Origin of the sequence: Lysinibacillus sp. NPDC056185 (assembly GCF_047737915.1) — a bacterium.
Classification (GTDB): Bacteria; Bacillota; Bacilli; order Bacillales_A; family Planococcaceae; genus Lysinibacillus.
Genome location: NZ_JBLLLQ010000025.1, coordinates 1 through 81,978, shown reverse-complemented (window position 1 = coordinate 81,978; position 81,978 = coordinate 1). Strand labels below are relative to the sequence as shown.

67 protein-coding genes are annotated in these 81,978 nt (G+C 36.3%); 56 read left to right on the top strand and 11 right to left on the bottom strand.

The genetic code is table 11. From position 1 onward, the window contains the following. The first annotated feature begins 15 nt into the window (after positions 1-15). From ACMZ42_RS20520 to ACMZ42_RS20510, 3 genes are all read left to right on the top strand, one after another. Complete coding sequence (locus ACMZ42_RS20520) at positions 16-1,230, top strand: ISL3 family transposase (protein ID WP_415732599.1); 1,215 nt, start codon at positions 16-18, stop codon at positions 1,228-1,230. A 179-nt stretch (positions 1,231-1,409) separates the two neighbouring features. Further along, positions 1,410-3,386 carry an N-acetylmuramoyl-L-alanine amidase gene (locus tag ACMZ42_RS20515; protein WP_415732598.1) on the top strand — a complete coding sequence of 659 codons (1,977 nt, stop codon included), beginning with the start codon at positions 1,410-1,412 and terminating at the stop codon, positions 3,384-3,386. Between the two features lie 175 nt (positions 3,387-3,561). Next, positions 3,562-5,457 carry an N-acetylmuramoyl-L-alanine amidase gene (locus ACMZ42_RS20510; RefSeq protein WP_415732597.1) on the top strand — a complete coding sequence of 632 codons (1,896 nt, stop codon included), beginning with the start codon at positions 3,562-3,564 and terminating at the stop codon, positions 5,455-5,457. 395 nt (positions 5,458-5,852) lie between these two features. Here ACMZ42_RS20510 and ACMZ42_RS20505 read toward each other — a convergent pair whose 3' ends face one another. Continuing rightward, positions 5,853-7,778, bottom strand: a complete 1,926-nt coding sequence (locus ACMZ42_RS20505; RefSeq protein ID WP_415732596.1) for an S-layer homology domain-containing protein — start codon at positions 7,776-7,778, stop codon at positions 5,853-5,855. A gap of 435 nt (positions 7,779-8,213) precedes the next feature. On the opposite strand from ACMZ42_RS20505, the gene ACMZ42_RS20500 reads away from it, so the two are divergent. After that, positions 8,214-9,497 (top strand): oligosaccharide repeat unit polymerase, encoded by a 1,284-nt coding sequence (locus ACMZ42_RS20500; protein WP_415732595.1) that lies wholly within the window; start codon positions 8,214-8,216, stop codon positions 9,495-9,497. Between the two features lie 229 nt (positions 9,498-9,726). Here the strand turns inward: ACMZ42_RS20500 and ACMZ42_RS20495 are convergent, their stop codons facing one another. Next, positions 9,727-11,817, bottom strand: coding sequence for an S-layer homology domain-containing protein (locus ACMZ42_RS20495; protein WP_415732594.1), 2,091 nt, complete (start codon positions 11,815-11,817; stop codon positions 9,727-9,729). Positions 11,818-12,054: 237 nt separating this feature from the next. Here ACMZ42_RS20495 and ACMZ42_RS20490 point away from each other — a divergent pair, with 237 nt between their 5' ends. The 5 genes from ACMZ42_RS20490 (at position 12,055) to ACMZ42_RS20470 (ending at position 19,384) form a co-directional block, all read left to right on the top strand. Continuing rightward, the gene (locus tag ACMZ42_RS20490; RefSeq protein WP_415732593.1) at positions 12,055-14,316 is read left to right on the top strand and encodes an S-layer homology domain-containing protein; all 2,262 of its coding nucleotides are present in this window, start codon (positions 12,055-12,057) and stop codon (positions 14,314-14,316) included. 350 nt (positions 14,317-14,666) lie between these two features. Then, positions 14,667-15,812 carry a polysaccharide pyruvyl transferase family protein gene (locus tag ACMZ42_RS20485; RefSeq protein WP_415732592.1) on the top strand — a complete coding sequence of 382 codons (1,146 nt, stop codon included), beginning with the start codon at positions 14,667-14,669 and terminating at the stop codon, positions 15,810-15,812. Continuing rightward, complete coding sequence (locus ACMZ42_RS20480) at positions 15,809-16,909, top strand: glycosyltransferase (RefSeq protein ID WP_415732591.1); 1,101 nt, start codon at positions 15,809-15,811, stop codon at positions 16,907-16,909. The genes ACMZ42_RS20485 and ACMZ42_RS20480 overlap by 4 nt, the downstream gene beginning before the upstream one ends. Next, positions 16,906-18,444, top strand: coding sequence for a murein biosynthesis integral membrane protein MurJ (murJ, locus tag ACMZ42_RS20475; protein WP_415732590.1), 1,539 nt, complete (start codon positions 16,906-16,908; stop codon positions 18,442-18,444). Before ACMZ42_RS20480 ends, murJ begins: the two co-directional genes overlap by 4 nt. Positions 18,445-18,787: 343 nt before the next feature. Continuing rightward, the gene (locus ACMZ42_RS20470) at positions 18,788-19,384 is read left to right on the top strand and encodes a TetR/AcrR family transcriptional regulator (protein WP_370078381.1); all 597 of its coding nucleotides are present in this window, start codon (positions 18,788-18,790) and stop codon (positions 19,382-19,384) included. Between the two features lie 333 nt (positions 19,385-19,717). On the opposite strand, the gene ACMZ42_RS20465 is transcribed toward ACMZ42_RS20470, so the two are convergent. Both ACMZ42_RS20465 and brnQ read right to left on the bottom strand, forming a co-directional pair. Next, positions 19,718-21,103 (bottom strand): S41 family peptidase, encoded by a 1,386-nt coding sequence (locus ACMZ42_RS20465; RefSeq protein ID WP_415732589.1) that lies wholly within the window; start codon positions 21,101-21,103, stop codon positions 19,718-19,720. A 208-nt stretch (positions 21,104-21,311) separates the two neighbouring features. Then, a complete protein-coding gene (brnQ, locus tag ACMZ42_RS20460; RefSeq protein ID WP_370078377.1) occupies positions 21,312-22,631 on the bottom strand; it encodes a branched-chain amino acid transport system II carrier protein in 1,320 nt (439 codons plus the stop codon). Between the two features lie 248 nt (positions 22,632-22,879). On the opposite strand from brnQ, the gene ACMZ42_RS20455 reads away from it, so the two are divergent. After that, a complete protein-coding gene (locus ACMZ42_RS20455; RefSeq protein ID WP_370078375.1) occupies positions 22,880-23,800 on the top strand; it encodes a LysM peptidoglycan-binding domain-containing protein in 921 nt (306 codons plus the stop codon). Between the two features lie 40 nt (positions 23,801-23,840). Here ACMZ42_RS20455 and ACMZ42_RS20450 read toward each other — a convergent pair whose 3' ends face one another. The 3 genes from ACMZ42_RS20450 to secA2 form a co-directional block, all read right to left on the bottom strand. Further along, positions 23,841-24,272, bottom strand: coding sequence for a hypothetical protein (locus ACMZ42_RS20450; protein WP_415732588.1), 432 nt, complete (start codon positions 24,270-24,272; stop codon positions 23,841-23,843). A gap of 76 nt (positions 24,273-24,348) precedes the next feature. Further along, entirely contained in the window at positions 24,349-25,251 is a 903-nt protein-coding gene (locus ACMZ42_RS20445) for an accessory Sec system S-layer assembly protein (protein WP_415732587.1), read from the bottom strand. Beyond that, entirely contained in the window at positions 25,251-27,614 is a 2,364-nt protein-coding gene (gene secA2 / locus ACMZ42_RS20440; protein ID WP_415732586.1) for an accessory Sec system translocase SecA2, read from the bottom strand. Before secA2 ends, ACMZ42_RS20445 begins: the two co-directional genes overlap by 1 nt. A gap of 225 nt (positions 27,615-27,839) precedes the next feature. Here secA2 and ACMZ42_RS20435 point away from each other — a divergent pair, with 225 nt between their 5' ends. Beyond that, a complete protein-coding gene (locus ACMZ42_RS20435) occupies positions 27,840-28,904 on the top strand; it encodes a glycosyltransferase family 4 protein (RefSeq protein WP_370078369.1) in 1,065 nt (354 codons plus the stop codon). Positions 28,905-29,845: 941 nt separating this feature from the next. Here the strand turns inward: ACMZ42_RS20435 and ACMZ42_RS20430 are convergent. Both ACMZ42_RS20430 and ACMZ42_RS20425 read right to left on the bottom strand, forming a co-directional pair. After that, complete coding sequence (locus ACMZ42_RS20430) at positions 29,846-30,901, bottom strand: LCP family protein (protein ID WP_415732585.1); 1,056 nt, start codon at positions 30,899-30,901, stop codon at positions 29,846-29,848. A gap of 146 nt (positions 30,902-31,047) precedes the next feature. Further along, positions 31,048-31,683, bottom strand: coding sequence for a YigZ family protein (locus tag ACMZ42_RS20425; RefSeq protein ID WP_370078365.1), 636 nt, complete (start codon positions 31,681-31,683; stop codon positions 31,048-31,050). A gap of 156 nt (positions 31,684-31,839) precedes the next feature. Between ACMZ42_RS20425 and ACMZ42_RS20420 the strand changes: the two genes are divergently transcribed. The 4 genes from ACMZ42_RS20420 to ACMZ42_RS20405 all read left to right on the top strand — a co-directional run bounded on the left by ACMZ42_RS20420 (position 31,840) and on the right by ACMZ42_RS20405 (position 35,848). After that, the gene (locus ACMZ42_RS20420; RefSeq protein ID WP_402872407.1) at positions 31,840-32,988 is read left to right on the top strand and encodes a sensor histidine kinase; all 1,149 of its coding nucleotides are present in this window, start codon (positions 31,840-31,842) and stop codon (positions 32,986-32,988) included. Positions 32,989-33,023: 35 nt separating this feature from the next. Continuing rightward, positions 33,024-33,698, top strand: a complete 675-nt coding sequence (locus ACMZ42_RS20415; protein WP_132360514.1) for a response regulator — start codon at positions 33,024-33,026, stop codon at positions 33,696-33,698. A 256-nt stretch (positions 33,699-33,954) separates the two neighbouring features. Continuing rightward, positions 33,955-34,518 (top strand): DUF3225 domain-containing protein, encoded by a 564-nt coding sequence (locus ACMZ42_RS20410; RefSeq protein WP_415732584.1) that lies wholly within the window; start codon positions 33,955-33,957, stop codon positions 34,516-34,518. Positions 34,519-35,005: 487 nt separating this feature from the next. After that, the gene (locus tag ACMZ42_RS20405; protein WP_415732583.1) at positions 35,006-35,848 is read left to right on the top strand and encodes a DegV family protein; all 843 of its coding nucleotides are present in this window, start codon (positions 35,006-35,008) and stop codon (positions 35,846-35,848) included. 2 nt (positions 35,849-35,850) lie between these two features. Here the strand turns inward: ACMZ42_RS20405 and ACMZ42_RS20400 are convergent, their stop codons facing one another. Further along, positions 35,851-36,249 (bottom strand): hypothetical protein, encoded by a 399-nt coding sequence (locus ACMZ42_RS20400; RefSeq protein ID WP_415732582.1) that lies wholly within the window; start codon positions 36,247-36,249, stop codon positions 35,851-35,853. Positions 36,250-36,307: 58 nt separating this feature from the next. On the opposite strand from ACMZ42_RS20400, the gene ACMZ42_RS20395 reads away from it, so the two are divergent. From ACMZ42_RS20395 to prfB, 30 genes are all read left to right on the top strand, one after another. Further along, positions 36,308-37,675 (top strand): DEAD/DEAH box helicase, encoded by a 1,368-nt coding sequence (locus tag ACMZ42_RS20395; RefSeq protein WP_415732581.1) that lies wholly within the window; start codon positions 36,308-36,310, stop codon positions 37,673-37,675. Further along, on the top strand, positions 37,672-38,262 hold the full coding sequence (locus ACMZ42_RS20390) for a ComF family protein (RefSeq protein ID WP_415732580.1): 591 nt from the start codon (positions 37,672-37,674) through the stop codon (positions 38,260-38,262). Before ACMZ42_RS20395 ends, ACMZ42_RS20390 begins: the two co-directional genes overlap by 4 nt. An 82-nt stretch (positions 38,263-38,344) precedes the next feature. Continuing rightward, positions 38,345-38,758, top strand: a complete 414-nt coding sequence (locus tag ACMZ42_RS20385) for a TIGR03826 family flagellar region protein (RefSeq protein ID WP_370078355.1) — start codon at positions 38,345-38,347, stop codon at positions 38,756-38,758. A gap of 121 nt (positions 38,759-38,879) precedes the next feature. Beyond that, a complete protein-coding gene (flgM, locus tag ACMZ42_RS20380; RefSeq protein WP_415732579.1) occupies positions 38,880-39,140 on the top strand; it encodes a flagellar biosynthesis anti-sigma factor FlgM in 261 nt (86 codons plus the stop codon). A 27-nt stretch (positions 39,141-39,167) separates the two neighbouring features. Further along, positions 39,168-39,668 carry a flagellar protein FlgN gene (locus tag ACMZ42_RS20375; RefSeq protein ID WP_415732578.1) on the top strand — a complete coding sequence of 167 codons (501 nt, stop codon included), beginning with the start codon at positions 39,168-39,170 and terminating at the stop codon, positions 39,666-39,668. A 65-nt stretch (positions 39,669-39,733) separates the two neighbouring features. Next, entirely contained in the window at positions 39,734-41,290 is a 1,557-nt protein-coding gene (gene flgK / locus ACMZ42_RS20370) for a flagellar hook-associated protein FlgK (RefSeq protein WP_415732577.1), read from the top strand. A gap of 35 nt (positions 41,291-41,325) precedes the next feature. Further along, positions 41,326-42,243 carry a flagellar hook-associated protein FlgL gene (gene flgL / locus ACMZ42_RS20365; RefSeq protein ID WP_415732576.1) on the top strand — a complete coding sequence of 306 codons (918 nt, stop codon included), beginning with the start codon at positions 41,326-41,328 and terminating at the stop codon, positions 42,241-42,243. A gap of 105 nt (positions 42,244-42,348) precedes the next feature. After that, entirely contained in the window at positions 42,349-42,912 is a 564-nt protein-coding gene (locus ACMZ42_RS20360) for a DUF6470 family protein (RefSeq protein WP_415732575.1), read from the top strand. A 16-nt stretch (positions 42,913-42,928) separates the two neighbouring features. Next, positions 42,929-43,372 (top strand): flagellar assembly protein FliW, encoded by a 444-nt coding sequence (gene fliW / locus ACMZ42_RS20355; protein ID WP_415732574.1) that lies wholly within the window; start codon positions 42,929-42,931, stop codon positions 43,370-43,372. Then, entirely contained in the window at positions 43,372-43,590 is a 219-nt protein-coding gene (gene csrA / locus ACMZ42_RS20350; protein WP_198696064.1) for a carbon storage regulator CsrA, read from the top strand. The genes fliW and csrA overlap by 1 nt, the downstream gene beginning before the upstream one ends. 199 nt (positions 43,591-43,789) lie before the next feature. After that, positions 43,790-44,929 carry a flagellin gene (locus ACMZ42_RS20345; RefSeq protein WP_415732573.1) on the top strand — a complete coding sequence of 380 codons (1,140 nt, stop codon included), beginning with the start codon at positions 43,790-43,792 and terminating at the stop codon, positions 44,927-44,929. 208 nt (positions 44,930-45,137) lie between these two features. Next, on the top strand, positions 45,138-45,497 hold the full coding sequence (locus ACMZ42_RS20340; protein ID WP_415732572.1) for a hypothetical protein: 360 nt from the start codon (positions 45,138-45,140) through the stop codon (positions 45,495-45,497). Further along, complete coding sequence (locus tag ACMZ42_RS20335) at positions 45,497-47,329, top strand: motility associated factor glycosyltransferase family protein (protein WP_415732571.1); 1,833 nt, start codon at positions 45,497-45,499, stop codon at positions 47,327-47,329. Before ACMZ42_RS20340 ends, ACMZ42_RS20335 begins: the two co-directional genes overlap by 1 nt. Positions 47,330-47,358: 29 nt before the next feature. Then, complete coding sequence (pseB, locus tag ACMZ42_RS20330) at positions 47,359-48,330, top strand: UDP-N-acetylglucosamine 4,6-dehydratase (inverting) (RefSeq protein WP_415732570.1); 972 nt, start codon at positions 47,359-47,361, stop codon at positions 48,328-48,330. Positions 48,331-48,370: 40 nt separating this feature from the next. Continuing rightward, complete coding sequence (locus ACMZ42_RS20325) at positions 48,371-48,994, top strand: pseudaminic acid biosynthesis-associated methylase (RefSeq protein ID WP_415732569.1); 624 nt, start codon at positions 48,371-48,373, stop codon at positions 48,992-48,994. A 56-nt stretch (positions 48,995-49,050) separates the two neighbouring features. Next, the gene (gene pseC, locus ACMZ42_RS20320) at positions 49,051-50,205 is read left to right on the top strand and encodes a UDP-4-amino-4,6-dideoxy-N-acetyl-beta-L-altrosamine transaminase (RefSeq protein ID WP_415732568.1); all 1,155 of its coding nucleotides are present in this window, start codon (positions 49,051-49,053) and stop codon (positions 50,203-50,205) included. 2 nt (positions 50,206-50,207) lie between these two features. Then, complete coding sequence (locus ACMZ42_RS20315) at positions 50,208-51,965, top strand: N-acetylneuraminate synthase family protein (protein ID WP_415732567.1); 1,758 nt, start codon at positions 50,208-50,210, stop codon at positions 51,963-51,965. A gap of 20 nt (positions 51,966-51,985) precedes the next feature. Beyond that, positions 51,986-53,047: a UDP-2,4-diacetamido-2,4,6-trideoxy-beta-L-altropyranose hydrolase gene (pseG, locus tag ACMZ42_RS20310; protein ID WP_415732566.1), complete on the top strand. Its 1,062-nt coding sequence runs from the start codon at positions 51,986-51,988 to the stop codon at positions 53,045-53,047. Between the two features lie 13 nt (positions 53,048-53,060). After that, positions 53,061-53,636 (top strand): formyltransferase family protein, encoded by a 576-nt coding sequence (locus tag ACMZ42_RS20305; RefSeq protein ID WP_415732565.1) that lies wholly within the window; start codon positions 53,061-53,063, stop codon positions 53,634-53,636. After that, positions 53,624-54,673, top strand: coding sequence for a pseudaminic acid synthase (gene pseI, locus ACMZ42_RS20300; RefSeq protein WP_415732564.1), 1,050 nt, complete (start codon positions 53,624-53,626; stop codon positions 54,671-54,673). The genes ACMZ42_RS20305 and pseI overlap by 13 nt, the downstream gene beginning before the upstream one ends. A gap of 178 nt (positions 54,674-54,851) precedes the next feature. Beyond that, entirely contained in the window at positions 54,852-55,604 is a 753-nt protein-coding gene (locus ACMZ42_RS20295; protein ID WP_415732600.1) for a GDSL-type esterase/lipase family protein, read from the top strand. Positions 55,605-56,767: 1,163 nt separating this feature from the next. Continuing rightward, entirely contained in the window at positions 56,768-57,148 is a 381-nt protein-coding gene (locus ACMZ42_RS20290) for a flagellar protein FlaG (RefSeq protein ID WP_415732563.1), read from the top strand. Positions 57,149-57,171: 23 nt separating this feature from the next. Continuing rightward, a complete protein-coding gene (locus ACMZ42_RS20285) occupies positions 57,172-58,758 on the top strand; it encodes a flagellar hook-associated protein 2 (RefSeq protein WP_415732562.1) in 1,587 nt (528 codons plus the stop codon). Between the two features lie 30 nt (positions 58,759-58,788). Next, complete coding sequence (locus ACMZ42_RS20280) at positions 58,789-59,148, top strand: flagellar protein FliT (RefSeq protein ID WP_415732561.1); 360 nt, start codon at positions 58,789-58,791, stop codon at positions 59,146-59,148. A 76-nt stretch (positions 59,149-59,224) separates the two neighbouring features. Continuing rightward, a complete protein-coding gene (gene fliS, locus ACMZ42_RS20275; RefSeq protein WP_415732560.1) occupies positions 59,225-59,635 on the top strand; it encodes a flagellar export chaperone FliS in 411 nt (136 codons plus the stop codon). A gap of 212 nt (positions 59,636-59,847) precedes the next feature. After that, a complete protein-coding gene (locus ACMZ42_RS20270; RefSeq protein ID WP_415732559.1) occupies positions 59,848-60,231 on the top strand; it encodes a PilZ domain-containing protein in 384 nt (127 codons plus the stop codon). Between the two features lie 177 nt (positions 60,232-60,408). Further along, positions 60,409-60,960 (top strand): ribosome hibernation-promoting factor, HPF/YfiA family, encoded by a 552-nt coding sequence (gene hpf, locus ACMZ42_RS20265; RefSeq protein WP_370078315.1) that lies wholly within the window; start codon positions 60,409-60,411, stop codon positions 60,958-60,960. Positions 60,961-61,241: 281 nt separating this feature from the next. Then, on the top strand, positions 61,242-63,752 hold the full coding sequence (gene secA, locus ACMZ42_RS20260; protein ID WP_370078313.1) for a preprotein translocase subunit SecA: 2,511 nt from the start codon (positions 61,242-61,244) through the stop codon (positions 63,750-63,752). 417 nt (positions 63,753-64,169) lie between these two features. Next, positions 64,170-64,715, top strand: coding sequence for a competence protein ComK (locus tag ACMZ42_RS20255; protein WP_415732558.1), 546 nt, complete (start codon positions 64,170-64,172; stop codon positions 64,713-64,715). A gap of 171 nt (positions 64,716-64,886) precedes the next feature. Further along, a protein-coding gene (prfB, locus tag ACMZ42_RS20250) for a peptide chain release factor 2 (protein WP_370078309.1) occupies positions 64,887-65,991 on the top strand; the annotation gives its coding sequence in 2 pieces (ribosomal slippage) (positions 64,887-64,961 and positions 64,963-65,991; 1,104 coding nt in all). Between the two features lie 69 nt (positions 65,992-66,060). On the opposite strand, the gene ACMZ42_RS20245 is transcribed toward prfB, so the two are convergent. Beyond that, positions 66,061-66,570 (bottom strand): competence protein ComK, encoded by a 510-nt coding sequence (locus ACMZ42_RS20245; RefSeq protein ID WP_415732557.1) that lies wholly within the window; start codon positions 66,568-66,570, stop codon positions 66,061-66,063. 225 nt (positions 66,571-66,795) lie between these two features. On the opposite strand from ACMZ42_RS20245, the gene ACMZ42_RS20240 reads away from it, so the two are divergent. From ACMZ42_RS20240 to ACMZ42_RS20190, 11 genes are all read left to right on the top strand, one after another. After that, a complete protein-coding gene (locus ACMZ42_RS20240; protein WP_370078485.1) occupies positions 66,796-67,038 on the top strand; it encodes an IDEAL domain-containing protein in 243 nt (80 codons plus the stop codon). 737 nt (positions 67,039-67,775) lie between these two features. After that, complete coding sequence (gene uvrB / locus ACMZ42_RS20235) at positions 67,776-69,755, top strand: excinuclease ABC subunit UvrB (RefSeq protein ID WP_415732556.1); 1,980 nt, start codon at positions 67,776-67,778, stop codon at positions 69,753-69,755. Positions 69,756-69,762: 7 nt separating this feature from the next. Next, the gene (uvrA, locus tag ACMZ42_RS20230; RefSeq protein ID WP_415732555.1) at positions 69,763-72,627 is read left to right on the top strand and encodes an excinuclease ABC subunit UvrA; all 2,865 of its coding nucleotides are present in this window, start codon (positions 69,763-69,765) and stop codon (positions 72,625-72,627) included. Between the two features lie 330 nt (positions 72,628-72,957). Beyond that, positions 72,958-74,151: a DUF4097 family beta strand repeat-containing protein gene (locus ACMZ42_RS20225; RefSeq protein WP_415732554.1), complete on the top strand. Its 1,194-nt coding sequence runs from the start codon at positions 72,958-72,960 to the stop codon at positions 74,149-74,151. Positions 74,152-74,427: 276 nt separating this feature from the next. Beyond that, positions 74,428-75,114 carry a cell division ATP-binding protein FtsE gene (ftsE, locus tag ACMZ42_RS20220; RefSeq protein ID WP_402872600.1) on the top strand — a complete coding sequence of 229 codons (687 nt, stop codon included), beginning with the start codon at positions 74,428-74,430 and terminating at the stop codon, positions 75,112-75,114. After that, on the top strand, positions 75,104-75,988 hold the full coding sequence (gene ftsX, locus ACMZ42_RS20215; protein ID WP_370078295.1) for a permease-like cell division protein FtsX: 885 nt from the start codon (positions 75,104-75,106) through the stop codon (positions 75,986-75,988). Before ftsE ends, ftsX begins: the two co-directional genes overlap by 11 nt. Before the next feature lie 80 nt (positions 75,989-76,068). After that, on the top strand, positions 76,069-77,391 hold the full coding sequence (locus tag ACMZ42_RS20210) for a murein hydrolase activator EnvC family protein (protein WP_415732553.1): 1,323 nt from the start codon (positions 76,069-76,071) through the stop codon (positions 77,389-77,391). Positions 77,392-77,568: 177 nt separating this feature from the next. Then, entirely contained in the window at positions 77,569-77,751 is a 183-nt protein-coding gene (locus tag ACMZ42_RS20205; protein ID WP_370078291.1) for a hypothetical protein, read from the top strand. Positions 77,752-78,048: 297 nt separating this feature from the next. Then, complete coding sequence (locus ACMZ42_RS20200) at positions 78,049-78,672, top strand: hypothetical protein (protein WP_415732552.1); 624 nt, start codon at positions 78,049-78,051, stop codon at positions 78,670-78,672. A gap of 42 nt (positions 78,673-78,714) precedes the next feature. After that, positions 78,715-79,308 carry a redoxin domain-containing protein gene (locus ACMZ42_RS20195; RefSeq protein WP_370078287.1) on the top strand — a complete coding sequence of 198 codons (594 nt, stop codon included), beginning with the start codon at positions 78,715-78,717 and terminating at the stop codon, positions 79,306-79,308. A gap of 271 nt (positions 79,309-79,579) precedes the next feature. Beyond that, positions 79,580-81,028: a S41 family peptidase gene (locus tag ACMZ42_RS20190; protein ID WP_370078285.1), complete on the top strand. Its 1,449-nt coding sequence runs from the start codon at positions 79,580-79,582 to the stop codon at positions 81,026-81,028. Positions 81,029-81,978: the final 950 nt, after the last annotated feature.

Here is an 81,978-nt window from a genome sequence, read left to right as displayed (position 1 = left end):
ATAGAAAGGTGAACTGTGCAAATGAATTTTAACATGAATATCCCAGGATTAAAAGATGTAGAGATTACGAAAGTAGAAGAAGTAGGCGATCGAATTGCATTATATGTACAATTGCCTAAATGTACGCATCAATGTCCAGTTTGTAAAAAAGAAACATCGAAGGTTCACGATTATCGTATACAGAAGATCAATCATTTAAAATGGTTTGAACGTTTAACTATTCTTTTCTATAAGCGTCGTCGTTATGTTTGTAATTGTGGAAAGCGTTTCTCTGAAAAATCCCCCTTTGTAGATAAATATCAACGTTATTCAAAGGAATGGAATCAAGTAGTTAGCATACGTGCTATTAAAGCCAAAACATTTAAAGAAGCTGCAGAAGTACTGGGCACATCAACTACGACGGTCATTCGCCGTTTTAAAAAGGTGGCGAATAAACAATTAGTAGAGGGTGTACGTTTACCCAAAGCGATTGCGATTGATGAGTATAAAGGCGATACAGATGCAGGTACGTATCAGCTAATAATTGCGAATGCGGAGACGCGCGAACCGATTGATATTTTACCGAATCGTAAAAAAGAAACAATCAAAAATTACTTAAGTCAGTATGGAGCAGATGTAGAGATAGTGGTCATGGATATGAATCCAAGTTTTAAAGCAGCTGTTCGTCAAGCGTTAGGTCGACCTGTTATTGTGGCAGACCGCTTTCATTTTAGCCGTTATATCTATTGGGCAATGGATGAAGTGCGCCGACAAGTACAAAAAGAATGGGACAAATACAATCGCACAAAGTGTAAACGTATGCGTCATGTGTTTTATAAACGTGCATCTAAATTATCACCGAAACAACAGTGGTACTTACAGCGCTATACTGAAATGTCTGAAACATTAAAAATAGCTCATGAATTAAAGGAAGTCTATTGTGAATGGTTTGATTGGGCAAAGACAAAGAATGATGTCATAGAAGTGAAGAAGCGATTACAAGCCTTTTACCGTAAAGTAGAAGAGACAAAATTACCAGCTTTCTTAAAAGCCATTCAAACATTTAAAAACTGGCAAGTAGAAATCTTAAATAGCTTTAGTTTTGGTTATTCCAACGGCTTCTTGGAAGGCATTAATAATAAAACAAAAGTGATGAAACGGAATGCATATGGCTTTCGACGCTTCGATCACTTTCGAGCAAAAATCTTATTAAATTTAAAGTATAAAGAAATCGGGGTTCATCTGGGTTAACGTGCTGAAAGATTTGTACACCCCAACATTTGACTTAGAACCCTTTTTTTGATGCTTTCAATACTATGATAAATTCTATTATTTAGAATTTAAGTTGTAACAGTTTCATCTATATGATAGTTTTACCTGTGAAATTTTGCTAATATTAATGGTAGAACAAGAAGGGAGGAAATAAGACATTGTATTTTAAAAAAATTAGTCTTATCTTATGCGTCCTTTTCGTTTCTGCTTCAATATTTACAATACATAGTGCACAAGCAAGTGGCGGTTTTGTAGATGTTACGAACAAGGATGACGCATATGAAGAAATCAATTATTTAGTTAATTTAGGTGTTATTAAAGGGTATACAGAAAAGGGCAAAACGTATTATAAACCTAACAACACCGTAACGCGTGGACAAGTTGCCAAAATGGTTGTTGTTGCTTCCGGTAACAAGCCATTAGTTGTCAATAAATCAAACTTCTCAGATGTAGCAGTCGGCACAGAGCTTTCAGGCTATGTGGAACGCGCTGTACAGCTTGGTTTCTTTAAAACAAATATCAAGGGACAATTCTTACCAAACAAACCTTTAACTCGTGATGAAATGAGTTATGTATTAACAAAAGCGTTTAAGCTCGATACTAGCGAGTATGAAAATATCGATTCTCCTTTTGTAGACGTAGGCATAACTCATCCGTACGTTTCATATGTGAATACGATTTACTATAATGGTATTACAAAGGGAAGTAATCAAAATTATAATCCAAATGGACAAGTTACACGTAAACAGTTTGCGTTATTTGTAGCGCGTGCCAAAGAAGAAAAATATCGTTTAGATATCCCTGTTAAAGGTGTAGCTACACCTGATTCATCACAGGTCATTGGCTTAGTTTCTGCAACAACTGACGGATTAAATATTCGTAAATCAAAAGATTCTTCATCTAATGCTAATATTGTAGGAACTGTCAACAAAGGTGGAAAACTATCAGTTTATGCAGTTGAAGGAGACTGGTTAAAAGTTTCCTATAAAGATGCTTTTGCTTATATTTATAAAACGTATGCACAGTTTTTAGATGCAGATGGTAACGCATTAGGAAATATTCAAAAGCAAGTTACGACAACACAAAATATAAATCTTTACGTAAAACCAACCTCTTCTTCAAAGGTAATTTCGACTGTGAATAGTAAAGTGAAATTACCTGTTTATAAGACGGTAAGTGGTTACCATCTAACTGTAGTGAACGGTGTACCAGGATATATCGTGGCTAATAGTACAGCGGACGTTGAAGTAGAAAAACCTTCTACTCCAGATCCAACTCCGACTCCAAATCCAAAACCAGATCCAAAACCAGATCCAAAACCAGATCCAAAACCAGATCCAAAACCAGATCCAACACCACCAACAATTTCTGGTGATCTATTAGGTCGAGTAACGGTTGATAATTTAAATATCCGCAAAGAAGCTAACTCTACTTCTGCAGTAGTAAGTAAGCTAAAAAAAGGCGAATATGTTCAAGTGAACAGTATTAACGGTTATTGGGCTCTAGTTACTTATCAAGGTCAAAAAGGGTATGTCCATAAATCTTATATAAAGTTATTAAATCAAAGTGGTAATCCGTTGAAAGATCGAATTATCATTCTTGATCCAGGTCATGGTGGTAAGGACCCAGGAACCAATTTTGGTAAAACTATTTTCGAAAAAGACATTACATTAAAGGTTAGTACTATAGTCAAGAACAAACTGGAGGCTGCAGGGGCAAATGTATTGATGACACGTACGGGTGATACATTCCCTACTTTACAGGGGCGTGTAGATTTTACAAATGCTAATTACGGTGAAATCTTCGTAAGTGTCCATGTAAACTCAGCAGGAAATACTTCTGCACAAGGTACTGAGACATATTATGCAGTGACAACAGGTGATATGTTTAAGGAAGATATTGATTTAGCGACATTTGTAAACAATCAAATCGTAAATAACTTAAATATGAAAAATCGTGGTGTCAAAGAACAGCAATACTATGTAATTCGCAACATGCTTATTCCATCTATCCTAGTCGAACTGGGCTTCTTATCAAATAATGAAGACCGCGCTAAAATGACAGATGATCAATATGTTGAGTTATTTGCTGATTCTATCTACAAAGGAATTTTGGAATATTACTCAAAACAATAATAATGAAAAGCTACATCGTTCAATAGTAGACGATGTAGCTCTTTTTGTTTGATTTAGCACTTTGCGCATTATTGTGAAGTGGACTCCTATTATTTAGAATTTTAGTATAATAATAGTTTTATCTGAGAAATTTTGCTAAGATTAATGGTAGAACAAGAAGGGAGGAAATAAGACATTGTATTTTAAAAAAATTAGTCTTATCTTATGCGTCCTTTTCGTTTCTGCTTCATTGTTTACAATACATAGTGCACAAGCAAAAGGCGGCTTTGTAGATGTTACGAACAAGGATGACGCATATGAAGAAATCAATTATTTAGTTAATTTAGGTGTTATTAAAGGGTATACAGAAAAGGGGAAAACGTATTATAAACCTAACAACACCGTAACACGTGGACAAGTTGCCAAAATGGCTGTTGTTGCTTCAGGTAACAAGCCATTAGTTGCTAATAAATCAAGCTTCACGGATGTAACAGCCGGCACAGAGCTTTCAGGCTACGTGGAACGTGCTGTACAGCTTGGCTTCTTTAAAACAAATATCAAGGGACAATTCTTACCAAACAAACCTTTAACTCGAGATGAAATGAGTTATGTGTTGACAAACGCGTTTAAGCTCGATACAAGTGAGCATGAAAATATCGATTCTCCTTTTGTAGACGTAGGCATTAATAATCCGTACGTTTCATATGTGAATACGATTTACTATAATGGTATTACAAAAGGAAGTAATCAAAATTATAATCCAAATGAACAAGTGACACGTAAACAGTTTGCATTATTTGTAGCGCGTGCAAAAGAAGAGAAATACCGCTTAGATATCCCTGGTAAAGTTGTAGCTGCACCTGATTCATCACAGGTTATTGGCTTAGTTTCTGCAACAACTGACGGATTAAATATTCGTAAATCAAAAGATTCTTCATCTACTGCTAATATTGTAGGAACTATCAACAAAGGTGGAAAACTATCAGTCTATGCAGTTGAGGGAGATTGGTTAAAAGTTTCCTATAAAGATACTTTTGCTTATATTTATAAAACGTATGCGCAGTTTTTAGATGCAGATGGTAACGCATTAGGGAATGTCCAAAAGCAAGTTGCGACAACACAAAATATAAATCTTTACGTAAAACCAACCACTACATCAAAGGTAATTTCAACTGTGAATAGTAAAGTGAATTTACCTGTATATAAGACGGTAAGTGGTTACCATCTAACTGTAGTGAACGGTGTACCAGGTTATATCGTGGCTAATAGTACAGCGGACGTTGAAGTAGAAAAACCATCTACTCCAGATCCAACACCACCAACAGTTTCTGGTGATCTATTAGGTCGAGTAACGGTTGATAATTTAAATATCCGCCAAGAAGCTAACTCTACTTCTGCGGTAGTAAGTAAGCTGAAAAAGGGCGAATATGTTCAAGTGAACAGTATTAACGGTTATTGGGCACAAGTTACTTACCAAGGTCAAAAAGGGTATGTCCATAAATCTTATTTAAAGCTATTAAATCAAAGTGGTAATCCGGTAAAAGATCGAATTATCATTATTGATCCGGGTCATGGTGGTAAGGACGTAGGAACCCATTACGATAAAATTTACGAAAAAGATATAACATTAAAGGTTAGTACTCTAGTAAAGGATAAACTAGAGGCAGCAGGTGCAAAAGTATTGATGCCTCGTACTGGAGATACATTCTCCCCGCCACAAAAACATGTTGACTTTTCACATGCTAACTACGGCGAAATCTTCGTAAGTATCCATGTGAACTCAGCAGATAATACTAAAGCAAAAGGTACCGAAACGTATTACGCTAAAACACCAGGTGATATGTATGAAGAAGATATTGAGCTTGCGACATTTGTAAACAACCAAATTGTTAAAAACGTAAATATGGAAAATCGTAAGGTCAGAGAAATGAATTACATTGTAGTTGCAAATACGAATATTCCAGCCATCTTAGTCGAGCTAGGCTTCCTATCAAATAAAGAAGACCGTGCTAAGTTGACGGATGATAAATATATTGAGTTATTTGCGGAATCTATCTACAAAGGGATTTTGGAATATTACTCAAAACAATAATAATAAAGAGCTACATCGTTCAATAGTAGACGATGTAGCTCTTTTTGTTCGATTAGTAGTATTAAAAGTGATTTTTTCATCGTAAAAAAGAGAACTATCAGCGATTTGGTATTTTAGCGGCGGAAAACACGGGTTTAGCGGCGAACCGAGCACTTTTAGCGGCGCAATACACGAGTTTAGCGGCGAACCGCACTTCAACCGGCGCAATACACGGGTTTAGCGTCGAACCGCACACTTTTAGCGGCGGAAAACACAAGTTTAGCGCCGAACCGAACTCCACACAGCGCAATACACGAGTCTACCGGCGAACCGCGCTCCAACCGGCGCAATACATGGGTTTCCAACGAAAAAAAGCATCCCTAACAGCGCACTAAAATCAACTTTCACCTTAATAGCTATTTTGCATTTGCATAAAGTGTTCTATTTACGAATTGAGCAAAGTTTTGACGTGTTACTGTACCATTTGGTTTAAATGTATTATCGGCATAGCCTGTAGTGATGCCAAGTGCATATAAGGCTTGAACATCTTTATAATATGCATGAGATGTCGGCACATCAGAGAAAGTATTTTTCGTATAACCTTGTAGCTTGAAGCCGTTGACAAGTGCTCGTGCCATGGCAGCGCGGGTCATTGGCTGGTGGGCATTGATTTTGCCATTTTCTACTGCAATAATGCCGTAGCGTAGGCCTGTTGCTAAAACAGCATAGCCATAATCACCTGCTTTGATGTCACTTGCATTTAAGGTAGCTGAGCTGGATGCTGGAATCCCTAATGCTCGTAAAATCATTTCTGTTGCTTGTAGGCGAGTTAATGTACCTTGTGGATTAAATTTTCCATTCGTTCCTTTCACAATGCCTAGCGCATATAAGTTTTTAATATCATAATAGGCACCATTCGACGAAGATACATCTGAGAAGAATGGTGCGGAAGCAATTGTCGCTTTGTTGGAACCTTTTGCGCGTGTGAGCGTTTTAATTTCTGCAATCGTTGCAAATTTTTCATCAGCATTTTTGCGATCATCGCGCCCCTCTATAAAGGATGTACGTATCGTATATGTTCCGGTAGCTAAATCGCCAGGCATAGAAATCTGATATTTTTCCGCATGCGTACTAATGTCTTTTTGATCAGCATTGTTTGTTGAGGAATCCGCAGCAAGTCCTGGAATGTAACGTTCATGTCCATTACCAACAACTTTATCGTTTGCGTCTAAAATTTCTACTTTCAATGTACCGCGTGCAGGCACATTACCATTGTTTTTAACCGTTACAGTGGAGTAGAAAACGAATTTACCAGACGGTGCTACATAACTTTGCACCCCGTCAGAGTAAAGCGAAAGGTTATAACGGCGGGGCACATAGCCATTATGCTTTTCGGCTACCCAATTTAAAGCATGCTTCATAAATACTTGTGCATCTTTGTCACCATTAGTTGTTATATAAGCAGCACCATTTTCGTTATCTTGCCAATCCGCTTTATCATTAATATTTATATAATCATAGATTTTGAATCCAATTTGAACAACTCTGCCTTTGCCGTATTCGATCGCATGGGCTGCGCCAAATTCATTTTTTTTCATTGTTTTAGGTTTGTCTGTGTAATTGTAATCTGAGAAATATAAAATAGGTGTTGCAGATCCACCTTGCCAAGGCTTCATGACTTCTACCCAATCACGATCTGTTTTTGTTAGATTAAGCTTGCTTTTGCCAAGCTCTTTTGTTGTATTTTGAATAATTGGATGAACAGTATTTATATTGCTTATTGCAGAGTTTCCTATCACAATATCGTCAATAAAACGGGAATTGAAGACTTCAGTTAAATTATCCCACTCCATTACCCAAGAATCGACATCGTAGATCAATGGAGAGAGATCCATTTGACCGAGTTTAGGGAATTTTGCGGATTCATTACGGGCTGTTTGGAAGGCAAAAATTGCACCACCGCCATTTCGAACGTATATTTTGACATTTTCGCGTTGCTGATGATTCATCATGACTGTATAGGCAAAGACGATTGCATCATATTGACTTAAATTTTCTAAATTATTTAAGTCTTTCTCATAAATTTTCTCTACTTGGAAACCTTGTTGCTGATAGAGAAGAAAAGCTTTTAGTTCCTTATTATATGTGGAGCTATAGTCAACCTTTTCAGAAATAAGTTGGCCATTAAAAGTTCCACTAGGGTGTGTAGTATTGGCATATTTTTCACTACTTTCAGAGAAAACGACACCGATTTTCTGTGCAGCTTTAGCTTGTGTTGGTGCTAAAAAAACTACGAGCATAAAAGAGCATGCTACGAGTAGTGAAACGAATAATTTCTTCATTAAATCCACATCCTTATTTTTGTATTTTTCTTCAATTTCGCGATTGCGTCCTATTTTGAATTGTGCTCAAACCGTGAAATTTGCACTACTTATTTATCATACAACTAAATAATGGATAAAACATTAAAAATTGGTTGTTGTCGTATGGCGTTTTGAATTAGATTGTCGATTAATGTGAGGCTAAAATTGTGTTGTCCAGAGCGAAGAGGGACAACTGTTGGGGAAACTTACGCAGTAGATTTTGGGTATAAACTCATAATTTAGGGAAAAAAGAAAAACATTGCATAATTATATATAAAATCAATTCATTCCTTTCTATAAGTCTACCTGTATTTATGATATAATAACTCTTGTTTTGCTTAGTAAATAAAAGAATAAACAATTTTGATTCGCGATAGAGGAGGGCAATCACATCTTCTGAGATGTATGACATTTATGAATAAACTGAAACAAACTTTTGCAAAGGTCAACAAAATTGATACGTTTTCGCCGTATTTCTTTTTACCTTTTATATTAATGCTCTATTTCTTTACAAGTCTATTTGATTTCCATCGATTTGAATTATTTAATTTACGTGTATCAATTTGGCCAGCAGTAATTTTAGCAGTACTATGCTATTACATTGGTGTGTACATTATTGATAAGTTAAAATGGACAATCCCATCATTTGGTTTATCCTTCTTAGGGAAATTTGTTGTTCATTTTATCGTATTTTTAACTTTACTTGGTTTAGTTGCATATGTATTAATGATGATTAAAGGTGGTGGATTAGGGATTTCTGATGAATCTAATCGACGTAACCTTGATCCAAAATTAAACTTCTTTGCTCAATTATTATGGTATGGCGTTTTACTGTTATTATCATATAAAATGATTCTAGAAAAAAATATAACATGGAAAAAAACATTAATCTACGGCTCCATTTATGCTGCAGTAATGTTCTTATTCCTATTAATGGGTTATCGTACACCATTAATTATTATGTTATTTACTGGTATTATCATCTTCCATTACGTTGTAAAACGAGTGAAATTAACATGGTTCCTTTCAGCTCTGTTTGTTATCGGAGTAGCCTTCTCAATGTTTGGCTTCCTTCGTGTTGTATCAGAGGATACAACGAAAGAATTTAATAGCCGTGAACAACCAGATGTAGAATTGACTGAAACAGAAAAGGAAAAGCTGTTATCAGTAGAGCAGCAAGTTAACTTAACACCAAAATGGATTCGTTCAATAAATGGTGAGAGTGTAACAGGCCATATTGTTTTAAGTAAAATTATCGAATATACGCAGGAGGAAGGTTACCTAAATGGGGAAATCCATGCTGGTATCTTCAGTACAATTTTACCGGGTGAACAAGTTTCACCACGTATGAAAGTAACAAAAGTTGTAAACTCTCTAGCTGAATCTGAAGGTAAATATATTACACGTCCTAACAGAACAACAACACCAACATTTATTGGTCAATTATTCTTAGACGGGGGTTATCTGCTTGTAGCGATAGGCTTCTTCTTATATGGTGTATTAATCTCATTAATTTATAATAAAGTGAAGCAAGGCGGTATTCGTAGCTTCCATTCAGTAGCTTATGCATTTGTCATTACCTTATTTACAGTGTCTATGCATACAGGCTTACTTGATTTAATCTTTATTTTAATGCTTGGCTTTGTCATAATTGCGTCAGCGATTATGAAAACAGATAAGAAAAAGCTTTCATATTAACAATAATAGTGATGTCTCAAATATTATTTGAGGCATCTCTTTTTTATTTGGTGTTCCTATCCGTCAGTTGGCAGGTGGATGGCGATAAAACATGAAATTGTTTCGATAAAATTAAAAAGTTGGATGACATTTTGTTACCCCTTGTTTTGCAGAAGGGCAATAAACATTGCCATAATAGCCTTTTCAACAACATAAAAAGTCGCCCTACGTTATAGGACGACTTCTTTTTTTATTTTACTGTATTGATCACTTGTACATAGTCTTTGCTAACGAAAGCTTTTCCTGTATACAGTTTATCAGAAAGGACCTCATACCAGCCGTTTGTCGCAGAGCTTGTGATGATCACAGGCATGCCACTTCGTGCATATGTGAATAGTGGGCTAAAGCTAGTAGCTGCGCCTGTACGAACGTTTAAGCCGGTTGTTGTTGTTATACCGATTGTGTATGGATTTTTGGCATCCTTAAAGCCTAATGCTTTTTCAGCACGGTAATAGTGTCCTGCAATTTTTGCACCCCAGTATGGATCAGAAGCGTATTTCACGTTAAAGCCAAGAGCTTTTGAACCTACTACTGCACCGTTAGCAAAGTTTTTACCAGTTGAGCCCCCTGGAGTAATGTAGTTTGGCTGTAGGAATTTTTCAACAAGCTCATTGATATTGTCAACTACACTATCAAACTTTTTGTTTTTTGGGTTCGTATCAGTCACGTACAAACCAAATAAGTTGTTTAAGTCTTGTGCCTGATTACTCATACCATAAGCACTCTCATGCTGAGCAAGTGCCAAAACAAGCATTGCGTTAATTTGAGATTTTTCTTCCACATCTTTCAATGTTTTCCCTAAACCTATTAACTTACTTTTCTTTGTAGCATCTTTATAACTGCTAACTCCTGTACTCTCAACCTCTGCTAGCTTATTCATTATATAAGCATCTAGTTCTTGTGCCGTATATTGTGTTTGGGCACGGGCAGGTAAAAATTGATAATAGTTATAGGCCTCACCTTTAGAGGAGCCATTGCCGTTTGTGAAATAAATACCGTCCCAGCTATAGTATTTTTCGCCTTGCTTCATAAATGATGGCGCTTTTCCGAAAACATAGCTAGAAGAATACTTATTTGTGTTGTAATCGTAAAGTGTATGTTTAATTTCACCATTTACATTTTCGTAGTAAGAACGACCTTTGCTCATTGAAAATGGGATTAATGTAACATCAGCGTGTTTTAAGTAGCCGACTTGACCAGCTAATCGAACTTTTACTTGTGTTGCATCACTGCTGAGGTATTCCATTTCTGTATTTGCCGCAACACCAAGCGAGTCATTAATTGTTTCAGATTTTAGTGCTACATAATTATTTGTAACAACGTAGCCTGAAGACATTTTCACAATTTTATCACTTTGGACAATAACCTGTGTATTTTTTGTCACAGCTTTTTCAGCAGCTTCAAAGGTAGAGAATCCTTGATTACCAACTAATGTGCCGTTTGAAATTTCCTTAACAGCATATTTAGAAGATCCGGTATTTGTATCGCCACCGTTAGTATTACCACCGTTAGTATCGCCACCGTTAGTATTGCCGCCGTTAGTATTACCACCGTTAGTATCGCCACCGTTAGTATTACCACCGTTAGTATTGCCGCCGTTAGTATTACCACCGTTAGTATCGCCACCGTTTGAATTACCGCCGTTAGAATTACCACCGTTTGGTTCAGCAGCGTCTGGATCACCAGCAAGTTGCATTAGACGTACAATAAACGAAGATGCTTGTCCAATAGTTGCATTTTTTTCTGGCATAAAGTAACCATTTGCGCCTTTAATAATTTCTAGTTGTGCACCTATAGCTACTGCTTGACGGTAGTCTTTTAATATAGCTGCATTATCCTTAAAGGTAATAGAAGAAGTACCTTTAGGAATGTTTAAATAATTGATAGCTCTCTCAATCATAACCGCCATATGCTGTCTTGAAATAGCGGCATTAGGCTTAAATGAACCATCTCCGTAACCTGTAATAATACCAGCTGAAGCAGCAAGCTTAATATCCTTTGCATGTACATATGTATCTGGGACATCTTTAAAGACTATGTCGCTTGCCGCTTCAAGATTCATGGCTTTAGTTAAATAAGAAGCAAACTCTCCGCGTGTCACATTGGCATCTGGACGATAACTTCCTTTTGCATCTTTTACTAATGCATTTTTGGAAATTAAATAACGAAGACCTTTTTCATGTGAATGCCCTGTTAGTTCGTCAGCAGATGCCAGTTGGGGTTGCCAAAGAAGCATGCCGATTACTGTCATAAGCAAAGCAATTATTGATAGTTTTTTCATATTTTACCCTCCTAGATTTCTACACCATTTTACCAAAGTTATAGAGTAACGATAAGGGTCAAATGTTAGAAAAATCATAAAATGAGACTATATAAATAGTTTTCATGACAATTCATATAAAACTGGAAAATAGCTTAAATGTTCCATGGATATATTGGCATATTTTTGATAATGTTATAGAAGTAAAACATACGAAGGGAGAGTTGAAGGCTCCATTTTACACAGGAGCGCAAAAAAATGAAAAAAATAGCGAAAAATTTACTAGTTTTAGTTGTATTATTGTCAATGGTTGTTAGTCCGTTAAATGCCTATGCTGCCCAAACGGTCAAAAAGGAATATAATTTATCACATGGTGTGCAGTATAAACAATATACATACAGCAGTACCAAAACAAATTCTATTAATCATCTTGCTATTAATGTAGACGAAACGACGGAAGTACAATTAGGTATGCCCGCAAATGTCAATGGCAGAGAATCGACAGTAGCAAATGCTAATCGTAATTCACGCGAGGGGAATCGTGTAGTTGGTGCTATTAATGCAAGTTTCTTTGATATGTCTGCAGGTTTCCCATTATTTTTACTAAGTAAAGATAATGTTATTTTAAACGGTGGTGCTGTTTCAAACGGCTCCGATGAATATATGAATGTCCCTACAGCTTTTGGTGTTTCTCCAGATGGCAGTGGTGTCATTGACTATTTTGATTTTAATGTAACCCTTTCTCACAAAGGTAAAGACTATGAAATGACAGGTATGAATCGTGCACGTAATATATATGAAGGGATTGTTTACACACCACAATTTTATAGTAAAACAACAAATACAAATGAATATGGTTTTGAAATCGTAGTAGATACAGGAGCTCCGATTACTGAAAATAAATTTGGTCAAACATTGACAGGGAAAGTTACACAAATTACACCTTATGGATCAAAAGAAAAAATATCCATCCCTTCAACTGGCTTTGTCGTATCATTACAAGGTGGGGATTGGCACAGTAAGCTAAACCAAATTGCAGTTGGAGATGAGTTGAGTGTTAACTTCGCTATTGATAAGCAATGGCAGGATGCAAAATTTATCATGGCAAGTGGTCCGTATTTAGTAAAAGATAATAAACCTTACATTATGATGAGCACATCTAGTAAGCGTGCAACAGAGGTTACAGCACGTACAATTGTGGCGACAAGTAATAATGGAAAAACAGTACACTTTATTACAGTTGATGGAAAACAGAAACATAGCGCAGGGATGAATATGGTTCAACTTGCGAACTATTTAGTGTCGCTTGGTGTAGATCGAGCAATTAACTTAGATGGTGGCGGCTCAACAACTATGGGTATTCGAAATCACGGTAGTAATAATGTCGTATTAGCGAACCTACCATTAAATGCAGGCAATGCGCAACGTCTTGTGTCCGCAACATTACAAGCTGTAAGTACGGCACCAACTGGCAAAGGCACACAAATTAAATATACGAATAGTACAAGCAATGCAACTCTTTTAGCGGGTGCTTCGTCTAGTATAGCAGTACAATATATTTTAGATGCAAACTATAATGCGCTACCATTAGACGGTCATGTATCGCTAACATCTGAGAATAATACTTTAAAAGTTAACGGCTTGACCTATACTTCAACGACAGCTGGCGATGATCGCATTTTCATCAACCACGATGGCTCACCTGTGCAATCATTCCCAGTGAAAGTAGTAGATGCTCCAGCAGTAATGAACATTGCACCAAAGTCAAAAACAGTAGGAGCAGGCGAAACTGTTAAATTTACTGTGGATGCAAAGGATGACGGTGGCAAACCTCTAGTTTACAATGCATCACAGGTGGAATGGTCTGTAGATGGTAATATCGGTACGATTACTAGTGATGGTAAGTTTACAGCTAAAAATCCGGGTGCTACTGGTAAAGTAGTAGCGACTTTAGGAACAAAGCATGTAGAGGCTACTGTAACTGTAGCAAAAGCTGCGTTGTTTAAAGATATTCCAAGTAATTATGTGTACTATAAAGAAATTGAGTATTTAACAAAAAATAATATTATTACAGGCCATCCAGATGGCACATTTAGACCAAATGACAAACTTACACGTGCACATGTAGCAGTTATTATTAGCCGTGCACTTGATTTAAAAACATCAAACGTCAAAAATCCAGGCTTTAAGGATGTTCCAGCGAATCACGATTATTATAAACAAATCGCAGCTGTAGTTGAGTCTGGTATTATGAGTGGTAAAGGCAATAATGTCTTTGATCCAAATGGTACTTTAACTCGTGCACAAATGGCGAAGGTTGTAGCATTAGCTTATAATCTAAAAGGAACAAGCAGCACAAACTTTAAAGATGTATCGAAGAATCATTGGGCATACACATATGTTCAACAGTTAGCTGCAAACAAAATTACAACTGGTTATGGTGATAACACCTTTAAGCCAGATGAAGCGATTAGTCGCGCTCATTTCGGATTATTCCTTTATAGAGCAATTAATCAATAATAGTCGTCCTTAAAGAATGGCTTAGCATTTAAAAAATAGCAAACTAGTAATGTTACCTAGTTTGCTATTTTTCTCTTTAAATAAAAAGGTTATAGATTGGGCAGTTAGGCTTGTATACCTTGCAAATCGATAGTTAATTGATATTTATTTATAACCATATAAGTTGATTAGCGTCCCCAGGAAAGCGCCAAGCCGCAACGGAAATCAACCTTACGTTACGTTGATGAGCAAACATATCACAAAATTAGTAGTGACTTTTGAAGCTCATCTTATTTTTACTAGTTTTAAAAGAACGGAAATGTGCAATTGTGGTATAATCTCAGTATTAAAAAGTAAAAGGATGTTTTTTAATGAAAATAGGCATTGTGGGGAATTACGGCAATGATAATAATGGTGATGAATCAATATTATACGGCATTCTTCAACAAGTAAAACAAACATTTTCGGTAACTAGTGATGACATTACCGTTTTTAGTAATAACACACAACAAACATCCGAACGTTATGGGGTACATAGCTATCCATTGTATTACAGGAAGAGTAATTTATTTAAAACGTTTATCCATACTTATAAAAACAATAAACAATATGTATCAACATTTGACCTCCTCATCATTGGTGGTGGTGGTATTCTTATGGATTTTTATAAACGTGAGGCTCACCTGTATGGAGCGTATGCAATGATGGCAAAACAAAGTAATGTTCCCTACATTATTTACGGATGTGGCGCCGGACCACTTGATACGATTTCCGGGAAAATTAGTATTCGCGCAATGTGTCGTTATGCAGCAAATATCTCTGTACGTGATCCTCAGTCTAAAAAGCTTTTGCAAAGTATTGGGGTGAAAAAGCCAATAGATATTATTGGTGATCCAGCATTTACATTAAAAGGTGATCGTCAACATTACGCCGAAAAACCAATTAAAATAGGTGTATCAGCGGTTCCGTACTATAATGCAAACTATTGGCCAGAGGGCAATGTTGAAAAATATGATGCGTACATTACAGGCATGGCGAAAAATTTAGATCATGTAATTTCTGAACATAATGTCGAAATTACATTCTTTGCCACAAAATTCCCGCAGGACGTCACTGTGACGAAGGATATTCAGAAAAAAATGCAACAACGTGCACATACAAAAATAATTGATGAAAATTTGGTGCCGGAGCGATTACTTGATGTAACTGAAGAACAGGATATTATTATCGGTACACGTCTGCACTCGCTTATTTTGGCAACAAATTCAGAAACTCCGATTATTGCGATATCCTATCATACAAAAGTACAGGATTTTATGTCCTTTGTGGGCGCATCAGATCGTTGCTTACAAATGCAGGATGTAGAGGATGATGTGAAGGCTCTATCCACATTAGTTGGCAAACTAAGTAGCAATTGGGAACAGTCGATTGCGGAGACGAAACAAATTGCTACCCATATTCATAAAGAGGCCATGCGTGGTCAGGAATTAATGAAAAAGGCAGTGACACGTCTATGAAAAAAATACTCGTCATTAGTAATATGTATCCAACATCTGATCATTTATCATTCGGTATTTTTGTGAAAAACCAAGTCACTGCACTTGAAAAAGCAGGACTAGACGTAGATATATCTGTTAATACTAATCCGTCAACAGGTAAGAAAAACACCATTATGAAATATACAAAATGGGGTTTATCGACATTGATGAAAGGCTTAAAAAACAGAAAGTCTATTGATGTCACACATGCACATTATGTGTTTCCATCTGGTATGCTGTCGCTCCTATTAAAGAAAATGTATGGTATACCATTTATCGTTACAGCTCATGGTGGCGATATTGAGCGCATGGCGAAGAAGAACACAAGAATTCGCAATTGGACAGCGAGTATTTTACGTGAAAGTGAATATGTTATCGCAGTAGGTCCTGTCTTAGCTCAACAAATTGAACAAGATTTTGGGATTGAAAAAGGTAAAATCTCTGTTGTTAGTATGGGTGTGAATCGTGAGGTTTTTACAAAAGGAAATCAAGTAGCAGTGTGCAATGAACTACAATTAGCTACTGAGCCATTCAAATTTTTATTTGTAGGAAATGTTATAAAACAAAAAGGCGTTGAAGAGCTGTTACAGGCTTTCCAAATGCTAAAAACAAAAGTATCTCGGCCTTTAGAGTTAAATATTGTAGGTTCTAGAAGAGACCAGGCATTTTTCCAATCTTTGCAACCATTAATCAGTGAAGACGTCAAATTTATAGATCCACTAAAACAACAAGAACTAGTAAAGTGGTTCCAAGCAAGTGATGTCTTTGTATTACCATCCCATTTAGAAGGTTTTGGATTAGTGGCATTAGAGGCATTAGCGACAGATACACCTGTTATTGCTTCAAATGTAGGCGGACTTGTATCTTTGCTTGGAGAGGGCGCAGGGCATTTAGTGGAGCCCGAAAATGCGATGGTTTTATCTGAGGAGATGCTGCGTGCCGTGAACACGCCAAAAGAACAATATATGAATCGTGAAGCGGTCGATGAAGTATTAGCCATTCACGATGAAAAAAATATAACAGCTCGCTGTATAGAGATTTATAAGTCGGCCATTGAAAGTGGGGATGGCCTATGAATAAGTTTATAAAAATAGTTGGGGCAGTTGCGATTATTAATGTCGTGGCCCGTGTATTCGGATTTTTACGTGAAATGATTATCGGATACCAATATGGTAGTAGCCATATTGCTGATAGTATTTTCACAGCTTACACAATTCCAAATTTTTTATATCTAGTCGTAGGTGGTGCATTTACTACTGCTGTTATCTCAATTTATAATCGGGAAACAACGGATCGTGCGCTATTTGTTAAACAGTCCTTCACAATTGTCTTGTTAACGGTTTCAATAATGACAATTCTAATGTTAGCGTTCACTAACCCGATTATGGAGATGTTTAACCAAAGTAAAGATAAAAAAACATTTAGTCAAAGTGAGCTAGATTTAGCTAAAAATCTATATTATTGGATGATGCCTTCGTCAATTTTACTTGTATTGTCCTCATGGTATAGTGGATTGCTAAACGCAAATCAAAAATTCCATTTGTCTAGCTTTGCCATTTTAATTTATAATGCAATCTTTTTAGTGATTGCTGTAGGTTTATCTAAAATTCCAAGCATCGACGCAATGGGATATGGTATTAGTGCATTAGTCAGTGCAGTAATAATGGTATATTTCCTAATTGTTGGATATCGTAAGTTGGATTCACATAAGGTTGGTTTTTCATTTGAACGAAATATTGCATCAAAGCAATTATGGATAATGACTTTACCGATTATGCTCGGTGGCGCTACCATTCAAATTTATGCATTATTACAGCGTGTTTTTGCAGGAATGTTATCTGAAGGGGCAGTAGCTGCTGTAAACTATGCATCAAGGCTTATGCAATTCCCGCAAGCAATTTTAATTACAGCAGTAACGACAGTTATCTTTCCAATTTTGAGTCAAAAAGAAGCAGAGAATGACCTTACTTCCATTAAAAGCCTATACACAAAAGGGTTACATTATCTATTGTTGTTACTTTATCCTGTAACAGTCTACTCATATTTTTACGCAGAGAATCTTGTGCAGGTTGTTTATCAACGTGGTAATTTTGATGCAGCTTCAACTGCAATTACTACACCAGTACTGGCAATCTTCTGTTTATCGATGTATTTTTTAGCTGCAAACGGGTATATAACGCGCTTTTACTATGCAAAGGGTGACTCAATGGCACCTGTTATCTTCAGCTTAATAAATGTATTTGTTATTAACATTGCCGTTATTATGTTACTTGTCGATAAGTGTGGAGCAGAAGCAATTGCATGGGGTACATTAGTGAGTTCAGTAACAAACTTTATTATGCTGATTATTTATGCAGCCTATAAATATGACTTGAAAATGGGGATCTTTAGCAAAGAACTTCAATTTTTCAGATCAGTTCCACCAATGATTATTATCACGATTGTTTTGTATTTTTCAAGCAAGTTTTTAGTATTTGACAACATATGGATAACTTTCATTGTAGGCATTGTTATTTTTAGTGCAGTGGTTGTTGGCTCATACTTATTATTTGGCGTGAAGGAAGTAAAAGAATTTAGTGATAAATTAAAACGGAAATATTTAAAACAATAAGGAAAAGTGGGTATCTTATAAACTGGATACCCACTTTTTTATTTTTCAGGCATGTTGATTAGGAAATATGTGCTTATTGTTGTTTGATAAAGGGATTTTTCGTTTTTACTAAGGTGCACCCATTTGATTCCACTACGACTATGGAAATAAAACTTCATTGGACACTATAAGATCTATCTGCAAAAAAGTTGTTATATTTATAATATTTTATAGTGAAAAAATAGGAGCTGTATTATAATTAGTTTTATTAAAAGCGGAATTTTTTATGAAGATATGGATAAATTGGCATTATTCAGTGATGCCTAAAGGACTATGTCTACTGCAAATTAGATAAGGGGGAAGTATGGCGAGAGGTAGGAAGGTTAATTCAAATGGTGAACGAAGTAAACAATTATTGCTTGAAAAGGCTTTAGAGATATTTTCTGAAAAAGGTTATCATGGTACAAAGGTTAGTGACATTGTAAAAGCCGCTAATGTAACACAGCCAACTTTTTATTTATATTTTGAAAGTAAGGATTCTCTCTACACCGATCTGAATAAACGATTTCAGCATGGGTTTGATGAAATTATGAGTAAACAATCAGAAGAAGTTGAAGAGGGATTAGAAGGCTTTGTTAGAGAGCTAAAGCAAAAAGTACATATGTTATTCGTTTATATAACTGATAATCCTAAATTAACAAAAATCGGATTATTCGAATCTGAGCAGTCACTTGTAATTAAATCTCGACTTACACAGCAATTTACTCACCTTATACATCGTTATGATTGTACCCATATATTACAATCATATTGTGCAGACATAAACATAGTTGTAGATAGTTTTGTAGGGTCCTTTGAGCGTTTAATATTAACTAATTTACTTGAACAAAAAAAACAGCCATGCGAGTTGGCGAGCGACTTGGTTCATTTATACTTTGTAAGAGAAGCAAATTATAAATAGCTCATAACCAAAACGTGTGGTTGATTTCCGTTCCGACTGGGCGCTTTGTTGCTGACGCTTCGCTTTCGCGCAGGGTCTCATATGTGACACTAATCCCCAAGGGGTCGCCCAGTCTCCACTCCAATCAACTTATATAAATGGCATACGTTAAAAAAATGTCATCCACAATTTTTGGTAATGAGCCTTATAAATTTAAAAAAAGATGCTGGGGAAAACTGGTCAAAATCTAAAAAAGCGCGAGAAATCAATTTAAAAACGTTGATTTCTTGCGCTTTTCTCATGTGAAATTTTAAAATTATGCTTCAAAAACTTACTAATGTCCCGTCCTCTTTGTTATTTCTTAACTGTAATATGAAGATAAACGCCTTTTTGAAGCTTATTGCCTGTTTCTTTTTGAAAAGATGGATGAACGAGTAGCATATACTCTTGCCCGCTGTTTAACGGTTTTGATGGGGTAACAAGTAATGAACTACCATCAACTTTTGTAGTAATCGGTACTTCGTTACCGCCTAAAGCGACAAGTTGTACACTACCTTCAGCAATTTGCGAAGAGAGAGCTTGTGAGAATTTCACAGTAAATGTTTTAGAAGTTGGTACATTTTTTAAACTTGCAAGCTCTTTATAATTTGTATATTGTGCTTTAATTGCATCATAATGTGCCTGGAAAATAGGAGCAGTCTTTGTTTGGACGTTCGGTTTTACCCCAACCTCATTAATCGTTTTCCCTAATGGACCTGTAAAATTACCAATCGTAAGCTTTAAATAGCTACCATCCTGCAGTTCAAAAAAGCCTTGCATACAGCCTTTTCCATACGTAGTTTCTCCGTATAAAATAGCAGATTGCTGATCTTGTAATGTTGCTGATAACATTTCAGAGGCGCTAGCACTATAACGGTTTACTAGAATACGTGTATCAGCTGGGAATTTTTCGTTTTGTTTGACTGCACGTATTTTATAAGAGGCATGTGCTTCTTCCAGTAAGTAGGCAATTTTTGCATTCGGGAAAAGCCCTGCAATCTCCTCAGCTGTTGATACATAGCCGCCACCATTGTTTTGTAAATCAAGTATAAAAGAGGTTGCACCACGCTGTTTTAATTGAATAAGCGCATCCTTGACAAGCTTTGCACCATCTTCTGAGAAGGATGACATAGCAATATAGCCAACATCCCCAAATAGTAACGCAGATTCCACATTCGGTAATGTGAATTTTTTTCGTGTAATGGTTGTAGTTGAAGTTTTACCATCTGCATGCTGGAGTTTCACTTCAATTTTAGTATTTTCATCACCAGTTAATAAGGACGAGACTTCTTGGGTAGAGCTTCCTACTACGGATTGTCCGTTAATGGCGATAATAATGTCTCCAGCAACTACACCGGCATTAGATGCACCGCTATCCTCAAATACTTGTAAAATATGAATACCATCTTCATGTTCTTCGATGATTACACCAATCCCAATAGTTGATAGATCGATGCTATTGATAAATTCTTCAAATTCCTTCTTCGTAAAATATGTAGAATAAGGGTCTAGCATATCAATGATTTCAGGAACTGTTTTAGCTTTTTGCAAATTTCCATGGATGGTTCCAACATAGTTTTCCTCAATAATTGCCTTGATTTCCTTTACAAGCTGTTGTTCATCGCTTACAGCAGAAGCGTTTGTAAATGGAATGATGAAAAAGCATAGAACGAATACAAAAGACCAAAATACTTTTTTCATAGGACACCTCTTTTCTAATTATCTTCATTATACATGAATTTCCATATAACCGTGAATAGGAAAAGGAGGGGATTACCTACAAAAAAAAAAGAATCTACTAGCCATTTGCGAAAAAGTAAGTTTATCAAGATTCCTAGACAGTCGTTGTCTAAAAGAAGCTTGAGGCTTATTCGCAAAAAGCAAGCAGATTCTAGTTAGATGAAGAGCTTTATTTTTTTATTAGCTTATGAATGATGAAGCCGACAAGCGCACCGATTATTGCAGGTACAAGCCATGCCAGACTTTGCTCGTATAATGGTAAAGCTTTTAAAATGTTCACATATGGTGTAATAGTAATCTCCATTTCCTTTAAACCATCATTCAAACTAACAAAGAATGTAGGAATTAATGCTAAAATGTAAACAATTTTTCCACCTTTAAAGAAGTTATCGAAAAGCGACAGCACCATTAACACTATTGCTAGCGGATAGATGATTAATAATACAGGTAGTGATGCACTAATAATTGTTTCAAGACCTACGTTTGTAATAGCCGCACTGAATATTGTGAAAATTATCAAAAACGTTTTATACGAAACACTAGGAAATAGTTTATTGAAAAATTGAGCATTGGCAGTCAGTAAACCTACAGCAGTAGATATACATGCTAGTAAAATTGTGGCAGATAATATAATAGTCCCGAGTGTACCAAAAAGAGCTTCAGCTGACTTCGCAATTATAGTACCACCATTATCAAAAGCACCAATTGCACTAACACTAGTGTTACCAATTTGTCCAAGTGCTATATAGACAAATGATAAGCCAATAGCCGCAATAATTCCTGCGAAAATTGTCGTTTTGACTTGCTTTTTAGTATCTGACATACCCATGTCGCGCAATGCTTGCAAAATAACGATTCCGAATACGAGTGCGCTTAGTACATCCATTGTTAAATAGCCTTTAACAAAGCCTTCAGTCAATGGTGACGTAGTGTATTTTCCTATAGCTGCCCCTGGTTCACCCATTGGGGAAATAAAGCTTTTAATAGCTAGTAATAGAATAACACCTAATAGAACAGGCGTTAAAATTTTCCCAACACGATCGACAAGCTTTGAAGGGTTAATAGCTAATAATAGTATTAAGGCAAAAAATATGACAGAAGTAATGAAAAGTGGTGCCCAATGATCTGCTACTCCCTCTGGAAGAAATGGGACGATCCCGATTTCATAGGATACAGAACCCGTACGCGGCACTGCAAAAAATGGTCCAATCGCTAAATAAACGATTGATGTAAAAATAATACCAAAGGTAGGGCCGACACGATTTGCTAGTATTTGTAGATCGCCACCCGCCTTCGCAATTGCAACGATTGCTAATAGCGGTAATCCGACACCAGTTATTAAGAAACCAATCATTGCTGTCGTTATATGTTCACCAGCTTGTTGGCCTAATAATGGGGGGAAGATAATATTTCCGGCACCTAAAAATAAGGCAAATAATAGTAAACCTACTGCCAAATTTTCTTTGATGAAAAGCAAGATGTTCTTCATAAAAATTAAAACTCCTTTAGATTGAAAAGATGAAACTTTCTAAAAATTTTAAATACAGAAGTGTATGTTATCACATGAATACTAATCTTGCAATTAATATTCTATTACAATTTGTAAGAATCTGTCGGAATCAGTAATTTTCATAAATTGTTTGAAAAATAGTCAATTTATCTGATATCTGATTTCTAAAATATCTAGTATGATAGACACACAAGGAAATATTTTAGCACGAACGGAGGCAAATTGATATGAAAAAGACAAAAAAATTAAGAATCCTTGCTTTAAGTACTATTGCTACTTCTTTTTTAGCATTTCAGACCGCAGAGGCAGCTACATATACCGTGCAAAAAGGAGATACTTTAACTAAAATCGCTCAAAACAATAAAGTAACAGTACAAGACATAAAAAGCTGGAACAATTTAAAGAATGATCTGATTTATGTCGCGCAAAAGCTTGAAGTTTCAAAACAAGCTACTAATGATGCGGTAAAACCTTCAAATCCATCAACAACAAATCCATCAACACAAAAGCCGACAACACCATCAAAGCCCACAGCTGTTTCACATACAGTCGTTAAAGGCGATTCATTATCCAAAATCGCTAAGCAATATAATGTGACAGTAAAGGACATTAAAGACTGGAATGGACTTACGACAGACACAATTTACGTTGGACAGGTGTTAAAATTATCTCCAGTAGCTTCAATACCCGAGAGTGATACAGTACATAATAACGGATCTTCAGGTGTGGGAACATCAACAGAAACAACTAAAGATCCTACAGCTAATGGACAAGCTATTTATAAGAAAACAGTAGACGTAGCTAATTCATTAGTAGGAACACCATATCTCTATGGTGGCAACACATCTGAAGGCCTAGATTGCAGTGGCTTTATTTACTACGCCTTTAATCAAGGTGGTTTAAAAATTGGAAGAGACAGTAGCGAAGGATATTTCTACGGTAACACAACACAAGTTAAAAATCCGACAGCGGGAGATTTAGTATTTTTCCAAAATACGTATAAAGATGGAATATCTCATATGGGTATTTATATAGGTAACAATAAATTTATCCATGCAGGATCAGACGGTGTTGAAATTTCGGACGTTACATACTCTTACTGGTCTACAAGATTAGTAGCTTATAAACGATTCGACGCTATTAAATAAAGTAAAAGTGATATTTGCAAATATGCAAATATCGCTTTTTTTATGTTAGGTAAATGCAGGTATGAAGTCGAACAATCGCTGATAAAAGGTTGCGCATCGCTGATAAAAAAGACAGAATCGCTGATAGAACAAGGTACATCGCTGATAAAAGAGGTAGAATCGCTGATAGAACAAGGAACATCGCTGATAAAAGTACCATAATCGCTGATATAACACAGAAACATCGCTGATAAGAGTGCCAGTCATAATCGCTGATAGAACAAGGAACATCGCTGATAAAAGTGCCAGAATCGCTGATAAACCCCGGAACATCGCTGATAAAAGTGCCAGAATCGCTGATAAACCCCGGAACATCGCTGATAAAAGAGCTAGAATCGCTGATAAACCCCGGAACATCGCTGATAAGAGTGCTAGAATCGCTGATAGAACCCAGAACATCGCTGATAAAAGTGTCATATTCGCTGATAAGCATCAAACAACGCCGTTACACCGAGAAGAAAATAAACAAAAAAACCCTTCTTTCTATAAAAAGAAGGGTTTTCAACACTTTATTGCGTTACGCGTGCTGTCCAACGAGAAAGGTCGGCATCTTTCGCGTCAACAAGCTCTGCAGGGAAGATAAATGTCCATGGCTTTGTTGAGTTTGGTTGCACAGTTAATATTGGATCCATTTTAAATGAACCTTTTGCAATTTGTTTGCCTGTTGCGTCAATAATTTCTAGTGGTAATTGTTCTAGGTTAATAGCTTTATTATGTCCGTTACGAATGAAGATAGACACATTAAAATTACCATTATCAGCAAGTTTCGCTTGTAGGCCGGTGAAGTTTACTTCTGTTTCACCTAACTTAGGTAAAGTTTTTACGATTTTCGCAAGTTCCTCTTTTTGTGCTTCAGGTAGTTGTTTTTCCCATGATGGGTCTAATTCTAATTGGTGACCGCGAAGGGAAACAAGGTTGAACGCGATTTTCCAGCCATCTTCTGGTATTTCATCGACTTTTATCGTTGATTTTTCAAATTCAAATACCCATGGACGAGCACTTTCTGCTGGAATTGTGCCAAGTGCTGCAAAGTCGAACTTTTTAGATGCTACAAGCTCGTCATTTTTATCCATAATAAACAGCTCAATTTCACCAAGCTCAATTGCTTGAGGTAATGATGAGCGGAAAAATGCACGCACTTGCCATTTTTTAGAGCGCATATCTTCTTCTATACTAATAGAAGAAAGTGATAATTGATTTGGCTTTAATGGTTCTAGCTCATTAGCAAGGAAATTAAATATATATTTTTGCTCTTGAGGCACTTCCCAATCTGGATGATAAGATAATTTCGTCACAACATCCTGATTATTGTCTGTATTTTCTACTTCGATGTTTTGAAGTAGATCCTTAGAATCGATTGTATTTTCTTGCCCTAGTTTGTCTGATTTTTTAAAGAATGAGAATAAGCCCATTATTGTACCTCCATTTGTGCTTCAATCATTTTCATGAAGCCTGTAATTTCAATAATTATAGAACGACGTAATTCTTGGAAATTCATTCCAAATAGCTCGAGGCCTTCACGTTGGTAAATTCGCATCGGGTCTTCTTGTTGGTAATGGCGTAAGCCGATTCCTTCTTTTAAGTGTGCCATGTTTTCTAAATGCTTTACCCAGCCACTGTCTATGTAGCTTAGCATCACATTCGGAATAATAGTCATTACTTCTGCGTTATCAGCGAATTTTTCCATGCGATCAAGCAACTCTTGTTCAGAAGGTTGAATATCAGCTAAAATTTGTTTTACTTTACCCACTTCACGATCTATTGTGACAGGAGTAATAAATAGTGAATTGAGAGAGCTTTCCATTTGATCGTAATCCCATTCAACTGAAGGGAGTTCATCTGAAGCAGCTTCGCGAACAGCAAAATCAACCGTTTCACTTAGCATTTTTTTCAGCTCACCCATTAAATCTTCACCAGCTAAAATTTTATCACGTAGACCGTAAATAACTGTACGCTGGTCATTGATCACATCATCTAATTTTAGGTTGTAATCACGCATACCGTATTGAGAGCCTTCAACAATACGTTGTGTACGGTTAATAAGTTCTTGAACCTCTTTATTTTGGATAATGCCTTTTTCATCAACAATCATTTTTTCTGAGAATTTTTCAACCTCTTCTTTTGCATAACGGCGGAACATATCATCTTCAATAGAGAGAATGAAGCGGCTTTCACCTATGTCACCTTGGCGACCTGAACGACCGCGTAGCTGATTATCTACACGGCGGCTTTCATGCTTTTCGGTACCGATGACATATAAGCCTCCAAGCTCGTGAACTGCTTCATCTAGCACAATATCTGTACCGCGGCCGGCCATATTTGTTGCTACAGTAACACGACCTTTCTGACCAGCCTGTGAAATCAGCTCAACCTCTTGCTCAACTGTTTTAGCGTTCAGTAATTGGAATTTTAATCCTGCTTTCTTTAAGTAATCGGCTACTGTTTCAGATTGCAGTATTGACGTTGTCCCAATTAAAACAGGTTGTCCCTTGTCGTGACGACGTTTAGCTTCAGCTGCTACGAACTTATATTTATCTTCTTGTTTGTTGAAAATAATATCAGGCTGATCGACACGTTGACGTGGACGGTTTGTTGGAATTTGAATAACTTCCATGCCGTATACTTCACGGATTTCTTTTTCCTGAGTTTTCGCCGTACCCGTCATCCCAGAAAGCTTCGGATACATACGGAAATAGTTCTGAATTGTAATCTGTGCCTGTGCTTTATTTTCTTCAGTAATCGTTACGCCTTCTTTTGCTTCAATTGCTTGATGTAAGCCATCAGATAGCGAGCGACCTTCTAAAATGCGACCTGTGAACATATCAACAAGCTCGATTTTGTCATCTTTTACGATGTAATCAACATCACGCTTGAACATTACGTGTGCACGAACTGCTTGGATCACATAATGGTAAAGTGTTTGGTGTTCAAGATCATAAAGATTATCAACATTGAAGGCAGCCTCAACCTTTTCAATGCCTTTATCTGTTAAAGAAGTAGCTTTTGTTTCTTCATCAAAATCGTAATCTTCTTCTTCTTTAAAACGTTTAGCTAGCATAGAAGCAATGCGATGTAACTCATCATTCGCAGGCATTTTCCCAGCGATAATAAGCGGTGTTTTTGCCTCATCAATAAGTACACTATCGACTTCATCGATAATGGCGAAGTGATAAGGACGCTGTACTTTATCTGCTAAGCTATGAGCCATGTTGTCGCGTAAGTAGTCAAATCCGAACTCAGTACCTACACCATATGTAATATCGGCGTTATAGGCTTCTTTTTTGGCATCTGGCTCCATCATTGGTATATTTAAACCAACTGTTAAACCAAGGAAACGATGGATTTGACCGACAAGCTCGTAGTCACGCTTAGCTAGATAGTCATTAACGGTAATAACGTGAACACCTTTACCTTCTAATGCGCGTACATATGAAGGAAGAGAAGCGACAAGCGTTTTACCTTCACCTGTAGGCATTTCTGCAATATTGCCTTCAGTTAAAACAAGACCACCGATAAGCTGTACATCAAAATGACGCATACCTAATACACGTTTTGAGGCTTCGCGTACAACAGCAAATGCGTCTGGGATGATAGATGTAATTGGTTCGCCTTGTTCTAAACGATCCTTGAAAATAAAAGTCATTTCTTTTAAATCTTCATCTGACTTATTTACATATTTTTCTTCAAGACTATTGATTTGATCTACTATTTTATAGTAGCTTTTTAATTGACGAGCACTAGTTTGCTCATTGTTGCGTTTGAAAATTGAGAACATGAAATATACGCTCCTTTTAAGTTGTCTAAATGCTAGACACTACATTATTTTATCAAATTTTACGAATGATGACTACATTTGACATGCAGCATTCTTCCAATTTGAAAAAGAAGAATAATATTTGTGAAATGGTGGAAAATAAATAGAAAAAGTATATTTCGGCGTCTGTTCGTGCTATAATCAATTAGAATTTAAATGTAGATTATTTTTTTGAGGAGGAGAGACATGCTTTACGTGTCTTTAATAGCAGCATTTGTTGCTTCAATATTGTTAACTCCACTAGTTAAACGATTAGCATTCAGAATAGGTGCTGTCGATGCACCAAACTATCGAAAAGTACATGCACGAATTATGCCAAGACTTGGGGGATTGGCGATTTTCCTTGCGTTTTTAATAGCTGTGGCTATATTCCAGCCGATTTTGATATACAATGAAAATGGTAGCGATTTTTTACTGGCAATTATAATTGGAGCTTGTATTATCGTAGCAACAGGTGTCATAGACGATATGCGTGAAATTTCCGCAAAAGCAAAATTAATTGGTCAGCTTGTTGCGGCACTTATCGTTATTTTTGTAGGTGGAATTCAAATTGAAATGGTTAATTTACCATTTGTAGGTGAATTAAATTTTGGATTACTAAGTATTCCTTTAACAGTTCTTTGGATTGTTGGTATTACAAATGCCATTAATTTAATCGATGGCTTAGATGGCCTAGCAGCAGGTGTTTCAACGATTGCCCTTATTACTTTAGCGGTTATGGCATTAATCATGGGTAATATGTTCGTTTTAGCAATCGCAGCCATTTTAGCAGCAGCAACATTTGGATTTTTATTTTACAATTTCCACCCAGCAAAAATCTTCATGGGAGATACAGGAGCCTTATTCCTTGGCTTTATGATATCAGTGCTCGCATTGCTTGGATTTAAAAATATAACGGTCGTAACATTAATTATCCCAGTTATTATTCTAGGTGTGCCGATTTCTGATACATTCTTTGCGATTGTTCGTCGCGTACGCATGAAGAAAAAATGGTCTGATCCAGATAAATCACATTTGCATCACCGTTTACTAGATATGGGCTTCACACATCGCCAAACAGTACTCATTATTTATGGGATTGCCATCATGTTTGGTTTAGCAGCCATCATTTTCTCAATGGCAAAGGTATGGGGTGCCATTTTACTCGTAGCTGTCATTTTAACTGCAATTGAAATTTTGGTTGAAGTCATCGGACTCGCGGGTAAAAACTATAAACCACTATTGAATTTTGTGCGGATATTTAATAAATAAAACATTCAAGCAATCATCCATTTTATGGATGGTTGCTTTTTTACTTTATGTGATCTTACTGAGGTGGCATAGAGGGAAGTGGGCTTGTAAGAAGTTCGAATCTTTGCGAAAAAACCCTCAGGTAGAGTGGTGAGGTGTGGAAGTGCTCAGGCGGGTCGGAGAACGGATCGGGTAAAGAGAAAAACTTTTATGTTTTGGCAGCGTTCCTTGCTTGGTTAGCGGCGGAATTTCGGGTTTTAGTGGCGATCTTTGCTCGATTAGCGGCGCAACTTTATGTTTTGGCGGCGTTCTTCCTTAGGTTAGCGGCGCAACTCACACTTTTAGCGGCGAATCCCAATATAAGCTGGACAATTTGACAAAACTAAAGTCAGGGTTGAAAAACTTTGTATAAAGTTTTACACAATATTAAGGACATGACGAAAAACTACTCAGGTAGGCTGTTAAACTCCTAGGGTACGGTGGAAATCTGCTCAGGCAAGGAGGAAATCCGCGTAGGTAAACCTCAGAACTGCTCAGGCAAGGAGAAAATCCGCTCAGGTAGACTTAGAACTGCTCGGGCAAGGAGAAAATCTGTGCAGGTATACCTTAGAACTGCTCGGGCAAGGAGAAAATCTGTGCAGGTATACCTTAGAACTGCTCAGGCAAGGAGAAAATCTGCGCAGGTAGACCTCAGAACTGCTCAGGCAAGGAGGAAATCTGCGCAGGTAGACCCCAGAACTGCTTAAGCAAGGAGAAAATCCGCTCAGGTAGACCCCAGAACTGCTTAGGCAAGGAGAAAATCAGAAAATCCGCTCAAGTAGAACTCAGAACTGCTCGAGTAACATGGAGCAAAACTCAGGTCAATAAGTGCTCCAATCTATAATTTCCACGTTAAGCAAACATCACGAAATCATGCCAAACAAAAAGCCTTTCCATAATTTAAAGTGGAAAGGCTTTTATAGTTACTGAGTGTTATCTTTATCTGTTGAATCTTCGCCAGCAGCGTTATCTTTATCAGTATTTTTATTCGTTAAGCTACTAGATGCTTTATTTGTGTCAAGATGGTTTTTTAGCGTTTGTGATACTTCATCAACCGATTTTTGATTTAATTGGTAGTAGTAAATACCAGTTGACATATCATCTGTACCATCTAATGTTAAAGAATCGATACGTGGCATCCCTTGTGATAAATAAGATAGGAATGACTTCATTTCGCTAAATGTCATATTTGTCTTCATGTTATCACCAAGTGCTCTAATGACATCATCGTATTTTGTAATGGATTCTACCGAAGAAACTTTATTGATGATCGCTGTTAAAATCTCTTGTTGACGTTTGCCGCGTTCAATATCATTGTCTTGCTTACGTGTTCTTGCGAGTGCAAGTGCTTGACTTCCGTTTAAATGCTGTAAACCAGGCTCTAAGTTGATGGCATTGCGATCGAATTCGTCTTTTTCGTGTAACTTGTACGGTACATCAGCTTCAATTCCACCTAATGCATCAACAACGTCAATAAACGCATTAAAGTTCATACGAACATAGTAGTCAATTGGCACATCTAATAGTTTTTCTACTGTATCAATTGTTGAAATTGTTCCACCATGAGCATGTGCATGAGTAATTTTATCATTACGTCCCATTGAAGGAATGTATACATAAGAATCTCGAGGGATACTCAACATTTTAATTGTTTTTGTTTTATTATTTAATGTTGCTAGAATAAGGGCGTCTGAACGTGAGTTCTCAGAGCCTTGCCCGCGATCTTCACTATCATCAACACCGACAAATAGGATTGAAACGTTATCGTGTACTGGTTCAACCTTCTCATTACGAAGTGCAGAAATGTCTCGACCTTTTAATTCTTCATGTGCTGAGTCAGCTGCATGCTTTACTTGCTTCGTAATATATACACCATAAGCAGTTGCGCAAATTAGTAAACTAGCAACAAGAAGAAGGGAAACTTTTATAATTATGGAAGCTTTGGAAGGCCTCTTTTTGCTTTTAATTCTATTTTTCATTTTTAATATATTCTCCTCTGAATTTTGGGAATAATAAAGCGGTTAAACTAAACTTATTCAAGTAATCTTAGAAAATGTGTAAAAGATAAAATAGCTCAATATTAAAATTATACTATGGATATTTAGCATTCGACAATTAAAACTATTTATTTCACAACAAATTCAATAAATTGAGCATTCTCAAAAGCAATATTTGCTTGTCCGTTTGTCATTTCTGTTACCCAGTTTTGGAATTGTTCTTCTTCCTCTTTTAATACGGATACAATAATTTCGACGCCTTCTAAATAGCGAATTTCTTCTAAAGTATATGAGGAACCTCGAATTTCATTTTCTACTTTACCTAGCCAAGTGTAATCAATGGAAATGTTCATAAAATGGTGAAGCTTGCGTTCAACTACTTGGGCAGCAAGTAATCCTTCTGTTGTCGCTTTTCCATACGCTCGAATAAGACCGCCACCGCCAAGCTTAATGCCACCAAAGTAGCGTGTGACGACAACGACCGTATCTTTTAACCCTTGTTTTTTTAGGACTTCTAACATAGGGACGCCAGCTGTGCCACTAGGTTCCCCGTCATCGTTTGCTTTTTGAATATGATCATGCTCTCCAATAATATAGGCTGAACAATTATGTGTAGCATTATGATGCAATTTTTTTATGCGTTCAATAAAAGAAATTGCATCCTCTTCCGTTTCTGCACGTTCTATATAAGTAAGGAAGCGAGATTTTGAAATAACAATTTCACTTTCTCCGTATCCTTTTACAGTTAAATAGTTTTCTCTCATCAGTATCAATCTCCTTTAAAGTAGAGTTCTATTCTATAATTTTCATAAAGAAAAAGCATTAAATTTTAACATGAGAATGCTATAATAGGTGTAGACTATGTAATTGGTCTATTGAAATAGTAAGTAATCATAAGACATTAGACTGGGGAGTATACTATGTTTTCAAATGATACCTTCGATTTAAAGTCGCTTGATGACATATTTAATCGAATGTTAGAAACAATCATGAGCTCAAAAGATGATATCTTTATTATAAGCGAACAAAGCCGAAGAAATTTCGAAGATATGAAAATAGAGCTAGAAATTGTTCGAAAACAAGTTTCAATTGTTATTGATGAAGGCGATGCTTTAGAAAAAAGTACACAGCTCGCTAAGCAAAGACTTGTGTTAGTAAGTAAAGCTTTTGATAATTATACCGAAGAACAAGTTAGAGAAGCATATGAAACTGCACATGATTTTCAAGTGAAACTCTCCGTTATTAGAACACAAGAAAAGCAACTACGTGATAAAAGAGATGATTTAGAGAGAAGATTAAGAGCGTTACTCGATACGATTGAACGTGCAGATCATATTGTCAATCAGGTAAATGTCGTTTTGAATTACTTAACTTCAGATTTAAAAAATGTTGGTTTAGCACTTGAACAAGCAAAAATGAAACAAGATTTTGGTATACGAATTATTGCAGCACAAGAAGAGGAGCGCAAACGTCTATCTAGAGAAATTCATGATGGACCTGCTCAAATGCTGGCAAATGTACTAATGCGCACTAATTTAATAGACAGAACGTATCGTGAAAAGGGCATTGAATATGCTTTGGCTGAAATTGCTGATTTAAAGAAAACGGTGCGTAATGCATTATCAGAGGTGCGACGTATAATCTATGATTTAAGACCAATGGCACTTGATGATTTGGGAATTGTTCCGACATTAAAAAAATACTTATCGACAGTGACTGAATATAATCCTGGTGTTGAAGTTCATTTCCAATCGAGAAGCACCGAAAAGCGTATACCATCAAATTATGAAGTATCTATTTTCCGGTTAGTGCAAGAATGTGTTACAAATGCCATGAAACACGGGAAATGTAAAGATATTTGGGTAAAACTGGAGTGGTTGAAAAATTCCGTAAATATCGTTGTAAAGGACGATGGTATAGGTTTCAATCCACAGAAGGTTAAAGACCATTCCTTTGGGATTTTAGGTATGAAAGAACGTATCGAAATTTTGGATGGGACAATCTCAATTACAAGTGAGATAAATCGAGGTACGACGGTTTTATTTAAAATTCCGTTAGAAGTAGAGTAAAATGATTGTTGGAGAATTTTAGGGGGTAAAGACAAATGACGAAGATTATTATTGTAGACGATCACCAGCTATTCCGCGAAGGAGTAAAACGTATTTTAGATTTTGAAGATACATTTGACGTAGTAGCAGAAGGTGACGATGGTACAGATGTGGTTTCTTTATATGCTGAAAATCAACCAGATGTTGTACTAATGGATATTAATATGCCGGGGAAAAATGGAGTAGAGGCAACGGCAGAATTAATTAGTGAATTCCCAGATGCGAAGGTTATTATGTTATCCATTCATGATGATGAAACGTACGTAACACACGCGCTAAAATCTGGATCACTTGGCTATATGCTAAAAGAGATGGATGCTGACGAAATTGTTGAAGCCATTAAAGTAGTTGCGAATGGTGGATCTTACCTACATCCAAAAGTAACTAAAAATTTAGTAGCGGAATTCCGTCGTCTTTCTGAGCATGAAAATAAAGGTAACTTCCATCAAACAGAAATTCGTCGCCCATTCCATTTACTAACAAAACGTGAATGTGAAGTATTACAATTACTAACAGATGGACAATCTAACCGTACAATTGGTGAGACACTGTTCATTTCTGAAAAAACAGTTAAAAACCACGTTTCAAGCATTTTACAAAAAATGAATGTAAACGACCGTACACAAGCTGTTGTTACAGCCATTAAAAATGGCTGGGTTGAAGTACGTTAATAGCATATATTGAAATTAAAGCTGTTTTTAAAGGCTACTATCTTATTTAGTAGTTTTTAAAGCAGTTTTTTTAGTGAAAGTAACCCACAATAGCCAAATGTCATATAAAAAGGTGTAACAATTTATACATAGTAATAGTGCAACATTTTAAAACCATGGGCGTCATAAGGAAGGCGTAACACCTAAATGTTGAAAATGCACAACAAAATTCCTACAACGGGATTTATATGCTACAATATGCGCGGGAGGTTTTTTGATGTTAAAGAAAAGTTTTCTAGCAGTTTTTACCCTATTAATGTTAACTACATTAGTGTTAACTGCCTGTGGTAATAAAAAAGATGATGAAATGAGTGCAGAAGAAAGACAAAAAATCATTGATGATGGAACCGTCGGGTTTGAAAAGAATGGTGGGAACATAACAAAGGCAGAAAATATCCCTGCTGAAGAAAACAAAGTGATATTAGCAGCCTTTAATGAATATATTGCGGCTCTCAATTCAAAAGAAATTGATCGTTATATGCAAACACTCTCAAAGAATCCAAAAGGTTTCAATTATGAGGGAGAAAAGAACTACATTAAAGAAGTATTTAAACAGTCAGACGTTAAACGAGATGCTAAAGATACTACGATTATAAAATATAGCGAAAATGAAGCACAGGTCTATTCAAATATAACATCGCATTTAGTACAAACTACAACAAATATAAAGCATGAAAGTGCCGGACAACAAGTGACAGTATTCGTCAAAGAAGATGGACTCTGGAAGGTCACTAGCGTCTTCTATACTGGAGATGAAACGAAATCAACTACTGGCAAATAAAATGAGGATATCTTCATTCAGGCTCATCACTAAGAGTTGAGGTTGGGTGATTTTCTGAGATTAGCGTCAAGAGCGAGCTAGATAGAGGAACGAAGGCAAAAGCATCACGCCCAACGACCCAATGGACTTGCCTAGCTGGAACGGAAATCAACCCCAAGTTATAGTGATGAGCCTTTATTTACTTAATAGAAGGATTAATTGAATGAAGATAAATCCGTATACATAGAAAATGAATGTGAAATGGAAGCTAAGTTTAACAATTTAGCAGATGTCTAGAAAGTTGAAAAAGGGGAGTGTACTTACTTCTATTCGACATTTAGACGAGATTACGTAACGTCGTAATTCATTTCACATTCATTTCTTTTTATCTGTAACAAAAGCAAAGCGACAGCAACAATTTTTTATCTGTGCGAAAGCGAAGCGACAGCAACAATTGCGCCGAGGCGCAATTGCATGTAAACTATTTAGAATAGGAGAGTGGACATGGATGAGGACAGCAATCGTAACAGATAGTACTGCATATATTCCGGCTGAGGAACGAGAACGCTTAAACATTCATATGATTCCGTTAAGTGTAAATATCTCAGGGCAACTATTTGCAGAAGAAGTAGATATCACAGCATCTGAATTTTATGATAAAGTACGCGGGGCAAAAGAATTCCCAAAAACAACGCAGCCCCCAATTGGAGAATTTGCCTCTCTCTTTGAAGAGCTGGCAAAAGAGTATGATGAAGTAATATCAATTCATTTATCAAGTGGAATCAGTGGAACATATCAAGGTGCAATTCAAGCAGGCGAGATGGTAGAGGATATTGATGTGTACGCTTTTGATAGTGAAATATCCTGTGCGGTACAGGGTTTTTATGCTTTACGAGCAGCTGAAATGGCGGCTCAGGGCTCTTCTGCAAAAGAAATTATCGATACATTGGCAGACATGAAGCAATCAATTCGTGCTTACTTCATTGTAGATGACTTAGCGCACTTACAACGTGGGGGACGTTTGTCTTCAGCAGCGGCATTAATTGGCGGCTTATTACAAGTAAAGCCAGTACTGCATTTTGTGGACAAGGTTATTGTACCTTTTGAAAAAATTCGTACGCGTAAAAAAGCATTAAAGCGTGCGGAGGAGCTACTAGCTGAAGATGTTCAAAAGTATGAAGCACTGGATGCTGTCGTGATCCACGGCAATTGCCAGGCTGAAGCAGAAGAATGGCTAGCACAACTAGCAGCAACCTACCCGAACGTTAACTTTAAATTAAGCTATTTCGGTCCCGTCATTGGCACGCACTTAGGTGAAGGCGCAATGGGGCTAGGCTGGACAAAAAAATAATATTAAGTGAGACAGTCTCTACAGCAAATTTGTAGAGGCTGTTTTTTTATTTTTGGGCATACCGTTTTGTCGGGTGAAGCGGGGGATCGCCTGTAATTCTTCAACATCGCTGATAAAAGTAAGAGAATCGCTGATAAACCCGCGAACATCGCTGATAAAAGTAAGAGAATCGCCGATAAACCTGTGAACATCGCTGATAAAAGTAAGAGAATCGCTGATAAACCCGCGAACATCGCTGATAAAAGTAAGAGAATCGCTGATGAACCCGTGAACATCGCTGATAAAAGTAAGAGAATCGCTGATAAACCCGTGAACATCGCTGATAAAAGTAAGAGAATCGCTGATAAACCCGTGAACATCGCTGATAAAAGTAAGAGAATCGCTGATAAACCCGCGAACATCGCTGATAAAAGATCAGAAATCGCTGATAAAAATCAGTCACATGAAAGGAGCAAAGCAATGACATACAAAGGTTGGTTGTTGCCACCTGCATTACGAGATTTTTATGAAGGACGTATTTGGTTAAAGGAGCATGCCCCATTTTCCAAGGAAGATATCGAGAAATCAATCAATCTTCAATACTTCCATATAATAGAAGGGATTCAAAAAGAGCCACATTTAAGATGCAATCGGTGCCGTAATGATAATCCTCAGCAATTTACAACGTTTGATTGTTCAAAGTGCCAGCAGCAATGTGTATATTGTAGACATTGTCTGAATATGGGGAGAGTGAGTAGCTGTACGCAATTGATGATTTGGACAGGCCCTCACGCAATTAGAACAAGAAAGCATGCACTCAAATGGGCGGGGCAATTTACAGTGCTTCAACAGCAGGCGGCAAAGGAAATGCTAGAAAGTGTTAAAGTAAAACGTTCCCATCTTATCCATGCAGTATGTGGGGCTGGAAAAACAGAGCTACTTTTTCCGACTGTTCATTATGCGTTAGAGCAGGGCTTACGGGTATGTATCGCTACGCCTCGTACAGATGTAGTGCTAGAGTTATATCCACGCTTTCAAACAGTTTTCCCGCAAACGATGATCCATGCTTTATATGGTGGTTCACCAAAACAGGTTGGTTATGCTCAACTTGTGTTGGCTACAACTCATCAGCTTTATCGGTTTGAGCGGGCGTTTGACGTCATGATTGTTGATGAGGCAGATGCATTTCCCTATACATTTGATGAAACCTTACAAAGCGCTGTGCAAAAGGCAAAAACGGCAAACGCACCAATAATGTTGGTTACAGCAACACCTTCGCATAAATTACTGACTCAGTACCAAAATGAAAGCTATTCATTTATCCCAAAGCGCTATCATAACCGTCCATTACCAGTCCCTCGATTTCATTCTCTATGGAACTATGAAAAAGGCTTAAAAAGGGGAAAGATCCCGCGAAAGCTAAAGCAATGGACAGAGGAACGTCTTGCACGAAAAGAGCCTTTTCTATTATTTTTCCCGACAGTAGAGTTAATGAAAATAGCTACGCCTCTTTTTCAGTTATTAGATGGAAGCATCATGGCGGTGCACGCTGAAGATCCCAATCGTAAAGAAAAAGTGCTTAAACTACGCCATGAAGAAGTTCCGGGTTTACTGACTACGACCATTTTAGAAAGAGGGATTACGATCAAGAATGTACAGGTTGCAGTGATTGGGGCAGAATCAAACATTTTTACTTCAAGTGCACTTATACAAATTGCAGGACGAGTTGGTCGAAATGCCAATTTTGCAGATGGAGACGTCGTATTTTTTCATCATGGCATTACGACTGAAATGGATGATGCACGTACAAAAATTCTTTATTATAATAAGAAAGGATTTTCATCATGAATAAAATTGAAACACTGTGCTTATTGTGCTCACAGCCTTTGCAATCAGCAATCTCATGGAAACTGCTTTTAACAAAACAATTTCAACCAACCATCTGTCATAGGTGCTCAGCTCGATTTGAATATTCCTCAACAGCAACAGCACTTTACCAATATAACGATGCGATGAAAGATTATTTGCATCAATATAAATTTCTACAGGATGTAGCTCTCGCTAAAGTATTTCGGCAGGAACTATATGCGCGCTTCAAACATGAAAAAGCAACCATTATACCGATTCCTATGCACCCCCTTAAGCAAAGGGAACGTACCTTTTCGCATATGGAGGAGTTATTAAAGGCGGCTAATATTCCTTTTTTGCAACTCTTAGAAAAGACGACGACAGAAACGCAAAGCTCCAAAAATAGAGAGCAGCGAATCCATGCAGCTTCTCTTTTCCGTTTGATGGATGGAGCACATGTAGAACATAAAGAATATCTTCTTTTTGACGATATAAAAACGACAGGAACTACTTTACAGCATGCCACCGAGATTTTAATGAATGCGGGTGCTAGAAATATCAAAAGCTTCACACTAATTAATGGATGAAAATGCTAATGCATTGTGTATAATAGATTACGAGTAAATAAGATTCGTATCTAGCAGTTATATGTAAGAGGAGGAAGAGTAGATGGCAGAGGTTCGTAATTGTCCGAAATGTAATGAGTTTTTTAATTATACAGGGGTCAGAGAAGTATGTCATAAGTGTGCTCAATCTGAAGAGGACTTATATCAAATCGTTTATCGCTTTTTGCGTAAACGTGAAAACCGTGCTGCGACAGTAGAACGTATTGTTGAAGCAACTGGAGCTGAAGAGGAGTTATTGTATAAATGGGTACGCAAGGGCCGCTTACAGACTGCGATGTTCCCTAATCTTGGCTATCCATGTGATAACTGTGGTCATCTAACGACAAAAGGCAAGCTATGTACAAAATGTCAGGATGAATTAAAGTCGGAGCTACGTACATTTGAAGCGGCGAAGGAGTTCCGTGATAGTGTGGCAGAACGTGATCGTGTAACATATCACGCAGAACGAAAACGTTAAAGGTCTAAAGTGTGTTAATTTTAAACAAAATTAGCACACTTTTTTATATTTGAAAACTTAACATTATGTGAGACAATCCGAAATAATAGGAAGATAAGCTTTTTAGATAGGGGGTTATTAAATGAAAATTACATCTTATGGGATTAATGCAGTGAACGCCTATAAAAATCAGGTGCGCGATGTGAAATCAAGCGCTAACAAGGTATCTTTTGCAGATAAAATCGAAATTTCAAAAACTGCTCAGGAGATGCAAGGAGTTTCAACATACAGCACAGAGCGTGCAGAACGCGTACAACAACTAAAAAAAGATATCAATTCTGGTGAATACAAAGTGGACGCTCGCAAAGTTGCAGAAGATATGCTGAAATATTATCGTTTCTAAGGAATATCAGAAAGGGTGCTTAGCAAAATGTCTACAGAAGCGATCTGTTCTACATTAACAAAGCTAGAAAGAATGCATAAAAGCTTACTTGAACTAGCCATTAAAAAAACTGAAATCATTACTGCTGGAAATATCGAAGCACTGGACCAAATGCTCAAGGATGAGCAGGCGCATGTAGCGGCCATCGATAAGCTCGAGCAACAGCGTCAGAAACAGGTAACGGACTACCTTGAAGCAAAAGGATTTGCTTCAACTGACAAAGCAACTGTCGCTGATGTCATCGAGGCTGCTGAACAACTGACTGAAAAAGACACGCTCTCAGGTGTTCGCAATCGATTATTGCAAATTATCAACGACTTAAAAAAACAAAACGATTTAAATCAAAAACTAGTGTTCCAATCACTACAATTTGTCAATCTGACATTGGATACTGTACGACCTCGGACTGAGCAAATGAACTACTCTGGCAGTGAAATACGTGGAACAAATAAGGTTGCCAAAAAATCATTTTTTGATTCTCAAGCTTAGTTTCTTGCACCCATGCAAGAAATTTTGCTTGGAATTATAAACGTACACAAAAAGGAGGAAAAAAAATGCGCTCAACATTTATGGGCTTAGAAGCAAGTAAACGCGGTTTATTTACACAACAAACGGCTTTATATACAACTGGACATAATATTTCCAATGCAAATACATTAGGTTACTCTCGCCAGCGAGTAAATATGCAAGCGACGCAAGGTTTCCCACAAGCAGGTTTAAATCAGCCTAACTATCCAGGACATCTCGGAACTGGGGTAGAAGCGGGATCGATTCAACGTGTTCGTGACGAATTTGTTGATCGTCAATACCGTCAAGAAACAAACAAACTAGGCTACTGGGAATCACGTTCAAATGCGATTTCTCAAATGGAAGATATCATGAACGAACCGTCTCAATATGGTTTAAACGCAGCATTAGAGCAGTTCTGGAAAGGGCTTCAAGATGTCAGTACAAACCCAGAAAATATGGCCTCTCGTAAAGTAGCTATCTCAAATGCTGATCACCTAGCTGAATCATTTAGATATACGGACAAGCAGCTAAAAACAATTCAAGGTAATTTAGGGAACGAAATTAAAGTATCGACGGATCGAATCAACTCACTTCTAAAACAGATTGCTGCCATCAATAAACAAGTGCAGGAAGTAGAACCGAATGGTCATGTACCGAACGATTTATACGATGAACGTGATGTGTTAATCGATGAATTAAATAATTACATACCTGTATCCATTAAGCGTGTCGAATCTGGCGGAAATGCTAGTGCTGTGGCTGAAGGAAGCCTTACAGTTGTGTTCAAATATGGTACAGAGGAAATTGAACTAGTTAATGGTAAAGATTGCGCTACTATCGAAGTAAATGGCACAGGTTCAAAACAAATTGATGGCAACGACTTGTCTAATTTGTTCTCATCTATTCAAGTAAGTGGACTTGGTAAAACAGAATCAATTGAATATGGCCAATTAGAATCAGGAAAAGGGAAACTATTATCCCTTATTGATTCGTACGGTTATACTACAAAAGATGCTAACGGCGACACTATTACTAAAGGCTACTATCTTGAAACATTAAAAGACCTTAATAAATTGGCAGCTGAATTCGCTAAAGCCTTCAATGATTTGCATAAGCAAGGCTATGATTTAAAAGGTGATAAAAGTGAAGATATAAATTTCTTTACTGGGGAAACCGAAAATGGAGAAATAACTGCTGGCAATATTAAAGTAAACGATGTTTTTCTAAAGGATTCTTCTAAATTAGCAGCTTCTGATAAACCAAACGAAGAAGGAAATGGAAAAATGGCACTTGAACTAGCTAATCTTCAATCCAAAAGCCAAGTTGATTTAGATGGTGCGACATTTAACTCTTTCTATCAAGGAATGATCGGTAAACTAGGAACTGATGGTGAAGAAGCATATCGATTAAACAAAACTTCTGAAAAATTATTAGTAACACTTTCTGGTAATCGTGCCTCAGTTAGTTCAGTGTCCCTTGATGAGGAAATGACAAATATGATTACGTTCCAACAAGCATATAATGCCAACGCACGTATGATTACAGTTGTCGATGAAACATTAGACAAAATCATTAACGGCATGGGCCGTGTAGGACTATAAAAATAGAATTACGATAGAAAGGGGTTTATAAAAAAATGCGCGTAACGCAATCCATGCTATCTAATAATATGCTTTTAAATTTAAATAATAGCTACGGTAAAATGTCCAAACTACAAGATCAAATCACTTCAGGTATGAAGATTACTCGTCCTTCTGATGACCCAGTTATTGCAGTAAAAGGAATGGGCTTTCGCCGTGATTTAGGTCAAGTTGAACAATATACACGTAATATGAATGAGGTTAATAACTGGATCGATACAACAGACGAATCGCTCAACCAAGTTGGCGAACAGATGAAGCGTGTGCGTGAGCTAGTGATTCAAGCTGCAAATGATACGAATACACCGGATGAACGTGCGAAAATTAAATCTGAAATTGATCAAATTCGTCAGCAAATTCAGGATGTGGGAAACACAAAGATTGCCGATCGTTATATTTTCAGCGGAACACGTACTAATCAGCCATTGTTTGAAAATGGTAAAATTGATCAAACAAAAGTAAACTCAGAAGATGTAGTTATTGAAGTTTATGATGGCATTCAGATGAAAGTGAACACTCCTGGAGCTGAACTATTTCAAAATATTGATGACATGATGGAAAAAATTTCAGATCTTTTAGATCCTAATCGTCCCGGTGGTCCAGCTACTGGTGAAGAAATCGGTGATGCACTAGGAGGAATATCTGATAAAAGTACTGGTGACGATATTACAGCTGTGCATAATAAAATTCTAGAGGCTCAGGCAGATGTTGGAGCACGTCAAAATCGTGTGGAGTTAATGGAGAATCGTCTTGCTATCCGAGAAGTAAGTGTAACAAAGCAATTATCCGATAATGAAGATGTTGATTATGCAAAGGCTATTACTGAAATGGTTACTAGTGAATCGATTCATCAAGCTGCACTTTCTGTTGGTGCGAAAATAATTCAACAAACATTAGTAGATTTTATTAGATAAAATAGTTTTACCTATTTAATCTTCGACAATATATCTTAACGAATAAGATTAAAAGAAGCGTTTGGACATTTTGTTCAGACGCTTTTCTTGAAAGGAGAGAAGCAGATGAGACTCCCGCAAATTCAAATTCATACAACTGATGCGAAATTAGACCTTAATATATCAAAACCACAACAATATATTAAACAACCGAAAGCAACACAGCATATTGAACAGCCAGCCGCTATTTTAGAAATTCATACGACAAAGGGCGTTTTAAAAATAGACTCTTCTCAGGCAAGACGGGATATAGGGATGATAGGTCCATTGGAATCAAGTGCCAACTACGCAGAAAAAGGAAAACAAGAGGCTCTCCAGGGAATGGCACGTAGGGCGAGAGAGGGACGTCAAATGGTGGACAACTCTGGTAAAGGCCAGGGCCGTGCAACTATCCAAAATATCGCAAAACAAAATCATGGTCCACACCGTACGCCGTTTAATATTAAATTTGTACCATCAGTAGGTTCAGTGAAAATAGACTATACACCAGGTACAACCGATGTCAATATTCAGCGAAGAGAGCCAATAATTGACGCAAAAGTGAACAAACCAATACACGAATACACACCAGGAAAAGTAACTGGTACAATGGTACAAAGACCGGATGTTGACATTAATGTCAGCATGTAAAGGAGCGTATAAAAGAATGAAAATTGCTACTAAATTTTTAGGTGAAGTCGAGATTGTAGAACAGGACATCTTAACGTTTGAGCATGGATTACTTGGATTAGAGAATGAAAAAAATTTTGTATTATTACCTATAGATGCAGATCTTCCTTTAGCGATGTTGCAATCTGTAGATAATGTGGAAATTGGTTTTGTGGTTGCCTATCCGTTCGCCTTCAAAAAAGATTACAGTTTTGATATAAGTGAAGATGATCGCGAGCAGCTACAAATTGGGAAGGAAGAGGACGTACTTACATACGGTATTGTAACAATGAAGGAAACATTCCAAGAATCCACTATGAACTTGCTTGCGCCTTTAATCATTAACATGGATAAAAAATGCGGTAAACAAATTGTTCTTCAAGATAATAAATCTTATCCATTACGTTATCCAATGCAAACATTGGAAGGAAGTGCGAAATAATGCTAGTACTTTCTCGAAAAAAAGACGAATCTATAATGATTGGCGATCAAATCGAAATTAAAATACTGGCTGTCGAAGGTGAGCAGATTAAAATCGGCATTGTCGCGCCAAAAACGGTGAAAGTACATCGCTCCGAAGTTTTTGAAGCTATCCAAGCACAAAATAAGGAAGCTTTATCGGCATCATCAAGCTTCTTAGAACAGTTAAAAAAGAAATAAAGTATATGTACCGTAGCTATAATTGCAAACTAGTAATTTATTACATAAAAAAATAAAAAAACTTTTAAAAAACTATTAAACATTTCCAACTAATTACGATATATAGATTGTGAGGGGCAGGAAGTACATACATACTACCTAATCCGAAATTCCACACGGATGTGGAATAACAAAACAAACATTCAAGGAGGAATTCCAAATGAGAATTCAACACAACATTTCAGCTTTAAACACACACCGTAACTTAGGCTTCAACAACGCTCAAGCTTCTAAAAACCTTGAGAAATTATCTTCTGGTTACAAAATCAACCGCGCTGGTGACGATGCTGCTGGTTTAGCAATCTCTGAAAAAATGCGTGGACAAATCCGTGGTCTTGACATGGCAACTAAAAACGCTCAAGACTCAATTTCTTTAATCCAAACTGCTGAGGGTGCTCTTAACGAAACTCACGCTATCCTACAACGTATGCGTGAACTATCAGTACAATCTGCGAACGATACTAACGTTAACGCTGACCGTGACGCACTTCAAAAAGAAGTAGAACAATTACGTGAAGAAATTACTCGTATTTCTACTGACACAGAGTTCAATACTCAAAAATTATTAAACTCTGATTTCAAAGATAAAGTATTCCACATCGGTGCTAACGAAGGTCAAAGCATTAAATTATCTATCGCAGACACTTCTTCTAAAGCATTAGGTCTTGAAGAAGGTGCTCAGCCAGCAACTGGCGGAACAGGTAAAACAGTAACTGATGCAAGTGGTAATACTTTAGCTTGGCATGCTAAAGATGACGTGTTAGCATCAGCTGTAGCAGCAATTAAAGCTACAGGTGCAGGTTACTATAATGCTGCAGGTGTTAAGGCTTCTGCAAATACTTCAGCTGGTAATGCAGCTACAGGTTTTAAACATTATGCAGCAGGCGCTGAAATAGCTCCAGCTCAAGCTGAAGTTAAAGCTACTACAGATGGTTTCTATTCAACTGATGGTACGCTTAAAAAAGCTGCAGCAACAGGTCAACAAGTATCTATCGGTGGACTTGATATTTCTTCACAAACTTCAGCTGATAAAGCAATTACAACATTAGATGCCGCTATCAAAACTGTATCTGATACTCGTTCTAACTTAGGTGCTGTTCAAAACCGTTTAGAACATACTATCAATAACTTAGGTGCAACATCTGAAAACTTAACAGCTGCTGAATCACGAATTCGTGATACAGATATGGCTGCAGAGATGATGTCATTCACTAAAAACAACATCTTAATGCAAGCAGCTCAATCTATGCTTGCTCAAGCTAACCAACAACCACAAGGTGTTCTTCAATTATTACAATAATTAAAGATAATATTTGTGGAATAAAGCCAATCCTTTTATGGATTGGCTTTTTATATGTGTGAAACAATTGCGAATCCATCAAAAAAACATTAATTATCTAAGGTGATTAGAGAAAACAAAATTTAATTTCTGGTGTCGAATATTGAATGTTTTAAGTTTTAGTCGATATAATAAAAGAATGAAATTCCGTGGAAATGAGGGGATACAGATGGAACAACAACTTATAAATGAAACTAAAGAATCATACTTTAATTATGTTAATAAGATATCAAGAGGATGCCGACTAATTGCTGAAGATTTACGACAAGGGAAAATGGCAATAGCTTTTCAAAATATAATTGATTTAGCAGAAGGACTTAATTGGTTAATTAGTGTGGAAGATAAGATGAGTCAATTAAATATTACAGTGAATAGCTCTATAAAAGAAGCAAGTGAGTTTTTTATAGAAATTAATATAGCGCTTGAACAGGAAAATTATATTCTGGTTGCAGACTTGTTTGAATATGAAGTTCAGGCATTATTTGAAGCTTCAGAGGATTGGACTTTTGAGAAAAAGGTGGAGAACTAATGATTTTTCCTGACAACATGCATTTACTTCAGCAAAAGAATAGAAATCTATATAAAAAACTCGGAGAAATTAATGGTAAAGTAGAAGAAGCTATTTTAATTGAAGTTGCAAAAAATGGTAATGAAACTTTAATTATTAAAGAAGAACGAAATCATTATTATGTACATAGTAAATATAACCCGCTCAAAGAAGCAGAGTCATTTATACAAAAATATAGTGAATTGAATAAATATGAACATATTTTATTCATCGGAACTGGATTAGGTTATCATATAAAATTGATTTTAGACGCTAATCCTACAATAAAATTTTCTGTTTTTGAACCGAATGCAGCAGTATTATCAGTGTTTCTTGAGCGATTTGAGTTAAAAAAATATAAAAAGAGAATCGTAGAAATTTTTACATCTATTGATGAAATATATAACAAGCAAGTCTTTTTCAAATATTATTCTGAATATGCAATAGATATAAGTTTGCCAATTACTAAGCAATTATATAATGATCAAATTAGAGAGTTTCATAAAGAACTTGGGCAAGTCATGGAAAATAAAAAAGAGTATATGCGAGTTAATTCACAATTACAGCAACGTTGGTCTATTAATTCGATTATTAATTTTCCTAAATTACTACAAACTCCTAATTTGTTAATTGACTTAGATAAAGAGAAGTTAAAAAATAAACCTGTCATTATTGTTGCTGCAGGTCCCTCATTAGCACAAGATCTTAAATATATTCAACAAATTAAAGAAGAAGGAAGAGCGTATATATTCGCGGTGGGATCTGCCATAAACGCATTAATAGCAAAGGACATTTATCCAGATGCATTTTTTAGTGTAGATCCGAACTACGAGAATCAATTTGTAGCAGAAAAATTGAAAGAAAAAAATCTTGATATTCCTCTAGTATTTGGTAGTACTATAGGCTTTGAGGTTTTAAATGGTTATCCGGGAAAAATGATTAGCTTTATGTTAAATCAAGATAAATTTTCTGAATATTTATTGGAGTACGATGAGGGTATTGTAGTTTATGATGCAGTCACTGTAGCGAATATGACACTTCAAGCATTAATGAAACTAGAAATGCAACCTATAATTTTTGCTGGACAAAATTTAGCGTATTTAAATAACAAAAAATATTCTGAAGGAATAGATTATAAGTTTAATCCAAGGGAAATATCAGAACAACAAATTGAAAATCAGAAATATACAATCAGTGTTACAGGTGAAAAGTTAGCAACATGGGATGAATATTTAAAAATGAAAGAAAATCTAGAGTATTATATAGCTAGAAATAATCATATTGAATTTATTAATACGACTAAAAATGGTGCCCATATTGAAGGAACGCGGTTTATGACAATTGAATCGGTAATTAATAATGTATTAACCCAAACTGATATTATTCCAAAGAATTGGAGCGCTGGAGAAAGTTCGTATAATTTGGATTTTGCAAAAGAGAATTTCAATAAGTTAGAGCGTAGTTTTGATGAATTATTGAAACTGTCAAATAAATGCTTGGAGTATTTAGACACGATTAATCATATGAATAAAACTGCTCTTTATAAAAAATTAGAGGTTTATTTGACAGCCTTTGATAAGCTATTTGAATTGATTCAAGAAAATGACTTTTTCAAAGTTATTATTCAGCCAATGACACGTGTTCAACATGAACAATTCATAATCAATTCCCCAAAAATCGCAAAAATGCGATTACCAAGAGAGAAAGTAAATTTATTTGATGAAATTTTTGGTAGCTATATGAAAACGATTTATTCGGCTATTGTATATGTACAACCTGCTTTCTATGAATTGAAACAGCAAGGTTTTAAATAGTAATAACTATATGAAGGATGTAGAGAAAAATGAGTATATTAGAGAATAAGGTAGTGCTGGTTACAGGTGGAACAGGTTCTTTTGGAAAGAAATTTATAAATAAAGTACTAACTTTAGGTGTGAAAAAAGTAATAGTTTTTAGTCGTGATGAACTAAAACAATATGAAATGAAACAAGATTTTAATGATGAAAGAATTCGCTTCTTTATAGGTGATGTACGAGATAAAGACCGCCTTTACCGAGCATTTGATGGTGTGGATATCGTTATTCATGCAGCGGCAATGAAACATGTAGATGCATGTGAATATAATCCATTTGAAGCGGTTAAAACTAATATTCATGGTGCTCAAAATATTATAGAAGCAGCAATTGATCGAGGTGTTGAGAAGGTTATTGCACTTTCAACTGATAAGGCATGTTCACCAGTAAATTTATATGGTGCCACTAAATTAGCCTCTGATAAATTATTTGTAGCTGCAAATGCTTACGTGGGAGAAAAAAATACAAAGTTTTCAGTAGTACGTTACGGGAATGTGGTTGGCAGCCGCGGTAGTGTAGTACCTTTCTTTAAAAAAATTAAAGAGACGGGAACTGTACCTATTACAGATGACCGAATGACACGTTTTTGGATTACTCTGGATCAAGGTGTGCAGTTTGTTTTAGACAACCTTGAACGAATGTATGGTGGAGAAATATTTGTACCAAAAATCCCTAGTATGAAGATAACAGATTTAGCCGAGGCAATTGCACCGGAATGTGAGATTGAAATTATTGGAATTCGTCCGGGTGAGAAGTTACATGAAGCAATGATAATGGAAGATGATGCACGCCATACAATAGAATTCAACGATTATTATGTTATTCAGCCTGAGTTTTCTTGGTGGGCAAAAGGACAATTACAAGGTGGAAAGGCATTACAAGAAGGATTTGCATATACGAGTGATAATAATACAGATTGGTTGAAAATAGACCAATTACAGAAACTTACAAACGAAATATAAGAAGAATTTTGGATTACATCTTGAAAGTGAGGAAAATTAAATGAAATTTAAAACAGAGCAAGAGGCATTCTGGTATGGTGAATTTGGAAATGAGTATCTTACAAGGAATACTGCTGATTTATATTTACCTAGCAATATTAGACTGTTTTCAAAAATTTTAGAAAAAACAACAAATATCGATTCAGTATTAGAGTTTGGGGCTAACATTGGTCTTAATTTAAGAGCAATACAAACATTATTACCAAATGTAAGGTGCTCTGCAATTGAGATAAATGAGAAGGCAGTTAGCGTTTTAAAAAATGTTATTGATATAAATGATGGTGATATTTTCCAAAATTCAATTTTAGAATTTGAACCAAAGAAACTATATGATTTAACTTTGATAAAGGGTGTATTAATACATATTAATCCTGATGAATTAAATAACGTTTATCAGAAACTATATGAATCCTCTTCAAAATATATTTGTGTAGCAGAGTACTATAATCCATCACCAATAAGTATTAATTATCGTGGGCATGAAAATAGATTATTCAAAAGAGATTTTGTGGGGGAAATTTTAAATTTATATCCAGATTTAAAATTAGTCGATTATGGATTTGTTTATCATAGAGATAATAATTTTCCACAAGATGATATTACTTGGTTCTTGTTAGAAAAGTAATTATAGATTAAAAGGTGTAGTCTTTGACTGCATCTTTTCTTTAGGGAGCGTTTTTTATGAGAGAATTGTATTTACCATATGGCAGACAGTATATAGATGAGTCTGATATAGAATCAGTAATAAATGTTTTGAAAAGTGAATATTTAACAACTGGTCCTATGTTAGCAAAATTTGAGGAGAAAGTTTCGCAATATGTAGGAAGTAAGTATGCAGTTGCTTTTAGCAATGGGACAGCGGCATTACACGGAGCGTGCTTTGCTGCAGGGATAAGTGAAGGGGATGAGGTCATTACAACATCACTTACCTTTGCTGCGAGTGCAAACTGCATTCGTTACATGGGTGGTACCGTAGTTTTTGCAGATATTAATGAACAAACTTATAATATAGACCCAGTAGAAATCGAGAAGTGTATAACTGATAAAACTAAGGCCATTATTCCTGTACATTTTACAGGTCAGCCAGTTGATATAGATGCTATTCATAAACTTGCGAAAAAATACAATTTAATTGTGATTGAAGATGGTGCTCATGCTTTAGGCGCAACATATAAGGGGCAAAAAATTGGATCTATTAGTGACATGACAATGTTTAGCTTCCATCCTGTTAAGCATATAACTACAGGTGAAGGTGGGATTATTACTACTGATAACAAAGAATATTACGAAAAGCTTCTCCAGTTTCGTTCACATGGTATTACGCGAGACATAGGACTTTTAAATGAAAATCATGGACCTTGGTACTATGAAATGAAATTTTTAGGATATAATTATCGTATGACAGATATTCAAGCTGCACTTGGTATTAGTCAAATGGATAAGTTGGATGCCTTTATTTTACGACGTCGCGAAATTGTATCGATGTACAATGAGGCATTTGTAAATATAAAAGAAATCACAGTCCCGCATCAATTGAATGATACAAATTCAAGTTGGCATTTATATGTAATTCAATTAGAAATAGGGCAGTTGAACACAACTAGGAAAGAAATATTTGAGGAATTACAAAAGCGTAATATTGGTGTAAACGTCCACTATATTCCTATACACACAATGCCGTATTATCAAGGTTTAGGTTATCAGATTGGTTCACTACCGAAAACGGAAAGATTATATGAAAAAATTATATCATTACCATTATTCCCTGCAATGACTGATAATGATGTGCATGACGTAATTGGGGCAGTTAAAGAAGTAATAAAAGGAGATTTATAAAGATGAATAAACCTAAAATAATAGCAGAAATAGCAAATGCACACCAAGGTGATTTTAAACAACTAATGTTACTTGTAAATGAAGTAAAGGAAATTGGTGCTGGCGCTATTAAGTTTCAATGGTTTAAGTATGATTCGCTGTCAACACCTGATTACGAATGGTACGAAACTTATAAAGAATTATTTTTTACGGAGGAACAATGGAATCAAGTTTTAGAACATTGTCAAAAATTGAAACTAGAGGTTTGGATTGATATTTTTGATTCATGGGGCTTAGAAATGGCTAGAAAATACCAAGATAAATATTTCGGTATTAAAATCCCTGCTACAATCATTCAATCTAAAGCATTAATTAATAATATAAAAGCTTTAAATAAGCCATTATTAATTGGTATTGGTGGTTGGTACGAGGAAGAATTAGAGGATCTTTTCAAAAATTTCACTAACTATCAAGAAAAAATTACATATTTACATGGATATCAGGGTTATCCAACAAAAACTAAAGATTCTAATTTGATACGAATCTTAGAAACAAAATTAAAATACAATATCAAAGTCGGATTTGCAGATCATGAGGATGCTTCTCTACCAACAGCTGTTAGTATTCCAAAATATGCTATGTTTGCAGGAGCTGAAGTTATCGAAAAACATATTACTTTAGACCGTTCATTAAAAGGCTATGATTACTATTCTTCTCTTGAACCATCAGAATTTAAAAAAATGATAGATGAAATTAAAAATGCTTCTATTATAATGGGATCCTCTATAATTTATGAAGAAGAGCGAGCATATTTAAACGCAGCTGTTAGGGTTGTTACAAAGAGACATATAAAGAAAGGTGAGTATATTACAGTTGAAGATATAGAATATAAGCGATGTAATGATACAACAGCATTTATGCCTCATGATTTTGAAGCCAATGAAGTATATATTGCCCAATCGGATATGAGTGAAAATCAACCTGTAAATAAACAAGTTGTTAGAAAGGCAAAGGTTGTTATTGGGGTTGTAGGTAGATTAAAATCAACAAGACTTTTAAAAAAGGCATTAATGCCTTTAAACGGTATAACTTCTATTGAACGTTGTATTATAAATTGTCAAGCAGCAAATATTGTGGATGAAGTTGTATTAGCTACTTCTGATTTAGCTGCTGATGCAGAATTAGAAAAAGCTAATTTAAACGGTACAGTAAAAGTTATTAAAGGTGATGCAGATAATGTTTTAGACCGTTTGTTACAAGTGGCAACAGAGACAGAAGCAGATATTCTGTTACGTGTTACTGGAGATTGTCCTGTTATTTCACCAGAAGTTATTGATTTAATGGTTCGAGAACATATTAAAAATAATGCGGATGCTACTCTAACTGATTTGTTACATCCTATTGGTATTGCCCCTGACGTTTATGATGTTAAATCCTTAATCAAATTGAGTAAGTATGACAATGAATTTAAGTATACAGAATATTTGTCATTTTATTTTAAAAATAATGTCAACATTTTTAAAGTTCAAATGATTAGTCTCCCTGAAGAGTTCAATAAATATAATTGGAGATTAACTTTGGACGAAATTTTGGATTACAATTTATTCGAACATATTTATAAAGATTTAGTAAATAGTGAAGAGCCTATCTATTATGTACAATTAAAAGAGTATCTTTTAAAAAATCCTAAAATAGCATACTTGAACCATTCTGTTTCATTAAAGTGGGCAGAAGATGAAGAGTTAATTCAAAAGATTAATAAAAGTTGTCAATTAACATGATTAATTTTTAGGAGCATAAAATGAAAAATATTTGTTTCAAAGTCGATGCCTCTATACAAATTGGTTCAGGGCATGTTATGAGATGTATTACTCTAGCCAACCAATTGAAAGATAAAGGAATGAACATTACCTTTATTACACGGGATTTAAAGGGAAATATGAATAAATATATTGCCAAGCATTTTTCGATTAGGGTTTTGCCAAAAATTGAAATAGAAGATTCTTGGCAATGGATTTCGGATAATTGGCAACAAGATGTAGTTGAAACAATAGATGTACTAGATGGTATGGTCTTTGACTTATTTGTTGTAGATCACTATGCAATTGATTTCAAATGGGAGAAGAGGATCCGTCCATACACTAGGGAAATAATGGTCATAGATGACCTGGCTAATCGAGAGCATGATTGTGATATATTATTAGATCAAAATTTTTATTCTAATATGAATGATAGGTATAATAAATTAGTTCCAAAGCATTGTAAAAAATATTTAGGACCAAATAATGCGTTATTAAGAGAAGAATTTATAAAAGAAGTATATTTAAACTATAATAAAAATAATAATATTCTTATATCGTTTGGCGGGTCGGATCCGACAGGCGAGACCTTAAAAGTATGTAAACTATTAAAAAATATAATTCCTAATAAGTATATAATTACAATAATTATAGGTTCTAGTAATCCTGAAAAATTACTCATAGAAAGATTTTGTGAACTGAATAATCAATTTACTTCATATTTTAATGTAACAAATATGGCTAGGTTAATAAATGAATCAAGCTTCTGTATAGGAGGAGGGGGAGTATCTGTCATAGAAAGATGCGTGCTTAAAAAGCCAACTTTGATTATTACAGTGGCTGAAAATCAAATTGAAATAGCTAAGGATATTCAACAAATAGGAGCAGCAAATTATATTGGACACTATAATGAAAATTATGAAGAAGTTTTCAAGGATTCAATTTTAAAATTTGTAAAAGATGATCTTTATATATCGAATATGTCAAATAAATGCAGGGAAATAATAGATGTAAACGTCCTTGAAAAAAAAGAATTAATAAATTATATTACTAGCATAATCTAAGGAGTTAATGACGTTGAAAATACTTTATATTGGCCCATTTAGAGCAAATATAATACAGCAGCTTAAACTATATGAAGATGAGATAATTCATCACGAGAATAGATTATCCAGTGAGATGTTTATAGATCCAAACTACGATATAATTATTAGTTATGGCTATCGTCATATAATTCCTAAGGTTGTTACTGATTACTATAAAAACAGAATCGTAAATTTACATATTTCCTATCTTCCTTGGAATCGTGGCGCAGATCCTAATTTCTGGAGTTTTATTGATAATACAAAAAAGGGAGTAACAATTCACTTTATTGATGAAGGAATTGATACTGGGGATATTATTCTGCAAAAAGAGGTTAAGTTCAATAAAAACGAAACCTTACGTACTTCATATGAAAAATTATCAAATATAATTGAAGAATTATTTATCGATAATTGGTACAAAATAAGAAACATGGAAATTGATCCTGTGTGTCAAATAGGCAAAGGCACTTATCATTCATCAAATGAAAAAGAAAGGTATGCACATTTACTTGTTCAAGGGTGGGATACTAAAGTAAAAAAAGTGGAGGATTTTAAATGGAAAGTATAAAAATAAATAACATTTCAATAGGCTCAAATGATCGGCCGTTTATAATTGCAGAGATGTCTGGGAATCATAATCAATCATTAGAAAGGGCTTTAGAGATTGTTGAAGCAGCTGCAAATTCAGGAGTACACGCCTTAAAAATACAAACGTATACTGCAGATACTTTAACTTTGGATAATAATTCACCAGACTTTATGATAAATGATGAAGAGAGTTTATGGAAGAATAGAAGTTTATATGATTTATATAGTGAAGCATATACACCTTGGGAATGGCATAAACCTATTTTTGACCGAGCGAAAGAACTAGGTCTAATTGCATTTAGTACACCATTTGATGATACAGCAGTTGATTTTTTAGAAGAACTAGATGTTCCTTTATATAAAATTGCCTCATTTGAAAACACTGATTTGCCACTAATCAAAAAGGTAGCTTCTACAGGAAAACCGATGATTGTTTCCACAGGGATGGCGACAGTATCTGAGTTAGATGAGCTTGTACAAACAGCATACCAAGCGGGTTGTAAAGATTTAATTCTATTAAAATGTACAAGTACATATCCAGCAACTCCAGATAACACAAATATTTCAACAATTCCTCATATGCGTGACTTATTTAATGTTCAAGTAGGTTTATCTGATCATACAATGGGAACTGGAGTTGCAGTAGCTTCAGTAGCTTTAGGTGCAACAGTTATAGAAAAGCATTTTACTCTAAATCGAGCAGATGGTGGCGTGGACTCAGTATTCTCAATGGAACCAGCGGAAATGAAAGCACTTGTTGAGGAAACAGAACGCGCATGGCTAGCTATGGGCAAAATTAAGTACGGTCCAACTGAAAAAGAAGAAGCATCATTAAAATTTCGTCGATCTCTATATGCTTCAAAGGACATCAAAACTGGTGAGAAATTTACAATGGATAATGTGAAAATTGTGCGACCGGGATATGGATTAGAGCCGAAGTATATTAACCATGTATTAGGTAAAGAAGTAAAGTTTGATATTTCTAGAGGTACACCAATTAGTTGGAACCAAATTTAGTATAAAGAACAAGGGTACTATTTCATTGTTATAATGATGGAGGAATTTATGAGAATACTTGTTTTAGGAGATTCATTAGGTTTACCGCGACCGCATAGAATATTACAGTACTCCCCTAGTGAAAAGGATTAGCTGTTTCTTATAGTCAAACTTATTCCTCAATTTTGCAAAGAACACTATTGGAGGAATTTGGGTTTATCCGTATATTGAAGTAATTAATCGTGCTACTAGAGCATGTACAATAAAACATGTTAATCAAGGCTTTATTGATTACTTATGCTTTTATGAACCGGACATAATAGTTTTGCAAATAGGAATTGTAGATTGTTGGATACGGGAAAATGGTAAACAGTTTGTTAGCAAGGGTGAATTCTTTAATTCTATGAATGGGATAGTAGATTTGTTAAAAAAGCGACCAAATGGTCAAATGATAATAGTTGGAATTTGTCCAACTTCCGAAAAAATGGAGTCTCGTTATCCCGAAATAAATCAAGAGATTAACTTTTATAACAATATCTATAAACAGTTCTTAAATGAAAAACAAATTCATTTTATTGATATGGAACAGTTCATTAAGTCAACTGCTATTTCTACGTATTTATTGCCAGATGACCAACACATTAACCCTAATGGAAATAAGCTTGTCGCAACAGAAGTGATTAAAATAGTTAATTCTTATATCTATAATGAATTGGGAACAAAATGTTTCAATGATGAGGATTTTAAAACTGCATTTAATTTTTTTGAAAAAGCATACGAAAAGTATAATGGAAATTTGGATAATTTGTACAATTACATACTTTTGCTTATTGAAAATAATAATATAGTTAAATTAAGAAATGTTTTAGATTCTTTGAAAACAAATAAGTTTGATAAAGAATTAATGGAATTGATAGGAATAGCAAACAAAATAATACAGTCGGGAAATTAAACTTTTCTCCAGCTTGAAAGCTGGAGAAAAGTAAAACACCTTTCGTTGAAAAATGGGTATAGTACCTTGCAGAATCAACGTGAAGGTGTTTTTTTGTGAAACACGAGTGATAGAAGTAAAAATGAAAGCAATTAAAATGAGATTAGCAATTACAAGAATTTAATTTTTTAAATTATTCCCAGATAAAGGCGTGGATGAAATTGTAAAAGATGCGGGTTACAGCGTCAACAAACATATAAATGTCTGTATCGAAATGTACATTTTTGCTTATCTAAGCATGTACACTTTCGCTCAAAATGCGCTCCTCTATACATGTGTATTAATAATTACAACTTGACATGGAGACCTCTACTCACATGATTCGGCAGCCAAAAGCCGGCTATTATAAGAGCTGGCTGACCGAACGAGGTTATCATGATCGCCCCTCCTTGTAAAGTTGTAATATACAGCGGAAATCAAAAATGTACATGGTTAAACGAGCGTTTTTGTACATACTAATAAGCGCATTTATAGAAAACAATATAAGGACCTAAGCATGAAAGTGAAACTGCTAAGTTCCAAATAAAAGAATCATTATTAAACTAAATAGATTAAAGTTTTAAAATAAGGAGAGGAAGTGAGCTACAAAAGACATAGTACAAATAGTGGGAGAGTAGATGTGCTATGTTGTAAAAAATAACTGGCAATGCTATGAAGGTAAAGAAACGTAAATGTACTGGCTACTTGTTTATGTCATTCTTAGCACAGTATGAAACCAACGGAGAAATTGTTAAGGATATTATTTATTTACCTTTGGACAAATAATGCATCTTAGTTTATTCAATTACCTAATTTGCCAAAATGATATATTTAGCGTTGTGGAAAAGTTTTGATTCCAAACATGCCTAAAAAATCAAAAAAGGAATTCCAAGCATATCTCGAGAAGGCGCGCTCGCTGATAATTCTCCAATTGAAATATTTTATTTTTTGTTAAATACAGCGTTATCTACAATCATGACTCAATGTCAAAGTTAAAGAAATAACAAATTAACATCATACAATTGGTTCTACTAATATTTAACTACTGCAGACCTTTTCCGCTATTTTCTATTTTTTTGTGAAAAAATAATTTTACAGTCCGATAGTATAAATACAAAGTAATTTATCTCACGGAGGGGTTTATTATGCGTATTGCTTCACAAAACACAGAAATGTCAGTTCAGAAAAACGTTGGGAATAACATAGCAACAACAGAAAATACCCAATCTCAAGTTGCTATTATAGAAGAAAAAGTGGTTTCTAAAAATAAAGCGCAATTTGGTCTTGAAACATCTGAATTTCCAATTGATGAACTAAAGCAAGCGGTAAACACTGTGAATGAATTTCTAGAGGTGGATCATAGACGTTCTAAATTTGTGTTACATGAGGGGTTGGACAAATATTTTATTCAACTTGTCGATTCGCAAACAGAAGAAGTGATTAAAGAAATTCCGCCTAAAGAATTATTAGACGCTTTTTATGAAATGCAGAAACAAGTAGGAATGATTGTAGACGAAAAAATTTAAAGAATACATTGGAGGTTTTTCGTATGGTAAATCGAATTGGTGGTTTAGCATCAGGAATGGATATTGATAGTCTTGTAGAAAAATTGATGAAGGCAGAAAAGGCGCCATTAAATAAACTTTATCAAAAAAAGCAGACTTATGAATGGCAACGTGACGCGTACCGAGATGTCAATAAGCAAATCAAAGCGTTTGATGATTTTCTATCAAAAGAAATGCTTTTACAAAAAGATATTTGGAAAAAGACTACAACAAGTAGTAATAATGCAATTTCTGCTACAGCTACATCGGCAAAAGATGGTGCTAGCGTAGACATTTCTTCAGTTACACAACTAGCTACTTCAACAAGACGTGTAGGTAACATCGGTACAACATTACCAGGTGGCGGTGCTATCACGAAGTCCACTACTTTAGAAGACATAGGTGTCACTGGTGATCAGACTATTGAAATGAAAGTTCTTCAAAAAGACGGTACTTTTAAAGATGTTAATTTATCATTTAAACAAACAGATACAATTGATAGTGTGCTATCTAAATTAAATAATGGGACTGGACTTTCAGCATTTTATGATGAGCGGTCAGGTCAAATATCGATTACAACTGATGCAACAGGTACTGGTGGTAAGTTAGAGTTAGAACAAGGTGGAACTACTCAAACTATTGAGGATGTAAACTTATATGTTACAAAGGATTCTGCTGGTATTTTTCAAAAACTTGGTTTTGGGGTAAATCCTGATTTGTCCCATTCAGGTGGAGTATCAAATCCAGCGAATGCTTTAAATACAGATGGACAAAATGCAAAATTAACTGTTAATGGAATTGACATTGAACGATCTTCTAATACATTCGATTTGAATGGTTTTACGGTTACTCTAAATGATACTTATACGGGAACTAAGCCAATTAGCATTACAACTAAAACTGATTCAGACCATTTGTTTAATCAAATCAAAAAATTTGTAGACACATATAATGGTCTTGTAGAGTCTCTAAATAATGTAACAAAGGAAAAAAAATATAGAGACTTTACACCATTAACAGATGAACAAAAAGCTGATATGGAAAAATCGGATATCGAAAAGTGGGAAGAAAAGGCAAAAAGTGGTATTCTTCGAAGTGATTCAATGATCCGAAGTGGTCTTTCTGCATTACGTAGCAATATGTACGAAAAAGGTGGTAGTACTAACGCTGAGCTAGATACATTGTATGAGTTGGGGATAACAACATCTAATGATTATACTGACGGTGGTAAATTAAAAATAGATGATGAGAAGTTACGTGCTGCAATTGCTAAAGATCCAGAGGCTGTTGTAAAAACATTTACCAATACAGTTACCGAAAATAATCCAGGAGAACCAGGGGTTGTTCAAAAGTTACGTTCTTCAATGAGTACATTTACTACTAACATTGAGAAAAAAGCTGGTAAAGCAACTATGACAGAACAAAACTACTCAATTGGTAAAAATTTATTAGATGTTGATAGTCGAATAAACACTTGGAAAGTTAAATTAGAGAATATTGAACAGCGTTACTGGAAACAATTTACAGCCATGGAGCAAGCGATCAATAAAGCAAACCAGCAATCTAGTATGTTCATGCAAGGTGCAGGTTGAGATTTCTAATTAGCAAGGTAGGAGAATATTATGCAACTAATAGATCAACTATTGCAGGTATCAGCTAATTTATTCAAACTTTTGGGCGACATTCCAAAAGGTGAAGAGCGTGATGAATATATTGATAATATCAACAGTATGTTAGACAAGCGTGAGAAAATTATTGAAGATTTGGTTCAAGAAGGCTTTCGATTCGACGAACAGAATCGTATTCATCGAACGTTACTTGAATTAGATCATGGGATAAAAGAACGATTGGCTGCTGTCATGAGCGCCGTAAAGCAGGATATGGCAAACTTACAGAAAACGAAAAAAAGTGAAGGACAATACTTCGATCCATACTCGAATGTTCGAGTGATGGATGGAATGTATTATGACAAAAAGAATTAATATTTACCTATTCGCTTTTCTTCATAAAATGGTTTAAACTAGTAAATAAGTAACCTTTCAAAGGAGTTGTCCTTTATTGGCAGCAAATCTAACAGCACAAAACGCGTATAAACAAAATAGTGTTACCACTGCTTCCCCTGGTGAGCTGACGTTAATGCTTTATAATGGATGTTTAAAGTTCTTGCACAAAGCGAAACTAGCCATTCAAGAAAAGAATATTCAAGAAAAAAATACAAATCTTATAAAAGCACAGGCGATTATTAGCGAGCTTATGGCGACTTTGAATATGGACATCGAAGTGTCAAAGAATATGTTTGCCCTTTATGAATATATCAACCGTCGTTTAGTCGAGGCAAACATTCAAAGTGATGTCGCTATTATTGAAGAAGTTGAGGGATTAGTGACGGAATTCCGTGATACATGGAAGGAAGTTATTCGCATCAATCGACAGCAGCAATACGGCCAGGGAAACGCTGGACAAATTTAGACAACATAGAGGCCATCGATTCAAGATGGTCTCTTTTCTTTACAAGAAATACGAGACACGGCATTTTATATCATACAAAAGGGAAACATATAATTAGCCATAAAATAGGTCTTTAATCAGTAAAATATGTTACTTATTCCCTCTGGATGTAAAACATGCATCATGTCATAATCAAGCTACATAGATGTTTAGAATAGTATTGAGGTGGGAAGATGATATTTAAGCGCCAAGAAGGCTTTCGATTTAAATTTGAGGAGCCTGTTAAAATGACTTTTGCCATTTATGAGGAAGGTAGAGTCGATCAAGCGCAAACGGCAATGGCTGATTTGCTTGATATTAGTCCACGAGGGTTAAAGATGTTTACTGAGGTGGATTTAGGTGTCAATCCTCGTCCTTTGGATTTACGCTTTATTCTGGATACAAGAGAGGTACGAGCTTATGGTGAAGTCATTTGGAGCCGTCCTTTTGGTAATGGCAAGCAGTATGGCGTGAATTTCAATAATCAAGAATCGGTTGAGGATTTGATTGTCGAAGAGTTGAAACTACGCCGAAGAAGAGAAGCTGATGAGGCAAAACTAAATAGCATTAATTCATAAAGGAAGTATTCATCAGTGGGGGATGATTTTGTTCATCCCATATCTAACTTCTTTGCTTTCGCAGATGCTACACATTATTTCAGGAAAAAATTTTTTTGAAAAAAAGAATTATTTTAGAGGAATTTCGCACACTTGTGTAGAAGTATATAGTATAGCAGTTATAAAGGAGGAGTTTACATGTTAAACTTTAACATTCGCGGTGAAAATATTGAGGTAACTCCAGCTATTCGAGAGTATGTTGAAAACAAAATCGAAAAAGTTGAACGTTATTTTAACGAAGATGTTAACGCCAATGCTAACGTAAATTTAAAGGTTTATAATGACAAGCAAACTAAAGTGGAAGTTACAATTCCAATGAAGAACTTAACTCTTCGTGCAGAAGAGCGTCATAATGATATGTATGCTGCGGTTGACTTAATCGTTGATAAATTAGAACGTCAAATCCGTAAGCATAAAACAAAGGTAAACCGTAAATTCCGTGAGCGCGAAGGTACAGGCCTTTATTTTGCTACTTCTCAAGCAGCCGCTGATGCAGTTACAGAGGAAGATGAATACTCAATTGTTCGTACAAAGCAATTTGATTTAAAACCGATGGATCAAGAAGAAGCTGTCTTACAAATGAATATGCTAGGGCATGATTTCTATATCTTTACAGATGCAGAATCAAACGGCACAAATATTGTCTATAAACGCAAAGACGGTAAATATGGCTTAATTGAAACAACTTAAACTTTAATATGCACAAGGGCTCTCGCGAAAAGCGGGAGCCTTTTTTATCTTCATTCAGTAGGAATTCTTACCTCAATTTTCACCGAACGCCTACTGAATGAAGATAAGCCTCTGGCAGATATCACGGATTTTGAATTGTGCTAGCACAATTCAAAATCCGGACGCAATCACGCCAAGGCGTTATTGATATGATTTCCTTTCATGCTAAGGACTCTGTTTGCATGAAACTGTTACACAATGGTAAAATGAAAGTTGAGACTATATAGGAAGTGAAAAAATTCATGGCAAACCTATTAAATAAATTATTTGATTTCAATAAACGTGAACTAAAAAAATTAGAAAAAATCGCTGACCAGGTTGAAGGATTCGCTTCTCAAATGGAACAGCTTTCAGATGATCAATTACAAGCGAAAACAGAAGAGTTTAAAAAACGCTATGCCGACGGAGAGCATTTAGACTCGATTCGTGCGGAAGCTTTTGCCGTTTGTCGAGAAGGGTCAAAGCGTGTACTAGAGATGTACCCATTCCGTGTACAAATTATGGGTGCTGCTTCACTAGATGAAGGTAATATTGCGGAAATGAAAACCGGTGAAGGTAAAACGTTAACGGCTACGATGGCTGTTTACCTAAATGCTATTACTGGTAAAGGCGTACATGTTGTGACAGTCAACGAATATTTAGCGAGTCGTGATGCTGAAGAAATGGGGCATTTATATAATTTCTTAGGCTTAACGGTTGGTTTAAACTTGAACAGCCTGTCAAAAGAAGAGAAACGTGCAGCCTATGAAGCTGATATTACGTATAGTACAAACAATGAGCTTGGCTTTGACTATTTACGTGATAATATGGTGCTTTATAAAGAAGAACGTGTACAACGTCCGCTACATTTTGCGGTAATCGATGAGGTTGACTCGATTTTAATTGATGAAGCGCGTACGCCATTAATTATTTCGGGTCAGGCTGGAAAATCAGCGCAGCTTTATAAACAGTCTAATGCGTTTGTTCGTATGTTAAGTGCGGAAACAGATTACACATATGAAGAATCTACAAAAGGTGTTACGTTAACAGATGCTGGTGTTGAAAAAGCAGAGAAAGCATTTGGCATTGATAACCTGTTTGATTTAACACATGTGCGTTTAAACCATGCGATTAACCAGTCGTTAAAGGCACATGTAAGTATGCATAATGATGTTGATTATGTTGTACAAGAGGGCGAAATCATTATTGTTGACGGCTTTACAGGTCGTTTAATGAAAGGTCGTCGTTACTCAGATGGACTGCATCAGGCAATTGAAGCTAAAGAGGGCGTAGAGATTCAAAATGAATCGATGACGATGGCGACAATTACGTTCCAAAACTACTTCCGTATGTATCTAAAGCTTTCGGGTATGACAGGTACTGCGAAAACAGAGGAAGAGGAATTCCGTAATATTTATAATATGAGTGTTGTGGCGATTCCTACGAATAAGCCGATTGCTCGTGATGACCGTCCGGACTTAATTTTTGCTTCGATGGAAGGGAAATATAAAGCGGTGGCGGCAGATATTGCAGAGCGCCATAGAGCTGGACAACCAGTTCTTGTCGGTACTGTTGCTATTGAAACATCTGAAATTATTTCGAATTTATTGGATAAACATAAAATCCCACATAACGTATTAAACGCGAAAAACCATGAGCGTGAAGCAGAAATTATTGCGAATGCTGGTACGCAGGGTGCAGTAACAATTGCTACGAACATGGCTGGTCGTGGTACGGACATTAAACCTGGAGAAGGTGTAATGGAGCTTGGCGGTTTAGCGGTAATTGGTACGGAGCGTCATGAATCTCGTCGTATCGATAATCAGCTACGTGGTCGTTCTGGTCGTCAAGGGAACCCGGGGATTACTCAATTCTATCTGTCACTAGAAGATGAATTAATGCGTCGTTTTGGCTCCGATAATATGAAGAACATGATGATGAAATTAGGGATGGATGATTCACAGCCACTACAATCTAAAGTTGTTTCAAGAGCAGTAGAATCAGCTCAAAAACGCGTTGAAGGTAATAACTTCGATGCTCGTAAACGTCTATTACAATATGATGATGTGTTACGTCAGCAACGTGAGATTATTTATAAAGAGCGTTACGACGTATTAGAAACAGAAAATATGCGTGTGCTTGTTGAGTCTATGATTCAAGAAACGATCGACAACGTTGTCGCATTGTATACGCAAGGTGAGCAAAAAGATTGGCATTTAAAAGCAATTGATGACTATGTTGCAGCAAACCTATTAGATGAAGGCGATTTGAAGGTGGAAGATTTCCAAGGTAAATCCGCAGAAGAGATTAACCAACTAATTTCTAACGCTGTCCAAACGCGTTATGATGAAAAAGAAGAACAGCTTACGCCAGAGCGTATGCGTGAATTTGAAAAGGTTATCTTATTACGTTCAATTGATACGAAGTGGATTGATCATATCGATGCTATGGATCAGCTACGTCAAGGTATCCATCTTCGTGCATATGGTCAAAATGACCCGCTTCGTGAATATCAACAAGAGGGCTTTGCTATGTTTGAGGATATGGTCGCTTCCATTCGCGAAGATGTAGCAAAATATGCGATGAAGGCAGAAATCCATAATAATTTAGAGCGTGAGGAAGTTGCAAAAGGTCAAGCTGTTAATCCGAAAGAGGATGGCGGCTCAGCTCCGAAAAAGCAACCTGCTCGTAAGGCAGAAAATGTCGGGCGTAATGATTCATGTCCATGCGGAAGCGGTAAGAAATTTAAAAACTGCCATGGTGCAGCTCAATAATTTTTCGAAAAAGATCATTTTAACTTTATGTTAGAATGGTCTTTTTTCTATGTTTTAGGATGTTTTCACGATACTCATTCTGCTAGCTAAGACCATAGCAAATGTGCGAACAATCGTTAGTTAGTAAGTAGGAGGTTTTTCAATAAAGTTTAAATGAAATGAAATAACGGAAAATTCAGAAAAAGATATATGATACTACAACAATAGGTAAATAGTTCAATAAAAAGGGTAATGTTTATAACTTTTTTCTGATTTATTATAAAGATGAATAGTTGAAAAGTTTCGTTCATTTGAACCTGATTTTTGAATAAAGGGGGTGATTCATGGGTGGATATAAAAAATCCTCGAGAAATGATGTCATGGCCAGACCTTCCCGAGGAATTACATTGGATAAATACTATTTTAAGGAGGATTGACATGCATAATGATGACATTATGAGTAGTAAAACGATGCTGTATATACCGGAGTATGATGCCCATGGTAACTTGTGTACACGTGTAATAGAAAGGGATTACGAATATATATCAAAATTAGCGCCGACAAAATTAATGGATTATAATCTACGTTATTTTGGTTCTAGCTTAAGAGGGGCTTTCGATGGCTCGAGAATGATACTTGGAAAGTTGAATAAAAATCCAATTGTTGTTAATGAACAAAGTAATATTGTATGGTTTCCAAGTATGTCTTATTTACGACAGGAATGTATATGGTTTGCTGTTCATCATATTCAGGACTATCTAGCTGTCGATAAAAAGAATACAAAAGTAATTTTTATGAACGGCTATGAAACTAATGTAGATCTAAGCGTTAGAGCATTTGAAACCAGAATTCAAAGAGCTTATTTATTAAAATATAAACTGGAAAAACGAACAAAGAATTTATTAGTTCAATATGATCAAGGTAAAGTATTCCAACGTATGGCGAACGATGTTATCTTTGAGGATGAAGCTGAAAAAGACTGAAACGAATCCTCTGTGTTGTAAAAAAGTATGTTTTCCGCCGTAAAAACGTTATAATAAAGAGATCGGGGCTTTAAAAATGAAGTATCAGTATTTTAAAATCATTTTATTTGCTGATTTTTAAACTTCTATCATACAAGTTTGCCCCCTTAATAATGTTCGGAGGATTTAACAATGATTGAATTAGCAGATGTACGTAACGCGTTAGACACTTCAGCCAAAAAATTGGCGGATTTTAGGGGGTCTCTTTGACTTAGAAAACAAAGAGGCACGCATTCAAGAATTAGATGAAATGATGCTTGAGCCAGCTTTCTGGGATGATCAGCAAGGGGCACAGGTAATCATTAATGAGAGTAATGGCTTAAAGGCAACAGTTAATGAGTATAAAGATTTATTGGAAACGTATGAGAACCTAGATATGACGCTAGAACTATTGCGCGAAGAGCCTGATGAAGAATTGCAGGAGGAGCTAGGCAATGAATTAGTAGAATTCCAGCAAAAAATGGGCGATTTTGAGCTGCAATTACTATTAAGCGGTCCATACGATCAAAATAATGCGATTTTAGAGCTGCATCCAGGAGCAGGTGGTACGGAATCTCAGGATTGGGGCTCAATGCTGCTTCGTATGTACACACGCTGGGCGGAAAAACGTGGCTTTAAAGTCGAAACAGTTGATTATCTTCCAGGCGATGAAGCAGGGATTAAATCTGTAACATTGTCCATTAAGGGTCATAATGCTTATGGCTATTTGCAAGCAGAAAAAGGTGTCCATCGTTTAGTACGTATTTCACCGTTTGACTCTTCTGGTCGTCGTCATACATCGTTCGTTTCTTGTGATGTCATGCCTGAATTCGATGACAATATTGAAATTGATATTCGTACAGAGGATTTAAAAATTGATACGTATCGTGCAACAGGTGCAGGTGGTCAGCACATTAATACAACAGATTCAGCTGTTCGTATTACGCACATTCCAACTGGTACTGTCGTACAATGTCAGGCAGAACGTTCACAGATTAAAAACCGTGAAAAAGCAATGACGATGTTAAAAGGGAAACTCTATCAATTAGAGATCGAAAAGCAGCAGGCACAGCTAGATGAAATCCGTGGTGAACAGAAGGAAATCGGCTGGGGCTCACAAATTCGTTCATATGTATTCCATCCATATTCAATGGTGAAGGATCATCGTACAAATGAAGAAACAGGTAATGTAGGAGCAGTGATGGATGGCGATGTAGATCCATTCATTAATGCATATTTACGTTCAAAAATCGGGTAATGAAAGCCCCTCAAAGGCACAATGAAACTGTGCTTTTGAGGGGTTTTTTAGTTTGATAGACCATTCAAATTAAAAAGGTGGATGATACGGAGTGTCTTGGCTAATCTCCTTACGTTCATTCATGTAATGTTTATAAAGCATCGATGCATTGACAAATTGCTTGCTAATCGAAGCATATTGAATAGGTAGCTCAATCTGTTTATCATTTTTCAGTGTAACGATACAACCCATTTTACTCGGTACAATATTCGAAATGGCGTGAAGTCCAATCCAAATATTGTGGATAGAGTTAGGAGAATACGTTGGTAGGAAAATACAAGGATAACCATAATCATAAGCAACAACGATTGGAAGCTTATGTTGATTGCCGAAAAAGCGTTTGGCGGAATGTCTTGCTGCTTCATAGGTTGTTCCTAGTGAGATACAAGATTTTCGTAATATATGCATTGGTTTCCGTGTGGCGATCAGCTCATTATGCTTATCAATTACCCTTGTGAAAATTTTAGAGTCATACTGCATTGGCTGAAGTAAATAGGTGTTGAAAGACATTAAATATCCATTGATGTAGTTTGATGACATCTATGTAAACCTCCTTTTTCTATTTGTTACTGAAGTGTAGAACACAAATTTAAATTCTGAAAATATAGATAAAAAGAGAAAACCGTTGATATATCAAGCGATTGTATAGAGAAATTGCTTGAAATTGCACGAGATTAATAGTAAATCGAAGTGATTTTCAGTTCTTAAGCATTGCATTTTAATTTCAATTTTCTTATAATTTAGAAAAGGATCGAGGTGAGATCGTTGGATAAATATTATTCGTATACAGATTTTCTGAAAGCCGTTGGTCAGTCTAAGAAAGTTGATGAGGCAGAGAAATTATTAAACGAGATTTATTTAGATTTATTTTTAAATCATATCCAGCGTATGCATCGTGAAGAGCAGCTCATGGTTCTGATAGATAGAGCACTCGATGAAAAAGATGAAAAGGCATTTCATCTATACGCAGCCGAACTAGTAATTTTACACCAAGATGCAAGTGAATAATATGACGAGCCCGCTCTCCGCTTATTGGAGAGCGGGATTTTTTTGCTATTTTTGTTCTAGCTGATCTGATTTACTGGCAACCCGAGCAGATATTCATTCCATCTGATCAGATCTACCGTCAACCCGAGCAGATATCCGTTCCATCTGATCAGATCTACCGTCAACCCGAGTAAGCTAAACGTTCCATCTGATCAGATCTACCGTCAACCCGAGTAAGCTAAACGTTCCATCTGATCAGATCTACCGTCAACCCGAGTAAGCTAAATGTTCCATCTGATCAGATCTACCATCAACCCGAGCAGCTAAACGTTCCATCTGATCAGATTTACCGTCAACCCGAGCAGATATTCATTCCAGCTGATCAGATTTACCGTCAACCCGAGCAGCTAAACGTTCCATCTGATCAGATCTACCGTCAACCCGAGCAGATATCCGTTCCATCTAATCAGATCTACCTGCAACCCGAGCGGATATTCATTCCAGCTGATCAGATTTACTGGCAACCGAGATCCCTCTAAGTTAGGGCATTTACATTTACCCATCTCGATTAGCTAACATTTGGAAAGGGTAATCTATTTATAGATAGGTTGTAATTAGTACATACGTTCTATCACGATCACCTTAAATATAGCATACGGAAAAATTTTTACAAACATTCGTTCGTTAAATGTTCGAAATTTTAATAATGCTATGCTAAAATATATGTATCAAATTGGTAGGAAAGGACGGGGACATGTGTGCAAACATTTGATTTACAAGCGCCATATACGCCTAATGGAGATCAGCCACAGGCAATTGCGGAATTAGTGGAGGGTGTCCGTGCAGGTAAACGTCATCAAACGTTGCTCGGTGCAACAGGAACAGGAAAAACGTTTACGATTTCTAATGTCATTAAACAGGTAAAAAAACCGACGCTTATTATGGCACACAATAAAACATTAGCGGGTCAATTATATAGTGAATTTAAAGAGTTCTTCCCTAATAATGCAGTTGAATACTTTGTCAGCTACTATGATTACTTTCAGCCAGAGGCCTATGTACCGCAGACGGATACTTATATCGAGAAGGATTCAAGCATTAATGATGAAATTGATAAGTTGCGTCACTCTGCAACATCTTCATTATTCGAGCGTGATGATGTCATTATTATTGCATCCGTGTCCTGTATTTATGGTCTAGGTTCTCCAGAAGAATATCGTGAAATGGTCGTATCGGTACGGACTGGAATGGAAATTGAACGTAATCAGTTGCTTCGAAAATTGGTCGATGTACAGTATGAGCGTAATGATGTGAGTTTTACACGTGGTACGTTTCGGGTACGTGGCGATGTAGTGGAAATATTCCCTGCATCCCGAGACGAACAATGTATCCGCGTGGAATTTTTTGGGGACGAGATCGATCGAATTCGCGAGGTGGATGCGTTAACTGGTGAAATATTAGCGGATCGTGATCATGTAGCTATTTTCCCAGCATCCCACTTCGTTACGCGAGAAGAAAAAATGCGAAAAGCCATTGAAAATATTGAAAAAGAGTTGGAGGAGCGTCTAGCTCATTTACGTGCAGAGGATAGATTATTGGAGGCACAGCGTTTAGAGCAACGTACTCGTTATGATTTAGAAATGATGGGTGAAATGGGCTTTTGCTCAGGTATCGAAAACTACTCGCGTCATTTAACATTGCGTGAAGCGGGGGCAACTCCATATACGCTACTTGATTATTTCCCTGATGATTTTTTACTTGTTGTCGATGAAAGTCACGTTACTTTGCCACAAGTTCGAGGGATGTATAACGGTGACCAAGCACGTAAAGGTGTGCTAGTTGAGCATGGTTTCCGTTTGCCATCAGCACTAGATAACCGACCTTTACGTTTTGAAGAATATGAGAAACATATACATCAAGCTATTTATGTATCGGCAACACCTGGCCCGTATGAGCTTGAGCATACTCCGGAAATGGTGCAGCAAATTATTCGTCCAACTGGGTTGCTTGATCCACAAATTGAGGTACGTCCTATTGAAGGGCAAATTGATGATTTAATCGATGAGATTCAAGGTCGTATTGCTCGTAATGAACGAGTGCTCGTGACGACATTGACGAAAAAAATGTCAGAGGATTTATCAGCTTATTTGAAAGAAATGGGCTTAAAGGTGGAGTACTTGCATTCAGAGATTAAGACGCTAGAGCGAATTGAAATTATTCGCGAGCTGCGAAAAGGTACTTACGATGTTTTAATCGGCATTAACTTATTGCGAGAAGGGCTAGATATTCCTGAGGTTTCCCTTGTGGCGATTTTAGATGCTGATAAGGAAGGATTTTTACGTTCAGAGCGTTCATTAATTCAAACGATTGGACGTGCCGCGCGTAATGCCAATGGTCATGTCATTATGTACGCAGATAATATGACGGATTCGATGAAAAAGGCGATTGAGGAAACGAAGCGTCGTCGAACACTGCAAATGGCGTATAACGAAGAGCATGGCATAACACCGAAAACGATCGTTAAGAAAATTCCTGATGTTATTCGTGCGACACAGGTAGCTGAGGAAGAAGAATCCTATGTAACGAAGGCTACAAAAGGTAAGAAGCTGACGAAGGCGGAAAGAGATCAGTTACTTGCCACTTTAGAAGTAGAAATGAAGGAAGCGGCAAAAGCACTCGATTTCGAACGTGCTGCTGAGTTGCGCGATACAATATTTGAATTGAAGTTAGAAGGGTGAATGGCTTGTGAAAAATACTGAAATAGTCGTGCAGGGCGCACGAGCACATAATTTAAAAAATATTAATGTCACAATTCCACGTGATCAACTAGTCGTGCTAACAGGTTTATCAGGCTCAGGGAAATCATCATTAGCTTTCGATACGATTTATGCCGAGGGGCAACGTCGTTATGTAGAATCCCTTTCAGCCTATGCCCGTCAATTCCTTGGTCAAATGGATAAACCAGATGTTGATGCAATAGAGGGATTATCTCCTGCTATTTCAATCGATCAAAAAACGACGAGCCGTAACCCACGTTCTACAGTTGGGACAGTAACGGAAATCTATGATTATTTACGTTTGCTATTTGCGCGCATCGGGAAGCCTATTTGTCCGAATCATGGTATTGAAATTACGTCCCAAACGATTGAGCAAATGGTCGATCGTTTATTAACTTTTCCAGAAAGAACGAAAATGCAGTTGCTTGCTCCGATGGTATCAGGGCGTAAAGGAACGCACGTAAAGCTACTGGAAGATTTAAAAAAGCAAGGCTTTGTTCGGGTACGTATTGACGGTGATCTACGAGATTTAGATGATGCGATTGAACTTGATAAAAACAAAAAGCATTCAATCGAAGTAGTCATCGATCGTGTTGTGATGAAGGAAGGTGTCGCAGCACGTCTTAGTGATTCCTTAGAGACAGCATTACGTTTGGCAGACGGGCGCGTACTTGTTGATGTGATGGAGCATGAGGAATTATTATTTAGTGAGCATCATGCTTGTCCATTATGTGGATTTTCAATAGGTGAGCTAGAGCCTCGCATGTTTTCATTTAATAGTCCGTTTGGAGCTTGTCCGAGCTGTGATGGCTTAGGCTCGACACAAGAGGTAGATCTTGATTTAGTAGTGCCAGATTGGGATCGTAGTTTATTAGAGCATGCTATAGCACCATGGGAACCAACAAGCTCTCAATATTACCCACAATTATTAAAGGCTGTATGCGATCATTATGATATCCCAATGGACGTCCCAGTAAAGGATCTTCCGAAAGAAAAAATGGATAAAATTTTATATGGTTCTGGTAAAGAGAAAATCCATTTCCATTATGAAAATGAGTTTGGCAATGTGCGAGATCAAATGATTGAATTCGAAGGTGTTGTCCGTAATGTTGAACGACGTTTTAAGGAGACAACGTCTGATTATGTGCGTGAACAAATGGAAAAATATATGGCGCAGCAAGCATGTCCATCTTGTAAAGGCTATCGTTTAAAGCCTGAAACATTAGCAATAAAACTAGCAGATAAACATATTGGTGAAGTTACACAGTATTCAATTCAGGAAGCTGATACATTTTTCAAAGAACTGGATTTATCAGAAAAGGATATGAAAATTGCTCGACTTGTTTTACGTGAAATTGAAGAACGACTGGGCTTCCTTGTCAATGTAGGGTTAGATTATTTAACGCTAAGTCGAGCAGCAGGGACGCTTTCAGGGGGAGAAGCTCAACGAATTCGCCTTGCGACACAAATCGGCTCGCGTTTAACGGGCGTTCTCTATATTTTAGACGAGCCATCAATCGGCTTGCATCAACGTGATAATGACCGTCTTATTAGTACACTGCAAAATATGCGTGATATAGGCAATACGCTAATTGTTGTCGAACACGATGAAGATACAATGCTGGCGGCTGATTACCTCATTGATGTTGGTCCTGGTGCAGGTGTGCATGGCGGTCAAATTGTAGCGGCAGGAACACCGCAGGAAGTAATGGAAAATGAAAAGTCATTGACGGGGCAATATTTAAGTGGCAAGAAGTTTATTCCATTGCCAATTGAGCGACGCAAACCGGATGGACGCAAATTATCGATTAAAGGTGCCAAGGAAAATAATCTTCGAAACGTGAAAGTTGATATACCACTTGGCTTATTTGTTGCCGTAACAGGGGTTTCTGGTTCAGGTAAATCGACGCTTATTAATGAAATTTTATATAAATCATTGGCTCAAAAGCTTAATCGTTCGAAAGTGAAGCCAGGAGAACATAAAGAAGTAACGGGGATGGAAGAGCTCGAAAAGGTTATTGATATTGACCAATCACCAATCGGTCGTACACCTCGCTCTAACCCTGCTACGTATACAGGCGTTTTCGATGATATTCGAGATGTTTTTGCAACAACAAATGAAGCAAAGGTACGTGGCTATAAAAAAGGTCGCTTTAGCTTCAACGTTAAGGGAGGCCGCTGTGAGGCTTGTCGTGGTGACGGTATAATAAAAATTGAAATGCATTTCCTACCAGATGTTTACGTGCCGTGTGAAGTCTGCCATGGAAAGCGTTATAACCGTGAAACGCTTGAAGTGAAATATAAAGATAAGAGCATTGCAGATATTTTAGATATGACGATTGAAAATGCAGTCGTATTCTTCGAAAATATTCCGAAAATCCAACGTAAGCTACAAACGATCGTGGATGTAGGATTAGGCTATATGAAATTAGGACAACCTGCTACAACTCTATCCGGTGGTGAGGCACAGCGTGTAAAATTAGCCTCTGAATTACACCGTCGTTCAACAGGTAAATCATTCTATATTTTAGATGAGCCGACAACTGGCTTACATGCGCATGATATTGCACGTTTACTCGTTGTTTTACAGCGTCTTGTAGAAAATGGCGATTCTGTGCTAGTCATCGAACATAATTTAGATGTCATCAAAACAGCAGACTACATTATCGATTTAGGGCCTGAAGGCGGAGACAAAGGTGGTACTATTGTGGCGACAGGGACACCGGAAGAAGTCGCTGAAGTAAGTGGCTCTTATACTGGGAAATATTTAAAACCGATATTAACAAGAGATCGTATGCGTATGGAAGCTGTTTTAACAAAGGCTTCTCAATAACTATAAAAAGTTCGCAAACTCCTTAATGGGGATTTGCGAACTTTTTTTACGTGCGCTTGGCATGCTGATGTCGATAAAAAACGGAAGTTGGGTGATAAAACGTGAAAGTTAGTCGATAAACTTCAAAAGTTGGGTGACATTATGTTAAAACGTATGTCATGTGGATAAGTTGATAGTAGTGGAGGTTGGATGACCGGAACGGAAATCAACCCCACACTATTGGTAAAGAGCCTAAAAAAGATATATACCCATTATTTTCATTTATGGTGAAACTTTTCACAAAATGAATCGTATAAATAATATAACGAACTGAGGGAGGCTATTTTTATTATGCAAAATGAACGTCAACGAATTTTAGAACTTGTGGAAAAAGGAACAATTTCAGCGCAAGAGGCGATTACATTATTAGAAGCATTAGAGCAACCTAGCAAGTCCACTCAAAATGTTATGAATGATGTGGTGAATGAGGACCAGTATTCCTCAACAGAAAAAGAGCCAGTATTTAAAGATGACAGTCAAAACGATCAACAATCGCAAAAAGATGAAGATTTCTCTAAAAATTTCCAAGAAGAAATGCGAGATTTCCGTAAAGATTTAACACAAATTGGTTCACTCTTTATGGATATGATGAATACGGCAGTAAAAAAGGTCAAAGAATTTGATGTCACTTCTCCATTTGGTGATAAATTCGAGTTTACGCATACGGAAGAAGTTTCAGCAGAACGTGTAGACAAAATAATTGCTGAATTACCGAATGGCAATTTTTCATTGGAAACTGCTGAAGGAGATAGCTTCCAAGTTATTTGCAAGGTAAAGGCACCTCTTGTTAATGATAGTGAAGAAGAAACGCGCGCTAACTTCCTAGAGCAATTCGTTGTCAAGGAAGATGGAGATTCACTACGAATTTTAAGTCAACTTAAGCTTGTTCAAGTAAATGTTAAAGTACTTGTTCCAAAGGATAAATTAGAAAAATTATCAGTACGTTTAATGAACGGTAGTGTTACTTTACAAGATACGGATATCGAGCGATTAAAAGTAAAAACATTAAACGGTGCGATTAAAGGCTCTAAGTTTAACTTTGGAAAGGCAGAAGTAGATTCGTCTAATGGTTCCATTGAATTAATAAATGTTCGTGGTAAAGATTTAGAGGCTGAAACATTGAATGGCCGTGTCTATTTAGATGGCGCATTGGATGAAGTTGAAGCAAAATCGGTTAATGGACATGTTGTTGTCACAACTTGCTCTACTAATTCATCGAAAATCAAAGCACAAACAGTCGCGGGAGCTGTTGAATTGTATGTGCCACGTACAATATCGTTAAGCGGTAAAATTGTTACGAATTTTGGTAAAGTAGATGTCGGTATTCAAGACGCTTCAAAAATTGAATCACAGGATCAATTTTTATCAAAAGTAGTACGTTTTGATAAAGAAATAGAAAATGCTAATCGTTTATTTATCGAAGGTGAGTCTAAAACAGGTGCAGTATTAGTACGCTATACAACAACTGACGAGCAGCAAATTTAACAAATATAAAGCATTCAGGCTATGCAAAACAACATAGCTTGAATGCTTTTTTTTATGCTTGAAGACTCTAGAAAGCAGAAATCGACATTTCCTCAATTGGGCTCGATTTTTGTTTTCTTGTATGTCAAGTTTATGATATTTTTATGGCAATCAAATAACGAAATAACAGGAACTACCACGTAATGAAATGAAACTGTAATAATAAAGGGAGAAATAGAGTGCTATAATAGAGAACGAAATACCTCTTACATGGTAAGAGATTTAGGTGGTTTAAATATGATAGAAATGAAGAATGTGACAAAGAAGTACTCAAATGGCGTTGTTGCGACAAATGGGATTTCCGTTAACATAAAGCAAGGTGAATTTGTCTATGTTGTAGGTCCAAGTGGTGCAGGTAAATCTACATTTATTAAATTAATGTACCGTGAGGAAAAAGCTACTTCTGGAGATATCACTGTTAATGGCATAAATTTAGCAGAATTGAAAAATAAAAAGGTACCTTTTTTACGCCGTCAAATCGGTGTCGTTTTCCAAGACTTCAAACTGCTACCTCGTTTGAATGTTTATGAAAATGTAGCGTTTGCACTAGAAGTAATCGAGGAAGACCCAATAGAAATTCGCCGTCGGGTAATGGAAGTTTTAGAGCTCGTGGGGCTGAAGCAAAAGGCAAGAATGTTCCCTAATGAGCTTTCAGGTGGCGAACAGCAGCGTGTTTCGATTGCACGTTCTATTGTGAATGTGCCGAAGGTCGTTATTGCGGATGAACCTACTGGGAATCTTGACCCTGAGACATCTTGGGACATTATGAATTTATTCGAAGAAATTAATGCAAGAGGTACAACTATAGTAATGGCAACCCATAACCGTGAAATCGTAAATACGATTCGTCGTCGAGTAATTGCAATTGAAGGCGGAATGATTGTCCGTGATGAGCACGGAGGTGACTACGGCTATGAAATTTAATACGGTAAAACGTCACTTCCGAGAAAGTTTTAAGTCTCTTGGTCGTAATAGCTGGATGACTATTGCCTCAGTGAGTGCAGTAACAGTTACATTAATATTAGTAGGCGTATTCGCGCTTATTATGATGAATTTAAATAAAGTAGCATCTGATTTAGAGAACGATGTTGAAATTAAAGTGTTAATCGATGAAACAGCAGATAAAGCTGCTGAAAAAGCGCTCATGGAAAAAATAAAGAAATTACCAGATGTCGCAGAGATGAACTATTCGACAAAGGAAAATGAATTAACGAAATTAGTAAAAGATTTTGGGGACGATTTTAAACTATTTGAGCAAAGTAATCCATTACGTAATGTTATTTATGTGAAGGCTTCAGATCCTCAAAAAACAGCTACTGTTGCTAAAAAAATTGATAAATTTGAGTATACATATGACGTTATGTATGGTGAAGGCAAAGTAGAAAAACTATTTAATTTCTTAAATATTAGCCGCAACGTAGGGATAGTGCTTATTTGTGGATTATTATTTACAGCAATTTTCTTAATTTCTAATACGATTCGAATTACTATTATTGCACGTCGTGATGAAATAGAAATTATGAAACTTGTCGGAGCAACGAATTCTTTCGTGCGTATCCCATTTTTATTAGAAGGAATGTGGCTCGGAATTTTAGGTTCTATTATTCCGATTGCGGTCATCGCAACCCTTTACCACAATGTATATAAAATTATTGCGCCTCGATTAAAAGGCGAACTTGTTCAAGTACTTGATTTCTCACCTCTTGTGTACCAAGTAAGCGGTCTACTATTACTCATCGGTGTACTAATTGGTATTTGGGGAAGTTTCATGTCAGTACGTAAGTTTTTAAAAATCTAGCTTTCGTTAGGCTTCGCACTAAGTTGTGTTAGCAGGAATGACAATCAACCAAAATTAATAGTCGAAAAGGAGTTCAACCGGTGAAAAGTATGGCGAAAAACTCATTGAAAACACTTGCTACAGCATCTGCACTATTTCTTTTTATCCAAACTCCATCAGCGTATGCAACTAGTTTATCGGATTTAAAAGATGAAAAAAAACAAATTGAATCAAAAAAAGATGGCTTAAATTCATCCATCAATAATAAAACAAATGCTATTTCTGAAAATGATAACAAGCAAGAAAAATTATTAGATCAAATTAAAACATTAAATGCTGAAATCGACAAAACTAACGGTACTATCAAAAATGTATGGGCAGATATTCAATCTACAAATGAAGAGATAAAAACTTTAGAAGATTCTATTGCGGAGCTTCTACACAAAATTGAAGAGCGTGATTTATTGTTAGAGGATCGTGCTCGTGCCATTCAGGCGGGTGGTTCCGTTAGCTATTTAGACGTACTACTTAGTTCTAATAGCTTCGTAGATTTTATCGACCGATTCTCTGCGGTCAATGCATTACTTGAAGCGGATCGACAAATTATCCAGGATCAAAAAGAGGATAAGCAAAAATTAGAGGAACAAAAGCAAGTCTTAGAAGGAAAACGCCAAAAACTCGAAGATAAAAAAGCTGAGCTTGATCGTTTGAAAGCATCATTGGATGGACAGAAAGCTGAGAAAAATAAAGTAATTGATCAATTAGAAAAAGAACAAGAAAAGCTGAAGTCAGAAAAGGTATTGCTTGAAAAAGAATATTCTGAGGCTCTTGAGATTAGCGCGGAATTACAACAAAAAATCATTGATGAGCAAAATCGATTAGCTGAAGTTGCTCGTCAACAAGAAGCGAAACGTAAGGCAGCAGCCGCTGCCGCAGCCAAGGCCAATGCATCTAATTCAAGCAATAGTGGTGGTGGATCTGGATCTGGATCATCAACAGTCAATGCCCCACAATCGAATGGTACTTGGGTTAAACCAACAAATGGTCGTTTAACATCAACTTATGGCTGGCGTGAATTTGGCGGTTCAGAGTTCCATTATGGAATCGATCTTGCAAATAGTATAGGTACTCCAGTATGGGCTGCTGCTGACGGTGTTGTTTCCTATGCTGCGCCACTTAGCACATATGGTAATTGTGTCATCGTTACACATTCTATCAACGGTCAAATTTACACGACAGTGTATGCACACTTAAATTCCTTTAACGTTAGTGTTGGCACAGAAGTATCCCAAGGTCAACAAATTGCTGCCATGGGTAATACAGGACGTGTAACAGGACCGCACTTGCACTTTGAAGTGCACATCGGCCCTTGGCGAGGACAAGCAGTCGGAAGTGACAATCCACTAAAATATATTCCAATTTAAAAACTTAAAAAGCTATACATTAGGATTCTTCTAATGTATAGCTTTTTTTTTCCATTAAGTTTCTATTAAATCAAGATGAAAGCGAATGTTTGAAAAGACTAGTTAAGATTGCATAGTGTCATAAACTGAGAAGGATTGGCAGGTAGTTAGAACGAAACGTTGGGGGATCTTCGCGTTGTGTGCTTAGAAATAATAAAGAAGGATAGAAACGGCAAAGTGATGGATAAAACCATCAAAACTGTGGATAGAACCTGCGGAATGATGGATAGAACCATCATAACTGTGGATAGAACCATCAAAAAGATGGATAGAACTATCGAAACTGCGGATAGAATAGGCGAAGTGATGGATAAAACGTAAATAACGTTTTTGGAAAGCGATATAATATGCTTATCTCAATTTTTGACGTTAAAAATATATTCATCTGTAGAACCTGAGCTTTTTTAGCAGATGCATTATTTGGAAGCCTCTTTCCTAGTGTGTCATCATTTTATGTAATATATTTGTAGTATGAATACCTAGATGGGTACTTCAATAGAATTTTTCATAAAGAGTCTATTCTTTGCATGTTTCAGGGAGATTTTTTGAACACAGTGTGAAATGACAGTTCATATAAAGATAATATGCTATGCTGTAGCTATCTGGAGGATTTATTAGATGAATAATACAGAATGGTTTTCTATTCGGGCACTAACATTACCAGCAACAAATGTCGCTCTTCTTGTGGCCTTTTTCATTGTATGGCTAGTTTTACGGGTGCAATTTCCGAAGAAATGGGCGGGGGTATATGGTGACGCGATCTTTACCTTTATTATCGTTTGGAAATTTAGCATAATTGTCACTGATCTTAAAGCTGTTATCGCTCAACCATTTGCGCTCCTTTATTTTAATGGTGGGACAATTGGTGTCTTTTTAGGAGTAATGGCAGCGTCGTTACAGCTTTGGTGGAAGCGGCAACAATTTCAGTTTGACGCAACTGGAGTGGCCGCCTGTAGTTGGGCAATCATTTTAACGCAATCGATATATCAATGGCTTGTAGTGTTACTAAATGATAATCAACTCACTAGCGAAGTGATAACTTTACTTGTACTAAGTATACTAACAGTCCTCATATTATGGAAAATAACAGCTATCAATCGTGCTTTATTTTTATATACGATTGGTTTTATGATTGTTGCTCTCTTTCAGCCGTATGGTTTATGGCAACCGGCTGTAGGTGTGAGCGTCATATTACTAATATTAGGTATAGTGATTCAGCGTTTTGCTGGCACATCTAAATGATATGGTTCAAAAATGAAGTACTGAATTATTGGGAGGTAAGGAATGAAAAAAAATATTGGGCTACTTATCGTCGTGTTATTAGTAGCTGTGATGATTGGTACATATGTTAAACAGCAGATTGATAAGGATCGTGAAATTGAAACAACTTCTCTTGGAAAAGAAATGGATGAACGGAAAATTGGTTTAAGCAATGGAGATACGCCACCGGATTTTACTTTAACAAGTTTGGATGGTAAAAATGTGACTTTGAGTGAGCTTCGTGGAAAAAAAGTTGTGTTAAACTTTTGGGCAACATGGTGTCCACCGTGTAAGGCAGAAATGCCACATATGCAAAATTATTATGAACAATATGCTAAAAAAGATAATGTAGAAATAATAGCTGTCAATTTAACAACTCAAGAACGGGATGTTACAGCTGACGCAAAAGTAGACTCTGTGATGACATTTAGAGATAGCTTTGATTTAACATTCCCTATTTTACTTGATCAAGACCCGAAAAACTCAATCGGCATTGCCTATCAAATAATAACGATTCCTACAACCTATTTTATTGATTCAAATGGATATATTCAACGTGCTATTAAAGGGCCAATGAATGCAGAAATGTTAAAAAAATATGTAGATGCATTAGATTAATCAAATCAAAGAATCTGCTCGTTTTCTTGAAGAAACGAAGCAGATTTTTTATTTGTTTATAAAGCGTCCACGATTCGTGATGGAAACCCGCGGTAGGGATAAATACTAACGATTGTCGATAGAATACCTGCGCTAGAAATCAAATACTCCCGATACGCAATAGAATACTCTTGAAACAAAAATCATAGTATTCAACAAATTATTTTGAAGTTTAATCTTGTATGTTTGAAAAATAAACTTCATACAGTAGAAGAGACGGAGGAGGGAAGGTTTGCGCAAAATAATGGCTGGTGTCGGCGTACTTGCTAGTAGTCTGTTGCTAGGTAGTGGAGTTTATTTTGACTGGTTTAATTTAGGGGATAAAAAGGAGCCGGTCGTTGCAGAGGTTGATTCGATTAATGAAGCGTTGAATTTAATTGAGGAAAAATCTGTATACAGTACGAAAAAAGATGCATTGGTGGAGGGAGCACTTCGTGGTATGGCAGATGCTATAAAGGACCCTTACAGCACCTATTATTCGAAGGAAGAGGCGGAACAGCACCGACAAATGTTAGCCGAAGAAAGAGTAGGCATTGGGATTGAGCTATCTGAAAATAACGGAAAATTTATTGTTGTATCTCCAGTTCGTTCATCCCCGGCAGATAAGGCAGGAATGCGCTCTCTCGATGAAATTGTACAAGTTGATGGCGTTCGGGTAGATGGAAAAACGATGAGTGAATTAATGCATTTAATTCAAGGGGAGAAGGGGACGAAAGTAACTATTGTCGTCTATCGTCCAAGTGAAGATAAACATATTAAAATGACGATGGAACGAGCTGCAATTTCTAATAAAACAGTAACGAGCGAAGTAGTGAACGTAGAAAATGCTCCGATAGGTTATGTGGAAATCTCACTTTTTGGTGAGAAAACGGCAAATGAGTGGGTTGCCGAAACGAGTAAATTGCTTCGACAAGATATAAAAGGGTTAGTAATTGATGTGCGGGATAATCCGGGTGGTTATTTACATAGCGTCGCAGCGCTACTGAGCACAGTATTGGAGAAAGGCAAAGTGTTTGCTTATATGCAAAATGCTGAAGGTGCTATGGAACCATTAAAAACGGAATCAAAAAGCTTTGATGAAAAGTATTTGCAGACCATGTACAAGATGCCGATAGTTGTTTTACAGAATGCGGGCAGTGCATCTGCTAGTGAAGTACTTAGTGGCGCATTAAAAAGCTGGGGACGTGCCTCCCTTGTTGGTGTCAAGAGTTTCGGAAAGGGAACAGTACAGGAGTCTTGGTCGCTGAAAAATGGTGGAGAGCTTAAATTGTCCACAAATAAATGGCTGACACCAAAGCGCGAATGGATTCATGGGCAAGGTATTGAGGCTAATTTAGTGGTTGAACCAAATGAATTATTTGCTTTCCAAATGCACCCGCTATCAGGGAAATTTAAAGAGGGCGATATGAGTGAAGAAATTGCTTATACGCAAAATGCTTTGAAAAAGCTAGGTTTTAAAATTGCTCGTTTAGACGGTTACTTGGATGAATCGACGGAGGAGGCTGTTAAGCTTTATCGGGAGGATAAGAAATTGAAAAAAGCAGAAGATAATTATAATATAGACACTACCTTCTTTAATAGCTTAAACGAAACGTTGAAAAAATATAAAGAGGACCGTCAAAATGATTTACAGTTCCAAATGGCGACAAGCTTTTTATTGCACAATATTGAAGGAGAATAAAAAAGGATTTTTTTGTTGATATTTTGATTTTGTATTCCCGTATATAGCTGACTGTAGCGGAGGGCTATTGTGCTTCTGTCGCAGAGTGAAGCTTTTCACAGAAAGTGAGTAGCCCGTTGTAGCTATATAATTGATATTAGCCTTGATATAGGAACATATCTAAAGAGCATGTTTTGAAAAAATGGATCAAAGCATGCTCTTATTTAATTTTAAAACCCTTGTTCACTAAAGCCCTCATTAGCTTAGTAAGGAAATGTAAAAATGATTTTCTTATGACTCTTATAGGGGTGGTAATAACGTGTTTGCAGCATTCGATTGAGTCAGAATTTGAATTCAAATGTCATTAGAGCTTAATCCTTATTCTTTATCGCAAAATTCATATGCTTCTTTAAGATACATCTTTTCTTTTTCCACAATTCAATTGGTTTCTAATAAACAATGTACTTCCCATTTAATCACTTTAATAAGTAGAAATCTTTTTATTATATTCCCCTTATTGAACTAAACTGAATTTTAGATAACAATAAAACATTAAATTCACTTAGATTGTGAGTCTAATATTAAATTGTTTTCTTAATCATATTAAATAGGTAGTTTCTCAATGAAATGAAAAACTATCGATTTTTTTAGAAAAAGTGTTGACCTTTTTGAATTAAGAGTGTAATATTATACAAGTCGTTAAGACAGCTGCTGAAAAACGAATAACTTAAAGGCAATTAGTTATTGACATCTAGCAAACGACATGATATTATATAAGAGTTGCTGTTGAGAAACGGCAACGAAATGAACCTTGAAAACTGAACAAGCAAAACGTAATCAATATAGTTTTTAGTAGCTAACCTTGAGTTGGTGAATGAAACAAAATTTTGGACATCAAACATGATGCCAGCAAAACAATTTGAGCTAATCAAATTTCTTTTTATGGAGAGTTTGATCCTGGCTCAGGACGA

Coding starts and splice junctions, on each gene's coding strand:
- ACMZ42_RS20505 (WP_415732596.1), bottom strand. CDS start 7,778: ATGAAGAAATTATTCGTTTCACTACTCGTAGCATGCTCTTTTATGCTC.
- ACMZ42_RS20500 (WP_415732595.1), top strand. CDS start 8,214: ATGAATAAACTGAAACAAACTTTTGCAAAGGTCAACAAAATTGATACG.
- ACMZ42_RS20495 (WP_415732594.1), bottom strand. CDS start 11,817: ATGAAAAAACTATCAATAATTGCTTTGCTTATGACAGTAATCGGCATG.
- ACMZ42_RS20490 (WP_415732593.1), top strand. CDS start 12,055: ATGAAAAAAATAGCGAAAAATTTACTAGTTTTAGTTGTATTATTGTCA.
- ACMZ42_RS20485 (WP_415732592.1), top strand. CDS start 14,667: ATGAAAATAGGCATTGTGGGGAATTACGGCAATGATAATAATGGTGAT.
- ACMZ42_RS20480 (WP_415732591.1), top strand. CDS start 15,809: ATGAAAAAAATACTCGTCATTAGTAATATGTATCCAACATCTGATCAT.
- murJ (WP_415732590.1), top strand. CDS start 16,906: ATGAATAAGTTTATAAAAATAGTTGGGGCAGTTGCGATTATTAATGTC.
- ACMZ42_RS20470 (WP_370078381.1), top strand. CDS start 18,788: ATGGCGAGAGGTAGGAAGGTTAATTCAAATGGTGAACGAAGTAAACAA.
- ACMZ42_RS20465 (WP_415732589.1), bottom strand. CDS start 21,103: ATGAAAAAAGTATTTTGGTCTTTTGTATTCGTTCTATGCTTTTTCATC.
- brnQ (WP_370078377.1), bottom strand. CDS start 22,631: ATGAAGAACATCTTGCTTTTCATCAAAGAAAATTTGGCAGTAGGTTTA.
- ACMZ42_RS20455 (WP_370078375.1), top strand. CDS start 22,880: ATGAAAAAGACAAAAAAATTAAGAATCCTTGCTTTAAGTACTATTGCT.
- ACMZ42_RS20450 (WP_415732588.1), bottom strand. CDS start 24,272: ATGCTTATCAGCGAATATGACACTTTTATCAGCGATGTTCTGGGTTCT.
- ACMZ42_RS20445 (WP_415732587.1), bottom strand. CDS start 25,251: ATGGGCTTATTCTCATTCTTTAAAAAATCAGACAAACTAGGGCAAGAA.
- secA2 (WP_415732586.1), bottom strand. CDS start 27,614: ATGTTCTCAATTTTCAAACGCAACAATGAGCAAACTAGTGCTCGTCAA.
- ACMZ42_RS20435 (WP_370078369.1), top strand. CDS start 27,840: ATGCTTTACGTGTCTTTAATAGCAGCATTTGTTGCTTCAATATTGTTA.
- ACMZ42_RS20430 (WP_415732585.1), bottom strand. CDS start 30,901: ATGAAAAATAGAATTAAAAGCAAAAAGAGGCCTTCCAAAGCTTCCATA.
- ACMZ42_RS20425 (WP_370078365.1), bottom strand. CDS start 31,683: ATGAGAGAAAACTATTTAACTGTAAAAGGATACGGAGAAAGTGAAATT.
- ACMZ42_RS20420 (WP_402872407.1), top strand. CDS start 31,840: ATGTTTTCAAATGATACCTTCGATTTAAAGTCGCTTGATGACATATTT.
- ACMZ42_RS20415 (WP_132360514.1), top strand. CDS start 33,024: ATGACGAAGATTATTATTGTAGACGATCACCAGCTATTCCGCGAAGGA.
- ACMZ42_RS20410 (WP_415732584.1), top strand. CDS start 33,955: ATGTTAAAGAAAAGTTTTCTAGCAGTTTTTACCCTATTAATGTTAACT.
- ACMZ42_RS20405 (WP_415732583.1), top strand. CDS start 35,006: ATGAGGACAGCAATCGTAACAGATAGTACTGCATATATTCCGGCTGAG.
- ACMZ42_RS20400 (WP_415732582.1), bottom strand. CDS start 36,249: ATGTTCGCGGGTTTATCAGCGATTCTCTTACTTTTATCAGCGATGTTC.
- ACMZ42_RS20395 (WP_415732581.1), top strand. CDS start 36,308: ATGACATACAAAGGTTGGTTGTTGCCACCTGCATTACGAGATTTTTAT.
- ACMZ42_RS20390 (WP_415732580.1), top strand. CDS start 37,672: ATGAATAAAATTGAAACACTGTGCTTATTGTGCTCACAGCCTTTGCAA.
- ACMZ42_RS20385 (WP_370078355.1), top strand. CDS start 38,345: ATGGCAGAGGTTCGTAATTGTCCGAAATGTAATGAGTTTTTTAATTAT.
- flgM (WP_415732579.1), top strand. CDS start 38,880: ATGAAAATTACATCTTATGGGATTAATGCAGTGAACGCCTATAAAAAT.
- ACMZ42_RS20375 (WP_415732578.1), top strand. CDS start 39,168: ATGTCTACAGAAGCGATCTGTTCTACATTAACAAAGCTAGAAAGAATG.
- flgK (WP_415732577.1), top strand. CDS start 39,734: ATGCGCTCAACATTTATGGGCTTAGAAGCAAGTAAACGCGGTTTATTT.
- flgL (WP_415732576.1), top strand. CDS start 41,326: ATGCGCGTAACGCAATCCATGCTATCTAATAATATGCTTTTAAATTTA.
- ACMZ42_RS20360 (WP_415732575.1), top strand. CDS start 42,349: ATGAGACTCCCGCAAATTCAAATTCATACAACTGATGCGAAATTAGAC.
- fliW (WP_415732574.1), top strand. CDS start 42,929: ATGAAAATTGCTACTAAATTTTTAGGTGAAGTCGAGATTGTAGAACAG.
- csrA (WP_198696064.1), top strand. CDS start 43,372: ATGCTAGTACTTTCTCGAAAAAAAGACGAATCTATAATGATTGGCGAT.
- ACMZ42_RS20345 (WP_415732573.1), top strand. CDS start 43,790: ATGAGAATTCAACACAACATTTCAGCTTTAAACACACACCGTAACTTA.
- ACMZ42_RS20340 (WP_415732572.1), top strand. CDS start 45,138: ATGGAACAACAACTTATAAATGAAACTAAAGAATCATACTTTAATTAT.
- ACMZ42_RS20335 (WP_415732571.1), top strand. CDS start 45,497: ATGATTTTTCCTGACAACATGCATTTACTTCAGCAAAAGAATAGAAAT.
- pseB (WP_415732570.1), top strand. CDS start 47,359: ATGAGTATATTAGAGAATAAGGTAGTGCTGGTTACAGGTGGAACAGGT.
- ACMZ42_RS20325 (WP_415732569.1), top strand. CDS start 48,371: ATGAAATTTAAAACAGAGCAAGAGGCATTCTGGTATGGTGAATTTGGA.
- pseC (WP_415732568.1), top strand. CDS start 49,051: ATGAGAGAATTGTATTTACCATATGGCAGACAGTATATAGATGAGTCT.
- ACMZ42_RS20315 (WP_415732567.1), top strand. CDS start 50,208: ATGAATAAACCTAAAATAATAGCAGAAATAGCAAATGCACACCAAGGT.
- pseG (WP_415732566.1), top strand. CDS start 51,986: ATGAAAAATATTTGTTTCAAAGTCGATGCCTCTATACAAATTGGTTCA.
- pseI (WP_415732564.1), top strand. CDS start 53,624: ATGGAAAGTATAAAAATAAATAACATTTCAATAGGCTCAAATGATCGG.
- ACMZ42_RS20290 (WP_415732563.1), top strand. CDS start 56,768: ATGCGTATTGCTTCACAAAACACAGAAATGTCAGTTCAGAAAAACGTT.
- ACMZ42_RS20285 (WP_415732562.1), top strand. CDS start 57,172: ATGGTAAATCGAATTGGTGGTTTAGCATCAGGAATGGATATTGATAGT.
- ACMZ42_RS20280 (WP_415732561.1), top strand. CDS start 58,789: ATGCAACTAATAGATCAACTATTGCAGGTATCAGCTAATTTATTCAAA.
- ACMZ42_RS20270 (WP_415732559.1), top strand. CDS start 59,848: ATGATATTTAAGCGCCAAGAAGGCTTTCGATTTAAATTTGAGGAGCCT.
- hpf (WP_370078315.1), top strand. CDS start 60,409: ATGTTAAACTTTAACATTCGCGGTGAAAATATTGAGGTAACTCCAGCT.
- secA (WP_370078313.1), top strand. CDS start 61,242: ATGGCAAACCTATTAAATAAATTATTTGATTTCAATAAACGTGAACTA.
- ACMZ42_RS20255 (WP_415732558.1), top strand. CDS start 64,170: ATGCATAATGATGACATTATGAGTAGTAAAACGATGCTGTATATACCG.
- ACMZ42_RS20245 (WP_415732557.1), bottom strand. CDS start 66,570: ATGTCATCAAACTACATCAATGGATATTTAATGTCTTTCAACACCTAT.
- ACMZ42_RS20225 (WP_415732554.1), top strand. CDS start 72,958: ATGCAAAATGAACGTCAACGAATTTTAGAACTTGTGGAAAAAGGAACA.
- ftsE (WP_402872600.1), top strand. CDS start 74,428: ATGATAGAAATGAAGAATGTGACAAAGAAGTACTCAAATGGCGTTGTT.
- ftsX (WP_370078295.1), top strand. CDS start 75,104: ATGAAATTTAATACGGTAAAACGTCACTTCCGAGAAAGTTTTAAGTCT.
- ACMZ42_RS20200 (WP_415732552.1), top strand. CDS start 78,049: ATGAATAATACAGAATGGTTTTCTATTCGGGCACTAACATTACCAGCA.
- ACMZ42_RS20195 (WP_370078287.1), top strand. CDS start 78,715: ATGAAAAAAAATATTGGGCTACTTATCGTCGTGTTATTAGTAGCTGTG.